The organism is Arsukibacterium sp. MJ3 (assembly GCF_000987765.1).
Classification (GTDB): Bacteria; Pseudomonadota; Gammaproteobacteria; order Enterobacterales; family Alteromonadaceae; genus Alishewanella.
Genome location: NZ_LAHP01000006.1, coordinates 115,343 through 199,382, shown reverse-complemented (window position 1 = coordinate 199,382; position 84,040 = coordinate 115,343). Strand labels below are relative to the sequence as shown.

71 protein-coding genes (1 of these 71 only partly in view) are annotated in these 84,040 nt (G+C 46.9%); 25 read left to right on the top strand and 46 right to left on the bottom strand.

The features are described 5' to 3' along the window. The 5 genes from VT06_RS06830 to ilvG form a co-directional block, all read right to left on the bottom strand. A partial coding sequence (locus VT06_RS06830; RefSeq protein ID WP_046553537.1) for a hypothetical protein occupies positions 1 to 504 on the bottom strand: 504 nt, incomplete at its 3' end. Beyond that, complete coding sequence (locus tag VT06_RS06825) at positions 504 to 1,391, bottom strand: hypothetical protein (protein WP_046553536.1); 888 nt, start codon at positions 1,389 to 1,391, stop codon at positions 504 to 506. The genes VT06_RS06825 and VT06_RS06830, both read right to left, overlap by 1 nt. Positions 1,392 to 1,475: 84 nt before the next feature. Further along, entirely contained in the window at positions 1,476 to 3,065 is a 1,590-nt protein-coding gene (ilvA, locus tag VT06_RS06820) for a threonine ammonia-lyase, biosynthetic (protein WP_046553551.1), read from the bottom strand. A 6-nt stretch (positions 3,066 to 3,071) separates the two neighbouring features. After that, positions 3,072 to 3,326 (bottom strand): acetolactate synthase 2 small subunit, encoded by a 255-nt coding sequence (gene ilvM / locus VT06_RS06815; protein ID WP_046553535.1) that lies wholly within the window; start codon positions 3,324 to 3,326, stop codon positions 3,072 to 3,074. Further along, positions 3,323 to 4,975: an acetolactate synthase 2 catalytic subunit gene (gene ilvG / locus VT06_RS06810; RefSeq protein ID WP_046553534.1), complete on the bottom strand. Its 1,653-nt coding sequence runs from the start codon at positions 4,973 to 4,975 to the stop codon at positions 3,323 to 3,325. The genes ilvM and ilvG overlap by 4 nt, the downstream gene beginning before the upstream one ends. 409 nt (positions 4,976 to 5,384) lie before the next feature. On the opposite strand from ilvG, the gene VT06_RS06805 reads away from it, so the two are divergent. Beyond that, a complete protein-coding gene (locus tag VT06_RS06805) occupies positions 5,385 to 5,627 on the top strand; it encodes a DUF1289 domain-containing protein (protein WP_046553533.1) in 243 nt (80 codons plus the stop codon). A 47-nt stretch (positions 5,628 to 5,674) separates the two neighbouring features. On the opposite strand, the gene VT06_RS18425 is transcribed toward VT06_RS06805, so the two are convergent. The 8 genes from VT06_RS18425 to cysG form a co-directional block, all read right to left on the bottom strand. Beyond that, positions 5,675 to 5,836: a GlsB/YeaQ/YmgE family stress response membrane protein gene (locus VT06_RS18425; RefSeq protein WP_200897925.1), complete on the bottom strand. Its 162-nt coding sequence runs from the start codon at positions 5,834 to 5,836 to the stop codon at positions 5,675 to 5,677. A gap of 136 nt (positions 5,837 to 5,972) precedes the next feature. After that, positions 5,973 to 6,650, bottom strand: coding sequence for a GNA1162 family protein (locus VT06_RS06800; protein ID WP_046553532.1), 678 nt, complete (start codon positions 6,648 to 6,650; stop codon positions 5,973 to 5,975). Between the two features lies 1 nt (position 6,651). Further along, positions 6,652 to 7,008, bottom strand: a complete 357-nt coding sequence (locus tag VT06_RS06795) for a DUF4810 domain-containing protein (RefSeq protein WP_046553531.1) — start codon at positions 7,006 to 7,008, stop codon at positions 6,652 to 6,654. Continuing rightward, positions 7,005 to 7,328 carry a hypothetical protein gene (locus tag VT06_RS06790; protein ID WP_046553530.1) on the bottom strand — a complete coding sequence of 108 codons (324 nt, stop codon included), beginning with the start codon at positions 7,326 to 7,328 and terminating at the stop codon, positions 7,005 to 7,007. The genes VT06_RS06795 and VT06_RS06790 overlap by 4 nt, the downstream gene beginning before the upstream one ends. A gap of 2 nt (positions 7,329 to 7,330) precedes the next feature. Next, positions 7,331 to 8,278, bottom strand: a complete 948-nt coding sequence (locus VT06_RS06785; protein ID WP_046553529.1) for a CsgG/HfaB family protein — start codon at positions 8,276 to 8,278, stop codon at positions 7,331 to 7,333. Positions 8,279 to 8,503: 225 nt separating this feature from the next. Beyond that, positions 8,504 to 9,199 carry a 16S rRNA pseudouridine(516) synthase RsuA gene (gene rsuA, locus VT06_RS06780; RefSeq protein WP_046553528.1) on the bottom strand — a complete coding sequence of 232 codons (696 nt, stop codon included), beginning with the start codon at positions 9,197 to 9,199 and terminating at the stop codon, positions 8,504 to 8,506. Positions 9,200 to 9,244: 45 nt separating this feature from the next. Further along, the gene (gene cysQ / locus VT06_RS06775; protein ID WP_046553527.1) at positions 9,245 to 10,018 is read right to left on the bottom strand and encodes a 3'(2'),5'-bisphosphate nucleotidase CysQ; all 774 of its coding nucleotides are present in this window, start codon (positions 10,016 to 10,018) and stop codon (positions 9,245 to 9,247) included. Between the two features lie 58 nt (positions 10,019 to 10,076). Then, the gene (gene cysG, locus VT06_RS06770; protein ID WP_046553550.1) at positions 10,077 to 11,498 is read right to left on the bottom strand and encodes a siroheme synthase CysG; all 1,422 of its coding nucleotides are present in this window, start codon (positions 11,496 to 11,498) and stop codon (positions 10,077 to 10,079) included. 240 nt (positions 11,499 to 11,738) lie between these two features. On the opposite strand from cysG, the gene VT06_RS06765 reads away from it, so the two are divergent. Then, a complete protein-coding gene (locus VT06_RS06765) occupies positions 11,739 to 11,945 on the top strand; it encodes a hypothetical protein (protein ID WP_046553526.1) in 207 nt (68 codons plus the stop codon). 3 nt (positions 11,946 to 11,948) lie between these two features. Further along, positions 11,949 to 13,682 (top strand): GGDEF domain-containing protein, encoded by a 1,734-nt coding sequence (locus VT06_RS06760; RefSeq protein ID WP_046553525.1) that lies wholly within the window; start codon positions 11,949 to 11,951, stop codon positions 13,680 to 13,682. Between the two features lie 328 nt (positions 13,683 to 14,010). Here VT06_RS06760 and VT06_RS06755 read toward each other — a convergent pair whose 3' ends face one another. The 8 genes from VT06_RS06755 to VT06_RS06720 all read right to left on the bottom strand — a co-directional run bounded on the left by VT06_RS06755 (position 14,011) and on the right by VT06_RS06720 (position 24,857). Further along, the gene (locus VT06_RS06755) at positions 14,011 to 15,765 is read right to left on the bottom strand and encodes a hypothetical protein (RefSeq protein ID WP_046553524.1); all 1,755 of its coding nucleotides are present in this window, start codon (positions 15,763 to 15,765) and stop codon (positions 14,011 to 14,013) included. Positions 15,766 to 15,822: 57 nt separating this feature from the next. Then, entirely contained in the window at positions 15,823 to 16,197 is a 375-nt protein-coding gene (locus tag VT06_RS06750) for a hypothetical protein (protein ID WP_046553523.1), read from the bottom strand. 319 nt (positions 16,198 to 16,516) lie between these two features. Continuing rightward, the gene (gene ahpF / locus VT06_RS06745) at positions 16,517 to 18,061 is read right to left on the bottom strand and encodes an alkyl hydroperoxide reductase subunit F (protein ID WP_046553522.1); all 1,545 of its coding nucleotides are present in this window, start codon (positions 18,059 to 18,061) and stop codon (positions 16,517 to 16,519) included. A gap of 229 nt (positions 18,062 to 18,290) precedes the next feature. Further along, positions 18,291 to 18,857, bottom strand: coding sequence for an alkyl hydroperoxide reductase subunit C (ahpC, locus tag VT06_RS06740; protein WP_046553521.1), 567 nt, complete (start codon positions 18,855 to 18,857; stop codon positions 18,291 to 18,293). 214 nt (positions 18,858 to 19,071) lie between these two features. Beyond that, the gene (locus tag VT06_RS06735) at positions 19,072 to 20,322 is read right to left on the bottom strand and encodes a mechanosensitive ion channel family protein (RefSeq protein WP_046553520.1); all 1,251 of its coding nucleotides are present in this window, start codon (positions 20,320 to 20,322) and stop codon (positions 19,072 to 19,074) included. Positions 20,323 to 20,495: 173 nt separating this feature from the next. Continuing rightward, a complete protein-coding gene (locus tag VT06_RS06730) occupies positions 20,496 to 21,248 on the bottom strand; it encodes a phosphoadenylyl-sulfate reductase (protein WP_046553519.1) in 753 nt (250 codons plus the stop codon). A 73-nt stretch (positions 21,249 to 21,321) separates the two neighbouring features. Continuing rightward, a complete protein-coding gene (cysI, locus tag VT06_RS06725; RefSeq protein WP_046553518.1) occupies positions 21,322 to 23,040 on the bottom strand; it encodes an assimilatory sulfite reductase (NADPH) hemoprotein subunit in 1,719 nt (572 codons plus the stop codon). After that, positions 23,040 to 24,857, bottom strand: coding sequence for an assimilatory sulfite reductase (NADPH) flavoprotein subunit (locus VT06_RS06720; RefSeq protein WP_046553517.1), 1,818 nt, complete (start codon positions 24,855 to 24,857; stop codon positions 23,040 to 23,042). The genes cysI and VT06_RS06720 overlap by 1 nt, the downstream gene beginning before the upstream one ends. A 307-nt stretch (positions 24,858 to 25,164) precedes the next feature. Between VT06_RS06720 and VT06_RS06715 the strand changes: the two genes are divergently transcribed. Further along, positions 25,165 to 25,974: a YggN family protein gene (locus VT06_RS06715; RefSeq protein ID WP_046553516.1), complete on the top strand. Its 810-nt coding sequence runs from the start codon at positions 25,165 to 25,167 to the stop codon at positions 25,972 to 25,974. Positions 25,975 to 25,987: 13 nt separating this feature from the next. On the opposite strand, the gene VT06_RS06710 is transcribed toward VT06_RS06715, so the two are convergent. From VT06_RS06710 to VT06_RS06695, 4 genes are read right to left on the bottom strand one after another with little or no spacing between them, the layout of a single operon-like run. After that, positions 25,988 to 26,959 carry an L-threonylcarbamoyladenylate synthase gene (locus VT06_RS06710; protein WP_046553515.1) on the bottom strand — a complete coding sequence of 324 codons (972 nt, stop codon included), beginning with the start codon at positions 26,957 to 26,959 and terminating at the stop codon, positions 25,988 to 25,990. Then, the gene (locus VT06_RS06705; protein WP_046553514.1) at positions 26,956 to 27,750 is read right to left on the bottom strand and encodes a DUF6671 family protein; all 795 of its coding nucleotides are present in this window, start codon (positions 27,748 to 27,750) and stop codon (positions 26,956 to 26,958) included. Before VT06_RS06705 ends, VT06_RS06710 begins: the two co-directional genes overlap by 4 nt. Beyond that, positions 27,747 to 30,164 (bottom strand): DUF2309 domain-containing protein, encoded by a 2,418-nt coding sequence (locus VT06_RS06700; RefSeq protein ID WP_046553513.1) that lies wholly within the window; start codon positions 30,162 to 30,164, stop codon positions 27,747 to 27,749. Before VT06_RS06700 ends, VT06_RS06705 begins: the two co-directional genes overlap by 4 nt. Further along, positions 30,161 to 31,528, bottom strand: a complete 1,368-nt coding sequence (locus tag VT06_RS06695; RefSeq protein WP_046553512.1) for an NADH-quinone oxidoreductase subunit L — start codon at positions 31,526 to 31,528, stop codon at positions 30,161 to 30,163. The genes VT06_RS06700 and VT06_RS06695 overlap by 4 nt, the downstream gene beginning before the upstream one ends. A 99-nt stretch (positions 31,529 to 31,627) precedes the next feature. Here VT06_RS06695 and VT06_RS06690 point away from each other — a divergent pair, with 99 nt between their 5' ends. The 3 genes from VT06_RS06690 to VT06_RS06680 all read left to right on the top strand — a co-directional run bounded on the left by VT06_RS06690 (position 31,628) and on the right by VT06_RS06680 (position 34,566). Next, positions 31,628 to 32,518 (top strand): LysR family transcriptional regulator, encoded by an 891-nt coding sequence (locus VT06_RS06690; protein WP_046553511.1) that lies wholly within the window; start codon positions 31,628 to 31,630, stop codon positions 32,516 to 32,518. Positions 32,519 to 32,614: 96 nt separating this feature from the next. Beyond that, the gene (locus VT06_RS06685; protein WP_046553549.1) at positions 32,615 to 33,676 is read left to right on the top strand and encodes a M28 family peptidase; all 1,062 of its coding nucleotides are present in this window, start codon (positions 32,615 to 32,617) and stop codon (positions 33,674 to 33,676) included. Positions 33,677 to 33,924: 248 nt separating this feature from the next. Then, positions 33,925 to 34,566 (top strand): PEP-CTERM sorting domain-containing protein, encoded by a 642-nt coding sequence (locus VT06_RS06680; RefSeq protein ID WP_046553510.1) that lies wholly within the window; start codon positions 33,925 to 33,927, stop codon positions 34,564 to 34,566. A 60-nt stretch (positions 34,567 to 34,626) separates the two neighbouring features. Here the strand turns inward: VT06_RS06680 and VT06_RS06675 are convergent, their stop codons facing one another. After that, positions 34,627 to 35,919, bottom strand: a complete 1,293-nt coding sequence (locus tag VT06_RS06675; RefSeq protein WP_046553509.1) for an MFS transporter — start codon at positions 35,917 to 35,919, stop codon at positions 34,627 to 34,629. Between the two features lie 189 nt (positions 35,920 to 36,108). Between VT06_RS06675 and VT06_RS06670 the strand changes: the two genes are divergently transcribed. Together VT06_RS06670 and VT06_RS06665 are read left to right on the top strand one after the other, a co-directional pair. Next, positions 36,109 to 36,555: an NfeD family protein gene (locus VT06_RS06670; RefSeq protein WP_046553508.1), complete on the top strand. Its 447-nt coding sequence runs from the start codon at positions 36,109 to 36,111 to the stop codon at positions 36,553 to 36,555. A 27-nt stretch (positions 36,556 to 36,582) separates the two neighbouring features. Further along, entirely contained in the window at positions 36,583 to 37,521 is a 939-nt protein-coding gene (locus tag VT06_RS06665) for an SPFH domain-containing protein (RefSeq protein WP_046553507.1), read from the top strand. A gap of 636 nt (positions 37,522 to 38,157) precedes the next feature. Here VT06_RS06665 and VT06_RS06655 read toward each other — a convergent pair. The 3 genes from VT06_RS06655 to VT06_RS06645 all read right to left on the bottom strand — a co-directional run bounded on the left by VT06_RS06655 (position 38,158) and on the right by VT06_RS06645 (position 40,592). Next, positions 38,158 to 39,018, bottom strand: coding sequence for a DUF6544 family protein (locus tag VT06_RS06655; RefSeq protein WP_046553505.1), 861 nt, complete (start codon positions 39,016 to 39,018; stop codon positions 38,158 to 38,160). Between the two features lie 204 nt (positions 39,019 to 39,222). Continuing rightward, positions 39,223 to 40,140: an acetoin utilization protein AcuC gene (locus VT06_RS06650; RefSeq protein WP_046553504.1), complete on the bottom strand. Its 918-nt coding sequence runs from the start codon at positions 40,138 to 40,140 to the stop codon at positions 39,223 to 39,225. After that, entirely contained in the window at positions 40,137 to 40,592 is a 456-nt protein-coding gene (locus VT06_RS06645) for a hypothetical protein (protein ID WP_046553503.1), read from the bottom strand. Before VT06_RS06645 ends, VT06_RS06650 begins: the two co-directional genes overlap by 4 nt. A gap of 676 nt (positions 40,593 to 41,268) precedes the next feature. Here VT06_RS06645 and VT06_RS06640 point away from each other — a divergent pair. Then, positions 41,269 to 42,555, top strand: coding sequence for an MFS transporter (locus tag VT06_RS06640; protein ID WP_046553502.1), 1,287 nt, complete (start codon positions 41,269 to 41,271; stop codon positions 42,553 to 42,555). A 73-nt stretch (positions 42,556 to 42,628) separates the two neighbouring features. Here the strand turns inward: VT06_RS06640 and VT06_RS06635 are convergent, their stop codons facing one another. Then, positions 42,629 to 42,916 (bottom strand): accessory factor UbiK family protein, encoded by a 288-nt coding sequence (locus tag VT06_RS06635; protein ID WP_046553501.1) that lies wholly within the window; start codon positions 42,914 to 42,916, stop codon positions 42,629 to 42,631. Between the two features lie 124 nt (positions 42,917 to 43,040). Here VT06_RS06635 and rep point away from each other — a divergent pair, with 124 nt between their 5' ends. Next, positions 43,041 to 45,056 carry a DNA helicase Rep gene (rep, locus tag VT06_RS06630; RefSeq protein ID WP_046553500.1) on the top strand — a complete coding sequence of 672 codons (2,016 nt, stop codon included), beginning with the start codon at positions 43,041 to 43,043 and terminating at the stop codon, positions 45,054 to 45,056. A 28-nt stretch (positions 45,057 to 45,084) separates the two neighbouring features. On the opposite strand, the gene VT06_RS06625 is transcribed toward rep, so the two are convergent. Beyond that, on the bottom strand, positions 45,085 to 46,938 hold the full coding sequence (locus VT06_RS06625) for a diguanylate cyclase domain-containing protein (protein ID WP_046553499.1): 1,854 nt from the start codon (positions 46,936 to 46,938) through the stop codon (positions 45,085 to 45,087). A 171-nt stretch (positions 46,939 to 47,109) separates the two neighbouring features. Continuing rightward, complete coding sequence (locus VT06_RS06620; RefSeq protein WP_046553498.1) at positions 47,110 to 47,499, bottom strand: cytochrome c5 family protein; 390 nt, start codon at positions 47,497 to 47,499, stop codon at positions 47,110 to 47,112. A gap of 604 nt (positions 47,500 to 48,103) precedes the next feature. Between VT06_RS06620 and polA the strand changes: the two genes are divergently transcribed. Beyond that, positions 48,104 to 50,881 (top strand): DNA polymerase I, encoded by a 2,778-nt coding sequence (gene polA, locus VT06_RS06615; protein WP_046553497.1) that lies wholly within the window; start codon positions 48,104 to 48,106, stop codon positions 50,879 to 50,881. Positions 50,882 to 51,295: 414 nt separating this feature from the next. Here polA and yihA read toward each other — a convergent pair whose 3' ends face one another. Further along, entirely contained in the window at positions 51,296 to 51,904 is a 609-nt protein-coding gene (gene yihA / locus VT06_RS06610; RefSeq protein ID WP_046553496.1) for a ribosome biogenesis GTP-binding protein YihA/YsxC, read from the bottom strand. Positions 51,905 to 52,085: 181 nt separating this feature from the next. Between yihA and VT06_RS06605 the strand changes: the two genes are divergently transcribed. The 3 genes from VT06_RS06605 to VT06_RS06595 all read left to right on the top strand — a co-directional run bounded on the left by VT06_RS06605 (position 52,086) and on the right by VT06_RS06595 (position 54,483). Then, positions 52,086 to 52,712 carry a cytochrome c gene (locus VT06_RS06605; RefSeq protein ID WP_046553495.1) on the top strand — a complete coding sequence of 209 codons (627 nt, stop codon included), beginning with the start codon at positions 52,086 to 52,088 and terminating at the stop codon, positions 52,710 to 52,712. A 731-nt stretch (positions 52,713 to 53,443) separates the two neighbouring features. After that, positions 53,444 to 54,004 (top strand): Der GTPase-activating protein YihI, encoded by a 561-nt coding sequence (gene yihI / locus VT06_RS06600; protein ID WP_046553494.1) that lies wholly within the window; start codon positions 53,444 to 53,446, stop codon positions 54,002 to 54,004. Then, positions 54,004 to 54,483, top strand: coding sequence for a DUF2489 domain-containing protein (locus VT06_RS06595; RefSeq protein WP_046553493.1), 480 nt, complete (start codon positions 54,004 to 54,006; stop codon positions 54,481 to 54,483). The genes yihI and VT06_RS06595 overlap by 1 nt, the downstream gene beginning before the upstream one ends. 39 nt (positions 54,484 to 54,522) lie before the next feature. Here VT06_RS06595 and VT06_RS06590 read toward each other — a convergent pair whose 3' ends face one another. Continuing rightward, entirely contained in the window at positions 54,523 to 55,806 is a 1,284-nt protein-coding gene (locus tag VT06_RS06590; protein WP_046553492.1) for an amidohydrolase family protein, read from the bottom strand. A gap of 102 nt (positions 55,807 to 55,908) precedes the next feature. Then, positions 55,909 to 56,448: a DUF1285 domain-containing protein gene (locus VT06_RS06585; protein WP_046553491.1), complete on the bottom strand. Its 540-nt coding sequence runs from the start codon at positions 56,446 to 56,448 to the stop codon at positions 55,909 to 55,911. 301 nt (positions 56,449 to 56,749) lie between these two features. Here VT06_RS06585 and VT06_RS06580 point away from each other — a divergent pair, with 301 nt between their 5' ends. The 3 genes from VT06_RS06580 (at position 56,750) to VT06_RS06570 (ending at position 60,808) form a co-directional block, all read left to right on the top strand. Then, positions 56,750 to 57,583, top strand: a complete 834-nt coding sequence (locus VT06_RS06580; RefSeq protein ID WP_046553490.1) for a mechanosensitive ion channel family protein — start codon at positions 56,750 to 56,752, stop codon at positions 57,581 to 57,583. Between the two features lie 2 nt (positions 57,584 to 57,585). Further along, positions 57,586 to 58,338 carry a YdiY family protein gene (locus tag VT06_RS06575; RefSeq protein WP_046553489.1) on the top strand — a complete coding sequence of 251 codons (753 nt, stop codon included), beginning with the start codon at positions 57,586 to 57,588 and terminating at the stop codon, positions 58,336 to 58,338. A 145-nt stretch (positions 58,339 to 58,483) separates the two neighbouring features. Beyond that, positions 58,484 to 60,808, top strand: a complete 2,325-nt coding sequence (locus tag VT06_RS06570) for a bifunctional diguanylate cyclase/phosphodiesterase (protein WP_052750184.1) — start codon at positions 58,484 to 58,486, stop codon at positions 60,806 to 60,808. On the opposite strand, the gene sbcC is transcribed toward VT06_RS06570, so the two are convergent. The 5 genes from sbcC to VT06_RS06545 form a co-directional block, all read right to left on the bottom strand. Then, the gene (gene sbcC, locus VT06_RS06565; RefSeq protein WP_046553487.1) at positions 60,798 to 63,827 is read right to left on the bottom strand and encodes an exonuclease subunit SbcC; all 3,030 of its coding nucleotides are present in this window, start codon (positions 63,825 to 63,827) and stop codon (positions 60,798 to 60,800) included. The genes VT06_RS06570 and sbcC overlap by 11 nt on opposite strands. Next, positions 63,824 to 65,065 (bottom strand): exonuclease subunit SbcD, encoded by a 1,242-nt coding sequence (gene sbcD / locus VT06_RS06560; protein WP_046553486.1) that lies wholly within the window; start codon positions 65,063 to 65,065, stop codon positions 63,824 to 63,826. Before sbcD ends, sbcC begins: the two co-directional genes overlap by 4 nt. 73 nt (positions 65,066 to 65,138) lie before the next feature. Then, entirely contained in the window at positions 65,139 to 65,738 is a 600-nt protein-coding gene (gene ssb / locus VT06_RS06555; protein ID WP_046553485.1) for a single-stranded DNA-binding protein, read from the bottom strand. A gap of 18 nt (positions 65,739 to 65,756) precedes the next feature. Further along, positions 65,757 to 67,121: an MFS transporter gene (locus VT06_RS06550; protein WP_046553484.1), complete on the bottom strand. Its 1,365-nt coding sequence runs from the start codon at positions 67,119 to 67,121 to the stop codon at positions 65,757 to 65,759. Between the two features lie 72 nt (positions 67,122 to 67,193). Further along, the gene (locus VT06_RS06545) at positions 67,194 to 68,420 is read right to left on the bottom strand and encodes a sugar MFS transporter (RefSeq protein WP_046553483.1); all 1,227 of its coding nucleotides are present in this window, start codon (positions 68,418 to 68,420) and stop codon (positions 67,194 to 67,196) included. A 160-nt stretch (positions 68,421 to 68,580) separates the two neighbouring features. Here VT06_RS06545 and VT06_RS06540 point away from each other — a divergent pair, with 160 nt between their 5' ends. Together VT06_RS06540 and pgmB are read left to right on the top strand one after the other, a co-directional pair. Beyond that, a complete protein-coding gene (locus VT06_RS06540; RefSeq protein WP_046553482.1) occupies positions 68,581 to 70,896 on the top strand; it encodes a glycoside hydrolase family 65 protein in 2,316 nt (771 codons plus the stop codon). Position 70,897: 1 nt separating this feature from the next. Continuing rightward, complete coding sequence (gene pgmB, locus VT06_RS06535; protein ID WP_046553481.1) at positions 70,898 to 71,545, top strand: beta-phosphoglucomutase; 648 nt, start codon at positions 70,898 to 70,900, stop codon at positions 71,543 to 71,545. A 75-nt stretch (positions 71,546 to 71,620) separates the two neighbouring features. Here pgmB and VT06_RS06530 read toward each other — a convergent pair whose 3' ends face one another. After that, complete coding sequence (locus VT06_RS06530; RefSeq protein ID WP_046553480.1) at positions 71,621 to 72,643, bottom strand: LacI family DNA-binding transcriptional regulator; 1,023 nt, start codon at positions 72,641 to 72,643, stop codon at positions 71,621 to 71,623. Between the two features lie 268 nt (positions 72,644 to 72,911). Here VT06_RS06530 and VT06_RS06525 point away from each other — a divergent pair, with 268 nt between their 5' ends. From VT06_RS06525 to uvrA, 3 genes are all read left to right on the top strand, one after another. Beyond that, entirely contained in the window at positions 72,912 to 75,197 is a 2,286-nt protein-coding gene (locus VT06_RS06525) for a TonB-dependent receptor (protein ID WP_046553479.1), read from the top strand. Between the two features lie 289 nt (positions 75,198 to 75,486). After that, a complete protein-coding gene (locus VT06_RS06520) occupies positions 75,487 to 76,206 on the top strand; it encodes a PEP-CTERM sorting domain-containing protein (protein ID WP_046553478.1) in 720 nt (239 codons plus the stop codon). Positions 76,207 to 76,342: 136 nt separating this feature from the next. Beyond that, positions 76,343 to 79,165 carry an excinuclease ABC subunit UvrA gene (uvrA, locus tag VT06_RS06515; protein ID WP_046553477.1) on the top strand — a complete coding sequence of 941 codons (2,823 nt, stop codon included), beginning with the start codon at positions 76,343 to 76,345 and terminating at the stop codon, positions 79,163 to 79,165. A gap of 57 nt (positions 79,166 to 79,222) precedes the next feature. Here uvrA and VT06_RS18595 read toward each other — a convergent pair whose 3' ends face one another. From VT06_RS18595 to VT06_RS06505, 3 genes are read right to left on the bottom strand one after another with little or no spacing between them, the layout of a single operon-like run. Beyond that, positions 79,223 to 79,327: a methyltransferase gene (locus VT06_RS18595; protein WP_255353030.1), complete on the bottom strand. Its 105-nt coding sequence runs from the start codon at positions 79,325 to 79,327 to the stop codon at positions 79,223 to 79,225. 15 nt (positions 79,328 to 79,342) lie between these two features. Further along, on the bottom strand, positions 79,343 to 79,561 hold the full coding sequence (locus VT06_RS18590) for a hypothetical protein (RefSeq protein WP_235357374.1): 219 nt from the start codon (positions 79,559 to 79,561) through the stop codon (positions 79,343 to 79,345). A 14-nt stretch (positions 79,562 to 79,575) separates the two neighbouring features. Beyond that, positions 79,576 to 80,904, bottom strand: coding sequence for an ATP-binding protein (locus tag VT06_RS06505; RefSeq protein ID WP_046553476.1), 1,329 nt, complete (start codon positions 80,902 to 80,904; stop codon positions 79,576 to 79,578). Positions 80,905 to 81,194: 290 nt separating this feature from the next. On the opposite strand from VT06_RS06505, the gene VT06_RS06500 reads away from it, so the two are divergent. Beyond that, positions 81,195 to 82,112, top strand: a complete 918-nt coding sequence (locus tag VT06_RS06500; protein WP_152658985.1) for a hypothetical protein — start codon at positions 81,195 to 81,197, stop codon at positions 82,110 to 82,112. Further along, positions 82,103 to 82,711: a hypothetical protein gene (locus VT06_RS06495; RefSeq protein WP_046553474.1), complete on the top strand. Its 609-nt coding sequence runs from the start codon at positions 82,103 to 82,105 to the stop codon at positions 82,709 to 82,711. Before VT06_RS06500 ends, VT06_RS06495 begins: the two co-directional genes overlap by 10 nt. Before the next feature lie 234 nt (positions 82,712 to 82,945). Here the strand turns inward: VT06_RS06495 and VT06_RS06490 are convergent, their stop codons facing one another. After that, complete coding sequence (locus tag VT06_RS06490; RefSeq protein ID WP_046553473.1) at positions 82,946 to 83,710, bottom strand: HNH endonuclease; 765 nt, start codon at positions 83,708 to 83,710, stop codon at positions 82,946 to 82,948. A 74-nt stretch (positions 83,711 to 83,784) separates the two neighbouring features. Continuing rightward, positions 83,785 to 84,040, bottom strand: partial view of an RES family NAD+ phosphorylase gene (locus tag VT06_RS06485; protein ID WP_046553472.1) — the end only. 491 nt of this gene lie beyond the right edge of the window; the window shows 256 of its 747 coding nt (coding positions 492-747); its start codon lies off the right edge, out of view; its stop codon occupies positions 83,785 to 83,787.

Below are 84,040 nucleotides of genomic sequence, written 5' to 3'. Positions count from 1 at the left end.
GGCTGGTGTGCCCCGGCTAATGATCCGTCGTACATCACGGTCATAACATAACGCTTCGTTTTTAACCCAAACCTCCATTGTCACGCGGTTGGTTAGTAGAATCATTGGTGGGCAAGGAAAGTATCCTGCTGATCCAGCCTTGTCCTGCCAGTAAGAGGATATAAAGTAACTGCCAGCAAACATAGCTATTAAGCCGAACATAGTTAAAGACGCGAGCAGTTTTTCTGCCCTCTTAAACAAGATGGTTTCAGTTTGAAAAATACAACGATAAAAAAAATAGAGCAGAAAGAGTAAAGCACCAGAAAAGGTACCGATTATAATTCCGGGTCCATAACCATGCATATTACTTAAAACGATTAATGACTGCTGGCTCACGATAAAGTCAGCGTGTTGACGCCACCCTGTGAATAACAACATAAATGCTGCGATACTCATCGCTAGCATCATAATAAATGCCAGTAGCGAGTAAATCGCTAATTTTAATTTTGAGCCTTGGTGCGCCATTACCTAAACCTTGGCTTTACAAAAGAATTTAAATAGCTTCGTAAAGTTAGTGATAATTGTCGCCTGACAACAGCACCAGTTGAACTTAAAACATAGTAGAAACCTGAAGCGATATCGCGCTTCAGGCTCTCTTCTTTTTGTTCTAATTTCCAAATAAGCGCAGTCGTAATACCGAAGTGCTGATCCACCTCATATAAAAACCATGCAGTGCCAACGGCCATAATTAAACCAAGTGTAAGTGGAACAACCGCGATGGTTGTGAGTGTTGCAGCAATAGCACCGATTGCATAACCTGCAGCACTAGCAATAACTGCTTTTACAATATCGGCACTGATAGCACCTAACCAGTCAGTCCACCTATATTCGTCTTCAAATAACCAACTCAGGGAATTGATCGTTACAGAAAACAGTATAGAAATTAAAAAACCACCTTTAGCGGATGATTTGAGCGCCTGCCCGCCCACTCCCATGCTCATCACTTTTGTGTTGCTGGCAAGGTAGCGCGAACCCGTTAGTATCTGTCGTAAGCCGGCGCGCCCTTTAAAAATAATATATTGTTTGCCTCCAAGAACTTGAACATAGTACCTTCCGAAAATACTGCCAGAACGCTTCATATCCATTGCCAGGGTATTGAGCATCCGAATTTCCGAACTCGCAGCTAGTACGGTTCCACCAAATTCTCTTCCATAAATCTCTAGTTGTTTGGCTAAAACGGTTTCAGTTAAACCTTCAAAAATTGCTGTTATTTGCTGAGGGGTTTTACCCTTACTCTTTTGCTCTGCAACCCAGAGTTCTGTCATCTCTTTACTGTTTAAAGCGTAAACATCATGCTGATTTTCTTTAAACGCATTCTGTAGTTCATTGCGGCTTATTTTTAATTGCGACATCGTTTTATCGTCCCTGATGGCTACAAATATTAATAAAAAGTTATTAAATCATCTCTTTTTGGATGCCGCAAGGAAAAATAATAATTAGCTTGCCCGTAACATTACTCCCGCCGTTAAGAACGTCTGATAACTTCGGTTACTGCTAACTTGTTGGTACTGATAACCCAGCTTGTCTAAATAGCTGGCGATATCGCTGTGCTGCGCCACTTCAAAGCCGGCCAGTACATCACCGGTGGCGGCGCCGTGGTTGCGGTAGTGAAATAAGGTGATATTCCAGTGCTCCCCGAGGGTATTTAAAAAATTCATTAAAGCCCCGGGGTATTCCGGAAAGTTAAACTGATACACCTGTTCGGTTAACTCGCGCGGCGGCATACCGCCAACCATATGGCGAACATGCAGTTTGGCCAGTTCGTCGTCAGATAAATCCTGATAGGCATAACCGGCGTCGCTTAATAGCTTACATACGGTGTCTAATTCTTGCTGGCCGTAACGCAGTTTTATACCAACAAAAATATGTGCCTTATTGTCGCTGGCATAACGATAGTTAAATTCAGTAATAGCCCGGCCGCCCAATGCCTGGCAAAAGCGGCGGAAGCTGCCTTTTTCTTCCGGTATGGTTACCGCAAACACCGCTTCTTTTTTCTCGCCCAGCTCGCAGCGTTCAGACACATAGCGCAGCGTATCAAAGTTTAAGTTAGCCCCACTTAACACCGCGGCAAAGTGCTGCGGCTTAGCTAAGGTGCTGTTATGTAGCTGCTGACTGTATTTTTTTAAACCGGCCAGCGCCAGGGCACCTGCTGGCTCTGCCACCGCGCGTAAATCATCAAAAATGTCTTTAATGGCAGCACATATTTCATCGCTTGATACGGTAACCACTTCGTCGCAAAAGCGTTTCGCCAGGTTAAAGTTTTCTGTTCCTACCCGCTTTACCGCCACCCCATCAGCAAATAAACCCACCCGCTCAAGAGTAACTGGCTCACCTGCTGCCATAGCGGCTTTTAAACTGGCGGCGTCTTCTGGCTCAACACCGATTACCCGCACATTAGGCTGAATAGCTTTAATATACACCGCCATGCCGGCTAAAATACCGCCGCCGCCTACCGGAATGAACACCGCATTTAAGTGGTTATGCTGGCTTAACAGCTCTTTAGCTACCGTGCCCTGGCCGGCAATAACGTCCGCATCATCAAACGGCGGGATATACACTGCGCCTTCGGCGCGCGCTAAGTTTATAGCGTAGCTGTTGGCTTCATCAAAGGCAGTGCCATGCAGCAATACATTACCGCCGAATGCTTTTACTGCGGCTACTTTAATTTCGGGCGTGGTTATTGGCATAACAATAGTAGCGTGCAATTGCAGCTTACTGGCCGACAGCGCCACGCCCTGAGCATGGTTACCCGCCGAAGCACACACCACCCGCGCATTGGGGTTTTGCTGTTGTACTTTATACAGTTTATGAAAAGCACCACGCAGTTTAAACGAGTACACCGGCTGTTTGTCTTCGCGCTTTAGTAACACGTTATGGCCCAGCCGCTGACTAAGTTTTACCATGTCATCTAATGGTGTTTCTACTGCAGCCTGATACACCGGCGACAGCAAAATTTCGCGCAAATACCGCTGCATTATTGCTGTATCTGAGTCGTCGTGTTGCGCTATTGCCAGCTTGTTAAGCATCATAACTCAGGCCCGCAGCGCGGCAATGTCAGCACTGGCCAGTTGCAACTCGCGCACGTCGTATAACTTGTGCAGCTGACTGGTCAGTAAATGAATGGGCTTGTCACTGGTCACGGTTAAGGTGATCAGCAAACCGGCCATTTCTGCCAGTGGCGTTAATTGCAGCCCGGCCAACTGGTAGCCGCGATAGCGGGTCACCTGCAACAAACGTTCAACAACGCTGGCTTCATTATTGGCGGTGATGGTTAGGGTATGGTTCATTGGTTGCTCTCCATAAGCATATCTTCATTGGCAGCACCCGGCGGTACTAATGGCCAAACGTTATCTTTTTCGTCAATTCGAACGTGCAGTAAATACGGGCCAGGCCAGGTAAACATGGCTTCTAGCGCGCTTTCAACTTCATCTTTACGGCTTACGCTGTGGCCAGGTATGGCAAAGGCGGCGGCCAGCGCCACAAAATCCGGGTTGTCAGATAAATCCGTTTCGCTATAACGCTCATTAAAAAACAACTGCTGCCATTGCTTCACCATACCCAGGCGCTGGTTATCAACAATGACAATTTTAACCGGCAACCGAAAGCGCTTTATGGTGGCAAGCTCTTGCACATTCATCATAAAAGACCCGTCGCCCGACACGGCTATAACGGTATCGTGTGGCCGGGCTAATTTGGCGCCAATTGCAGCGGGCAAACCAAAACCCATAGTACCGAGACCGCCACTGGATAAATGGTTGCGCGGGTGACTAAAGCGCATATGCTGCGCTACCCACATTTGGTGCTGGCCAACATCGCAGCACACCACACTGTTATTGGGCATGCGCTCACTTAACTGCTTTAGCATTAACGGGGCGTAAATACGCTCGCCCGGGTGGTCATAACGCCAGCCGTGTTGCTGCTTTAAACTGCTGCAATGCGCTAACCAGTCACTGCAATCTGTAGTGCTGGCAATAGCCGGCAGAATTTTTTGCATATCACCCAAAAAAGATACCTGCGCAAAGCGCACTTTATTAATTTCGGCTGGGTCAATATCCACATGAATAACCTTGGCATGGGGCGCAAATTTCTTTAGGTTACCGGTTACCCGGTCGTCAAACCGTGCACCTAAGCAAATAAGTAAATCGCACTGCTGCACGGCAATATTAGCCGCCTGGGTGCCATGCATGCCCAACATGCCTAAGTAATAGGGGTTGTCTTTGGCCACCGAGCCCATGCCTTTTAAGGTGGTAACAGAGGGCATTGGGCATTGGTGTAAAAAATCCTGCAATTGCGCCATGGCACTAGCCATATGTACGCCACCACCAATATACGCCATCGGCTTTTTGGCATTGGCAATTAACTGGCGGGCCTTCGCGCTCTGGGCTAGCGAGGTTGTTAGCCTATTTTCCGGTTGCTGCTGCGCCACATCAACTACCGCAACTTCTGCCAGTTGCACGTCTTTTGGAATATCAACCAACACCGGGCCGGGCCGGCCAGAGCGGGCGATAGCAAAGGCCTGATGTAAGGTAGCGGCTAGCTCATCGACACTGCGTACCATAAAGCTGTGTTTAGTTACGCTGATGCTTAAACCCAGCACGTCGATTTCCTGAAAAGCATCTGTGCCCATTACCGCTTGCGATACCTGGCCAGTAATCGCCACCAGCGGCACCGAGTCGAGCATGGCATCGGCTAATGAAGTAATTAAATTGGTGGCCCCCGGGCCAGAGGTAGCCAAACACACGCCAACCTTACCCGAGCTACGGGCATAACCAATGGCCGAAAAGGCGCCGCCTTGTTCATGCCGGCACAGGTAATGCTTTACCGGGCTGGCATAAATAGCGTCATAAATTGGCATAATAGCGCCGCCGGGATACCCAAAAATGGTATCCACCCCATGCTGCTGCAACACCTGTAGTACCAACTCTGCGCCTTTCATTTGTAACCTCGTGTTGCTGTTTAGTTTTCACTGGCCCTGAAACGACAAAACCCCCGGTCCTTGCGGAGCGGGGGTTTTGTTGGAAGTTTATTTTTGCTGCTTTAACTTTCCAAACGCATGCCCCCGCGGCGACTAATAATCACCACGACCACGAGGACAATAATGTTCAGAACAGCAGCTAAACGCATAAAATAACTCTTACTTATTTGTTTGGTTGAAAATATTTTTAGTTATACAGTCTGCTCTGCAGACCAACTTACTATTAGAAATAGCCGTCTATCAGTCTGAAGTCAACCACTTTTTATGATCTGCTTAAAATAATTGGTCATTTTGCAGCCTTAAACCTGTTTGCACCTTTGGCCTGCCACAACGTACACTTAGTGTATTCATCAGCCAGCGCGGTAGCACTGTGGATCAGTTAGAGCTATTCGACATACCTAACCCCTGTATCGGGGTGTGCCAGAGCAATAACCGCGGCTATTGCCTTGGTTGTCTGCGCTCGCGCGATGAGCGCTTTAACTGGCACCAGAAACCAGCTACCGAACGAAGTCACATTCTGAAACTGCTGCTACAACGCCGGGCCAGGCTTAATGCCAAAGAGAAGAAAGATCAGGCAGTGCCAGATCAAGGGGAGTCACTGGATTTATTTTAACAACAAGCCTGCAGCACTGTTCGTTGCCCTAATAACTAGCGGCTTGACTAACTTTGTTTAATTAAGCTAATCAGATAAATCAATACCACGGCGCCCACGGTGGCGGTAACCAGTGAACCAATAAATCCATAAGAAGCCAAGCCCCCTAAAAAGGCACCAACAATACCCACTCCAATATTGCCTAACAGGCCAAAACCGCGGCCTTTCATAATATTGCCAGCTAACCAACCGGCTAACGCACCGATAATTAAAAAAGCCGGCTATTATAACCGGCTATCAAGTAGTTTGTTCTGCAGCAGCTTTTACTTAAAGATTACTGCTGTTAACAAGTTAGTCGCCAATTTCTTAGCCTTTAGTTTGAGTGCTCATATTCTTATTAACCGCTTTTTCTAAACCATCTTTACCATGCTTGGCGCTGTATTTTCCTGCAGGCAATGTATTAACTACTGTGGCGTTTACAATGCGAGCAACCGGCACATAATCAGTTAAAGCAGTGGTAATGGCAGTAGCAATAATATCAGCAATGATATTGCCGCTATTACCAGAAGTATTATGAACAATGACGTTATTGTAGTTCCACAACACCTCGTTAGTGGCAGTAGACACTAAATCGAATTCGGCACCAACAGTAACATTGCCGCCGGTTACATAGTAATTGGTGTCCCATTTATTAATGGTAACAAACAATACTGCATCGGCATCAAATAACTGTTTAAACTTTATAGCGTTTACATCACGCAACTGGGCACCATCAATTATGCCTTCATTGTTTAATATAAAATTGGTTAACGGTAGTGGCATAACATAATAACCCGCTTCGGCTATTGGTTGAGCAATGGTGGTAGAATATAAATCAGGTGCATCGGCAGCTGTAGAATTATTAATTGCTGGCACCACCAAAATAGATAACGGGTTTTCCTGATACACTTTTGGAAAGGCGTCTTGTTTCGATATCATTGGCGACGCGCAACCTGCCATAATAAAACTGACGGCACCCACTAGACAAATACGAACTCGTTTCATATTAAACATCCTTATTCATTGAGTTGATCATCATATCCACGATCTTGGTCGATTCCGGAAACAACTCTTTCTCTTTGCTGAAATATTGTAATGCTAAATCTACATTACGATCCTCTGCTTCCAACATTGCTAATTCTGCGTAGATACCTGGGGGGATTTTCTTGTTTTTAGTCTGAGCATTATTAACAATACTTAGCAAGCTAGCCTTATGTTTGGTTCTGGACTCATCTGTCGGAGTATTTTTTAATTTATAAGCGGAGTCAGAATAATCACCCCAATAGTAAATTGAATTAGTGGCCTGACAAGCAGTTAGCCCTAAAGCCAACACAGATATAACCGCTAGTTTTATTATTTTCATGGGATCCTCACCTCGAAAGTATTGCCGTTTGAGACATATATTTTACGTTTAACCACCGTCGTATTAGCTCGTAATACTTCCACAGTATGAGAACCCGTCGGCAAATCAAATTTTGCTACCATTTCGCCATTTAGTTTAAACGTATTGACGTCATTACTATCCAGACTGATTGGTTGCTGGTCATTAATAATTAATACGGTATTGGCGAAATCACCAGCAAGCTGTAAATATGCTTTGTCGTCTACCTGGGTAGAAGTACTGAAACCTGCACTACAGGCAGATAGCATAAAAACCATTGCAATTAATAAGATATTTTTCATTATTACGCTTTCCCTTTTTCACGGACTACAAGTCTCTGCAGCTCAAGCTCAGTAATATTACCTGTTACCAGCTGACAAACTGACAATTCATTCTCGCCTTCACCAATAAAGCCAACCACTTTAACGGTGGCAACTGTGTTGCCAGGCAAGGTAATAAACAGGCCTGTTTGCGGGTTTTTAATTTGCTCGCCGGCGGTTTGCACGTCAAAGGTATCGTTTAAGCTAATTCCCTGAGCTTTACCACCAGTCATCAGGTAGTTAGCACCCTGCTGACTAATTAAATATGCCTGCCAGGGGGCGTCAAGCAGGTTTTCTGCAATATTACTGACTAGCTTTGAAATGGCTGCTGATAACGCCTTATCATTTATCGCCGTGTCATAAGCGGCACGCTCACCAATTCCTGCAACAGTGTTTGCTTCAACACGTGCTTCTCCGGTGGCTTCTTCTGAATATAGTACCTGGCCAGTCTTAGTATTTACCAGCCGGACATTAACTGTAGCTGTTGCAGTTTGAATTCGGTTTCGGCTGAATACTCCAACCTCGCTGGTGCTAGAACGGCCAAATTCTGAAACTGAGCCAACAATCAGGTAGTCTGAACCAACTGCCTGCACCGCATTACCGGCAAAATTTTGCTCGGCAATAACTTTGTCTAAATCAGCCCGCTCTAACATTATAAATTTATTAGTTTCTGTTAAACGAGCAGCAAGAATATCAGACGCTTGCTTACCTAAACGATCGGCATTTTGGTCTACCAAAAAGGCGTTGCCACGTTTGGTTTCATCTGAAAAGCGCGCTATAGCAATTACCCGCTTTAAAGACATTACCTCTGGCTGAGCCAGCGTTTTACTAACGACGGGTTTGGTGTCAGGAACTTTATTGACAGTTTCACGAGTAGCTGATGTGCAAGCGGTCAACGCTAAAATCAGGATTGGAAGTATTATTTTTTTCATATGGCCCTCATTATGATCAGCACAAACTTAACGGCCACCAAGAGTAGGGGGCTAGCGTTCCATGCCGACCATCATATTCAACTACACACAATATTTATTGTGTAATGCGCAACAAAATTTAAAGTTGATGTAACAACAACCCTGAATTTTGTTAGCGCAACTTTACCGGAATAAATTATCTTTTAAAAGATGAGATAGAATAAAATTCCTACTTAGCTAAATTAGCTACTTTGCTAACAATTCCAGCTCTGCTGCAGTTAGTTGCCGATACGCACCCTCGGCTAAATCGGCAGGCAGTTGCAGGCCGCCAATTTTTTCGCGGTGCAATTGTTCTACCTTGTTACCAATAGCGGCAAACATGCGCTTTACCTGATGGTAACGGCCTTCATGAATGGTAAGCAGCGCTTCATGCGCGGCGACAATGTCCAGCTCAGCCGGTTTGGTCGGGTCTTTTTCACCGCGTAGCATTATGCCTTCGGCAAACAAGCTGACAGCGTCATCGCCAATGGGGTCGGCAGTCCATACCCGGTAGGTTTTAGCAATATGGTGTTTCGGTGAGCTTATTCGGTGCGACCACTGACCATCGTCGGTTATTAATAATAAGCCGGTGGTGTCTAAGTCAAGCCGGCCAACAGTGTGCAAGCGCTCTACTATTGGCTCGTCCAGCAAGTTAAATACTATCGGGTGCTCGGGGTCATCATTGGCACATAAATAGCCGGCGGGCTTGTGCAGCATAATGTAGCGCAGGCCAACTATTGTTAGGGGTTTACCCTCCAGCACCACCTGATCACTATCGGCAACCTGCAACGACGCTTGTTTTACTAACTGGCCATTAATCGTTACCCGCTTTTGGCGCAATACTTTGCCAGCTTGGCTGCGGGTTAAGCCAGTACAATCACATATAAATTTATCTAAACGCATAAGTCACCTGTATATAAGGTGCTTAGTGTACCGCACTGGCGAGAATTAGTCGCGTAGCGCCGATACCATAAAATTTGGATTTAACAGCGGTTCGCGCTGATAAACCTTGTTAGCAATGCCGGTAAAGCTAACCGTTGCACCAGCTTCGCTGGCGATAATATGCCCGGCACCGGTGTCCCAGGCCATGGTAGGGCCAAACCGCGGATACACGTCGGCCGTGCCATCAGCCACTAAGCAAAATTTAAGCGAACTGCCAACCGGCACCATTTCATGCTGGGTAAATTGTGCTAAATAAACGGCTAAATCGGGGCTGGGGTGGCTGCGACTACCCACCACTTTTACCAACTGCTTGCTACTGGCGTGGTTCGCATTAATAGCAGTAACACCGGTGTGCTGCTTTAAAAAAGCACCCTGGCCCAAAGCGGCATAGTAGGTTTTAGCTAATACCGGTGCATGTACTACGCCTAAAATCGGCTCACCGTGCTCAATTAACGCAATATTTACGGTAAATTCGCCATTGCGTTTAATAAACTCTTTCGTACCATCGAGCGGGTCAACCAGCCAGTAACGCTGCCAGTGCTGACGAATATCCCAGCTAATATCAGCCGCTTCTTCTGACAAAATGGGCAGTTCTGGAGTTAGCTTGCTAAGCAAGGCAACAATAAGCTGGTGTGCGGCTAAATCGGCCGCCGTTAGCGGTGAGTCGTCAGCCTTAGCGCTAATATTAAAATCGGCTTGCTCACGGCCATAAACGGCTAAAATAGCCGCACCGGCCTGTTCGGCAATGCTAATAACTGCTGGGAGTAACTGCACTGTCATGTTGTAGTCCTTGCGAGAAAGGGTTGCTTCACATTGTAAATAACTAAGTTTACCAGAATTAGCGCAGCTGAGTTAATGGCTGGGCAAATACGGGTACTTGCGGCCGGGCGCCAAACCAATGCAGCTGACGTTGCAAACTGACCACCTCGCCGATGATTAGCAAAGCCGGTGATTGCACCTGCTGGCTACTTATCTGCTCAGCTAAGGTGCTTAACTCGGTAGTAATAATGCGTTGATCAAGCCGGGTGCCATTTTCAATAATCGCTACCGGCGTACTGGCTGCGCGCCCCGCCGCCAGTAATTGTTGTTGAATATGGGCCGCTTTCATTAAACCCATATAAATAACCACGGTTTGGTTAGCGGTGCTCATGCTCTGCCAGTCTGGCTCGCTGCCATCGCTGCGGCAATGGCCGGTAACAAATTGCACGCTTTGCGCATGGTCGCGATGGGTTAGCGGTATACCCGCATAGGCGGCACAGCCTGCTGCTGCAGTAACGCCGGGCACTACCTGAAAGGCAATGTTATGCGCCAGCAACGCCTGAATTTCTTCGCCACCGCGACCAAAAATAAACGGATCACCGCCTTTTAAGCGACAGATTTTTTTACCGGCTAAGGCTAATTCAACGAGTATTTTATTTGTTTCCAGCTGCGCCACCGAATGCGCACCGGCTTTTTTGCCAACGCAAATTAGCTCGGCATCACGGCGCACCAACTGCATAATGTCGGGCGACACCAGATAGTCGTACACCACAACATCGGCTTGCTGCATTAGTTGTAATGCTTTTAATGTTAATAGCTCGGGATCGCCCGGGCCAGCCCCTACCACATACACTTCACCAGCCAGTTGCTGCGGCTCGGCTAGCAGCGCTGCTAAGCGTTTTTCGGCTTGTGGCAGCTGATTAGCCTGCACATCGCGTACTACATCAGAGTTAAACACCTTTTCCCAAAATTGCCGGCGCGCAGCAAAACCGTTAATTTTGGCTTTTACCTGGCCACGAAAACGCCCCACCAGCTGGGCTAACGGCCCTAAATGTTGTGGTAATAAGGTTTCAAGCTTTTCGCGTAAGCGCCTTGCCAGCACCGGGGCGGTGCCAAAACTGGAGATAGCAATAATAATCGGGTTGCGGTCAATAATAGACGGAAAAATAAAACCGCATTTGGGCTGATCATCCACCGTATTCACCAGCATATTGCGCGCGGTGGCAGCATCAAACACCGCGGCGTTTACGCTGTCATTATCGGTGGCGGCAATCACCAATAACTTGCCATCTAATAAGGCTGGCTCAAAGTAGCCTTTAATAAGCTCGGCTTTACCCTCGCGCTGCCAATCGATAAATTCCGTAGCAAACTCCGGCGATACCACATATAACTTTGCGCCGGCACTTAACAAAGTGCCGGCTTTACGCAGCGCCACCGAGCCACCGCCAACAATCAGCACTGGTTTATCGATTAATTTAACGAATAATGGAAGATATTGCACAGCGGCTCCGCTTGCTAAAACAGTCAGCAATTGTTAATGCCTAGCATAGCGCTGCGTTAACGGTTAGCAAAAGAGCTTATCGCACTCATATATAACCAAACGGAATTAAAAAGTATGCTTTTATGCGCAAGAACACAAAGCCAATAGTTGTTTGCGGTTTCTATTTACACTACATTAGAGAATAACTGCAGCTAGTTACTGCCGCAGTACTATTAGCGCTAAACAACAGCAGGAAACCGCATGGAGACTGTAATACAGTTTTTTGAAGATTTAGCCATCAATCTTGAATTGCAACAGGATTACCGGCGCGATCCTGCCGCTACTATGCAACAATACGGTCTGCAAAAGCACGAAATTACAGCGATATTATCTAGTGATAAAGCACAGGTGGAACAATTAGTAGGAAACACCACACTGCCTGTCACGTTTGTTTTCCCAGCACAATAGCTTATGCGACATGTAACGCGCGTATTCATAGGGACTCTACTAATTTTATTAGCGTCTTTTTCTGCTTTTGCCACAACAGACAATTATCAACAACTGCTGGATCAGGCCGAAGCCGTGCGCACACAGTCACCGCAACAAACTGCACAACTTGTTGCTCAGTTAGATACGCATTATCAGGATTTGAGCGCTTATCAAAAGCAACAATTAACCTTTCTGAAAGCTTACATATATACATTTCAGGGTAAACAAGAAGATGCCATAACCTGGGCGACTAAAATCGTTGACAGTAATCACCCGGAAATTGCGCTAAAAGCCAACCTGCTGCTTGCTACTGTTTACGATCACAGAAAAGATTTTAAAAATGGCTATGCATTTCTGTTTAACGCTCTAAAACTAGGCGGTTCGCTAAATAATGAAGAGCTGCAAGTTAGCTTATATACCGTTGCAACTCAGTTGCATTTAAGTGCCAATGTATATGGTAAAGCACTCGAATACGCCTCGTACATAGTTAACCTGGCCAGTGCACCGCGAAGTGTTTGTGTGGGTTATGCTTTACAGCTTAATGCCACAATAAAGTTAACAAAAGCTTACTCGCAAGAGTTATTGAAAAAAGCCCAACAAGCCTGCATTCGTGCCAACGAGCCATTACTATTACATTCTATAAGCCTCTATATCGCTGAAGTGGAATTAGTTAAATCGCCACTATATGTTCGAGATAGCATGCTGACTGTGCTGCCTGAACTTCAAAAAATAGGTTTTGTGTATGCGGTTATTCAGGCTGAATATTTTCTGGGGTCGGCAGAACTGCAGTTAGGTTCCTATGCCGCTGCAGAAAGTATTTTAAATAAGGTATATCAGCATGCTATGCAGTTAAACGATACCCAAACAGCCAATAAAGCAATATTACTACTGGCTGAAGCCTATAATAAGAAAGGCAATTCTCTAGCTGCTATTGACGCCTATCAACAGCATTCTGCTGCGTTGCACAGTTATATTGACGAGTATAAGCAACGAAGTGTTGCCTACTATCTGGCCCAGGTCGACTTTATGGAAAGCGAAAATAAACTGGCGCTACTAAAAAGTCAAAACGAACTGCTGCAACTGGAAAGCAAACTACAAAAAGATGAAAAACTCAGTACTTTGCTAATTTCTATCACCTTGCTGGCATTACTATTGCTAATAATTTACGTACTTAACAGCAAGCGGTTGGCGTTAAACCGCTTAGCCACTACCGACTTTTTAACCCACTTATTTAATCGTCGTTATTTTAATGAAACGGTGAGTAAGCAATTAGACAACCGGCGCCAGCAAGGTGAATATAGCCTGATCGTATTTGATATTGACTTATTTAAACAAATTAACGACCAGTTCGGTCATGCTGCCGGCGATAAAGTCCTTACCGCGATAGCCCAGTGCTGTAAGGAGCAGATCCGCCAGCAAGACATTTTAGCCCGGATTGGCGGTGAAGAATTCGCCTTATTTTTACCGGGCTGCGCATTAGCCGATGCCCAAGACATTGCCGAGCAATGCCGGAGAAGTCTGGAGCAATTAGCCATACCTTTTGAACAACAAACCATTAAAGTTACTGCCAGTTTTGGGGTAGCAGCAAGCCAAACTGCAGATTTCGAGAATTTATTCAAACAGGCGGATGATGCGCTTTACCAAGCCAAAACCGGTGGCCGTAATTGTATTCGGGTGTATAACATCGTAAACAACAAAAACGCCAGCGTTGCCTAAACACCCACGTTAAGACTATACATAAGCCACTACTGCAACGGTAATATCAAGCAAAAATCAATACACTCATAAAATGTATAAGATCACCCTAAATTACCACCTGCTTCACTTTAAATGGACCACTGGTTGCAATTTCTGTAGGCCATAACTTTCACACTCAAGGATCATCGATTGCAGCAATCATTCATTAATATCAAAGACTGCTTTGAGCGAAAAGCGGAAGTTAATGCCTTTTAACCAATAAGCATCCACGTTAGCAAAAATCGCTTTAAAGTCTAGATTAAGTCAATTTCGATTGACTAACCAGATACGAATTAGCGCAAAAAATCTAATTCTTATAAAACGTCAACTTTTGAGGAGCAATAGAAAAAGCTTTATATTTACCTAACAAATCAGCACCAACTATTAAATCGCAATGTTCTGGTGCCATAACTGCTTTGGGCTTAAGTTTGATGAGAGGCTCAAACTCTTTAAACGAAATTAAAATATGGGTCTTAGAAGGCAGTTCAAAGCTATGAAAGCCGCCTTTTTCAGTGGAAAATGGATAAAGCAGCTTTGCTTCTTGTAAGCGGAGACTGTATAGAGAGAACTGACTACCAGTATCAAGACAATAGTTGATATTTAAGTCGTCGCTTTGAAAAACAATCAATCCATTAATATATATATAATTGAAGGTTTCTTTATCCTCACTATCGACAATGTCTTTTAACTGCATCCTGGTATCATTTATAAAATAGAACTCATCATAAAACTGTGTAAGATTTCTAAGAGATAAAACTTTATCCTTTTGGAGTTTACTTGTCCAAACAACCCCAATGCCAGACAATTCTGTACATCTAGTTAACGTAATTATCTCGTTAGATAAATTTCGTACTTCTTTCTCGGAATACTCAATATCACAATCAACTTCCCCTTCTGGCCAAACATTGGATTCAGCGCCAGAATCGACAATAAAACTTCCATCTGGAGTTGTGAATCTCATATTGTCATTTAAGCGAAATACATTTCCAACTTGTAATTCAACAAATTCATTAAAACTTTTCCCGCTGGAGGTTGGAGGCATTTTAAAATAAGTATATTGATCCGCATTGACCAAAAACAACTTGCAAATATCTTCAACATCCACGCAATCTATTTCAGACGAAAGCTTAGCTGAATTAACAACTTCTAGAGTTTTAGACAAGTTGAAATCAACCAGTCTGAGACTTATCTTTGCTAAATCTATATCCGAACCGCACAACCCCAGCCTATCCAATATTTGTTCTTCACTTAGGTTATTAAAGCTGAGGTGTGAAAGTTCTTCAAAAATGTAGATGGGGAGAAGATCAATATTGCCAATCTTAGAGGTAAAAATTGATGCTAATATTGAACCCATTACACTTTCGAACTCGTTACCCATTTTTTTGTTTTTTTCTTTCAAAATCCCATAATCTTTACAATACTTATCTAAGTCATTAGATACACTGAACTTTTCCGCCAACTCATTTCGCCAACGACCATTAAATTCAATTTTCAAATAATTATTTAATATCCTATATGAATTTAGCGTTAAAAGGCTTGCTGCATATTCGTTAATAAGCAATTTATTAAAAGCCCCTTGCTCAACGAACGGATTGAAGTTTTTATGGAAAATTTCATGTGAAATTGAAGCAATTGTCGTTGCGAGTGATGCTGATGAATATTTATCAAAGCTTAAGGTAACCGGAACATAAAATGTAACACAGTCGCTAATTCTTTCTCGCCTGTTATACCCTTTATTTTCAGGAACAACAAGCAAGCATATATTACTTTGCTCTAATTTATAGAATTCAACGAGCCTCGATTCACTAGTAATCTTTATGAAGGCGTTAAGGGTTTTATTTATGTGTTGAAAATAACTTTCCACAGCCTGATTGCTGAAGTTACAGTCAAACTGAAATACTACATCATCACCTTTTTTAGTTTGGCAAAAACGAATTCTGCTGTTTTGCCCCTCATTTGTGCTTCTGATGAAGGTTTCTTGATTCGTGCCGTACTCAAATAGATAGCTAGAGTTGACACTAAAACTTAATAGTTGAAAGAAAATGATAACGACAAAACGCATGAGCACCCTTTTTACAGAAATAGGTAGCGGAAATATAACATCCGCTACCTTTTTTAATTATTGTTGCTGATTATTGCCACCGCCACCACCGGTGTCTCTATATCCAGAATACGTTGAAGATGCATAGCTAACCCCAGCGTATGTGGAAGTGGAAGTTACTGCTACATTGCCTGAGCCAAAATTCGTTTGGATGTCATTCATCTGGATATTAAATTCATCAATACCGTCATATGTTAAGATCCATGATTTTACTGCTGCAGGATTGCTAAATTTTGCTGTGTTCTGAGAGTCCAAAACATAGCTGAAACTGCGGCGGGCAACCTCATTCGTGAAAGATTTTAATATAACATCCACAGAGCCAGACGACGCTGCAACATAAGCATTTTGTCCAGTATACTGAATTCCAAGTTGAGCAAAATCTAATTCAATCAATTCGTCTTGTACATAAGCATAAAGCTCTTTGTATTGATTCCCTTCATTATCTTTAAATTTAAACCTAAATCCTTAAATATCAAAAAAATATAAGTTTTTTATCAGAAAAAATTGCGATAGGTTGTCACTCATCTTTTTAGGAATGTGATTAGGGTATGGAAGTGAACATCTCCTTAAGCACCAGACTCATTACGTCCGCTATTGGCAAAAGCAGAGATCGACGAAGTGGTACTTTATGTGCAATTAACCATAAAAAAAGCGGCAACCGAGGTTGCCGCAAAGAGGGATGAGAGAGGTATCCCGTTGTTAAAATCGTTACTTAGTTACGGATCATGTAGTCAAAAGCCCCTAACGATGCATTGGCGCCGGCACCCATGGCAATAATAATTTGCTTAAAAGGCGTAGTAGTGGCGTCACCTGCAGCAAACACGCCAGGTACTGACGTTTGGCCACGGTCGTCAACAATAATTTCACCACGTGGCGATAACTCCAGCGCACCGCGAAGCCATTCGGTATTAGGTATTAAACCTATCTGCACAAAAATACCAGCCAGTTCAACATGGTGGTTATCACCGGTTTTGCGGTCGGTGTAGTTAATGCCGCTTACCCGGTTGCCATCACCAGTTACTTCAGTGCTTTGCGCTTCGGTAATAATGGTAATGTTACCCATTGAATTAGCTTTTTTTACCAGTATTGCATCGGCGCGCAGCTCGGCGGCAAATTCCAGTACGGTAACATGCTGCACAATACCGGCTAAGTCGATGGCAGCTTCAATACCCGAGTTACCACCACCAATTACCGCCACTTTTTTGCCCTTAAATAACGGGCCATCGCAATGTGGGCAATAGGCTACGCCTTTGCCACGGTATTCTTGCTCGCCTGGCACATTCATTTCTCTCCAACGCGCACCTGGCGCCAAAATGATGGTTTTACTCTTTAATACCGCACCATTGGCCAATTCCAACTCAACTTTGTCGGCTTTGCTTAACTTAACCGCGCGTTGGTTATTCATAATATCCACGTCGTATTCACGAACATGTGCTTCCAGCGCATTAACCATTTTCGGGCCTTCGGTATATTTCACCGAAATAAAGTTTTCAATACCAACGGTATCGGCAACCTGGCCACCAAAGCGTTCAGCCAAAATACCGGTATTCAAGCCTTTACGGGCAGCATAAACTGCGGCCGAGGCACCTGCGGGGCCACCACCTACCACCAATACGTCGAAATCGGCTTTATTTTTAAGGGCGGCAGCCTGGCGCTTTTCTGCATTAACGTCAATTTTCTGGATAATTTTCTCCAGGGTAATCGCCCCCTGCGAAAACAATTCGCCATTTAAAAATACCGATGGCACGGCCATAACATTGCGTTCGGTCACCTCGTCCTGGAACATGGCGCCGTCAATCATTACGTTGGTAATATTCGGGTTGGTTGCCGCCATAATATTTAGCGCCTGCACCACTTCCGGACAGGTTTGGCAGCTCAACGAAATATAGGTTTCGAAGGCAAAACTACCTGGCAATTGACGAATTTGCTCAAGCAAATCGGCTTCAACTTTAATCGGGTGACCACCTGAGTGCAGCAGCGCCAGCACTAACGAGGTAAATTCGTGGCCAAGCGGCACACCGGCAAAGGTAATATGGCTGTCTTTAGCTACCGAACGCACCCGCATGGCGGGCTTGCGATCCATAGCATTGTCGTCGCGGCGCAACGTTACTAAATCAGATAATTCGGCAATCTCATTTGCCAATTCATTTACTTCGGCAGCTTTGGCGCTATCGTCTAAAGATACCACCAGCTCAACCTCAGATTTTAGATTCTGCAGATAGGTTTTTAATTGTTGCTTCAGGTTAGTATCTAACATAAAAACTCCGGTAAAATTAACAGGATAAAGATTAAGACGATAAAAAATTAGCGTCACAGAGCCTCAGCCTGGTTAAACAGACCGTGAGCGTACTATTTTGGATAGTTCGGGCAGGAAACCCTGCCCGGGAACCAAACTGTCAGGTTTGGTACAGAGAAGCTGAGTAACAGCTTCTTAAGAAGGGCTGTACTCAGCTTCTGCTGCAGCAAACTGCTGAGCAAGGTCCAAGTTAGATTTTACCAACCAGGTCCAGTGACGGTGACAAGGTTGCTTCACCTGGTGTCCACTTAGCCGGGCATACTTCACCATCGTGGTTTGCCACGTACTGAGCAGCCTGTACTTTACGGAACAATTCAGCAGCAGAACGGCCAATACCTAAGTCATGGATTTCAGCTATTTTAATTTCGCCTTCTGGGTTAATCACGAAAGTACCGCGCAGTGCTAAGCCGTCTTCTTCAATCATTACGCCAAAGTTACGAGTGATGGCACCGGTTGGGTCGCCAATCATCGGGTAAGTGATTTTTTTGATGGTCTCAGACGCATCGTGCCATGCTTTGTGGGTAAAGTGTGTATCAGTTGACACTGAATATACTTCAACACCCATTTCCTGGAATTTTGCATAGAAGTCGGCCAAGTCGCCTAATTCAGTAGGACATACGAATGTGAAGTCAGCCGGGTAAAAACAAACAACCGCCCACTTGCCCAGAATATCCTGCTCAGTTACCGGTACAAATTTGCCCTGATGAAAGGCAGTGGCTTTAAATGGTTTAATTTTAGTGTTGATAATAGAAGACATAGTCTTGCTCCTTTAGGTTAGTAAGGTTAAATGTTCTCAATGGCGGCCATAATAACCAACCAAATTACCTATTTAAAACGAATTAAATTAATTACCCTAATCGTTTTAATTAATTAAACATATAAAATATATTGAAAAATTATGTTTAGCATTACTCAATACGTCAAACAGCAGCAGTTTAAATGAGGACGCGCCGCCGATTCCTCAAGAGCGGTTAAGTGTCAGCCGGGGTTAACTGAATAGCCCGAATATCCATGCCACTCGGACGTTGATACACCCGCAAACCAAACTCCGGCAAAATAGACAGTAAATGATCAAAAATATCTGACTGAATGCCTTCGTAAGTTAACCAAACCGTGGTGTTGGTAAAGCAATATATCTCTAGCGGCAGACCGTCAGCAGTGGGCTCTAACTGCCGCGCCATTAGCGTCATCTGTTGGTTTACCCCAGGGTGGCTCACCAAATAACGCTGTACATAAGCCCGAAAAGTACCAATATTAGTGATGCGGCGGGTATTAACCGGCTCTTTTCCTTGCTCGGCTAACTCGTTGTTCCAGCCATCAATCTCTTGTTGTTTTTCAGCCAGATAATCTTGCAACAGGCTAAAGCGGCTTAAACGCTTGCGCTCGTCAGCCTCTAAAAAATGAATACTTTGCTGATCCAGCAACAGAGGGCGCTTAATGCGCCGGCCGCCCGATTGTTGCATACCACGCCAGTTTTTAAAGGCGTCGGTCATAAAACGACGGGTGGGAATGGTGGTAATGGTTTTATCCCAGTTCTGCACCTTTACCGTGTGCAGGGCAATATCAATGACGTTGCCATCGGCATTGAGTTGCGGCATTTCTACCCAATCACCCACCCGGATCACGTCGTTCGATGAAATTTGCACACTGGCCACCAGTGACAAAATAGTGTCCTGGAAAATCAACATTAACACCGCAGCCATGGCGCCAAGGCCAGATAGCAAAATAAGCGGCGAACGGTCTACCAGTGCCGCAATCATTAAAATAACAGCAACGGTATACACCAGAATTCTTAGAACCTGAACATAGCCTTTAATCGGTTTGGTTTTAGCGTCCGGGTTTTGTTCATAAATAGTGTTGATTAAGGTCAGGATATTGGCAACCGCCAAAGCAACCGTTAGCACTATAAACGCATTACAGACGTTAACCACAACGGTAACAACTGTTTCTGACACCCCATCTATCAGTGTGATGCCTCTGGCGATAACCAGCGCCGGCACAATATTGGCCAAACGGGCGATAAAAGCCGAATGCTGAATAACCTGATGCTGACCAATCGAGCTGGCCCGCAGAGCACGGAAAATGCCGCGAATAAGCACTTTTTTTACAATATAATTGCTGAGCCAGGAAACCAGCAATAACAGTCCGATGCTAAACCACAAGGTGGCTTCGGGATGCTGCCCCAACCAATGTTGCACAGTGCTAATATCGTAATCCAGCATAAAAACCACTTTCCTGTTAGCCAAAACAAAGTAATAAAGGCACCAGCAAAGTACGTGGCTGGGCCTGCTGGCGTTATTATGACCGGTTAGCAGGCTTTTGTAACTACAAGCTGTGACAACAAAACGTTATACAACAAGCAGCCGGTTTTAATACACTAGTAGCTACTTGGCATTTAAATGCCATCGCCATCCATGTGCAAGCCGCACTCACGGCCAAAACCGTTAAAGCGGGTGTCTTCTTCGCTCATACCCGGTTCAAATTTAACGGTAGAGTGGGTGTCGCCAACCGACAAATAACCTTGTTGCCATAATGGATGATACGGCAGGTTGTGTTGTTTTAAATAATAAAACACGTCTTTGTTGCTCCAATCGATAATCGGCTGAATTTTTACCACGCCACGGCTAATTTCGACAATAGCCTTATCGGCCCGGCTGCTACTCTGGCTTCGCCGTAAACCGGTAAACCAGCTGCTAACGTTTAACTCACGCAATGCCCGTTGCATTGGCTCTACTTTATTAAGTTGATTGTACTGTTTGGTCCCTTCGGCGGTTTGCCATAGCTCACCGAAACGTGCCAGCTGCCAGTTAGCCGATAATGCTGCACGGTAAACCTGCAAGTTTAGGCCAAGCTGCCCGGTTAACTGATCAATAAACTGATAGGTTTGTGGGAATAAATAGCCGGTGTCGGTCAGTACCACCGGAATATCTGGCTGCTGTACCGTCAGTAAATGCAACATAACCGCGGCTTGAATACCAAAGCTGGAACTTAACATTGGTTGCCCGGGTAAATTGCCCAGCGCCCAGCGCACTCGCTCGCTGGCACTTAGCGGAGCAAGTAGCTGGTTTATCTCAGCCAGCCAGACTTGCTGCGTCGCCGTGTCCTGCTGCAATAGTTGCTGGTAATCTGTCGTCGCGCTATCGCTCATGCTAAAACCTGCTGTTGTTATGTCAGTTGGTTTGCTGGTTGGGTCAACGATGTTCGTCTTTGGCATAAACTGCTCAGGCGTGAAAGTCAGTTTTAGAGACTTTTACTTCTGGCACTGTCCCAATTCGAATAACAAAATCACCAAAACATTCACCGCTATAACGCTCAACAGCCCAGCGGCCAATTAAGTTATCCAGCTCGCTGAGGATTTTAGCCTCGCCAACGTTATCTAAGTACAATTTTGGAATACGGGTACCTACTTTATTACCGCCCAAATACACATTGTATTTACCCGGCGCCCGGCCGATTAAGCCCACCTCAGCTAACATAGCCCGGCCACAGCCATTGGGGCAACCGGTTACCCGCAGTACAATGTGGTCGTCGTGTAACTGGTGCTTGCCAAGCAATGCCTCTACTTTGGTTACCAGTTCAGGCAGGTAACGCTCTGCTTCGGCCATTGCCAGCGGACAGGTGGGAAACGACACACAGGCCATCGAGTTTTTCCGCTGCTCGCTGTGGCTATCGTCAATTAAACCATGGTCGCGGGCTAACTGCTCTATTAAGGCTTTTTGTTCGCCCGGCACGCCGGCGATAATCAGGTTTTGATTTGCGGTCATCCGAAAATCACCCTGGTGCACTTTGGCAATTGCCGCCAGGCCAGTTTTCAGCGGTTTATTCGGGAAGTCGAGCACCCGGCCATTTTCAATAAACAAGGTTAAATGCTGCTTACCATCAATACCACTTACCCAGCCAAAGCGATCGCCACGACTGGTAAACTCGAACGGTTTCGCTGGCGCAAAGGGTATACCCACCCGCTGCTCAACCTCCGCTTTAAAGGTATCAAGGCCAATGCGGTCGATGGTGTATTTGGTTTTGGCATTTTTGCGGTTTACTCTATCGCCATAATCACGCTGCACGCTTACCACGTGTTCTGCCACTTTTAAGGTATGCTCCAGGCTGATAAAACCGAGTATTTCAGCTTTTCGCGGATAAGTAGAATTATCGCCAAACGTCATCGCCAAGCCACCGCCAACCAGTACGTTAAAGCCTATCAGTTTGCCTTGCTCGGCAATGGCAACAAAATTCAGGTCATTGGCATGCACATCAATATCGTTTTGCGGCGGGATCACCACGGTGGTTTTAAACTTACGCGGTAAGTAGTGTTCACCCAGTACGGGTTCGGTTTCAGTGGTTTCGATTTTTTCTTCGTCTAGCCACAACTCAGCATAGGCACGGGTTTTTGGCAGTAAGTGTTCGCTTATTTGCACTGCCCACTGGTAAGCCTGCTGATGCAGTTCTGACTCTACCGGATTTGAGGTACACAGCACATTGCGGTTAACATCTCCCGCAGTAGCAATAGAGTCGATACCAATGCTGTTTAAAAACTGGTGCATGGGTTTAATATCGGGTTTTAGCACACCATGAAACTGAAAGGTTTGACGGGTGGTTAAACGAATACTGCCATACAGGGTTTTGTCGGCGGCAAATTTATCTATAGCCAGCCACTGCTGTGGGCTAATAATGCCACCTGGCATCCGCGCCCGCAGCATAACATTATGCAGTGGCTCCAGTTTTTGTGCCGCACGCTCAGCCCGAATATCGCGGTCGTCTTGCTGATACATGCCATGAAAGCGCACCAGCATAAAATTATCGCCGTTAAAACCGCCGGTGATCTCATCACTTAAATCTTGCTTAATGCTGCCGCGCAGATGCTGGCTTTCGGCTTTTAAACGCTCATTGTCAGACAGTTTGCCACTCACTTGCAGCTCAGGTTTAATTGGATATTGGCTCATTAGTACACATCCTTCTGGTAACGTTTAGCTAGCCGTAATTCATCTAAATATTGTTGGGCCTGCTCGGCACTTTTGTTGCCATGTTGCTGCACAATGTCTAACAAGGCCTGCTGCACATCTTTAGCCATGCGATTGGCATCGCCACAAATATACAGATGAGCCCCTTGCGCCAGCCACTGGTAAAGTTCGCTGGCGTGCTGGCGCAGCTTGTGCTGTACATACACTTTTTCTGCCGTATCACGGCTAAAGGCCACATCCAATTTAGTTAACAGGCCTTGCTTTAAATAACCCTGAAGTTCTGTCTGATATAAAAAGTCTTGGGTAAAATGCGGGTTACCAAAAAATAACCAGTTTTTGCCTGTAGCACCGCGGGCATCGCGTTCTTGCAGGAATGCCCGAAATGGCGCAATACCCGTGCCGGGACCAATCATAATAACCGGCGTGTTATCATCGACAGGTAATCGGAAGTGGTTATTTTTCTCAATAAATACCCGAACGTTATCGCCCTCAGCCAAACGCTCGGCTAAATAGCCAGACGCGCCACCCAAGTGCGGCTGACCAAAGGCATCGTAACGCACCACGGCAACCGTTAAATGCACTTCGTCTTCTATTTCGGCCTGCGACGAGGCTATAGAGTACAAGCGCGGTTGCTGTTTACGCAGGGCGTCGACTAACTGCTGGGCACTTAGCGCAGCACTGTCGTTCGTTACCGGATGTTCGCGCACGATATCAATAATTTGTCGGTCGACCAGATAAGCTCTTAAGGCCATTTTATCCTGCGCCAGACGCTGCAACACGGCATTACCGGTAGCCGCCGCGTATTTTTCCACAAACGCCGGGTAAGACTGGGTTAATTCCAGCTGTTCGGTTAATGCCTCGCGCAAGCTAATACTTTGCTTGGCAACGTTGACTACAGCGGCGCCCTGCAACCCGGTCAGGCTAACTAATTCAGTCACTAATGCCGGGGCGTTATTAAAATATAAGCCTAACGCATCACCGGGCTGATAGGTCAGGCCAGAGCCCGCCAGTGAAATTTCAATATGCCGCACGTCTTTAGCGGAATCACGGCCGGTAATTTTCTGGTTGGTATACCACTCGGCAGCAAAGGGCTGCTGCTTGCTGTATTGGCCAGCTGCAGCTGGCGCAGTCTGCCCCGGCCAATTAATCACTTGGGCTGATGGCGTGCTGGTAAATTCCGGCTGCAGCACGTTAATTAAGGCATGGTTCCAGCTGGACGCGGCGCTATCGTAATCGACATCTAAATCAGCACGGGCTTGCAAGCGCTGCGCGCCCAGTTCGGCCAGCCGCTGATCAAAATCAGCTGCTGTTTTACAGAAAAACTCATAACTGGTATCACCCAGCCCCAGTACCGCAAATTTAAGTTGCGGCAGATTTGGGGCTTTTTTGCTAAACAAAAAGTTATAAAAACTGACGGCATTTTCCGGTGGCTCACCTTCACCATAGGTAGAGGTAACAATAACCAGATACTGCTCATTTTTTAGCTGGCTGCTTTTATAGTCAGCTAAATCAAGCACTTTAGCGGCAATATTCTTCGCCCCAGCCAGTGCAGCAAGTGCCTCTGCTTCATGTCGGGCATTACCGGTTTGCGAGCCATACAGTATGGTCAGGCTGGCACTGGTTGCTGCAGCTGCTGCCGGTGCAGCAACCTCGTTGCCTGCCAACTGCGCACTGGCTGCCAGATAGCCACTAACCCAGGCCTGCTGAACGGGGTTAAGCTGACTAACCAGCCCCTGCAGCTGTTGTACCTGCTGTTCTGACAAGGGGCTGGCCTGTGCCACTAATGATGATAAAAGCATAAAAACACCTGAATAAACGTTATATCGGTATTTTAGCCATCCAAACGTATACCCGTAAAAGAATGGATCTGTCTGCGTTATTCCAAATAGTAATTAAAAAAGCTAGCCACACCGGCTAATACACCTATAGCAGTGAGTGATTTTCACCAAAAAATAGTGTTTATGATTATTCTTTAGACGTTAAATTGCGCCCGCACGAAAAATATTCGACTATTTACAATGACTTAAACTTTGGCATTAAGCTTGCGTTATCAGCAATCATTAAATAGTAATTAACACCGGCAACATGCCAGATAAGGACAACATTATGAAAACGTCACTGATTACAACCGGCTTTGCTTTAACGTTGTTAAGTTCAGCCGTGCAGGCCCACAACGTTAACAACAGCTGCAACATCAATTTCGAGAAAGATTTAGCCATTACCAGCCAACATGTAGCCATAACAGACAACGGCACAGAACTGTGGCGCATTAACAGCGACGGTAAATTATGGCTGGCGGGTAAAGCGGTAGCGACTGACCGTGATACCCGGCTGTTATTGCGTAATTATCAGGCTGGTATTCGCACCCAAACGCTGGAAACGGTTGCACTGGTTGAGGACGCTTTGCTGTTAGCTGCTGATGCAGTTAATAGCGTTTTAACTGAACTGACCGGCGAGCCGCTGGAAAGCCATCCTGCGCTACAAAAGGCCTTGGACAAGATTAAAACCAGCACCGAACAGGTTGTGGTGCGCAGTGGTGATCATATTAAGGTTTACGGCAGCCGTTTCGACAGTATGGATGAGGCTTTTGGTAAAGAATTTTCACAAGCTATCGAAGAAGCCGTAGCCAGCTCAATGGGTAGCGTTATGCTGATCATCGGTAAAGCCATGATTAGCGGCGAAGGCAGTTTTGAGCAGCGTATGGAGGCCTTTGGTACAAAAATGGAGCGCTTTGGCGATAACTTAGCCGCACGGATGGAGCTAAAATCAGCGGCATTGGAGCAACGTGGCAATGTCATGTGCAGCAATTTACAAGCGCTGGACGCGATTGAAAGCCAAATACAACAGGCTGTGCCTCAGATGAAAAAATATGATCTGTTCGATATAACACAGCCGCAAAAAACCGCGTTTTATTGACAGAACTAAACGCTCAACCGGCAAAGCTGGCACGTTGCAATCGATCGTGCACAGCAAGCCATTGGTCGCTCTTTGGTGGTAACTCGCACCAAATGGCCGCAATGTCATGCTGATCTGCGGCAAATAACGTTTGATATAAACGATGTGCATAACCTGCAGCATCAGTGGGCATCACAATATGGCTGGCTAATGCCACCTGGGGTAGCTCAGTTAGTTGCAACAGCATAATTTTCTGGGTTAGCTGCGGTAAACGTAACAGTAGCTCAGCACGGCTAAAGCACGATAATGGCTTATTCGGTTGATAATGCGCTTTGACATTACCCGATACCGCAACATTGTGCTGTGCCGGTTGGGCCACCGGCCGCCCCAGTACCGATGCGATATCACTGGCAGTGATAGGGCCTGCACGCAAAATAGTCGGTTGCTCGCCGGTTACATCTACAATAGTTGACTCTAGACCAAACTGACAAACACCACCATCCAGTACGGCACTGATTTTACCTTGCAACCCGGCCATAACCTGGGCGGCTGACGTAGGGCTAAGCTTTTTATAGGGGTTAGCCGACGGCGCAGCCAGCGCCAGCTGGTGTTGTTGCAACAAGGCCAGCAGCACCGGATGCGCCGGCATGCGTAAACCAATGGTCGATAAGCCGCCGGTAATAAGCGACGAAACATGATCCGCTTTAGCTAACAACAAGGTTAACGGCCCGGGCCAAAACGCTTCAACTAAAGCATGCGCGTCTGGCCCGATATTTTTGGCCCATTGCGACAAGGCCGATTTATGAGCCACATGCACAATTAGCGGGTGGTTAGCCGGCCGGCCTTTGGCTGAAAAAATAGCACTTACCGCCGCAGGGTTGCTGGCATCCGCTGCCAGGCCATACACGGTTTCAGTGGGTACGGCTACCAGTTGGCCCTGCTGCAACAAGCGGGCACATAAATCCACATCGGCTGCATTATTAGCGTTTAGCAACAAGGTATTCAAGGATTACACTCCGGACAATATTGGGGATTAGCAAACTGGGCCGCCACCTTCTGCCATTTTGTATGACCACAACGCTGACAACTGGTCTGACGTTGCCGGGTAACGCTGGTTGGTGTACCACAAGCCTCGCAGGGTAAACCGGGCAGTGCCTTATCTGGCCAAAAACCCGGGGTATCACAGTTAGTACAACGGCTTTGCAGCCGCTGTACTAAATCTGCTGCTGCCTGCTGAATATGCGACTGGCGTTCAGGGCTCATATGAGCACGTAAATCATAGCCTAGCGTTACGCTACCCTGGGCTAACCTTTCCAACGCCAGAGTATGTGCTTGTTCTACACTCAGGCCTTTGGCCAGATACGCCGGTTGTTGTAACAATAAGTGCTGGCCAGGTGTAACCGTTGCCAGTGCTTGTTCCAGGGCAGCCGCATCACTAAGCTGCCATTGCTGCGCCATGGACGGCCCATAAAACCGGCCGGTAACCGCCCAACCAGCGGCCACATTAACGCAGCACAATAATTCCAGATTAAACGTACCCAAGCCATAAGGCCCGGCAGAGAAACTGCCCTCGCTACCAATACCTATGTCTAAACCAGACAGCTCAGCGGCGATTGCAGCTTTGCGTAAAGCACATTCATCTGGTGCCATAAAACGTGGCCGCTCACCGGAAAAACTGCCCAGGGCATCAGTATCAAAGCTATCCAGCTCAGACACTTGCCAGCCAAGCTGGCTAAGTGCCGGGGCAATAAGGTGTGCCTTATGATGACGTGTCAATATGGCAACGTGTTTGCTCATAACATAACCGGTTGCCAGCCATGGTGTTGCCATTGGTGCAGTGTGCCGTCATCATCCAGTTGATACAACCATAACCACTGGTTATTAACCAACGCAGCAACATCGGCCGAACGGCTGATTACGCCAGCAATTGCCTGCCGCGGGGCCGCAATAATAACACTTAAACGTACCGGCTGGTGCCGCAACTGTTTACCATCATGTACCGACTGCCAGGCCAGACCAATGCGTAAATCGCCGCCATTGCCTTCAAACACACCTATATGGCCCGCTACCACATTATGCAGCAACTTATTACCGCTGCCATATTTATCTGGCGCTACCACAGAAGCGTAATATTGCAGGTTAATCCAGTTGGTTACCACCATAGGTGCGGTCATTATGGTATGCAACAAGCTGAAGTCAGTATCTTTACTGACATCGTAATCGTGTAAAAAACAGCGCCCCTGCAAGTCGAGCTTTTTAGTGAGCTCGCGTGGCGCCACGATAAAAGCGGCGTTATTAGCCAGGCCCCACTCCGGACGTAATTGCGCCCAGTCACGGCTGCGCAGTTTAAAAAACTGGCTTAACGCTGACGCTCCTTGCGGCGGTGCAGTAAACTGTGTAGCTCGTTGCTGCCGGGCGTGCTCGCCGGCTGCGGTTAACCAACTAAGCCAGTTGGCTGCTGCCGGCGCCTGATACACTTGCAAGGTATCGGTGGTAGTGTGATGCATTGCGCCATAAAACACGGTATCAGTCGGGATAGCCAAGCCATGCTGCTCAGCCAGCTCGGTACGTACCGCCCGATCATTTAGTATTTGCGCCAGCACTTTTACGTTAACTTCGCCGGTTTGGCCGCCACAGGCGCCACAATCTAACGCGGCCGCGTGCGGATTATTACAACTTTCGCTACCATGACCAAATAACATTACTGCTGGCGCTAACGTAGCGCTAAGCCCCATTGCTGCCAGTATTGCTGCCGCTAATTGTGCTTGCTCACTAACACTAAGGGGCTGCTGTTGCCTGGTTAATTGCCATTGGCTGTTATCCAGATGCTGGTTTAGGGCATGTTTGGCTGCCGGGCGGATAAAGGCGCGTTTGATCAGGCTAAGTAACTTCACCGGACCGGCCGCTTCCACCATACCAAGGCTGGAAGATGCCAGATCAAAGCTTTGCTTCCAGCCAAGCTTGGGCTGGCGCGACAACGTCGCGTTTTCTGGCCGTATTTGGGTAACTTCTAACGTGGGGGCAAACAAGCCCGGTAGTTGGGGCCGGCTTAATTTACTGTCTGCTGCCTTATACGCTATTAGTAAGCCGAAAAAGCCGGCAAAACCCAGGGTCTGAATATCAGGGTGCTGCTGCTCTAAAGCACGGCGCATCGGCTCTGAGCGCACATCGATACAAAATGCCGCCTGTAGCACCGGTCTGACCCTAACATTGCCAGGTTGCTGCGCCGCCTTTTGCAATTGCTGTAATAATGGCTGTTGCACACTAAGCTCCAGTGCACGCTGCCATACTTGACGAACATTTTGATGTTTCTCAGTATTATCCAGCATGGCGGTATATTGCTGGCTCTGTTGCTGTAATGCGGGTAACAATTGGTTATACGCCTTGTGCCGCTGGCTGTGTTGCCACAATACCCAGTCCCAGCCTAACAACATGTACAGTAACTGACAGGCAGCGTCATTGCTTTGCTGACCTTGTAACTGCTGCTGCCAATCTAACCAAGCCTGCCAGCCAGCCCAGCCAGAGATACTTTGCAGTAAGGCTTCAAAATAGGCCAGCCTGGCGCTTTCATCGGCACACCAACTGTCTAGCCAGGGCAGCAACTGCTGCATTAATTGTTGTGGTGATGAAGGTAACGTGGCAAACAACGCGGTAAGATCAGTGCCGGTAAGCACTTGCAAACCTTTATCCTGACGCACCACCGTTAACCAGCAGTGATAAGCATGATCCTCAATACCCGCCTCAACACTAAAACGTTCAGGGTACTGATGGTACAAGGCCAAAAACTGACTTAACTGCTGTAATATCAGTTGGGTCCAGGGCAACGTATGTTTTACCGGTGCGTGTATAGACAGTAGTTCACCAAGCCGTTGCCAACGGTGTGGCTCGTTTGGCTCTGACAAGGCCGCAACGGCCTCAGCGGCGCTGATGGTTAATTCAGCTTCTTGCAGTGCAAGCTGCAAATGCGGCAATTGGATCTGCTTTTGCCACTGCGCTAAGTACCAGTCTGCATTCATCAGGCAAGCGGTATCTGCCAGCAGCTGCTGCTCTGCACAAACCGACTTAAAACTTTGCTGGCGTTTTGGCCACCAGGGGTTTACTGCAATCATTTGATCCAGTGGCCATACGGGCGCAATTTGGCTGGCAGCCTGCATAATCAACTGCTGAATGTCGCGGCTTATTACCGGCTCTGTAATACTGACAGCACTCATTTTACGCTCTCCACCTGTGATAACTTAACCGTTTTAGTCGTTTGTGTAGCGTTGTAGGGCCATATTTCCAGGGTAACCCGCGTTGCCCACTCGTCAAGATAACCGCCGGCATTCAACCAGATAAACACCCTGTTTAGCACACTGTGCCGGCTGTGATAACGCAGTAACACCGCAACAATAAATAACCCGACAAAGGCCAGACTGGTAAACGCATCGGCTACTGGCGATACCAGATCATCCATCGGCATAACGCCTTGCAGTAGTGCTTTACCTACGCTGTACATCGCTAGCAAACCCAAGCCATATCCCACCGCCAGCAACACCCGAAGCAGCCTGCGGCTGTCAGCACGAGCCAAAGATGGCAATAATAGTATGGTAATGGCCAGCACCAGTAACACCCCACTGCTAAAACTGGATAATGGCAGCAGCTGATGGGCAAGTAATACCAGAGCAGACGCCGCCAGCAACGCCAACAGCCAGTGTTGCAAACGCGGTTCGGTTTGCTCTGCCAGCTGAGCTGCCAAGTAATGATTTACCGCATTACCGCTGTGCAAAAAGGCATACGCTTTGTAACAAGAATGCGCCAGCAGGTGCAGCAGTGCTAACGTATAAAGGCCGAGCGCGATTTCCACCAGCATTAAGCCCATCTGTGCCACAGTAGACCAGGCCAGACGTACCTTAATACTAATGCGGGTAGTCATAATAAGTGCCGCCAGCACCGTACTGCACAGCGCAGTCAACAACAGTAAAGCGCTGGCCGGGGTGCTCAGGCTAAGTAACGGTGAGAACATCAGTAGCAGGATACCGCCAAGATTAATGATACCGGCATGCAATAACGCCGATACGGGTGTTGGCGCCTCTACCACCTGAATTAGCCAACCATGCAACGGCAGCTGAGCACATTTAATTAAGGCCACCAACACCAGTAGCACCGCAGCTATATGGCCAAATAAACCAAGGCTGGTTTGGGTACTTATTTGCTGGGTCATTTCGCTGATATTTGCTGTATTAAATTCAACATATAACAGGATAAATGCCAGTGCCAGTAGCACTTCGCCCGTGCGAGCGCTTAACGCCTTTTTATGTGCTGCCAGCTGGGCTCTTGGCCGCTCTGGATAAAATAGCAACAATTGCTGCAAGCTTATGCTAATCCAAACCCAACCCAGCCAAAACAGTACCAGATTGTTACTTAATATGGTAAATACCGCCGCCGCCAATGTTAACGCCAACCCCCGCATAAAACGCTGCTTATCGCTCTCACCTGCCAGTGCTACTGCACTGTAGCGCCAGATCACGACTGCCAGCAACGCCACCAGTGACAGCAACACCAGCTTAAATGAATTGATCGTCAATAATGTTTGCATTGCATACTCTTAGCCAAAATAAACTGGCGGTATTGTGCGCAGCGGCTTACCATAAGTAAAGTACATAATAAATTAGTAATCATTCACTAAAAGAGAACTATGAGCCGTTTAAACTATCATCATCTTTACTATTTCTGGCAGGTTGCCAGAGGCGACAGCCTAACTGAAACCGCCCATCGCCTGCATATCTCTCAGTCTGCTTTATCTACGCAAATTAAACAGCTAGAACAAAGTATGCAGGTACAATTGTTCCGGCGTGAAGGGCGAAAGCTGGTGTTAACTGACAGCGGTTATCAAACCCTGAAATACGCCGAGGATATTTTTAGCCGTGGCGCAGAGCTTGAGCAGTTGTTGTTGCAAGGTATGCAGCCACAGCGCAGCCCTGTCCGGATTGGGGCGTTGTCTACCATGTCGCGTAACTTTATTGAGAGTTTTATTACGCCGCTACTGGCTACGCCTGATGCCCGCTACAGTTTATTGTCAATGAACCAACCGGCTTTACTCAACGCGCTGGCACAGCATCAACTGGACCTGGCACTAAGTAATATCGCGGTACAAGGTAACGACAGCCAACTCTGGCAATGCCGGCTGCTGGCGCGACAACCCGTTGCTGTTATTGGCCCGCCGGGTAAGCCGCTAAGCACTAATCTGGCGACGTATCAGCGTCAGCGCTGGGTGCTACCACCGGTTCAAAGCCCCCTTCGTACCGCGTTTGATGCGTTGGCAGCACAGTATCAACTGCAACCGGATATTGTAGCCGAGGCAGACGATATGGCCATGCTACGGCTATTAGCACGTGACAGCGGCGCTTTAGCAGTAATGCCTGAAGTAGTTGTAAAAGATGAATTACAAAACGGCCGTCTGCAAAAGTACCTGACGTTGCCGCAAATTTATGAAAATTTTTACATTATTACTACGCAGCGCGAACTGTTACATCCACAACTAAACCTATTATTACAGGCTTTTTCCCCGGCAACAGTGTCAGGATAAATTACAGAGGCCATTGGCGGTAATCTAGTTGTATTACCCCCGACCTCAGCGGTAAGCTGTGCGCCAATGCGTGGTAGCAGTAAGGAAAATGTTGCAATGTCGATTACTAAAAGGCTGTACCTGGCTAGCATAGCGATGCTGGTTATCGCAGCTATATTACTTTATACGCTGGCCTGGCCAGCCTGGCAGCAGCAGTTAACTGCAACAGAAAGCAGCCGGCTAGCGTTGCTAATTAACAATGCAAAACCTGCCACAGCGCAAATGCGCTTAAACCATCAGCAGCTGCGTGCCGACCTGAACTGGCTGGCCCACCCTGATCGTCAGGGTCGCAAGCCCGGCACTGTCGGCGGCATTACCGCACGTAACTGGCTGGCAGAGCAGTTTGCCACTATCGGCTTACTGCCGGCAGGTAGTGATCAATTTTTCCAGCCGTTTAGCGTAGAGCAGCACTTTAAAGTAAGCCGCTGGTTACGGGGTCAAAATGGCACTATTGCGGCAGTAGATAACGCGGCTAATGTAGTAGGATTACTACCGGGCCTTAACCCGGCGTTACAGCCGATAGTGTTAACGGCGCATTATGATCACCTGGGCATTCAAAACGATTTATTATTTGCCGGGGCCGACGATAATGCTTCTGGCGTAGCCACTTTGCTAGAGCTGGCCCGTTATTTTAGTGCCAACCCCACAGCGCACCCATTGCTGTTTGTGGCACTAGACGCCGAAGAAGGCGGGCTACAAGGCGCGGTTGCCTTATTTCAACACCAGTTACTTAAACCAGAGCAGCTGGCCTTTAACGTTAATATGGATATGCTAAGCCGCGACACCAACCAACTGTTATATGCCGTTGGCAGTTACCAGCAGCCATGGCTAAGCCCGTTACTGCAACAACTACAACAACACAGCGCGGTAAAAGTCGTTGCTGGGCATGACCGGCCTTGGTATCGGGCAGGGAATACTACCGATTGGACGCTAAGCTCTGATCATGGCGTTTTTCACCAGCAAAAGGTGCCCTTTATTTATTTTGGGGTAGCCGACCATGCCGACTACCACACCGAGCGCGATACAGCCGATAAAGTAGACGACAATTTTTACTTTCAGGTAAGTGAAACTATTCTGAGCTTTATATTACTGCTGGATAAACAGTTAAGCCAACGCTAAACCTTTCCCTGGCAACCAGCAAAGTGCCCAAATTAGACACTTTGCTGCGCGCTACTCCTCTGCAAATTCAGCAGCGCCTGCTAAGTTAATTGTGTCGGTTAATTTTACAATTAAGCCTTATGTTGTAACCATATGCTGTCAGCAAACAACAGCTTAACCCCGCGCTGTACGGTAACGAGCACTGTTAAATTTTTGTGGCACAACAATTGCTGAATGATAATTAATTAATATCGCGAAAAGGATATTGTATGGGTAAATGGTTTATTACAGTCGCAGTGTTGCTAAGTAGCATGGCGTTTAGCGCTATAACGCTGGCTGCACCTATTCACATCAGCGAGTATCATTATGGCCAGCTTCGGCACAACCCTTTAACGGCAGCCAGTTGCGGTAACATTCTCAGCGACCACCTGCTGATCCGAAAAGCCAGTAGCTGTAATCCCTTTGTTGATATGTTTTCGTTAGCAACATTTGAGATTGCTACTATTGATTATCTTGAATTTAGCTTAAATTTCGCCGCCACTAACAACGGCAGCAATTGCTTACGAGGTAATTGTGCGCTCGAAAATTGGCAGTTAAATCTGTTAAACGCCAGTGGTATTACGCTTGGCCGTTTTGACTTACTGCAAAGCCGCAGCACAGTACAGCAAACCTTTGTGATAAACCGCTTAACCCTCCCTGCTTTTGCTGACCTATTCAGCCAAGGTAAGTTGTGGTTTGGCTTTACTGAAACCAGCGCCAGCACCAGCCACAGCTTTAGGTTGTCGAGTAGCCGATTAGCGGTTTTTGCATTGCCGGTTGCCGAGCCAACCCCGGTGCCATTACCGGCTACGCTAGTCCTTTTTAGCTTAGGTCTGCTAGGCTTTACCCTGCGCCAGAAATTTAGCCGTTAAGTTTTTTCGCCGGATACTACTGGCAAGCAAGCCTAACTTGCCAGCCAGTATATCTTTCGTTTAACCAGATTTTGATACGTCGGTCAGCTTAAACGCATACAACAGGCCAGCCAGACTGGTGGCGGTAAAAAACCACAACACTGCTAATAGCGACCACCAGGCAATAGCACTGCTAATAGCCCCTACTACTAATAACAGCACGCCAATAAGCGAGTTACTTACCGATACATAATCGGTGCGCTTATTACCCGATGCCATATCCAGCAAATAGGTTTTGCGGCCCACCCGCACCCCAGCATGTCCAATACTTAGCAGCAGAAACAATAACAGATAACCAATAAGCGCAACCTGCTGCAATAGCATATGTAATAATGCCAATACAGCACAGCCCAGCAATGCCAGACCCGCGGCAATAATAATAACGTTGCGGCTACTGCGATCTGCCATCTTGCCCCAGATAAAGGTACTTAGTGCGCTAGCCAGGCTGGCGCTAACTAAAAACCAACCCAGCGTTTGGCCGGTACTGTGTTGTTGCTGAGCCAGCAATACCAGAAAAGGCGTGACCAAGGCCGAGCCAAGTAACAAGGCCCGGCAAAGTACAAACTGACGAAAATGCGCGTCTGTTTTAAGCAGGCTTACATTTTGCCAAGCCTGCTGCAGCGCGTTTGCACCACCGGCGGTTTCACCCGGCTGCTCCTGTACCTGACTAAACACTACTGCTGCGCTAAACCATAACAAACCAGCGGCGATTAATAACACCAGATAAACCCACAAGCTGTCAGGTTCCTGCGCTACCAGCCAGAACGACACCAACAAGGTCAACACCCCCGACACCGTGCCAGCAATACCGGTAAGCTGGCCACGCTGGCCTTTAGGGACAGTTTTACCCTGTACATCTTTCATGGCCACTGAACACAAGCCCCGGCCCAGACTAAACAGCACTAGCAAGCCAATAATAGCTGAGCCGGCGGCAACGCCACGCCATTGGCTGACAGCAAAGGCCATCGCCACTACGCAACTGCCCTGAATAATACTGCCAGCAATCCAAAAGGTTTTACGAATAGCATAGCGACGCACCCAGGCACCAATAGCCAACTGCGGCAACATTGAACCTGACTCGCGAATGGGCACCAACCAGGCAACCATGGCAGCGGGCGCACCAACTACGGTCATTAACCAGGTTAATACGGTTTTAGGGCTGGTTAGCGCATCGCCCAGGCTAAGTAATATCTGGCTAATAAGCACCAGCACAAAGTTTTTGGGTACCTTAGTGCAGGCACTGTCGGGGATATCCCGACAAGCACGGGCATCCTCTTCATTAACTAATAATTGATATATTTTTTTACCTGCCATTATTTATTCGCTTTGTTACACACCACAACGCTTACGTTAACTGGCAACCAGCTGCGGCGCAAGTTGCTATAACACTTTGAAACGTTAAGTTGGTGTAATTAAAACATGCAGCACATTATTATATTGATTGACCCTTTTAACTAACATCAGTTACTGTTTGTGGCAAATTTGCTTAAACAGGATAAAACGATGAGTATTGCTATGCTCTGGATTATCGTTGGGGTGTTGCTAATTTTGTCAGAACTGATGGCAACCAGTATTATTGCTGTGTTTCTGGGTATTGGTGCTATTGTCGTTGGGCTATTATTAAAACTGGGCTGGATTGAATCGTCTAGTGTGCAATTTCTCATTTTTGGCCTAGTTAGCCTGGCACTGCTGCTGGCGGCGCGTGGCCATTTTAAACGCTGGTTTACCGGTTACACTGCCGACCATGATGAACAACCTTCCCGACTTAGTGAAGACATTGGTAACCGAGTAACTGTGCTAGCCGATTTTCAGCAAGGCGCCGGAAGAGTAGTGCTTAATGGCGTACAATGGGACGCCCGCTCTAACGAGCCATTGAAAGCCGGAGAAGTAGCCTGGGTTATTACCAATGAAGGCATTCACTTAATCGTTTCGGCACAACAGCCTCTATAATTGTTAACTTAAAAGGGAATACGTACGATGGAAGAACTGAATATTCAAACCATACTCACGCTGGGCTTTGCCTTAGCGGTGGTAATCACTATTGTCAAAAGCGCCAGAGTGGTGCCACAAAAAACTAATTTTGTGATCGAGCGTCTCGGTAAATACTCGCGCACACTCGACTCAGGCTTTCATATTCTTATTCCGTTTGTCGATAAAGTGGCATACACCCATAGCTTAAAAGAAGAAGTTATCGACGTTGAGCGCCAAACGTGTGTAACCCGCGACAACATTCAGGTTGGCATTAACGGCGTACTGTATTTGCAGGTAGTTGACCCACATAAAGCCAGTTATGGTATTAACGATTATCGCTATGCATCATCGCAACTGGCACAAACCACCATGCGCTCGGTAATTGGCCAAACTGACTTAGATAAAACTTTTGAAGAACGAGCTAAAATTAACGAAGAAGTGGTAAAAGCACTAGACGAAGCGGCGTCACCATGGGGCATTAAGGTGCTGCGGTATGAAATTTCAGATATTGAACTACCGCTAAGCATTAAAGATGCGTTAGAGCAGCAAATGCGTGCCGAGCGCGAACGGCGGGCGGCTATTGCCAAATCAGAAGGTGAGCGCCAAGCTATGATTAACGTGTCTGAGGGCCAGAAGCAGGAAGTAATTAACCTGTCTGAAGGTGACAAGATGCGCCAAATAAACGAAGCCGAAGGCCGCGCCCGCGAAATTGAATTAATTGCCATTGCCACCGCTGAAGGAATTCGTCAAATCGCCGAAGCCATAAGCCACCCGGGTGGTTCAGAAGCCGTTAGCCTGCGGGTAGCAGAGCAATATGTGAAAGCATTCAGTAACTTAGCTAAAACCAATAATACTATGATAGTACCGGCCGAACTGGCTAATATTGGTGGTGCCGTAGCCGGTTTAACCGAAATTTTAAAAATAGCCCAGCCAGGCGCTAAATAAAAACCCGGTTGCTGTAAATGGGTTAAGTAAATAACCAATAAAGCCAGTGTAATGCTGGCTTTTGCTTTTTAAGTAACGGTAAATTCACGTTCACCAGAGTACCATTGCAAGAATTATCCACCGACAGCAAATGACTGCTATGAGCGCAGGCTGTGTAAAAACTGCTGATCACCTTTTGGTCTAAGCAGCAGATTTATATGATCAATCATTCTTGATAAAACAGTACCGTTCGCTGCCACTTTACTAAAATTAATAGCAGAATACAGAATATTAGGGTCAGAACAAAATTAAAATCAGCTTAGACTATTTAATTTTGTTCTGACCCTAATATTGACCCTAATATTGCTTGTTTTATTAGAAAAAATCAATGTGTTTTTTTCATCCCCGCCATGTCGCCCGGCGTCCGGAATTCCACAAGCATCATAGTCATTTTGGCCGCCAAAGAGCCAAGGATAAAGCCCAGAGCGCCGAACAGGATCACGTAGCCGATGATTGATATGAACGCATGTATTGTGTGCCGCCAAAGCCGGTTACCGATGACAGTGGGTACAGCACATTGCCTATTTCGGCAACCATGACCTCCCCCGAACAGAGAGAATGAAGGCGCATCCAGCGCCAGCTCATTCACACCGTTGTCTAATCCACGAACCGATAGGTCATCTGCGTGACCGTTCCACGAAAATAGGGCTTTTCGCCCTGCGGCGTGATCCAGGCAACCTCACCGTAAAAGGGGATCAGCATGCCGTCCTGACGGCGGTAATCGCTGAACCGACCCTCCCACGGCATCATCATGGTCTGGCCAGCAACCAGCGCGCCACGCGCATCTGCATGAATGCTGGAAATCAGCCCGTCATCGCCAAAGCGGAAGAGCATTGTCAGCCGGATGGGTCCATCAGTCATCGAGGCTTGTGCCGAGGTCGCATCCACCGCCTGCCATTCGATGCCCTGACTGGGCAAAAGTGCTGTCGGATACCATGCGCATTCCGCAAACCAGCGCATCAGTTCGCCTCGCGCGGGCTCGCCCGTGCCGGAGATGTTTCCCATGGAGAAGAGCCCAAAAATCGAGGGCGACAGGATGCCGGTTCCGGCCACATAGGCGTCGTGCACCCGGACGGGAAACCCAGAAAAAAGCATGATCCGCGCATTCCAGACAAAGCCCGGACGATGTGTGACAACGCGCTGCTGCGAGGAGAAAGGCTTCCACTGCGGGACATCAAGGCTCATGTTGAACGTGCCGGTCATCGCGGCGTCGGATGCCCGGATGATCGGCTGGCCATCGGTCAGCGCCAGTTCGAAATAGCGGCGAACCGGCGCGGGAAGGTCCGCAATCTCGCGCGCGTCATAGCGCTGGGTATGACCCGAAGTATCGCCTGCGTCCAGTCGCGTGATCAGGGCGCCTGTGGCAACGCTCCATCGCCATGCGCCAAAGGTGACGAGCCCTCCATATATAGCAGCCATCGCAACCAGCGCGATGACGATCCCTTTCAGAATTTCCATAGCATTTCCTTCATGGGTTGGTCTGCTCGGGACGAACACCGATTTCGACAAGGTCGTTACGAACCAGAAATCGGCCATCAAGCCGCATCGGAACCGGAGTGCCTGAGAATGGGGCGTCCGGTGTTCCCGGCATCTGTGCGTGAATGCATTTCTGCTGTGCCTGTCCTATTTTCTGCGTGCCTGTCCTATTTTCTGCGTTGATTTCTAGCGGTCAGACACCGCTTTAATTCCTGCGATTATTGCCGCGGCACTATCTTTGCCATAGCCGCCGCCACCTAAAAATACCGTTGGAATATTCAGTACTTTTAAACGCTGGTACACCCGTTTATGGCTTTGTGCGACATCTGCAATACTCAGCTTTAAACCACCCAGCGGATCGGTTGCCAGCACATCAGTACCCGCCACCACAAAGGCCAGTTTGTAGCCGCTGCTAAGCTGCTGCAGTGCAGTGTTAAGTTTATTCAAATACAACTCGCCATCGGTACCCATTGGCAGCGGCACCGCAATATCGACTCTTTGCCGGCTAACAGGGGTATTGGGGTAGATATCTGCGTTGTAAACATCAAGCAGGGTTACGTTGCTGTTGTCGTGAAAGGTGCGGGCATTACCATTACCGTGGTGGGCGTCGATATCGATAATCAGTATTTTGTCATCTGCGGTAAGTTCACCACTTGCCAGCAGTTGCTGATAGCTAATGCCAATATCGTTATAAATACAGAAGCCTTCCATACTATGCGCGCTGGCATGGTGGTAGCCACCGGCTAAATTCCAAGAGTCATTTCCTTTTAATGCTGACTTAGCTGCGTCCAGAGTACCCGCAACACCCCAGCGCATAGGTATTAATACTCGCTTTTGCAGCCATGAATAAGGGATCAACGGCAGATAGGGCGCTTCCAGCGCTTCAAGCACCGGTCGTTTGTGCAACACCAATTTACACAGTAGTGCGTCTAAAAATTCATTAATGGCGAAGTCTGAAATGTATGACTGAGGACAAACAATTTCAGCAAGACTCTCTTGCTGTACCTGAGCTGCAACCTTGCCAAATTTCATACCATCAAAAGGATGGATAAACTTCAGCAAGCCAATATTAATATTGTAGCTCTCGTGATAGAAAATCTTCATGAATTCCTCAATTCATTGGCGTATCGCATCACATTTGCTGGCGTCCAGACACCATAACCAACTATCCGGCCTATTTTTGCATACTCGCCAGCATGGGGCATAAACGATGGCGTTTTATTTGCACCTGCAACTAATACTCTGACGATGATATGAGAGCAATTATTGCGCGCAATTTGGTATCTCGGTATTTTAATTCTTAATTGCTCAATACAGTTCAACATCTTGTCTTCATCAAGTCTATCAATTTCTATTGTTATCGGAGCCCGGCCGCTCTCGTTCTGAATATCGTCCAGCAAACTTGTCATATACGTGCCTGGATGACTGCGTTTTATTTTAAGATCTTTCTTGGTCGCGGTGCCATCTGGCCAGAAACTAACATAAGTATTTTTAATAGATAATGCGGCGTGCCCTACATGCTGTTCATCCCTTAACCAAATATGTACCTTTACCATAGCTCTTTCCTTTGCTGTCAAAAGTGGTAATGGTAACTTAAAATAACTATTAATAAATATTTTATTAATATAATATGCATAAATTACACAATCGCTACAGCTGCTAGTAAGTTGGGGATGGTATAACCAAAGAAAGCGCAGCTTAGTTTATGTTGATTAGAGTTCTATTATCTATTGTGTTGGCGTTGGCGGTGTTTTCATGTAGCGGACTGGAAATTGATAAAAAGCCACTCAGCGCCATTTTGACGCTATGCTTTCGCCTTTTGACCCAGACACCAAAGTTAGCCAGCACGATAATCTAATGTTATTTGAAACCAAAAGTCATCTGGCCTTTTTTCAACGCAATGATGGCGATTGGCTGCTAACTAAGGCCGTGTTCCCTTAAGCCAACTAGCACGCTTCAAAGCCACAAAAGCCCAGCAAAATACTGGCTTTTTTGTGGCCGCGTTAAAGCAGCACTATTTAAAAACTTATCAAATGACATGTAAGCTTTACACCCAAAACCATTCGATCAATAGCGTCAGTGACATCAGGCTCTGGCAACCTTACAAGTCTTGCGACTAGCCAAAAGTCTAACCACCATTTGTATACGCTTAGTAAGCTGATTTTATTACTTGCTTGGGTAATTAACTCACACTATGGTTAAGTTATTGTTTTATTAAAGGGGAGTAGGCTGGTGTTTTTCAGGCAGGCGTTGTTACCTATTTCATCGTTGTTTATCTCTATTGCCTTGCTGGCTACCGGCTATGGCATGTTAATGACCTATATTGGCGTGTATTTAAAGCAAGCCGGTTTGTCAGAAATGGCCATTGGGGTGATTAACTCGGCGTTTTTTCTGGGCGCCTTACTGGCAGCGGTGTTTAGCCAAAAGCTCATTGTGTCAGCCGGCCACGCCCGCAGCTTTTCGGCTTTTTCTGCCGTAATGGTGATGGCGTTTCTGGGTCACACTTTACATTATGACCCGTGGTTTTGGGCGGGTTTACGCCTGGTGTCTGGCTTTGCCTTTTATGCGCTGCTGATTGTACTGGAGAGCTGGTTAAATGAAAAAAGCAGCTCGCACGACCGTGGCCGGATTTTGGCGGTATACACCGTGGTGTTTTTTATGGCGACGGCCTTGGGCCAACTAATTTTAAATTTAAACGTCGGCTCGCATGTGGTGTTTGTTTTGGGGTCTATGCTGGTGCTGGCGGCTTTATTTTTAGTGGCCATTACCCGAATTACCCAACCGGTGTTAAAACCATTTGAGCGCTACAGTTTACCCAAGGTATTACACATTGCACCACTGGCGCTGGTGGGCAGCATTATTGGTGGTTTTTTTGTGGGCGGGTTTTACACCATGATGCCGGTGTATGTGTTGAATGTGTTTGCCCAGCAATCCGTAGTGGCGTTGTTTATGGCAATTAGCATTTTAGGTGGCCTGCTGGCACAGTGGCCGGTTGGCATACTGTCTGATCGCTATGGCCGGCGCAAGTTATTGGCATGGGCTGGTTTATTTAGTTTTGCAATGTGCGTGTTACTGGCGCTTTTTGCCACGCAAATTTGGCTGTTTTATGTGTTAGGGTTTTTATTAGGCATGAGCCTGTTTAGTATTTATCCGCTAAGTATGGCACGTGCTAACGACAGGCTGGACGACAACAAAGACCTGGTTGAAATTAGCCGCAGTTTGTTGTTTGCCTATGGCATAGGCTCTTTTTTAGCGCCATTAATACTAGGGGCGGTATTAGGCCTGTCTGGCGCCCTGTTTTTTGCTGTGCTGGCCGTGGCGGGCCTGATATTAGGTGGCTATGCATTAAGTGCAGAGCGTATTGCTAATGAAAACTTAAGTGTATTTGTGGCTATGCCAGCGGCCTCAGGTGCATCACTTGCCCAAATGGACCCACGCCAGGATGAGCAGTGGGTAGCAGAGCATAAACCGGTATTCCCAGAGGAGGATACCAATAGCCCGGATACTGCACTGAAATAAATTAATCAGAGGTTTTTATCTGCCAAGCGGCCGGCTAACGTACCGCCGGCAATCGCCAACATGCCTTATTTCTTTACTGCTGATCAGCCGTTGGCAAATCGGTTTGCGAGTCAGCAGTTACTTTTTGTGCCAGCAAAGCGGCAACTTGTAACTCCAGCTGCTCTAGCTTTTCGCGGGTACGCAACAATACCTGACGCTGCACATCAAATTCATCCCGGCTAACAAAATCTAGGTTTGCCAGTTTTTGTTGCAGCACTTGCTTTACTTTGGCTTCGGCATCATCAGCAAACTGTTTTAATTGCGGTGGCAACGCATTACCTATTTGCTTGGCAATATCTTCAATTTTTTTTGGGTCTAACATCATTCTCTCCATTTACAGGGTTTTGCCAGGGTATTGCTCTATTCTACGGAGATAAATACAGAAGGCGAATGCTATTTAACGCAAATTTTGGTTACAATGCCTACCCTGAGGCAAGGTATAGGTTATGCAGTTAAATTCGCAACAAAACGCCGCTGTAACATTTATTGCCGGGCCCTGCTTGGTGCTGGCAGGCGCCGGCAGTGGCAAAACCCGAGTTATTATCAATAAAATTGCTTACTTAATTCAACAGTGTCAGCTACCGGCGCGGCATATAGCGGCAGTAACCTTTACCAATAAAGCAGCGCGGGAAATGCGCGAGCGCATTCAGGCTCAGTTGCCAAAAACGGCCACACGGGGCCTGACTATTTCTACCTTTCATACGTTAGGCCTTGAAATCATCAAAAAAGAATACCGTCATCTTGGCTATAAGCCTAGTTTCAGTTTATTTGATGATCAAGACAGTATGGCGTTATTCAAAGAACTTACTGGCAATGAGTTTCAGGGCGATAAAGATTTACTCAAAGCACTGCAAAGCAAAATATCCAGCTGGAAAAACGATTTAACTCTACCAGCGTTAGCCTTGAAACTGGCCAGCGATGCGCAAAGTATTAGCTTTGCTAACTATTATCAGCAATACAGTGACCAGTTAAAAGCCTACAACGCGGTGGATTTTGACGACTTAATTTTGATCCCAACCTTGCTGTTTCAACACAACATTGAGGTGCGGCAAAAATGGCAGCAAAAAATTCAGTATTTACTGGTTGATGAATACCAGGATACCAATACCAGCCAGTACGAACTGGTAAAAGCGCTGGTTGGCGAGCGACAACGTTTTACCGTGGTGGGAGATGACGACCAGTCTATTTATTCGTGGCGTGGGGCCAGACCGCAAAACTTAACACTGCTAAAAAAAGATTTCCCCAACTTAAATGTGATTAAGCTAGAGCAAAATTACCGCTCGGCTGAGCGCATTTTAAAGGCCGCTAACATTTTAATTGCTAATAATCCGCATGAATTTGAAAAAAAACTGTTCAGCCAAAACAGCTATGGTGTGCCACTGCGCGTGTTGCCCTGTAAACATGAAGAAGATGAAGCTGAAAAGGTAGTGGCCGAGATTATTTCGCACCGCTTTATTAACCGCAGCGAGTACCGCGACTACGCCTTATTATACCGCGGTAACCACCAGGCCCGGGTATTTGAAAAAGCCCTAATAACCAACCGCATTCCTTACAAAATATCTGGCGGTACCTCCTTTTTTGCCCGTAGCGAAATTAAGGATGTGATGGCGTATTTGCGGCTACTGGTTAATCAGGATGATGACAATGCACTGCTTCGAATTATTAATGTGCCGCGGCGCGAAATTGGTGCCGCTACCCTGCAACATGTTGGCAATTTGGCTAACAGCAAAAATATTAGCCTGTTTGATGCCTGCTGTGATCTTGAGTTATCCATGCATTTATCGGCGCGGGCACAACAAGCCGTACAACAATTTGCCCACTGGATTAACCAAGTAGCCGATAACGCTAAACGGGCAGATCCGGCAGAAGCTGTGCGTGACCTTATTCGGCAAAGCCACTATGAAGCCTGGTTATTTGAAACTAGCAACAGCCCAAAAGCCGCGGAAATGGCGCTTAAAAATGTTAACGAGCTATACCGCTGGATTAGCACCATGCTTGAGGGTGATGAGGAGCATGACGCCATGACCTTACCCGAGGTAGTTACCCGGCTTACTCTGCGCGATATGATGGAGCGCCAGCAGCAGGAAGACAATGCCGATCAAGTGCAGTTACTCACCTTGCATGCGTCAAAAGGGCTAGAGTTTCCTTACGTGTTTATGGTGGGTATGGAAGAGGGCTTATTGCCGCACCAAAACAGTATTGATCAAGATAATGTTGAGGAAGAACGGCGGTTGGCTTACGTGGGCGTAACCCGGGCTAAGCGCGAGCTTATTTTTACCTACGCGCGGGAGCGCCGGCAATACGGTGAAGTACTACGGCCAGAGCCCAGCCGTTTTTTGTACGAATTACCGCAAGACGATCTAAAATGGCAACAAACAGTGGCACCTAAAACTGAGCAGCAACGTCAGCAAACGGGTCAGGCACATTTAGAGCGGCTACGGCAGCTGCTGAAAAAAGAATAACACGCATTACTGAGTACCCGGCGGTCATTTATTCCCCACCAAGCGCCTTGAGCATTTGATCGCGCATACTGGCTTGAAATATGGCATAACGACCCCGCCCCAGCGCCTTGGCATGGTACATGGCCGCATCAGCATCACGAAGTAGCTGCTCGCCGTTGCCATAGTCCGGGTGCATCCGGGCAATACCAATACTCACGCCTGAATTAACTTGTTGCCCCTCCAGGTAATAAGGCTCGCGTACTTTTTCGATAATACGCTGCGCCACATCTTCTGCATCATACTCACCCTGCAAGTTTTGTAACAACACCACAAACTCATCGCCACCGAGTCGTGCGGCTAAATCATGTTCACGTACCGCGCTTAAAATCCGCTTACTGGTTTCAATTAAAAAAGCATCACCAATATGATGGCCAAGCGTATCGTTAATCAGTTTAAAACGGTCTAAATCCAGAAACAGAATTGCCATATCATCCAGTGGCTGGCGTTTATGCAAGGCAAATTGTCGCTTTAACTGCTCGAGAAACATTTGCCGGTTAGCCAGGCCGGTTAACAAATCATGGTTAGCTTCATAAAATAATTTTTGTTCAGCTTTCTTTCTCTCTTCAACTTGTAAGCGTAAAAATAAATTGGTTTGACGCAGCTCGCGAGTACTTTCAAATACTTTGCGCTCTAATTCTTCCTGATGCTGCTTTTGTTTTTCTGCAGCTAGTTTACGCTGAATTGCCACGCCAATATGCTGAGAAACAAAACGTAAAACGTTTAACTCCTGCTCGGTGAACTGGTAAGCATTGTCATACGCTTGAACTGCAATAACCCCAATAACCCGCTGGTCGATCATTAAGGGGGCACCTAACCAGCAAGACGATAAGCGGGCTCGCTGCAATGGATCGGCCATACCACGGCGAATTTCACCTTCTGCCGCCAATTTTTCAGCAGAATCACTGGTAATTAAACGCGCCTCAGCACAACGAATTACATACTCTGTAAAGCCACGACTGATTGGTCTTTCACGAGCCGGTGGCGAATATTGATCAAGGTAAAATGGGAAAGTCAGCTTAGTTTGATCAGCATTTAGCAAGGCAATATAACAGTTATCTGCCGACATTAGGCCTGACAATACTTTATGTACTGCCTTGTAGAAGCTTTGCATATCACGGCTGCTGGCAGTGAGTTCTGAAATTTCATACAGTGCAGCCTGCAGACGCTCGGCGTTAATACGCTCTTTAATTTCTTTTTGTAATGATGCGTTTATCTGTTGCAGTTGCTGGGTACGCTCCTGCACGGTTAACTCCAGTAACTCGCGGCTTTTAACCCGGTCTAAAGCCGTAACAGTATGGCCACCTATACTGATAAACATCGCCAACTCTTCAGCGCCATAGCGATATTCGCTATCATAGGTTTGAATGGCCATCACGCCAATGAACTGGTCATCACGCCATAACGGTATCCCCATCCAGTGGGTACATTCCGATCCCTGAACCTGAATATCACCGTTATTAACCATAGTATTAAATTGCTCTTGGTCACAGAGCAATGGCTTACCTGTTTTAGTTACAAACCCAGTAAGGCCGCTGGAAAAAGCTGTTGAAGGTAACTGTTTGATATACTGCTGATCTTTTTCGTCCGAAAAGTATTGCAGTTGGTATTGCTTGGTAGTGGTGTCATACAACACGACATAAAAATTTTCAGCATGCAGTAAATCCGATACCATTTTATGAATAGCGGGATAAAAATCACGCATATCACTAATGGTACTGGCTAATTCAGACAGCTGTAATAATGCTCCCTGCACGGTATAAGCTTGCTTATACTTATTGATCAGGGTCGTTAGTCGGCGAGCCTTAGCCTTCACTAGTTGCAGTTGTGATCCGTTTAGCTTCAACTTTGTTTTCTCAGCTTAGCTGTATGCTGCCATAAAAATAGATATTGCTTATTATGCACAAAGTTTCACCACATGGAAGCGGCTGGCCATTAAACCTGTTTTTAAGTGCCTTTTTTGAAAACAAATAAGCCATGCTAGGCATGGCTTATAATGTTTAAAGCGAGTAATGGCTTATACACCTTCTGTCATAAACCTGATAGCGGCAGCAATATCATCTTCGCTACAGGTACCACAAGTACCCATAGCCGGCATGTTGTTAAAGCCTTCGATTGAATGCTTAAGCATAACATCAAAACCCTGAGCAATTCGCGGCTTCCAACTTTCTTCACCTGGTTTAGGGGCATTTAGCGCTCCCGTACCATGGCAAGCGATACAAGCACCATTATAAACTTGCTCACCAGAACGTGGGCCACTGGCTTGTTCTACAGCAGCAGTTTGCTGACCGGCTATATAAATCTGACCGACGGGTGCAATACGTTCAGCTAACCCTTTGTTGTTAGTACTGGCGGTAGCACCAACGGTAAGCAGTAGCAGGGCCAGCCCAAAAGTTAATTTCTTCATTAAAAGTTTCCCATAGCTAAAGGCAGTATTGATCTGCAGCCATTATAGCCTGCATGCTAACGCAATTAAAAGGCTGCAATAGCAATCACGATTGGTGTTTTTTTGCACAACGTAGGTTTCAAGCTATTTACGTTAAGCGCCAAAAGAAAGATCATTAGTTGCTTACCATACAGACGGGCCGCTATCCCATACCTGCTCTGCTATATGCTTTTAGCTTGTTTATCACTACGTTTTAATAGCTAAATTATTTAAAACAACCACTATGCAACGGCCAACTTTGTGGTAATCTAGTTGACCTACTACGTCATGGAATGACCTGTTCTTCGTTATAATCCAGACCCCGTAGAAAGTTTTCCACAAACTGAATGTTAAATTAAAAACAACAAGGGCATTCGTAATTCCCCTTCGGTTTCATTTCAAATCAAGCAGTTACAGCATACTCTCAACCATCATTTAATCAAATGCGTGGTACTTCAATATTAGTTTTGCACAAAGTTATCCACAGCTTATGCAAAAATAATAGTGTGATTCTGTCAGCAGCAATTCTGGCTGTCAGCCAGCGGCTGTGGCATGCTATATAAAATTTCTGCAGGACAGCACAACCATGGTTTATATCCCGAAAAACCCGCTGATATTAGTGGATGGATCGTCTTATTTGTTTCGCGCATATCACTCGCCACCGCATTTAACCAATTCGCGGGGTGAAGCCACCGGCGCTATCTATGGTGTAGTAAATATGCTGAAAAGTTTATTACGCCAGTATCAGCCCAGCCACATGGCGGTGGTATTTGATGCCAAAGGCCCCACTTTTCGCAACGACATGTACAGCGACTACAAAGCAAATCGCCCGCCAATGCCGGATGATTTGCGCAGTCAAATCGAACCTATTCACCAAATAGTCCGGGCTATGGGTCTGCCATTGTTATGTATCAGTGGCGTTGAAGCTGATGATGTTATTGGAACACTTGCCAGACAAGCCAGTGCTGCCGGCCGCCATACGCTTATCTCAACCGGTGATAAAGATATGGCACAGCTGGTAGACAGCCATGTAACCCTGATAAATACCATGAACAATACTCTGCTCGACCCGGAATCGGTGGTCACTAAATTTGGTGTTGGCCCCGAAGCTATTATCGACTACCTGGCACTTATGGGCGATAAAGTTGATAACATTCCTGGCCTGCCCGGCGTAGGAGAAAAAACCGCTGCAGCCTTGTTACAAGGCTTGGGTTCTATCAGCAATATTTACCTTAACTTGGACAAAATAGCCGGCCTTAATTTTCGAGGGGCTAAAACCATAGCCGCAAAGCTAATCGAGCACCAAAGCCAATTAGCCTTATCCTATCAGCTAGCAACCATTAAAACCGATGTGATGCTAGAGACTAACCTTGAAGATTTAGCTATTCAACCGACAGACCAGCAACAACTGGCCGAGTGTTATCGGCAATGTGAATTTAAACGCTGGCTGGCAGATGTTTTACAAGATACACCGCCAGACAATGAACATGCTGTCGTGTCAGAAACCGCAACAGCACTTATCGAAACCAACTCGGTGGCCGCTATGGTTGACCGTAGCCAATATAAAACGGTATTGAATAAAGCCGACTTTGAACAACTGCTGATAGCCATAGATAAGGCCGAACTCACGGCTTTCGATACTGAAACGACCAGCCTCGATTATATGCAGGCCGAACTGGTAGGCATGTCATTCGCCATCGCACCCGGCCAAGCCTGGTACTTACCGGTGGCACATGACTACGTGGGTGCCCCTGAGCAACTGCAGCGAGACGACGTATTAGCTGCGTTACAACCCTGGTTACAGGATGATGATAAGAAAAAGGTAGGCCAGAACCTAAAATATGATATCAGTGTGCTTGCCCGCTACCAGATTATTTTAGCCGGTGTCTGCTTTGATACCATGCTGGAGTCTTATGTGTTTAATTCAGTCTCTAGCCGGCATGATATGGACAGCCTGGCACTAAAATATCTCGGCCATAATACGATAAGTTTTGAAGATATTGCTGGCAAGGGCGCCAAACAACTTACCTTTAACCAAATTGCCCTGGAGCAAGCGGCACCCTATGCTGCTGAAGATGCCGATGTTACCTTACAACTGCATCTTAAAATTTGGCCGCAATTAGCCGCAGAAGCAGGCCTGTTAAAAGTATTACAACAGATAGAAGTGCCGTTAATCCCTATACTGAGCAAAATTGAACGCCATGGGGTACTCATCGACAGCGCGCTACTGGGCCAGCAGAGTGAACAACTGGCCAAACGTATTGATGAATTGGCCGAACTGGCGTACCAACAAGCTGGCAAGACCTTTAACATGGCGTCACCAAAACAGCTGCAAGAAATTCTGTTTAATCAAATGGGCTTGCCAGTACTGAAAAAAACACCGGGCGGCACCCCCTCAACCGCAGAGGAAGTGTTAGCTGAACTGGCATTGGAATATGAATTCCCAAAATTGATTACTGAACACCGCGGTTTAAGCAAACTCAAATCGACCTATACCGATAAACTGCCTAAAGTAATTAACTCTACAACTGGCAGAGTGCATACCTCGTACCATCAAGCTATAACAGCCACTGGCAGACTTAGCTCAACTGAACCTAACCTGCAAAATATCCCCATTCGCAGTGAAGAGGGCCGACGTATACGCCAGGCGTTTATCGCCCCGCCGGGTAAAAAAATCCTGGCCATCGACTATTCACAAATTGAATTGCGCATAATGGCACATTTATCTGCTGATAAGGCGCTACTCGAGGCTTTTGCCAAAGGGTTAGACGTGCATAAAGCCACTGCAGCTGAAGTGTTCGGGGTAACTGTTAGTGAGGTCAGTAGCGAGCAACGTCGCCAAGCGAAAGCAGTAAACTTTGGTTTAATTTATGGTATGTCCGCCTTTGGCCTGGCAAAGCAGCTGGGCATTAGCCGCGGCGATGCCCAGCATTACGTAAACCGCTATTTCGACCGCTTTCCCGGCGTATTACGTTACATGGAAGATACCCGTAAGCAAGCACATGAGCTGGGTTACGTTGAAACCTTGTTCGGCCGCAGGCTGTATTTGCCTGATATTAATGCCCGGAATATGGGTCGGCAAAAAGGTGCAGAACGAGCCGCCATTAATGCCCCAATGCAAGGCAGCGCTGCCGATATTATTAAAATGGCCATGATCAAAGTAGATAACTGGTTAAATAGCCAGCAATACGGCGATGTAAAAATGATCATGCAAGTACACGATGAACTGGTTTTTGAAGTACCCAGCACGGTTTTAACTACCGTTCAGACAGAACTAGTGGCTATTATGGAATCGGCTGCCAGTTTAAAAGTACCTTTATTAGCCGAAGCAGGCAGTGGTGATAATTGGGATCAAGCCCATTAACTTTTTCAAGCTTTTGGTAATTTAATTACCAAAATTACTGAAAAACAGCGCTCAATGGTTTTTTTGTAGTTTTATTACATAATAAACTTGCATTTATATGCTAACTGGTTAAAATTTGTCGGGTAGGGTACAGAGGTAAGATATTCTATCTTTCAATGCCAGCCAGTATGGCCGGTGTTAGAAAGTAGGCTTATTTAGCCGCCCCGCTGCATGCAGCGGGGCGTTTTTTTATCTAAAATTAGCACTATTTTTAGAGCAAATACTTTAAACTAAATAATTTTGTTGTATAATGGCGCTGTCTTAGTAATAAGACACCCTGTTGATTTGAATTATTAGCTTCTCCCCGATTGCTATAACCGACATCCATTGATGTCGGTTTTTTTATGCTCAATGCCTGGCACTTCAGTAAGTCTGCTACTTGGCACTAAACCAACTATCCAACGTTTGTTCAAACTCGTCCATGCCTAACTTGGTTAGCGAACTAAAAATATGCACGGTAACATCACCCATAAACGCCAACGATGCTTCGCGAACTTCCAATAACGTTTTTTTACGGGCACCAGCTCCGAGTTTATCTGCTTTGGTTAACAAAATAAGTACCGGTAACTTGCTTTGTACCGCCCAATGCACCAACTGCTGATCAAGATCTTTTAGCGGATGACGAATATCCATCAATACCACTAAGCCTTGCAAACTCTTACGTTTCTCAAGATACTCAGACAACGACTTCTGCCATTTTTCTTTAACAGCTAATGGTACTTTGGCAAAACCATAGCCGGGTAAATCGATTAGCCGTTTGTCTTCAGCAAATACAAAAGTATTAATAAGCTGCGTGCGGCCAGGCGTTTTACTAGTTCTGGCTAAACTATTTTGTCGGGTCAACGTATTTAATGCACTAGATTTACCCGCATTTGAGCGGCCGGCAAAGGCAACTTCTATTCCGGTATCTGCCGGTAAAGCTTTAATATCGGGGGCGCTGGTTAAAAAACTAGCTTGTTGATAATTGAATTTTGCTTTGTACACTGCCTGCTCCGGCGGTTAAATTTGGACTATTGTAACGGATCTGTTGGATCGGAAGAAGCTTTTGCAGTACAGATGGGATTTTACTTTGGGCAGTTTCGTGTAAAATGGCATATCGATTTCTTATAAACTCACTTGGTTGCCAGTTTTCTGGCGGTTTAATGCGGACAGAGACGGATATAAAATGAAAAAACTCGTACTTCCACTGACGCTGTTATTCGGTTTAATCGGCTCAGTACAGGCTTTTGACGGTGATGCTGAAGCAGGTAAAGCTAAATCTGCAACCTGCGCAGCGTGCCATGGTGCTGATGGTAACGGTCAGGTAGATATTTACCCAAAAATCGCCGGCCAACATGCACAATATTTGTATAAGCAGCTATTCGAATACAAACTGGGGATGACCAGTGGTGGTAAAGAAGGCCGTAATAATCCAATAATGTACGGTATGGTTGCCACCTTGACTGATCAGGATATGAAAGATCTGGCCGCTTACTTTTCGTCGCAAACCATGACCAGCGGCACAACTCCGGAAGATGTAATAGCTAAAGGCCAAAAGTTATATCGTGGTGGTGATGAAGCTCGTGGTATAGCATCGTGTATTGCTTGCCATGGTCCACGTGGCGTCGGTACTAGTCTGGCTGGTTTTCCAAAAATTTCAGGACAGCATGCGGCATACCTCGAAGCCACACTTAAAGAATTTCGCAGTGGCGCCCGCGCTAACTCGATGAATGGCATGATGGGAGATATTGCCAAAAAACTTACTGACGAAGATATTAAAATATTGTCGCAATATCTGGGTGGATTACACTAATATTAGCACCAGGCAGGGTCTTGTTGGCTCTGCCTGAGCGAGTTTTTTTTAAGAAATATGCTGCAAAATGCCTAAAATTGATCTCCGTTTTAAAAAATATTGAACTTTTTTTGAGATGGCCATTACAATCAAACCTTTGATTTTAATAAACTAAATTCATCAACTTCGTTTGCAATTGCTTTTTTTTTCGACAAAGACTTGTCATCTGCTCAGATTAGAGTAAATTAAAGTCAGTTACGTTTAGTAGCAAATAACAACATGGATTGCGCAAGCGGCAAGGAAGTTAGTAAGTGCCTATATCGGCACAATCTTAGGCATCAGGAAGGTGCACGCGTTGTAAAACGCCCAGGGACGAGTAATAAAGTACCAGGACGGTCGTGAATAATAAAATGTAATAACATGGAAGATAGATAATAATATAGGGAACTTGTATTAACAGGGTTGTTGTAAACGCATCAGGATGATTTAGCGAAATTGAGAGAAGTGTCCACCTAGACACGGTAAATATAGGGCGATAAGGTTATCTTATCGCCCTTTTGTTTTTACAATATTAAACCAGCCAATGTTGGCCTCAGCCCGCCATAAAGGGCGTCACCATTTACACTTTTCGTCAGGAACCATTCCACTGTTAGCTACTCAGACAAAAATGACTACCCGGTTTGTAACGAATGATGTGGCGATCCTGCATAAAACTGGTTAAAATGCGTGCCCTTTTTTACAGGTAATCAATTATGACGCGTCAAAAGAAAAGCCGTAATGCCGGCAACAATGGCCAGCGCCATTTACCAGCCGCAGAGGCGCGCAAAATGCGCCCGCCAAAAGAAGAAACCAAGAAAAAGGGCTCGGGCAAAAAATCCGGTAGTCGTAATAGCGTTGTCGAGCAAGATTTAGCGCAACTTGCGGCAAACAGTGGTTCGAAAGACCCAAGAACCGGTAGTAAAAAACCCATTGCCCTGATCGCTGAACCGATAAAAACGCAGCCAAACAAGCCTGATTTACAACCGAAAGCACGCTTAATAAAAGCGACTGCACCAAGCTTGAGTGCCACCGATGAACTTACACTGATTGAAAATGATATCTTGTTGCAACAATTGCTGGAGCGGATAGAAAATAATGAAACGCTAACCGGCAAAGATGCTAAGTATTTTAATGCCAAAACAGCCCGGCTTGAGCAGCTAATGGACCAACTCGGATTGACAAGGCAAGAGCCTGCAGAAGCAGATGATAACGATCCATTAGCGCAATTTGAGCGTACTGATTGGCGTAAGTCTATTTTAGGTGATGAGGATTAATGCAAATACCCTGGTTATTAACACTACTGGTTTTAGCGGCACTGACTATTGCAGGACTGGCATTTTATGCTGGGAAGTTGTTGTGGTTACTGCGTCAGCAAAAACAGCAACACGCTCAACAGTCATCAAAAGAACAACAACAGCAACTTAAAAACACGCTGTATGTTGAACAAAGCATTTTTACTATTTGCAAAGCTGTTGATGCCGGACAATGTGAATTGTCCGAAGGTGCGCTGCGGGTATGGGTGTTACTAAACCGATTACCAGAGCAGCAGCAAGGGCCACTTGCCGAAGATTATCCGGGTATTTTTCAGATGTACCAGACGGTTAAAGATATTCCTACCCATCAGGCACGTAAGCAGCAAGATAAACAGACTATTTCGCAACAAGATAAGCTGCGGTTACAAGCCGAATTGGCTTTGAAACCGCAGATCCTGGACGATACCACTAAATTGCTACAGCGTTTTAAACCGGCTTAAGCCAGTTTAAAACGCACGGTAGCGTTAGCTGATATTTTATTATTGTTTATAGACAGTGCCAGCTTTCATCACAAAACTAACCTGACCCATTAATTCAATATTTTGCAGTGGATCGCCAGGTACAGCAATAATATCGGCGGTTTTACCAGCTTTAATGCTACCAAGTTCGGTCTCTGCCCCCAATAAGCGGGCACCTTCAATCGTTGCTGATTGAATTGCCGCCATCATTGGCATGCCCGCCTCTGTCATATAAATAAATTCACGCCAGTTGTCGCCGTGCGGAAACACGCCGGCATCGGTACCAAAGGCTATTTTTACTCCGGCTTTATAAGCTCTGCCAAAGGTTTGCTGAATGAGTTTACCAATATTAGCTGCCTTCGGCCGCACCAGCTCAGGAAAAAAACCGTTAATAGCGGCTTTTTCAGCAGCCCATTTACCGGCACTTATGGTGGCAACATAATACGTCCCGTGCTTGCGCATTAAAGCAAAGGTCTCATTATCCATAAAGGTGCCATGCTCTATCGAATCTACTCCGGCTTTAATCGCCCGCTCCATCCCCTCTTTACCATGCGCATGCACGGCCACTTTCATATCATAATCTTTAGCGGTTGCCACCACAGCAGCAAACTCTTCATCAGTAAACTGCGGGTTAGTACCACTTTTTGCTACGCTCAATACGCCACCGGTGCCCGTTAGCTTAATTAAATCAGACCCTTCTTTATAACGTTGCCGCACGGCTTTGCGTGCTTCATCAGCACCGTTAATAACACCGTCTTTCGGACCCGGGTCACCCATTTGCCCAAAAGCAATGCCGTTAGTAGGATCGGCATGACCACCAGTAGTGGCAATAGATTTACCGGCTGCATAAATTCTGGGTCCTTTGATATAACCCTGCGCAATCGCTTTACGTAAGGCCACACTAATTTGATAGTTGTCACCCAGCTCGCGCACTGTAGTAAAGCCGGCCATTAAGGTTTTTTCTGCAAATACTGCACCGCGTAAAGCAAAGTCAGCTTCGTTAAGGCGTTGCCCTTCGCTATATACCGTTGGGCTAAATTGTGTATAAAAATGGGTATGCATATCCATCAAGCCGGGTAGCACCGTATGCTGCGCCAGGTTAATCAGCGTATCATCACTACCTGGCTGTCGAAAACCTGCTTCAATAGCAGTAATTTTATCACCGTCAATAATGATGGTCTGTTCAGTTAATACTTTTCCGTCTTCAACACTGAGTAACTTACCGGCATGAATTAGCGTTGCGGCACTAACCATCATGCTGCTAAAACTGAGACCAACGGCAACTGCTAATAATGCTTTATGCATAGTTTGTGTCCTTTTTTATTGAAACTACAATGTGCACCCGCCAGCTGCTTATGCGCAACTGTGCTGCGGCACAGCCCTTTATTTCTCAGATGAACAGCGATATCAGCTTAAAATACCCAGGCTAAACGGATAACCAGCACTTTTAAGCTGAAAATGGCGGGCACCATCACAATAAACGTCTGCAGCCTGTTCAATTAACTGGTAATAGGTATTTCGATTTAAGCGGGCAGACAAACCGCGCCATAATTGCAAGTATGGTAGTTGTTGTTGTTCAAACGTTTGCAGACGTAGTGGATACTGCGGGGTCACACTCACTGCATCACCAATATTGGTGGTTAGCGTTAACAAAGGCCCATTTTCGGTATCTTGCCACTGGCTGGCCACTACCAAAAAAGGCGCATCTTCAACCTGGATCCGCACTTTCTCTACCGGGGTTTGCAAATAATATTGTTGTTGCTGACATATTAATACTGAAGCAAATAAACGCACCATAGGCTTACGGCGGATCTCACTACCCTGATAAAGCCAACGACCATCGGCGGTAATCAATAATGGTAAATCACCACAGAACGTCGGCTGCCAGCTTTCCACCGGTGCCAGATCAGGACACTGTAATTGCTGCTGTAATGAGGTTAGATCCATGTTATATCTGCTTTCTGGTTACAATAGCCCTAACCATAGAGGGCTGTAACACAAGGGTCAAGCAAACAACGTAATGCCATAACTACTGCAAGAAAGCATAGAATTGATAATTCACCAAATGTCGTCATTCAGCACACAAACTAAACTCAGCATTTTTAATGACAATTAATTGCTTAATTTACCGTTGCCACCCATTTTTTAGTTTTTACTCTCTGCTGGCGTAACATCATCGGCTTAAGATTGATAAACTTGTCGCGTCGATAAAACAATGTAATCTTAAATATTTACTTAGGAGTGAGTAATGGATGAAATAACCACTTTGTATCAGGAAAACCATGAACTATTGCTGGGTTTAGTTCTACAGTTGGTTGCCGCTATCATTATTTTTTATGTTGGCCGGTTGGTAGCTAAAGGGCTGTCACGGCTGTTAGAAAAAGGCTTATTGTCACGTTCGGTAGACAAAGCAGTCGTAGCGTTTTTGGTCAGTATCGTTTACGCCGTAGTGCTTATTGCGACTATCTTGATGGCATTGTCACAGATTGGAGTACAAACTACCTCGTTTATTGCCATTCTCGGTGCTGCAGGTTTGGCTGTTGGCTTGGCACTGCAAGGTTCGCTGGCAAATTTCGCTTCGGGTATTTTAATTATACTGTTCAGGCCTTTTAAAGCCGGAGACTTTATTGACGGTGGCGGTGTTTCAGGTACTGTAGAAAAAATCGACATTTTCCAAACCCAAATGAAAACCCCTGATAATAAGCGGGTTATCGTGCCCAATGCGCAAATTACTGGCGGGCCTATTACTAACTATTCAGCAGAACCTATTCGTCGGGTCGATCTGGTTATTGGTATCAGCTACGATGCTGATTTATTACTGGCAAAAAAATTGTTGCATGACATGCTGCTAAATGACCCGCGAGTACTAACCGAGCCAGCCTTTAGTGTCAATGTTGGGGCATTGGCAGACTCTTCAGTTAACATGAATGTGCGGCCCTGGGTTAACTCGGCTGATTACTGGGGCGTTTACTGGGATATGCTGGAAAGAGTGAAATTGACTTTTGATGAGCATGGCATTGGTATTCCGTTCCCACAAATGGACGTGCACTTTTACAAAGATAAAATAGATACCAAGGAGTAAACATGAATCGATTCGCATTATCGATGTTGAGCTGTCTGCTGGCCAGTGGTGCTATCAGTGCTCAGCAAGCCGACACTGACGATGGAGAGGTATGGCAAACTTCTGCAGAATTAGGTGCTATTAGCACCTCAGGCAATACTGCCGGCACGTCAATTACCGGTAAAATTGACGCCAGGCAGGAGCTCGACGCCTGGAACAATCAGTATATTTTCAGTGCTTTTTTTAAAGAAGATGAAAAAACGGATGAGGATGGCAACACCGTTAATGAGCGCTCGGCAGAGCGTTATCTTATTTCTGCTAAAGGCGCTTACAAACTGAATACTGAGTTTGATAATTTGTTTATGATTGGTTCGCATACCAATGACAAATTTGGTGCTTTTGAAAAGTATAATACGCTGGCGGTAGGTTACGGTACCCGCTTATATCAAGCAGAAACTCAACATCTGGACGTTGAGATTGGTCCGGGTTATTTTTTTGGTACCCGGGCTACCGGTGAAACCGAAAACGGGCTAATTATCCGAGGTGCAGCGGCCTACAGCTGGCAAATAAGTGAATCAGCAGCCTTTAGCCAAACTCTGAGTGTCGAATATGGTGATGATAATACCCGCTCTATTGCCGAGACCGCAGTAACCGCTAAGATTAACGGTGCCATGCAAATGAAAGCGGCTTTTTTGGTACAAAATGACTCTGACGTTCAGCCAGATAAAAAGAACACTGATACCCAAACCTCGCTCACTTTAGTTTATTCTTTTTAACCACCATTGCCGCCTTAGCTGAATACTTCAGCTAAGGCATTATTCTTTAATAAGATTGTTGCATAAATTGTTTGGATAATTTTCATTTTAAACTATGATTTATTATTGGACAGCTTAATAACGACTATTTGTATCAGAGATGTAAATGATGAAAAAAAGCAGCCACGCCAGAATGCTACGTCTATACCCGGTAATCGGTGTTTTGGTGTATCTTCTGCTTGGTATGCTCTGGATTGTGTTCAGTGACAGCTTACTAGCTATGCTGGTTACCGATAACGCGCAACTAAGCCACTACCAAACCTATAAAGGCATAGCCTATGTTGGGCTAACCGGGCTGCTCGCCTGGCTGCTTTTACGCCATCACCAAGGCCTAACCGCCACCTTGCAGGCAAGCGAGCAAGCACTTAGTCAAACCTTTGATCATGCTGCTGCCGGTATTGCCCATGTTGATAACAATGGCCACTTTTTGCGGGTTAACCGGCAATTTTCAGCAATGCTTGGCTATAGCAGTACTGAAATGCAAAACATGTCATTTCAGCAAGTAACCCATCCGGCAGATTTAGAACAAGAACAACAGCAATTTGCCCAGCTAGTACAAGGCATAACCACCAGTTATAGTGTAGAGAAACGATATTTTAATAAAACCGGCACTATTATCTGGGTAAAGCTAGCAGTGGCTAAAGCACCTGATACCCGTGGTGTTACACCTTATTACATATCAGTAGTACAGGATATTTCTGCCCAAAAATTGGTTGAGCAGCAATTACTTGAGAGTGAGTTACTATCCAGGACCTTACTTGACAATGCACCACAAATTTCAATTCAAGGCTACGATGAGCATGGCATTACCCAATACTGGAATAAAGCCAGCGAGTATATTTATGGTTATACCAAAGAAGAAGTGATTGGCCGTAGCCTGCTTGATTTAATTATTCCGGAACAGGCTTGTGATGAAGTGCGCCAGGCCATGGCTTATATGGCCGAACATGCCGAGCCAATTCCAGCCAATGAGCTTACCTTAAAGCGCAAAGATGGATCGCTGGTCTCGGTGTTCTCCAGCCATGCCGTAGTAAAATTACCGGATAAACCGGCAAAAATTTTCTGTATTGATATCGATTTAACCGAACGTAAACGCCAAGCTGCCGAACTGGCCTTTTTAGCCGAGTTCGACCCGTTAACCCAACTACCTAATCGGCAGAATTTTAGCATCAGGCTTAGTAATGCGGTTAAGTTAGCCAAACGAAACCAACACTTTTTGGCAGTAATGATCCTCGATTTAGACCACTTTAAAGATATTAACGACAGCTATGGCCATCAAACCGGTGACAGCTTGCTGCTGCAAGTTACGGAACGGTTAAACCAGAGTTGCCGCGAAACAGATACGCTGGCCCGGCTGGGTGGTGACGAATTTGTTTTTCTGATAGAACAATTAGCCGAGCCAGAAGATGCTGCCAGGGTGGCTGAAAAAATATTACAGCAACTACTCAGCCCCTTTACATTGGGCCAGCAGACAGATGTTAATGTTGCCGCCTCAGTGGGTATTTGTATCTATCCCATTCATGCTGACAGCGCTGATGCGCTACTGCAAGGCGCAGATGCAGCGCTATACCGGGCTAAAGCCGATGGCCGCAACACTTACAGCTTTTATTCTGACAGCCTTACCCAGCAAGCCCGGCAACGGCTGGTGCTGGAGCAGCGGCTGCGCAATGCGCTGAAAAATAACCACTTGTGCTGTTATTATCAACCCCAATTAGATATTGCCAGTGGCCTGATCATTGGCGCAGAAGTGTTAATACGCTGGATCGATCCCACGGATGGCATGATTGGCCCTGATAAGTTTATCCCATTGGCAGAAACCAGTGGCTTAATTCACCCTATTGGCCAATTTGTATTGCAGCAGGCCTGCCGCCAGGGACAGGCCTGGAAGCTGGCCGGCCTGGCCAATATCAACTTAGCCATTAATGTCTCGCCACAACAATTTAATAAGGGTGATTTACAACAAAAAGTGACAACTATTCTGCAGGAAACCGGCTTTGACCCGGCCTGCCTGGAGCTGGAAGTTACTGAAAATGCGCTAATGGGCGACGAAGAGGATGTGATCAAAACCATGACCGCCCTGCGTGCATTGGGTATTAAGTTGGCCATCGATGACTTTGGTACCGGTTATTCTTCCTTAGCCTATTTAAAACGCTTACCGCTGGATATCTTAAAAATAGATAAGCGCTTTATTGAAAATTTACCGGCAGCAGAAGATGACCAAAGCATCGCTAAAGCGATAATAGATCTGGCGCATAACCTGCGGTTTAAAGTATTGGCTGAAGGGGTAGAAACCGCTGAGCAGCTGGCTTTTTTGCGGCAGCAACATTGCGACTATTATCAGGGTTATTATTTTAGCAAGCCGGTGCCGGCGGAGCAGTTTGCGGTATTACTGCAGCAACAACGTAACGCCCAACAGGCCGCTACTGACTAATACGGATCTGGCTGTAACCCAGCCCTTGCTGTTTTTCCAGACGAATTTGCACGGGCACCCGCTGTTTTAATGCCTCAACATGACTGATAATCCCAATCATTTTACCGCTGGCATTTAACTGGTCTAATGCTGCCAGCGCGCTTTCCAGCGTATCGGCATCCAGGGTACCAAAGCCCTCATCCAGAAATAATGAATCAATACTGGTTTTGCTGCTGACTAAATCAGATAACGCCAGCGCCAGTGCCAGACTCACCAAAAAGCTCTCGCCGCCGGATAATGTTTTAGTGTCACGGGCCGCGTCAGCCTGCCAAGTATCTAATACTTGCAGCTCTAATTCAGCCGTAGGATGGCGCGCCAGCTGATAACGATTATGCAGTAACTGTAACTGCTGATTAGCCAGCTGCACCAATTGCTGCAAGGTAAGGCCTTGCGCAAAACGGCGGTATTTAGCGCCATCGGCAGAGCCTATCAAGCTGTTTAATCTTTGCCACAATGCCAGCTGTTGCTCTGCTGTAGCAATTTCTGCCAGTACGCTTTGCAGCACCTTTTTGCGCTGCTGATCGCTGCTAAGCTGATGCTGTAACTGGCCCTGCTGCTCGTTAAGTTGCTGTATCTGTTGTTCCTGCTGCTGTAGCTGCGCTGACAATTGTTGCTGCGTTAACGTGGTAAGCTGCTGTTGTGCCAGCTCATTGAAACGCTGCTGCCGATCTGCTAGCAGGCGGTTGATGGCAACCTCAGCTTGTTGCAGTTGCTGCTGTAGTGCTGTTAGTTCGCTTAACTCGTTATCACTGAGCAACGCCGCCAGAAAGACCTCTTCATCTTTAACATCACTGGCGGTCAGGGCCTGCTGCCATTGCTGCGTAACCTGCTGCAACACGGACACTATCTGTTCACACTGGCGCTGTAGCACCTGTTGCTGGCCCTGCCAGTGCTGTAATTGCTGTTGTAATTGCTGTAACTGCTGTTTCAGTACTGCCAGATCAGCGGTCGCACGCTGTACCTGCGGTGGCTCATGTTGCAAAGCCTGCCATTGTTGCTGCCACTGTGCCAACTCAGTGTCCCGGGCAACTAGCTGCTCCTCTTCGCGTTGTAGCTGCTGCGCCAGCATGGCTTGTTGATGTGCCCATTCAGTCTGCTGACGTTCCGACTGCTGTAGCGTTGTTGTTAGTTGCTGCAATTGCTGTTGCTGCTGCTCAAATTGGTTTAGCTGTTGCCCGGTTGCCGCCAGTTGCCGTTGTAGGTGCTCGGCATGCTCGTTAAGCGTCTTAGCAAGTTTAGCGCTGTCTGCTTGCTCTGCTATATTAACTACGCTGGGCAATAACGGTTGTAGCTGGTTTTGTAGCTCGTCCAACTCGGTTTGTTGCTGCGCAGCCTGACGTTGCAACTGCGCTGTTTCAGTTGTTAGCCCGGCCTGACGGGTGCGGGCGGCTTCACCAGCAGTTTGCACGTTATTAAACTCAGCTTCTTTCTCAACCAGTTGTTTAGCAGTGGCCGAGCCGTCCAGTTGTTGATACTCGCTAACGGCCGGGTGTCCGGTGCTGCCACACAACGGACAAGGCTCCCCTGGTTGTAAATTGGCCCGGTGTTCAGACAATTGCATAATCAGTTGTTGTTGCGCTAATAACTGTTTTTTATCTGCTATCTGCTCATTCAGATGTTTAAAGCGTTGGCGCAGGCTGGTAAGTTCATCAGCCAGTGGAGCCAGTTGTTGTTGTTTGTCAGAGTGTAGCTGCTGCAATTCTGCCAGTTGCTGTTGCCGTTTTTGCCGTTGGGCCAGTAGCCGTTCAGCCTGTTGCAGCTGATGCAACCGGTCACGCTGCTGTTGTTGTTGCTGGCGCAGACTGGCAGCATCACCACCCTGCGTTAACGCTGCCAGTTGCTGTTGCAACTGAGCATGCTCTGAAACTTGCTGTTGCAGGGTTGCTGCCAGCTGGCGTTGCTGTTGCTGTAATTGTTGTTGCTGCTGATTAAGCTTTTGCTGGTGCTGCCGAGCCCGCTGCTGTTCTGCCACAAAATACTGCCAGCCCTGCCATAACAGATTGGCCTGGTTGGTTTGGCCGGTCTGAATATTACTCTGCAGTTGCTGCTGTTCAGCCTGTAACTGTTGCTGCTGTTGTTGTGCCTGTTGCAGTGCCTGGTACAATGGCGCCAGCTTGCTGGCTGGCTGATGACGTTGCAAACGGGCTAATGCTGGCTGTTGCCGGGCATGTTCAGCAATAAGTTCAGCCATTTCAGCTTTGGCTTGCTGTAGTGCTTGTTCCGCGTCAGCCAATTGCTGACGCCATTGCAACAGCTGACGCTGCTTGCTAACACCTTGCTGCTGTTGATTTAAGTGGGTTTTTAACGCTGCCAACTCAGCCGTTAAATGCTGTTGTTGTTCGGGCGAAAGTAACTCAGTGGCAGACGCCTTGGCCTGCAGCAGCTCCAGCGCGGCTTTATGCTCGCGGGCATCACTAAACACCTGCTCGGAAATCCGGCCATAAACATCGGTGCCGGTCAGCTCTTCCAGCAATTCTGCCCGTTCATTGGCGTCGGCATTTAAAAAGGCCGCAAAACTGCCTTGTGCCAGTAACATTGACTTAGTAAAGCGGCCAAAATCCAGCCCGGTCAGTTCGGTAACCAGTTTTAGTTTTTCGTTGGTTTTTTCTGCCAAAATAGTGCCATCTAACCTGGCAAGCTCTACTTTCGCCGCCTGTAAATTGCCATCGGCCTGGCCACGGGCACGGCGCTGGCTCCAAAATGCCCGATAACTCTGGCCGGCCACCTCAAACTCTACTTCTGCTAAACACTCGCTGCTGTGGCGGCTCATTAGCTCATTACTGGTTGGCGAGGTTTTAAGACGTGGCGTTTGGTGGTACAGCGCCAGGCAAATGGCATCCAAAATGGTGGTTTTGCCGGCACCGGTTGGGCCAACAATGGCAAATAAACTGGTACTGTCAAACGGTGGCAGCCGAAAATCGATCAGCCATTCGCCGCGTAAAGCGTTAAGGTTTTGCAGCCGTACCGACAGTATCTTCATTTTACTGTGGCCTGCGGCGCGGCTTCACGCTGCTGTACTTTGGCCAATACTTGTTGATGCAATTCGGTTAGCTGCTGTTGTTGCTCTGCGGTTATCACTTCATCGGCCAGCCGCGCTTGCCATACTTCAGCTGGTGCCAGTTCTGCCAGGCTGGTTTGTTTAAACTGCTGCAAACTGGCACCGGCGTTGCTGCGCTCACGCCGCAGTCGTAATAGCGTTACCGGCAACCCTGCCAATATCTGCTCTACTCTGGGCTGTAAATCGGTTAAATAGCCATCGCTACTGTTTATCACCACTTCTAACCATAAGGTTACACCGCTATCCAAGCTGTCGAGCACCGGCTTTAGCCGTGCAGGCAAACTGCTTAAATCGGTTTTAATACTGACTAATGGCTGAAAACAGGGAATGGCGATACTACTCACGGTTTTTTGCTTACCGTCAAATTCAAGTAGCCACAGTTGCTTTTGCTGACGGGCCTCATCAAAACTTAGCGCTATAGGCGAGCCACTGTAACGAATGTCAGTACTACTATTCAGTTGCTGCGCCTGATGAATATGCCCCAGCGCGATATAGTCTGCGGCTGGAAAAGCACTCGCCGAAAAAGCTTCCAGTGTGCCGATATAAATGTCTCGCACCGATTCAGACTGGCTTACGCCAACAGTGGTTAAATGGCCGGTCATGACGATGGGTAAATTCAACTGATGTTGCTGGTTATACTGCAGTGCCAAGGCATATAACTGCTGATAATGACTGGCAATGGCTTGTTGCAAGTCTAGCTGCTTTTGCTGACCACTTTGCCCGGCCTGGCTTTGCAGTAAATCACGCGAGCGTAAAAATGGTACCGCTGCCAGCAAACAGGCCGGCGCCTGCTTATTATTATGCAATACTACCAATTGGCCAGCTAATTCGGCGGATATAGCCGGAATAACCGACGTATTCAGCCTGGCCAGCAACTGTTTGCTTTCAGCCAGCACGGCGGGCGAATCGTGATTACCACCTAACATCACCAACTGGCAACCGCTTGGTTGTAAATCGACAATAAACTGGTTGTATAACTCGCGGGCATAACTAGGAGGAGTGGCGGTATCAAAAATATCACCGGCGACAATTATAGCATCGATGGCTTGCTCGGTTACCTGCAGTACCAGCCAGCGTAAGAACGCCGCATGTTCAGTCTCACGGCTTTTACCAATAAAATGCTGGCCTAAATGCCAGTCGGAACTATGAATAATTCGCAAATTAACACCACCCGCAGCACGATATTAAAAAGCCTGATTAATCAGGCTTTTTGGTCTTGATAAACTGTGAACTCTAAAAAGGGATATCGTCATCAAAGTCGATAGGCGGTTCCATTGGCGGCCGCTGTTGTTGCTGCGCCGGTTGCTGGCTGCCTTGTTGCGCCGGCTTTTGATAACCACCTTGTTGCGGTGCTGACTGAGATGGCGCCTGCTGGTAACCCCCCTGTTGCGGTTGCTGATAACCACCTTGTTGTGCCGGCTGTTGCTGTGGCGCACGTTGTTGGTAGCCACCTTGCTGACCACCGCCCATGCCACCGCCTTGTTGCTGGCCATCACCGCGGCCGTCAAGCATTTGCAGCTCGCTGGCCACAATTTCAGTGGTGTAGCGCTCAACGCCGTCTTTGTCGGTCCACTTACGGGTTTTTAGCTTACCTTCAATATATACCTTACTACCCTTGCGCAGGTATTCACCGGCAATTTCGGCCAGGCGCTGATAAATAACAACCTTGTGCCATTCGGTTTGTTCTTTTTTCTCGTTACTGGCTTTATCGGTCCAGCTTTCTGAAGTAGCCAGCGTCATATTAGCCACGGCACCACCCTGCGGCATATAGCGCACTTCCGGGTCTGCCCCCAGATTGCCGATTAAGATAACTTTATTAACTCCACGCGCCATACGATTTCTCCTGAAAAATTAAGGTTGGGTTGTGCCAACCAATGACCGGGCCTGCGCCAGGTCAAACTGTTGCGGACTGACTTTTAAGTAACAACGCTGTTCAGTCAATAAAATAGTGACTTCCTGCACGCCGCCAAGTGCCGCCAATTGGCTGGCCAGTAAACTGGCATCGTGCTCTGAGTGTAACTGCACCGCCAGCGACACCCGCTGGGCCCGTGCAGGCACCAACATGGTTTGAGCAATAAGCAGCCATAATAAACCAATAGCGGCCAAAACGGCAAACACCATTGCATAACCAAATTGTCCGGCTACTACACCACCAATCACACCACCGGCAAAAGCACCAAAGAACTGGCTACTAGAATAAATACCCATTGCGCTTCCGCGTTGGCCGGCCGGCGCTACCCGCGAGACCATTGCCGGCAAACTGGCTTCTAAAAAATTAAAACCGGTAAAAAATAAAAACAAGGCTGCCACTAACCACCACAAATCAGTAGCCAGAAAAGCCAGCAGCATGGCGATAATCAACAAGCAAATCGCCACTAAAAAATAGCCTTTTTCCTGCTGCTTGCGCATGGCGATGATCATCATCGGCACCATCAGCATAAACGAGGCCAGCAGCACCGGTAAATAAACCTGCCAATGCTGATCGGCAGCCAATTGATATTGGCTTAGTAATACCGGTAAGGCAACAAACATGGCGGTTAGCATTAAGTGCAGCATTAGCACACCAATATCCAGTTGTAATAACTGGCGATGCTTAAGCATGCTAAGCAAAGTAGCCGGAATGGCCAGCGTTTCAGCGGCCGGCGCTTTATTAACACTTTTAGGCACTAAAAAGGCAACAATTAACATGGCACAACAGGCCAGCACCGCAGTAAACCAGAATACCCCGCTTAAGCCGGCCCACTTGGCAATAAGGGGCCCGGCAACCAGCGCCAGCGCAAAAGACAAACCAATACTGGCGCCAATAATGGCCATTACTTTCGGCCGTTGCTCGTCACGGGTTAAATCGGCAGCCAGCGCCAGCACCGCACCGGCAATAGCGCCGGCACCTTGTAAAATACGGCCGAAGGTAACCAGGTAAACCGACTCAGCCAAAGCTGCAACCACCGAACCTAGCGCAAATAACGCCAGGCCAAGCAGCATGACTTTATGCCGGCCAATGCGATCAGATAACCAGCCAAATGGAATTTGCAAAATAGCCTGCGTCAGGCCATAAGCGCCAATAGCCAAACCAATCCATAGCGGTGAGTAGCCAATAAGCTCAGTACCATACAGCGCAAATACCGGCAGCAGCATAAACAAGCCCAGCATCCGGGTAGAGAATACCAGGGCCAGAGCCAGAGCAGCCCGTCTTTCAATAGTGTTTAGTTGATCCATTAATTTTGACTGGCAGCCGAAATAAGCACGCTAGTTTAGCACAAAACTACTGCGCTTTAAGTGGATTGTTAATTAGCCCGCAATTTGCTTACTTTGCTGGCGCAGCAAACCTACCGACAACAGTAAAAGGCTTAACGGCAGTAACGATAAATAAAACGCCGTTTGGCCATTAAAGTTAGCAAAGGTATAGCCGGTAACAATAGAACCGGTTGTACCGCCCAGCGCAGAAAACACCACAATTAAGCCGGTCATGGCGGCATGTTGTACTTTCGGCAGGGCGCTTAAAATAACCGAATTAATAACCGGGTAAATAGGGGCCATAAACAAACCAATTAAAGGAAATAAATACGCTGCCAGCGGCGCGCTGAATAAACTTACGTCAGCAGCTACCTGAACATTATGGGTTAGCGGCAAGGTCAGCAAAATTAAGGCGGCCATACAGACCAGACAAATATTTAGCAACCAGTACCAACTTAAATGTCTGAGGACAAAACCGGCCGCCAGCCGGCCCAGTGCCAGACTAGCGGCAAAGATACTAGTTAATTGCACACTTAGCTGGTTCGGCAAGCTAAGCACTTCGTTATTAAAAGTAGGAAGCCAACTGCCAATACCTTGCTCAATTAATACATATAAAAACGCTGACAAAACAAACACAAATACTAATGGCCGGTATACCAGCTTAATCATCGCCAAAAAGTCATCCGTAGCACGGCTTATTTTTGGCAGCTCAAGCGAAGGAAAGCGGGTAGTAAGTAACAGCAGCAGGTTTAGTGCCGACAAACCAGCCAACCACCAGTATACCTGCAGCCAGTCAGCAGACTGTGGCGCGGTCGGATCCATAAAGGCTGCAAATACCCAGTAGCCACTCAGCACCCCTAGCATAAAAAAACCTTCAATAAAATTCAGCAGCGAGGCGTGCTCAGCATTGGTGCGGGTAACAACGCCAATGCTGGCATAAACTGATACCTTAACTAAGGCAAAACTAGCGCCTACCGTTAAAAACAGCAGCTTGGTGGTTAAAAATGCCGGTAGCAAGGGCATTGCCAAGCAGGCCAGCGTAACCAGGCTTACCCCAATTAACATGGCATTTTTATAACCCAGGCGCGGCAGCCAGGCAGCAATCAAAAACGACACTATTGCAATTGGAATATCTTTAAAGCCCTCTAATGCACTGGCGGCTTCTTTGGTAATTTGATAAGTGTGAATAACCTGAAGTATCACCGTACCGACACTGTTTAACAGTATTGCAAAGACAAAATAGGTCAGCAGTAACGCCAGTTTTATTCTTAGAGTTGCCATAGGTTTATACTCATTTCGGCCCCAGCCAGGTGACCGTTGTTGGTTTTTTACCCTGTTACAGCCGACTATACAATGTTTTAATTGTCAATTGCAATCGATTGCAAAGATGATTTAAAAGCGTGTATAGTGCTGTTAATGTTGATTGCTTGAAGGAATACTAATGACATTGCATGCAGACTTAACCCGGGCATTAGGCGTAGCCGAATGGCAATTACCCGATAGCGGCTTTACTCCGGAGCTGCATATGTTAAAAGAAACCCTGCTAAGTTTGGGCAATGGCTATATTGGCAGTCGCGGCAGTTTTGATGAGGCCACACCCGCTGACATCACCCATTGTGAAGGGACTTATCTGAATGGGGTGTACAGCAGCGAACCTATAACCTACGGCGAAAGCGCCTACGGTTTCGCCCGCAACAACCATAAAATGCTGCAGGTAGCTAATGGCAAGGTGCTGCAGCTTAGCGTCGACGATGAAGCCGTTACCATTACTGGTGCTACAGAGCATCAGCGCCAGCTGGATTTAAAAACAGGTGTGCTGCATCGCCAGTGGCAGTGGCAAAGCCGCCAGGGCAAACAACTACAGCTGCAAAGCCGCCGCTTTATTTCTCAGGCAAACCCGCATTTGCTGGCGATAGAGCTAAGTGTTACCGCACTTAATTTTAGCGGCGATATTCAGCTCGACAGTTTGCTGGATGCCGGCTACCCCGGTTTTCAGAAAAAAGACGATCCCAGAGTTGGGGTAATGTCGATAGCCGACAGCCTGAGTTTACGACAACAGCACTGCGATGCTAAGCAGGCCACTATGTTGCATCAGGCCCATGGCAGCGAGAGCCGGGTTGCCGCGGCAATGAGCCACCAGTTGCCGGCTAATGCTAAATGGTTAGCTAACCACTGTACCGAACATTGTATTAGTCAGCAGTTTCAGCTTAGCCTGACTAAAGGCGAGCCGTTAGTTCTGCACAAGCTGGTTGTGTATTGTCATAACAATGAGCAAGCAGACGACAGTCAACTGCAGCAGCACATTAATATGCTATTGCAACAAGTCTGCGCTCAGAGCTTTGCCAGCCAGCTAACGGCACACCAACAATACTGGGCCGGGTTCTGGCAGCAGGCTGATGTTAAAATTGGTGGCGACAGTGCACTACAGCAAGGGATCCGCTTTAATCTTTTTAGCCTGGCGCAGGCCGCCGGCCGCAATGGCGTCAGTAATATTGCCGCCAAAGGGCTAAGTGGTCCCGGCTACGATGGCCATTATTTCTGGGATACCGAAATTTATGTGGTGCCGGTGCTTAGCCTGACCCAGCCAGACACTGCCCGTCAGTTACTTACGCACCGTTTCAGCCAGCTAAATGCGGCCCGCCAGCGCGCCCGACAAATGAGTCACCCGCGCGGCGCACTTTACCCGTGGCGCACCATTGGCGGCGAAGAGTGCTCAGCTTATTTTCCTGCCGGTACAGCCCAATACCATATTAATGCCGCCATTGCTTATGCTATTCGCAGCTATTATCTGGCCACTGCCGATAGCCATTTTATCCGCGAAATGGGCGCCGAAATGCTGCTGGAAACTAACCGGCTATGGCTGGATTTAGGCTTTTTTAATCCACGTCAGCAGCAGCGTTTTGAAATTCATCAGGTGACCGGCCCCGATGAATACACGGCTATCGTCAACAACAACTTTTATACTAATGCCATGGTGCAACTGCAGCTGGAATTTAGCCTGCTCATTTTTGCTGACTACCCCGAGCTTGCTGCAAAATTCGAGGTAAGCAACTCTGAGCTGCAAAGCTGGCAGCGTGCAGCAGACAATATGTACCTGCCGTATGATCACGAGCTGGCCATTCAGGCGCAGGACGACAGTTTTTTAAACAAAAAACCATGGGACTTTGCCACTACCCCAGCCGACAAATACCCCTTATTGCTGCATTTTCACCCACTGGTTATTTACCGCCATCAGGTGCTAAAACAAGCCGATACCGTATTGGCCAATGTGCTGTTGGATAACCGGATAAGCCCGGCCCAAAAAACACGCGACCTAGCTTACTATGAACCCCTCACCACGCACGATTCCAGTTTATCGGGCTGTATTCATAGCATTGCCTTTGCTGAAGCGGGTAACACTGAACAGGCACACGCTTTTTTTGGCAACTCGGCCCGGATGGATTTAGACAACTATCATGGCAATACCGGGGTGGGGGTACATATTGCTTGCATGGCCGGTAGCTGGTTATCGCTGGTAATGGGGTTTGCCGGCTTAAGAGTGCGCAAAGATGGCTTGTATTTTCAACCTCGCCTACCGCAAGCGTTGCCCGAGCTGGAATTCCGGTTGTGTTATCAGAACCGGATCCTGCAAGTCAGTTTAAGTGCCGATCAGGCTAGCTATCAGTTGATCTCTGGCAAACCTTTAACGCTTTACCATGCTAACCAAGCTGTGTCATTGGATGTTGGCGCACCAGTAAAGTGTAGCGCAGGAGTGTGACATGCCAGTAAAAGCCGTAATTTTTGATTTAGATGGCGTACTAACCGACACTGCACATTATCATTTTCAAGCCTGGCAAGCGCTGGCTAACGGCTTAGGTATTGCCTTTACCGAGCACGATAATGAACAGCTAAAAGGAGTAGACCGTTTAGGGTCGCTGCGCTGGATTTTACAACACGCCAACCAGCAAGTAAGCGCAGAGGAAGAAAACCGGCTAATGCAGCAAAAAAACCAGCGCTACCTTGAGCTGATAGCCCATATGAGCCCGGCCGACTTATTCGCCGGGGTGCAGCCGTTATTTGCAGCCCTACGCCAAAGCGGCATTAAAATTGGCCTGGCATCGGCCAGTAAAAATGCCGCCCTGGTAGTTGTCCGCTTAGGTATTGCTGACCAGTTTGATTACATTGCCGATGCTAACAAGGTTGTTAACAGCAAACCCGATCCGGAGGTGTTTTTATTGGCCGCCAAAGGGCTGGGGGTAGCACCCGGGCATTGTATCGGCGTGGAAGACGCGGTTGCTGGTGTCGAGGCGATTAACCGCGCCGGCATGCAAGCGATAGGTATTGGCGAGCCAAGTGTGCTTAAAAACGCTCTGAAAGTATATCCAAGCGTCCAGGCGTTAAAATTCGCTGACTTGGTGAAGCTGTGAAGCACGCTGAACTAAGTGGCGGTTAGCATTGCTGAAGGGCCGCCACAGGTATGTCAGTCTTTCGTTCTAATGGTTTTATCGTAAACTAGACTGCCTGTCGACCAGCTTAACCGGTAGCAACTGCGACGCTGCCTTACCGCCGTTAATCCGGCTTAATAATTGCTCAACCAACAACTGGCCGCCGGCATGGGTGTCTTGCTTAACGGTGGTCAGCGACGGCGTGCAGTAAGCCGACATGGCAATATCATCAAAACCTACTATTGCTATCTGTTGAGGTACCTTAACGCCATGCTCCAGCAGCGCTTTCATTGCGCCCATGGCAATGGCGTCACTGGCGGCAAAAATGCCATCAAGGCTATCAAGCTGAGCAAACAGCGCTTGCTGGGTCTGCAAATAACCGGCCTGCGCAGTAAAATCAGTATTTAGTTGCAATGCAGGCTCTACCTGAATGCCGGCAGCGTGCAGTGCATCCTGATAACCCAGATAGCGCATTTCAATTTCGGTGTGCCGAATATCACCTAAAAAGGCCACCCGCTTGCAGCCCTGCTTAATTAAATGCGCCACCGCCAACTGAGCGCCTTGGCGGTTATCGCTACCTATTACCGGAAACTGCTCATTGCCGGTAGCAGCACCCCACACCACAAAAGGTACCCCGGCGGTGGCCAGTTGATCGACCCGCGCATCATGCTCGCCCTGGCCGATAACAATAAGACCATCGGCGCGTTTTGAATCAAAATAATAACTACGCCAATCTTTGTCGGTGGTTTTGCTGGTACTAAGCAGCATGTCATAACCTTTGGCGGTTAACTCGTCGGCAATAACTCCCAGAATATCCAGTAAAAACGGATCGCTTATCGCTTGCTGAGTTTTGGCATCAAATAAAATAATTACCGCTATAGTGTAACTTTTTTGGGTGCGCAAACTGCGCGCCGTCGCATTGACCTTAAACTGATGATCAGCGGCAATTTGTTGCACTTTTTGCCGGGTTTGGGCATTTATGACCGGATTATCACGCAAAGCGCGCGAAGCGGTAGATCCCGACACCCCGGCCAGTCTGGCAATATCGGCCAGTGTCATTACTTTTGCCGCTTGTTTCATCACTTATTTCCGTTTTGTTTGTGTAGTAACGCTTTACTGTTTTGCATAGCATAATGCCTTAAGCGCCCTGCAGGAGCAACGCCAGCTTAAATTTGAATATAGCAAACTACATTTTAATGCTAATTACGTCTATGCAATCGTATGCAAAATAGCTAAAAGCGCATTGCAATCGATTGCATTATTTTTAAAAGTGTCTTAAGGTAAGTTTCGCGCGGCACAACATTAAAAATACAGCCAGCGTTTCTATCAACAGGACAGGAGAATAATAATGGCGTTACAACTTAATAAAATTACTACTGCCATGGTGTTGCTGTTCAGCTTACCGCTGGTTGCTCAGCAAAGTAGCGACAGCAACACTACCGAACGCGCTACGCAGCGAAATACCGAAAACAGTCAAATTGAACAAATAGTGGTTACCGGTAAAGCCAGCGGTATGACTGGTTTAAAAGTCGACACCAGTTATGCTGTTACTAATGTATCAGCTGAAAATATTACCCGGCTGGCGCCAAAAAGCACCGCCGAATTATTTACTGTCATACCGGGTGTTTGGGCCGAAAGCTCTGGCGGGGTAGCAGGAGCCAATGTGTTTGTCCGCGGCTTCCCTAGTACTGGTGATGCACCTTTTTTAACTATTCAGCTGAACGGTGCACCTATTTTCCCGCCACCCACCTTATCGTTTTTAGAAAACTCTTCTATTTTCCGCCTCGATGAAACTATTCATTTTATGGAAGCGTTACGCGGTGGCTCTACACCGGTGCTGTCAAACGGCCAACCCGGCTTAACCACCAACTTTATCTTAAAAGAAGGCAGTAATGTTACCGAAGGGCTGGTAAAGTTTTCTACTTCTAGCTACGGCCTGCGCCGGGTTGATGGGGTGATCAGTGGCGAAATTGCTGATGACTTATACATTATGGCCGGTGGTTATATCAGCAGCTCAGAAGGCCCGCGTGAAGTCGGCTTTAACGCCGAAGAAGGTCATCAGTTCACCATTAACCTAACTAAAGATTTAGACAACGGCAAAATTAATGTCTACACCCGCCAAACCGACGACAGCGGTGTATGGCATTTACCTGTACCAATAAACGTAGCAGGCGTAGACAACAGCTACAGCCAGATTGGCCCGAACAACCGCTTAGGCCGCATTGCCTATGGCCCGGATAACCAGCAGCAAAGCTATGACTTTGGTGATGGCCGTGGCTGGAAAGGTGGTATTACCGGTGGCACTATCGACCTAGACTTAACCGACAGCTGGCGTTTAATGTATCGCTTCAGCCATATTGTCGGCGAAGCTAATACGTTTGGTTTAGTACCAGAGGGCGGTGCCACCACGCTGAGTAATGTGGCCGGTATAACCGGCACGGTAACCGGTGTGGTTAGCGGCGAGAGCTATACTGGCGATACCCAGGTACAGCAAATTGGCCGCTGGGTAGTATTAAAAGATATTGAAGCCTTTACCAACGACATCGCCTTTAGCAAAACCACGGATAAGGCGGTGTTTACCCTGGGCTACTACGCCACTAACTTTTCAGTGCAAGACTGGTGGTCTATCGGTAACCAGCAATGGCATGTGGTAGAAAAAGGCGGTGAAGCGTTAACGGGCATTGATTGTAACGACAGCCTGCTCAGCTGCAGCTGGAATTACGATATTGATGCCACCGGTGATGGTAATACCAGCGCTTTTTACGGTGCGGTAGAATATCAGCTTAACGAGCAATGGCGAGTAGATGCCGGCCTGCGACGTGAAAACCACAAAATTACTTATGTAGTGGATGAAGGCTTAACCGGTGCCATTAGCAAAGCCGTTGATTACGATGAATCAGAAATAGCCTGGACTGGCGGGGTTAACTGGATGTGGCAGCCGAATATGGGCCTGTTCGCCCGCATTAACACAGGCAATAAAATGCCTTTTTTTGATGATTTTAGGGATAATTTCGGCGCCTTTACCGGCGGTGATAAGCTAATCAAAGAAGTTACCCAATATGAGCTGGGCTACAAATGGGCCGAACAACATTACAGCCTGTATGTAACTGCCTTTGCCAACGAAGTAGATGGCGAGTTGTTTGTCTCACGCCCCGGTGCACCAGCTGAAGTGTTAACCACTGAAGCGCTGGGTATTGAAGTTGACGCTAATTACCGGGCTGATAATGGCTTTGCCATAAACATGAACGCTACCCTGCAGGATACTGAAATTACCAACCACCCTGATCCGTTAATTATTGGTAACCAGGCTATTCGCCAACCCGAATGGATGCTACGAATGACCCCAAGCTATGGCTTTGAGTTGCAGGATATGTATGCCACAGTTTATGGTACCCTGGCCAGTGTAGGCGACCGTTTTGGCGATAATGGCAACACGGTTGAACTGGCCGGTTACACCAAAATTGATTTGGGCGTGCAACTGGAACTAACCGAACAGCTTAAAGCGCAATTATCGATAAGCAACCTGACCGATAAAGACGGTATTACCGAAGGCGATCCGCGCTCGGCAGGCAGCCCGAATGGTCGTTATATTATGCCGCGCAGTATTGAGTTTAGTATCAGTTATACTTTTTAAGCTATACCTTTAACAGCCTCCGTCTGGTACAGGGGCTTTTTTAAAAATTGTCAGTATATTTTACACTTCTAACAGCAACAGTATTACTGCTTTCGCCACCTATATGTTAATTAACAATATTTTTTTCTGGCATATAATTTGCTTTTGCATGTCAAAGCAAGCTGTAATGCTGATTTTAGTAGTAACCTGTTGCAATGCATTTCTTAATTGCCAGCAGGCTCAACACTCCTCTAAAATCTGGGCAACAAGGTTGTAGCTTAGTCAACGTCAGTAGTAATAAGGATTTAAAATGAAAACCTCCTCTTTTTTAGCGGCTACACTATTAGTGTCTATGGGCTTGTTTGCCACACCGACTTACGCAACGCCTATTACTATCGATGTAACATATAACGGTATGGCTAATGGTGCAGACAATATCAATGCCACTTATCAAGGCAAATCAAGCAATGTGCTGGCCGGGATGATTTCATTTAAATACAGCAATGTAAGTGACTCCTTCCCCTTTACCCTTGACAAAGACTTATTGGCATTCTGTATTGAGTTTTCACAATTACTAACAACTAATAAACCAATGACCTACACCGTTACTGCGGCTGATCAATGGTTTAGTGCGCATCAAACCGACGCCATTACCCGCTTATATACTCGCTTTGGTAAAGAAACGGGCACGTCCAGTACCGACGCAGCCTTTCAGTTAGCGCTTTGGGAACTTATTTACGACTACAACGGTACTAACGTAGATAATTTAGCTCTGAGTTCGGGTAATTTTAAAATAAATAATAGTAAAGCTAGTACGGTTTTAGCTCAAAATTGGCTATCTGAATTGGTCAATGTTAAAAGCACCTACAGCATGTATGTTATGACGAACGAGTTTTCACAAAATCAGCTTATTTTCAATGGTAATATCATCAGGCAATTAAACGAGCCGTTACCAGTGTCAGCGCCAGCTACTTTAGGGATATTCGGTCTTGGCTTACTTGGCTTAGCGCTTCGCCGCCGCCAGCGTTAATTACATCGCTATTGCCGGCATTAACAGCCGGCAACAGCTGTATACCTTTACAGTATTTTCAACTCCCTCTTAAATTTCGACCACAGATCTGCGATACTACTGCTCACGTATCAAGGCGAAATTTTGAGAAACTGTAATGGACAAAATTGATATTCGGGGTGCCCGTACCCACAATCTGAAAAACATTTCGCTGCAAATCCCCCGAGATAAGTTAATTGTGATCACCGGTTTGTCTGGCTCCGGCAAATCGTCGTTAGCATTTGATACCTTATATGCCGAAGGGCAGCGCCGTTATGTTGAATCGTTGTCTGCTTATGCCCGGCAGTTTTTAAGCATGATGGAAAAGCCTGATGTTGATCATATCGAAGGTTTATCACCCGCTATTTCTATTGAGCAAAAATCTACTTCGCATAATCCGCGCTCTACCGTTGGTACCATTACTGAAATTTACGATTACCTGCGGCTGTTATTTGCCCGGGTGGGTGAACCGCGTTGCCCGGTACACGACCAGCCCCTGGCAGCGCAAACCATTAGTGAAATGGTAGATAAAGTGACTGAGTTTCCGGAAGGTACCAAGTTAATGGTATTAGCGCCGGTGGTGCAAGAGCGTAAAGGCGAGCATGTTAAAACGCTGGAAAACCTGGCCGCACAAGGCTACATCCGGGCACGGATTGATGGCGAAGTGTGCGATTTATCGGACCCGCCCACCCTCGACTTACATAAAAAACATACCATAGAAGTAGTAATTGACCGGATAAAAGTACGCGACGATATTAAGCTGCGTTTAGCCGAATCGTTTGAAACGGCTCTGGCCTTGTCGGGCGGTGTGGCTAAAGTGGCGTTTATGGACGATCCAGACGCTGCCGAACTGGTGTTTTCTGCTAATTTTGCCTGCCCGACTTGTGGCTATTCCATGACCGAGCTGGAACCCCGGCTATTTTCGTTTAACAACCCGGCCGGTGCCTGTCCCGGTTGTGATGGCCTGGGAGTAAAACAATTTTTTGACCCGAATAAAGTTATTGTTAGTAACCAATTAAGTTTGGCCGGCGGTGCTATCCGCGGCTGGGATAAGCGCAATTTTTACTATTTTCAAATGCTTAAAGCGCTGTCCGAACACTATGGTTTTAAGCTGGATGTGCCTTTTAGCACCCTTAGTAAAAAACAGCAAGAGGCTATTTTACAGGGCAGTGGCAACACCATAGTCGATTTTAAATACCTGAATGACCGCGGTGATGTGGTACTGCGCAGCCACCCATTTGAAGGCATTTTACCTAATATGGAGCGGCGCTATCGCGAAACTGAATCTAATTCAGTGCGGGATGAGTTAAGTAAATATCTGGCTACTCAGGCCTGCCCCAGTTGTAAGGGCACCCGGCTTCGTACCGAAGCACGCCATGTATTTATTGGCAAAACCAACCTGCCAGAAATAGTAGAGCTGTCTATTGGTGATTGCTTAACATTTTTCCAAAAACTTAGCCTGCAGGGCCAACGCGCCATTATTGCCGAGAAAATATTAAAAGAAATTCAGGATCGGTTGAATTTTTTAGTTAATGTTGGCTTAAATTATCTGAACCTGTCGCGCAGTGCCGAAACGCTGTCAGGTGGTGAAGCGCAGCGGATCCGGCTGGCCAGCCAAATTGGCGCCGGCTTAGTCGGCGTAATGTATGTGCTAGATGAACCTTCAATTGGCCTGCATCAGCGCGACAACGAACGCTTGCTTGGCACCCTTACCCACCTGCGCGACCTTGGCAACACGGTCATTGTGGTAGAACATGATGAAGACGCCGTGCGCCTGGCTGATCACGTTATTGATATTGGCCCCGGCGCTGGCGTACATGGCGGTTATATTGTGGCGCAAGGCAGCCTGCAACAAATTATGGACGAGCCAAAGTCGTTAACCGGCCAGTATTTGTCGGGGGCCCGGAAAATCGCCGTACCAAAAAGCCGCACCAAACTTACCGATAAATGGCTGGAAGTTACCGGTGCCACCGGTAACAACCTGAAAAACGTCGACTTAGCCATTCCGTTTGGGCTAATGACCTGCATTACCGGCGTATCGGGCTCGGGTAAATCTACCTTAATTAACGATACGCTATACCGGGTCGCCCACCGGGTATTAAACAAAGGCGAGGGCGCCGATCCGGCTGCACATAAAGACATTAAAGGCCTGGAGCATTTCGATAAAGTTATCGATATTGATCAAAGCCCGATTGGCCGTACGCCGCGCTCTAATGCCGCGACCTACACCGGTATTTTTACCGCCGTGCGAGAACTGTTTGCCGGCACCCAAGAAGCGCGCTCGCGCGGCTATCAGGTAGGCCGTTTTAGCTTTAACGTTAAGGGCGGGCGCTGTGAAGCCTGCCAGGGCGATGGCCTGATTAAAGTAGAAATGCACTTTTTACCCGACGTGTACGTGCCGTGCGATGTCTGTAAAAGCAAACGCTACAACCGGGAAACGCTGGAAATTAAATACAAAGGCAAAAATATTCACGAAGTGCTGGATATGACCGTGGAAGATGCGCTGGCCTTTTTTGAAGCGATACCGGCAGTAAACCGTAAACTGCAAACCCTGAAAGATGTTGGCCTAACCTATATTAAATTGGGCCAGTCGGCGACCACCTTATCAGGCGGTGAAGCACAACGGGTTAAGCTGGCCCGCGAGCTGAGTAAACGCGACACCGGTAAAACACTGTATATTCTGGATGAACCGACCACCGGCCTGCATTTTTACGATATTCAGCAATTGCTAAACGTACTGCACCGGCTGCGCGACCACGGTAATACTATCGTGGTTATTGAGCATAACCTAGATGTAATTAAAACCGCCGACTGGATAGTTGACTTAGGCCCCGAGGGTGGAAATGGTGGCGGTAAAATACTGGTGGCCGGCACCCCGGAGCAGGTCGCTGCCTGTAAAAAATCTTACACCGGCCAGTATTTAAAACCATTGCTGGGTTGATTGTTGAGCTGACTGTTGAGTTGACTGTTGGGCTAAGAATTGGGTTAACGGTTTAAGTTACAGTCGCAGGTCAGACGCTGGTGTTAAAGCCAGCGCGGTTAGCAGCAGTAAAAACCCCAAATACATAGGGTTACGGCTATAGCGGTAAATGCCTTTTATCACCAGGCTAGAGGTTTGCTACGGCGCGCGCGGGTCTACTGTCGTATCAGCACGACGAAACGCCAATACGCCTAGCACGGCCACTACAACACCAGCACTGGCAAAACCAGCCGCCAAAACCCAAACCCAAACCAGAGGCAACGCCAAGGGCAGCACAAGCTTTGCCAGTAACCACATTAACAGCGCAAAAACCGCCACCAGAATAACCGGCGGTATTTTAAGTTCTAATGTTTGCATAAATTTCCCCTGTTTTATACTATCGACAGCAGGTGTTTGCGTACGGCGTGAGCAGTGTAATAAAGCGGAAAAACATAATGTTGTTGCTCCAGCGGTGACGAGCCCTGAGTACCGGTCAGTTTAATGGTTTTAACCGGGTTGCATTTTTCAATATAAGACTGCAACGATCTGGCCCGGGTGCGCTTACCACTTTTTACTTCCAGCGGTATGATATGGCCAGCAGTATCAGCCATAATAAATTCAATTTCAGCCCGGGCATCATTCCATGAGAATGTTGGGTCAACGCCAAGCGCAGCTAACTCTTGCTGGACAAAATTTTCAGCGATATAGCCTTTATAGTCATAATTCTGCTGTTTAATTTCAAGATAGCTAACATCAAGCATATGGTTAAGCAAACCTACATCAAACAAAAACAACTTAACCATATTGTCTTTTTTATAGGCGGCTAACGGGCTGCGCGGGGTGCCTTCGACTGGGTGGTTTTTTAAAATCAGCCGGCATTTTTCCAGCCAGAGGATACCGCTTTCCAACTCCTGATAACGTGATTTACGTTCATGTACCTGCTTAAACTTAAAGCGTTTAACCGACTCGTCCATTACCGCAGCAAGCTGAGCAGGCACCGCCATAAACACAGATTCAATCAAACCGGCATCAACCTTACCGGAATATTTGCCAAAATCCCGTACATAACCGGCCAGCAAATCGGTATGCACCTGTGATACAGATTTTACCCGCTCAAGAATGCTTTGTTCAGCCAGCTTAAACCACAGGCTAACAGCCTCAGGCATACCGCCGGTAAAGTAATAATCTGTCAGCTTATCAAACAACTTAGTGTGCGCAGCTGCAGAGTTTTGCCCCGCATCGTAAGCCTTTAACAGTACCGCCTCGCCAGAGGCCAGTAAGAACTCGCGGAAGGTCAGTGGCCGCAAATTGTATTGCTCAACCTTGCCTACCGGGAAGGTATTCAACAAGCCGATGTTAGAGCCACTGGCGGAAATAAACGCCTGCGGGGCTTGCTCGGCAAAGTACTTTAACGCCGTCACCGCACGGGGGCATTCACCAATTTCATCGAGGATTAGTAAGTCGGTTGCGATATTAAAATGCTGGCCGGTTAATAACTCGATATTGCTCAGCACATCGCCGGGGCTTAACGAGCCGGCAAAAGCGTCCTGCATTTGCGGCGACTCGAGAAAATCAATCCGCAGTACCTGCGAGAATTGCTGGCCCAACAGCACTTGCAGTAAATAGGTTTTACCGGTTTGCCTGGCGCCATCAATCAACAGAGGTTTACGCTCAGGCTTCGCTTTCCAGCTAAGCAGTTCGGTCAATAACCCGCGTTCCATAACACACCTTAATACAGTCAACTTGCGCCAACATTACTCTTTTCTGCGCATAAAAACAAACAATGCCACACTTTTATGCGCATAAAAGTGTGTGGAATTACACTTTTATGCGCATAAAAGTGTGGAGTTACTGCCAGAATGAATTTTGAGTCAGGCTGCCGGCAGCTCAGCAAAGCTTGTGCCGCTGCAAGACCAGTGTGCAAAATTGAAACTAAACATTAAATACACAATTAAATTGCAATTATATAATTAGTTATTAAAATAGTTATTTCAGCTGGCGAAAGGAAATAATGATGACTCATTTGGGGAAACAGCAGGCCATGCGCTTTCAACTAGAACAGAAGTTGGTAGAGGATTTGGCTGGAAGCAAAGCAGATATTTATGTCCTCAACGCGCGAGAGCTTGCAGAATTTTGGCTGACAGTGCAGCGTCAGGAAGGCAAATCACAACCTCAAATCGAAAGTACATTCAAACAGCTGACAGGTTTAGATTCAACTATTCAAATATTATCTTTAGGTCGGGATTATGGCCCGGCTGGCAATGATCTGGCCACCATTTTGGTGCTAGGAACTGATTTAAAGCGTGGTAGCCGATTTTTTGAAACTTATAGCATGGTTACTCAGAATGGTCGAAATTATATTATTTTTAAAGGTAATCATCGGGCTCGACTAGTCGTAAAAGGCACTCGCTATCTGGCAACAAATACCTTGATGATAAAAATGGCAGTAGGCACAGAGGGTCTGAAAAACTCCGCTAAAAGTGGTTTTCTTGTTTCGGTGATCTTCTCCGTATCTTTACATAGCATTCAATGGCTGTTTGAAGATGAATATCGCTGGACACACTCGCTGGCGGGTATTTCTACAGATTTAGTTAAGATTGCCATCGCCAGTACTGCTGGATACTTAGCAGCTGCAGGTGCGGCCTTCTTTATGGGCGCAGCGGTAGTTGCGGTGGTACCAATTATTGTTGGCGTTGCCGTCTCCTTACTGGTTGGTTTTACACTTAATGTAATTGACAAAAAATTTGAAATTACTAAATCTTTGATTCAGTGGTTTGAATATCAGGAAAAATCTTTACTGGATAAAGTCAACGCCGGCATTGTCTATATCACATCCTCAGCAGTCCAGTATGTTAAGCGGAGTCTATATAAATCTACGACAGACAAAATCAATCAGTTATTGCGAAGAAGACCTCAATTATGGCTTTGACGAGTAAGCAGAATGCTGCAGGCGCAGGTTTGTTGCTGTTTTGCCTGCTTCTGTTACCTCTGGTTATCTGGGGTTTGCTATACGATGTATCGAATCAACAGCAACTAGTTGCAAGTGGTCACCAGTTAATAATTCACAGCAGCATGCATGGTTTAGCATTTGGCGGCGGCATTTTTTGCTTAGTGCTTACCATCTGGATCGCTGCAAGGCTTATTATCCACAAGTTTAATTTGCTTCCTCTGCCCTTAGAGAAAAAACTTAACCGGCTTTTCAGCCGGTTATTGTTGGGTAGTTTTTTGCTAATGCTGGCAAGCTATTATGGTGTTAGCTATTACTGGAAAAACCAAATGGCTGAAAAGGGCTATCAATCCTGCCCAGCCACAACTTTGCTATTTACACGAGTGACTTATAACACCTGGACGCTGAATCCTGCCTTATGTTACGACAGTGACGTCAAGCGCATTGTAACCAGAGGCTCATGGAATGAGTCTGAACAAGTAGAACAAATGCTTCAGCAGCGCGCGCGACAACAAGAAGCGCGCAGGCAGTTTTTACTACAAGAAGAACAGCTGAAACAGACCCGGAATAATCAATCATAATAATTGGTTCATCGTTTTGCAGCCAGTGAAGCCTTTAGCATAAGCCTAAAACCATAATAAATTACAACCACCGCCCAAACTGTTTAATCTGCAACTACAGGCACCTCAGCAAAGCTGGCGCCAATGTGTAACCAATGTGCAGTGTCTGCAATAAGTTGCATAAGCGGCAGCTTATGTTTTCTTTTTAACGCACACTCCTAAATCAGTAACACCAGCCAGCGCTATTAACGCAGTTTATCCTGTACAGCCGCGCTCAAAAATATTCTCACGATGAAAGGCTAGAAACTGCGCAGCGGGACTGAACTTATCAGGAAGCCTGATCGATTTGCCGTGAAAGTTGATGATCGCCTCATTGAAGAAGTGATCGTCATTAGAAATATTTTTATTAGAAACTACTACGCGGAAATCTTCGTTGATTGTAATCAATCCTAAGTCGAAAGCTTTATCATGCAATGCAGATAGTGCTAAACCGTTGTGTGGGTTTAACCTATTTTGTTCATCTGCACTCCATGGCACTATGTGGCTGGCCACTAATAACTTGGGGTTGGCCAAACCACTAATGCAGCAGCGCTGGTCATAGGCACTTAACACTGCATTTCGAAAAAATTGTTGGCCAAGCCGTACTTTTACTTCAGCTATTTTTGAGGTAGTTACATTGCCATGCTCGTTAAAGGCAGCTGGCGAACTAGCTGCAGTGATCACTTGCTCTGCTTGTGCAATTGCAACAGAAAAAGCAGCCCAGTCATACTGCATTTCTTGCCACATAGCGTTGTCGGCAATTGATGCTCCACTTAATCCAGCTCGGCCAGAAGAAGTAATAGCAGGGTCTAGGCTAGCTATATTAGATAGCTTCATCGCTAGGGCCGATGGCGTCCGCCCGATCAAATTCGCGTACTGAATAATTTCTGGATTTCTTGAATGAAAGCGACCAAAAGGTAATCGGCAATAAAGGCTAAAAGCCACTAAGCTTTGTTGCCTGGTCCAGCTTAATCGCGTCACAGCTTACTCCATATCTCAGCGCAATATACACTTGACTAACATAATGTCATTGTTAACTAAGCTTTGCTAATTATTCACACCGGCCTTGGCAGCTTGCCATCCACCTTAAATAGCTCAGCGCTGAATTGATATAGTTCGCTGTCACCGGCTTGCTTAAATACCACTTGCTCAGCACTGAGTTCGCACAGCCACTGGCTGGTGCTGTCGGGCTGTTTAGTGGTAAAGGCGGTTGCTGAAAACAAGCCGACACACAATTGCTGCTGTGGATGGCGGGCTGAGCAGTACTGAAATAGCGTTACCCCGGCGAGGCGCATAGCAGTGCCTAATTGC

Bases quoted from the DNA above. Each gene is read 5' to 3' on its own strand.
- VT06_RS06825 (WP_046553536.1), bottom strand. From the start codon at position 1,391: ATGTCGCAATTAAAAATAAGCCGCAATGAACTACAGAATGCGTTTAAA.
- ilvA (WP_046553551.1), bottom strand. From the start codon at position 3,065: ATGCTTAACAAGCTGGCAATAGCGCAACACGACGACTCAGATACAGCA.
- ilvM (WP_046553535.1), bottom strand. From the start codon at position 3,326: ATGAACCATACCCTAACCATCACCGCCAATAATGAAGCCAGCGTTGTT.
- ilvG (WP_046553534.1), bottom strand. From the start codon at position 4,975: ATGAAAGGCGCAGAGTTGGTACTACAGGTGTTGCAGCAGCATGGGGTG.
- VT06_RS18425 (WP_200897925.1), bottom strand. From the start codon at position 5,836: ATGAAAGGCCGCGGTTTTGGCCTGTTAGGCAATATTGGAGTGGGTATT.
- VT06_RS06800 (WP_046553532.1), bottom strand. From the start codon at position 6,650: ATGAAACGAGTTCGTATTTGTCTAGTGGGTGCCGTCAGTTTTATTATG.
- VT06_RS06795 (WP_046553531.1), bottom strand. From the start codon at position 7,008: ATGAAAATAATAAAACTAGCGGTTATATCTGTGTTGGCTTTAGGGCTA.
- VT06_RS06790 (WP_046553530.1), bottom strand. From the start codon at position 7,328: ATGAAAAATATCTTATTAATTGCAATGGTTTTTATGCTATCTGCCTGT.
- VT06_RS06785 (WP_046553529.1), bottom strand. From the start codon at position 8,278: ATGAAAAAAATAATACTTCCAATCCTGATTTTAGCGTTGACCGCTTGC.
- rsuA (WP_046553528.1), bottom strand. From the start codon at position 9,199: ATGCGTTTAGATAAATTTATATGTGATTGTACTGGCTTAACCCGCAGC.
- cysQ (WP_046553527.1), bottom strand. From the start codon at position 10,018: ATGACAGTGCAGTTACTCCCAGCAGTTATTAGCATTGCCGAACAGGCC.
- VT06_RS06765 (WP_046553526.1), top strand. From the start codon at position 11,739: ATGGAGACTGTAATACAGTTTTTTGAAGATTTAGCCATCAATCTTGAA.
- VT06_RS06760 (WP_046553525.1), top strand. From the start codon at position 11,949: ATGCGACATGTAACGCGCGTATTCATAGGGACTCTACTAATTTTATTA.
- VT06_RS06755 (WP_046553524.1), bottom strand. From the start codon at position 15,765: ATGCGTTTTGTCGTTATCATTTTCTTTCAACTATTAAGTTTTAGTGTC.
- ahpF (WP_046553522.1), bottom strand. From the start codon at position 18,061: ATGTTAGATACTAACCTGAAGCAACAATTAAAAACCTATCTGCAGAAT.
- ahpC (WP_046553521.1), bottom strand. From the start codon at position 18,857: ATGTCTTCTATTATCAACACTAAAATTAAACCATTTAAAGCCACTGCC.
- VT06_RS06735 (WP_046553520.1), bottom strand. From the start codon at position 20,322: ATGCTGGATTACGATATTAGCACTGTGCAACATTGGTTGGGGCAGCAT.
- VT06_RS06730 (WP_046553519.1), bottom strand. From the start codon at position 21,248: ATGAGCGATAGCGCGACGACAGATTACCAGCAACTATTGCAGCAGGAC.
- cysI (WP_046553518.1), bottom strand. From the start codon at position 23,040: ATGAGCCAATATCCAATTAAACCTGAGCTGCAAGTGAGTGGCAAACTG.
- VT06_RS06720 (WP_046553517.1), bottom strand. From the start codon at position 24,857: ATGCTTTTATCATCATTAGTGGCACAGGCCAGCCCCTTGTCAGAACAG.
- VT06_RS06715 (WP_046553516.1), top strand. From the start codon at position 25,165: ATGAAAACGTCACTGATTACAACCGGCTTTGCTTTAACGTTGTTAAGT.
- VT06_RS06705 (WP_046553514.1), bottom strand. From the start codon at position 27,750: ATGAGCAAACACGTTGCCATATTGACACGTCATCATAAGGCACACCTT.
- VT06_RS06700 (WP_046553513.1), bottom strand. From the start codon at position 30,164: ATGAGTGCTGTCAGTATTACAGAGCCGGTAATAAGCCGCGACATTCAG.
- VT06_RS06695 (WP_046553512.1), bottom strand. From the start codon at position 31,528: ATGCAAACATTATTGACGATCAATTCATTTAAGCTGGTGTTGCTGTCA.
- VT06_RS06690 (WP_046553511.1), top strand. From the start codon at position 31,628: ATGAGCCGTTTAAACTATCATCATCTTTACTATTTCTGGCAGGTTGCC.
- VT06_RS06685 (WP_046553549.1), top strand. From the start codon at position 32,615: ATGTCGATTACTAAAAGGCTGTACCTGGCTAGCATAGCGATGCTGGTT.
- VT06_RS06680 (WP_046553510.1), top strand. From the start codon at position 33,925: ATGGGTAAATGGTTTATTACAGTCGCAGTGTTGCTAAGTAGCATGGCG.
- VT06_RS06675 (WP_046553509.1), bottom strand. From the start codon at position 35,919: ATGGCAGGTAAAAAAATATATCAATTATTAGTTAATGAAGAGGATGCC.
- VT06_RS06670 (WP_046553508.1), top strand. From the start codon at position 36,109: ATGAGTATTGCTATGCTCTGGATTATCGTTGGGGTGTTGCTAATTTTG.
- VT06_RS06665 (WP_046553507.1), top strand. From the start codon at position 36,583: ATGGAAGAACTGAATATTCAAACCATACTCACGCTGGGCTTTGCCTTA.
- VT06_RS06655 (WP_046553505.1), bottom strand. From the start codon at position 39,018: ATGGAAATTCTGAAAGGGATCGTCATCGCGCTGGTTGCGATGGCTGCT.
- VT06_RS06650 (WP_046553504.1), bottom strand. From the start codon at position 40,140: ATGAAGATTTTCTATCACGAGAGCTACAATATTAATATTGGCTTGCTG.
- VT06_RS06645 (WP_046553503.1), bottom strand. From the start codon at position 40,592: ATGGTAAAGGTACATATTTGGTTAAGGGATGAACAGCATGTAGGGCAC.
- VT06_RS06635 (WP_046553501.1), bottom strand. From the start codon at position 42,916: ATGTTAGACCCAAAAAAAATTGAAGATATTGCCAAGCAAATAGGTAAT.
- rep (WP_046553500.1), top strand. From the start codon at position 43,041: ATGCAGTTAAATTCGCAACAAAACGCCGCTGTAACATTTATTGCCGGG.
- VT06_RS06620 (WP_046553498.1), bottom strand. From the start codon at position 47,499: ATGAAGAAATTAACTTTTGGGCTGGCCCTGCTACTGCTTACCGTTGGT.
- polA (WP_046553497.1), top strand. From the start codon at position 48,104: ATGGTTTATATCCCGAAAAACCCGCTGATATTAGTGGATGGATCGTCT.
- VT06_RS06605 (WP_046553495.1), top strand. From the start codon at position 52,086: ATGAAAAAACTCGTACTTCCACTGACGCTGTTATTCGGTTTAATCGGC.
- yihI (WP_046553494.1), top strand. From the start codon at position 53,444: ATGACGCGTCAAAAGAAAAGCCGTAATGCCGGCAACAATGGCCAGCGC.
- VT06_RS06595 (WP_046553493.1), top strand. From the start codon at position 54,004: ATGCAAATACCCTGGTTATTAACACTACTGGTTTTAGCGGCACTGACT.
- VT06_RS06590 (WP_046553492.1), bottom strand. From the start codon at position 55,806: ATGCATAAAGCATTATTAGCAGTTGCCGTTGGTCTCAGTTTTAGCAGC.
- VT06_RS06585 (WP_046553491.1), bottom strand. From the start codon at position 56,448: ATGGATCTAACCTCATTACAGCAGCAATTACAGTGTCCTGATCTGGCA.
- VT06_RS06580 (WP_046553490.1), top strand. From the start codon at position 56,750: ATGGATGAAATAACCACTTTGTATCAGGAAAACCATGAACTATTGCTG.
- VT06_RS06575 (WP_046553489.1), top strand. From the start codon at position 57,586: ATGAATCGATTCGCATTATCGATGTTGAGCTGTCTGCTGGCCAGTGGT.
- VT06_RS06570 (WP_052750184.1), top strand. From the start codon at position 58,484: ATGATGAAAAAAAGCAGCCACGCCAGAATGCTACGTCTATACCCGGTA.
- sbcC (WP_046553487.1), bottom strand. From the start codon at position 63,827: ATGAAGATACTGTCGGTACGGCTGCAAAACCTTAACGCTTTACGCGGC.
- ssb (WP_046553485.1), bottom strand. From the start codon at position 65,738: ATGGCGCGTGGAGTTAATAAAGTTATCTTAATCGGCAATCTGGGGGCA.
- VT06_RS06550 (WP_046553484.1), bottom strand. From the start codon at position 67,121: ATGGATCAACTAAACACTATTGAAAGACGGGCTGCTCTGGCTCTGGCC.
- VT06_RS06545 (WP_046553483.1), bottom strand. From the start codon at position 68,420: ATGGCAACTCTAAGAATAAAACTGGCGTTACTGCTGACCTATTTTGTC.
- VT06_RS06540 (WP_046553482.1), top strand. From the start codon at position 68,581: ATGACATTGCATGCAGACTTAACCCGGGCATTAGGCGTAGCCGAATGG.
- pgmB (WP_046553481.1), top strand. From the start codon at position 70,898: ATGCCAGTAAAAGCCGTAATTTTTGATTTAGATGGCGTACTAACCGAC.
- VT06_RS06530 (WP_046553480.1), bottom strand. From the start codon at position 72,643: ATGAAACAAGCGGCAAAAGTAATGACACTGGCCGATATTGCCAGACTG.
- VT06_RS06525 (WP_046553479.1), top strand. From the start codon at position 72,912: ATGGCGTTACAACTTAATAAAATTACTACTGCCATGGTGTTGCTGTTC.
- VT06_RS06520 (WP_046553478.1), top strand. From the start codon at position 75,487: ATGAAAACCTCCTCTTTTTTAGCGGCTACACTATTAGTGTCTATGGGC.
- uvrA (WP_046553477.1), top strand. From the start codon at position 76,343: ATGGACAAAATTGATATTCGGGGTGCCCGTACCCACAATCTGAAAAAC.
- VT06_RS18590 (WP_235357374.1), bottom strand. From the start codon at position 79,561: ATGCAAACATTAGAACTTAAAATACCGCCGGTTATTCTGGTGGCGGTT.
- VT06_RS06505 (WP_046553476.1), bottom strand. From the start codon at position 80,904: ATGGAACGCGGGTTATTGACCGAACTGCTTAGCTGGAAAGCGAAGCCT.
- VT06_RS06500 (WP_152658985.1), top strand. From the start codon at position 81,195: ATGATGACTCATTTGGGGAAACAGCAGGCCATGCGCTTTCAACTAGAA.
- VT06_RS06495 (WP_046553474.1), top strand. From the start codon at position 82,103: ATGGCTTTGACGAGTAAGCAGAATGCTGCAGGCGCAGGTTTGTTGCTG.